This is a genomic window from Massilia aquatica (assembly GCF_011682045.1).
Lineage (GTDB): Bacteria > Pseudomonadota > Gammaproteobacteria > Burkholderiales > Burkholderiaceae_D > Telluria_A > Telluria_A aquatica.
The window spans coordinates 114,038-227,783 of record NZ_VVIW01000004.1 but is presented as its reverse complement, the minus strand read 5'-3'; the positions used below and the strand labels follow the sequence as shown (position 1 = coordinate 227,783).

At 64.7% G+C, this 113,746-nt stretch carries 104 protein-coding genes and 1 tRNA gene (1 of these 105 only partly in view); 67 read left to right on the top strand and 38 right to left on the bottom strand.

The features are described 5' to 3' along the window. Positions 1–200: 200 nt before the first annotated feature. The gene (locus tag F1609_RS09565; RefSeq protein ID WP_167076237.1) at positions 201–686 is read right to left on the bottom strand and encodes a Spy/CpxP family protein refolding chaperone; all 486 of its coding nucleotides are present in this window, start codon (positions 684–686) and stop codon (positions 201–203) included. 173 nt (positions 687–859) lie between these two features. On the opposite strand from F1609_RS09565, the gene F1609_RS09560 reads away from it, so the two are divergent. The 6 genes from F1609_RS09560 to F1609_RS09535 all read left to right on the top strand — a co-directional run bounded on the left by F1609_RS09560 (position 860) and on the right by F1609_RS09535 (position 10,407). Beyond that, entirely contained in the window at positions 860–1,588 is a 729-nt protein-coding gene (locus tag F1609_RS09560) for a response regulator (RefSeq protein WP_126077535.1), read from the top strand. Then, positions 1,585–2,949, top strand: coding sequence for an ATP-binding protein (locus F1609_RS09555; RefSeq protein WP_167076236.1), 1,365 nt, complete (start codon positions 1,585–1,587; stop codon positions 2,947–2,949). Before F1609_RS09560 ends, F1609_RS09555 begins: the two co-directional genes overlap by 4 nt. Positions 2,950–3,037: 88 nt before the next feature. Beyond that, positions 3,038–4,225 (top strand): efflux RND transporter periplasmic adaptor subunit, encoded by a 1,188-nt coding sequence (locus F1609_RS09550; protein ID WP_167076235.1) that lies wholly within the window; start codon positions 3,038–3,040, stop codon positions 4,223–4,225. Then, positions 4,222–7,314 carry an efflux RND transporter permease subunit gene (locus F1609_RS09545; RefSeq protein WP_167076234.1) on the top strand — a complete coding sequence of 1,031 codons (3,093 nt, stop codon included), beginning with the start codon at positions 4,222–4,224 and terminating at the stop codon, positions 7,312–7,314. Before F1609_RS09550 ends, F1609_RS09545 begins: the two co-directional genes overlap by 4 nt. Before the next feature lie 95 nt (positions 7,315–7,409). Continuing rightward, the gene (locus F1609_RS09540) at positions 7,410–9,317 is read left to right on the top strand and encodes an FAD/NAD(P)-binding protein (protein WP_167076233.1); all 1,908 of its coding nucleotides are present in this window, start codon (positions 7,410–7,412) and stop codon (positions 9,315–9,317) included. Between the two features lie 175 nt (positions 9,318–9,492). Further along, positions 9,493–10,407 (top strand): hypothetical protein, encoded by a 915-nt coding sequence (locus F1609_RS09535; protein ID WP_167076232.1) that lies wholly within the window; start codon positions 9,493–9,495, stop codon positions 10,405–10,407. A 122-nt stretch (positions 10,408–10,529) separates the two neighbouring features. Here F1609_RS09535 and hemB read toward each other — a convergent pair whose 3' ends face one another. Further along, on the bottom strand, positions 10,530–11,540 hold the full coding sequence (gene hemB / locus F1609_RS09530; RefSeq protein ID WP_167076231.1) for a porphobilinogen synthase: 1,011 nt from the start codon (positions 11,538–11,540) through the stop codon (positions 10,530–10,532). A gap of 33 nt (positions 11,541–11,573) precedes the next feature. Next, positions 11,574–12,296, bottom strand: coding sequence for a ribosome biogenesis GTP-binding protein YihA/YsxC (gene yihA, locus F1609_RS09525; RefSeq protein ID WP_167076230.1), 723 nt, complete (start codon positions 12,294–12,296; stop codon positions 11,574–11,576). A gap of 198 nt (positions 12,297–12,494) precedes the next feature. Between yihA and F1609_RS09520 the strand changes: the two genes are divergently transcribed. From F1609_RS09520 to F1609_RS09490, 7 genes are all read left to right on the top strand, one after another. After that, positions 12,495–13,172 (top strand): c-type cytochrome, encoded by a 678-nt coding sequence (locus tag F1609_RS09520; protein ID WP_167076229.1) that lies wholly within the window; start codon positions 12,495–12,497, stop codon positions 13,170–13,172. A 141-nt stretch (positions 13,173–13,313) separates the two neighbouring features. Beyond that, positions 13,314–15,416 (top strand): cytochrome c biogenesis protein ResB, encoded by a 2,103-nt coding sequence (locus F1609_RS09515; RefSeq protein ID WP_167076228.1) that lies wholly within the window; start codon positions 13,314–13,316, stop codon positions 15,414–15,416. Between the two features lie 35 nt (positions 15,417–15,451). Next, on the top strand, positions 15,452–16,624 hold the full coding sequence (gene ccsB, locus F1609_RS09510; protein ID WP_370661610.1) for a c-type cytochrome biogenesis protein CcsB: 1,173 nt from the start codon (positions 15,452–15,454) through the stop codon (positions 16,622–16,624). Positions 16,625–16,700: 76 nt separating this feature from the next. After that, on the top strand, positions 16,701–17,678 hold the full coding sequence (gene msrP, locus F1609_RS09505) for a protein-methionine-sulfoxide reductase catalytic subunit MsrP (protein WP_167076226.1): 978 nt from the start codon (positions 16,701–16,703) through the stop codon (positions 17,676–17,678). A 4-nt stretch (positions 17,679–17,682) separates the two neighbouring features. After that, the gene (gene msrQ, locus F1609_RS09500; protein ID WP_167076225.1) at positions 17,683–18,300 is read left to right on the top strand and encodes a protein-methionine-sulfoxide reductase heme-binding subunit MsrQ; all 618 of its coding nucleotides are present in this window, start codon (positions 17,683–17,685) and stop codon (positions 18,298–18,300) included. A gap of 42 nt (positions 18,301–18,342) precedes the next feature. After that, positions 18,343–18,942: an Rpn family recombination-promoting nuclease/putative transposase gene (locus F1609_RS09495; protein ID WP_167076224.1), complete on the top strand. Its 600-nt coding sequence runs from the start codon at positions 18,343–18,345 to the stop codon at positions 18,940–18,942. Then, a complete protein-coding gene (locus tag F1609_RS09490) occupies positions 18,906–19,133 on the top strand; it encodes a hypothetical protein (RefSeq protein WP_167076223.1) in 228 nt (75 codons plus the stop codon). The genes F1609_RS09495 and F1609_RS09490 overlap by 37 nt, the downstream gene beginning before the upstream one ends. A 13-nt stretch (positions 19,134–19,146) precedes the next feature. On the opposite strand, the gene lysA is transcribed toward F1609_RS09490, so the two are convergent. Further along, a complete protein-coding gene (gene lysA / locus F1609_RS09485; RefSeq protein ID WP_167076222.1) occupies positions 19,147–20,424 on the bottom strand; it encodes a diaminopimelate decarboxylase in 1,278 nt (425 codons plus the stop codon). Between the two features lie 18 nt (positions 20,425–20,442). Further along, positions 20,443–20,610, bottom strand: a complete 168-nt coding sequence (lptM, locus tag F1609_RS09480) for an LPS translocon maturation chaperone LptM (protein WP_167076065.1) — start codon at positions 20,608–20,610, stop codon at positions 20,443–20,445. Between the two features lie 41 nt (positions 20,611–20,651). Here lptM and cyaY point away from each other — a divergent pair, with 41 nt between their 5' ends. Next, positions 20,652–20,981 (top strand): iron donor protein CyaY, encoded by a 330-nt coding sequence (cyaY, locus tag F1609_RS09475; protein ID WP_166870807.1) that lies wholly within the window; start codon positions 20,652–20,654, stop codon positions 20,979–20,981. 95 nt (positions 20,982–21,076) lie between these two features. Here cyaY and F1609_RS09470 read toward each other — a convergent pair whose 3' ends face one another. Next, positions 21,077–23,419 (bottom strand): penicillin-binding protein 1A, encoded by a 2,343-nt coding sequence (locus F1609_RS09470; protein ID WP_167076221.1) that lies wholly within the window; start codon positions 23,417–23,419, stop codon positions 21,077–21,079. 356 nt (positions 23,420–23,775) lie between these two features. Between F1609_RS09470 and F1609_RS09465 the strand changes: the two genes are divergently transcribed. Genes F1609_RS09465 through F1609_RS09430 form a run of 8 tightly spaced genes read left to right on the top strand, consistent with a single transcriptional unit; the run spans position 23,776 to position 34,004 of the window. Next, entirely contained in the window at positions 23,776–24,849 is a 1,074-nt protein-coding gene (locus F1609_RS09465) for a pilus assembly protein PilM (protein ID WP_167076421.1), read from the top strand. Then, the gene (locus F1609_RS09460) at positions 24,849–25,499 is read left to right on the top strand and encodes a PilN domain-containing protein (RefSeq protein WP_167076220.1); all 651 of its coding nucleotides are present in this window, start codon (positions 24,849–24,851) and stop codon (positions 25,497–25,499) included. Before F1609_RS09465 ends, F1609_RS09460 begins: the two co-directional genes overlap by 1 nt. 18 nt (positions 25,500–25,517) lie before the next feature. Next, positions 25,518–26,195: a type IV pilus inner membrane component PilO gene (locus F1609_RS09455; protein ID WP_167076219.1), complete on the top strand. Its 678-nt coding sequence runs from the start codon at positions 25,518–25,520 to the stop codon at positions 26,193–26,195. Beyond that, positions 26,192–26,731, top strand: coding sequence for a pilus assembly protein PilP (locus F1609_RS09450; protein WP_167076218.1), 540 nt, complete (start codon positions 26,192–26,194; stop codon positions 26,729–26,731). The genes F1609_RS09455 and F1609_RS09450 overlap by 4 nt, the downstream gene beginning before the upstream one ends. Next, positions 26,728–28,935 (top strand): type IV pilus secretin PilQ, encoded by a 2,208-nt coding sequence (locus F1609_RS09445; RefSeq protein ID WP_370661609.1) that lies wholly within the window; start codon positions 26,728–26,730, stop codon positions 28,933–28,935. Before F1609_RS09450 ends, F1609_RS09445 begins: the two co-directional genes overlap by 4 nt. A gap of 29 nt (positions 28,936–28,964) precedes the next feature. Then, positions 28,965–31,157, top strand: coding sequence for an Ig-like domain-containing protein (locus tag F1609_RS09440; protein WP_167076217.1), 2,193 nt, complete (start codon positions 28,965–28,967; stop codon positions 31,155–31,157). Positions 31,158–31,186: 29 nt separating this feature from the next. Then, positions 31,187–32,854: a bifunctional shikimate kinase/3-dehydroquinate synthase AroKB gene (gene aroKB, locus F1609_RS09435; protein WP_167076419.1), complete on the top strand. Its 1,668-nt coding sequence runs from the start codon at positions 31,187–31,189 to the stop codon at positions 32,852–32,854. 1 nt (position 32,855) lies between these two features. Next, positions 32,856–34,004: a deoxyguanosinetriphosphate triphosphohydrolase gene (locus F1609_RS09430; protein WP_167076216.1), complete on the top strand. Its 1,149-nt coding sequence runs from the start codon at positions 32,856–32,858 to the stop codon at positions 34,002–34,004. On the opposite strand, the gene mutY is transcribed toward F1609_RS09430, so the two are convergent. Genes mutY through mutM form a run of 3 tightly spaced genes read right to left on the bottom strand, consistent with a single transcriptional unit; the run spans position 34,005 to position 37,923 of the window. Further along, positions 34,005–35,108 carry an A/G-specific adenine glycosylase gene (gene mutY / locus F1609_RS09425; RefSeq protein WP_167076215.1) on the bottom strand — a complete coding sequence of 368 codons (1,104 nt, stop codon included), beginning with the start codon at positions 35,106–35,108 and terminating at the stop codon, positions 34,005–34,007. Next, on the bottom strand, positions 35,105–37,039 hold the full coding sequence (locus tag F1609_RS09420) for a dynamin family protein (RefSeq protein WP_167076214.1): 1,935 nt from the start codon (positions 37,037–37,039) through the stop codon (positions 35,105–35,107). The genes mutY and F1609_RS09420 overlap by 4 nt, the downstream gene beginning before the upstream one ends. Positions 37,040–37,089: 50 nt before the next feature. Continuing rightward, complete coding sequence (mutM, locus tag F1609_RS09415) at positions 37,090–37,923, bottom strand: bifunctional DNA-formamidopyrimidine glycosylase/DNA-(apurinic or apyrimidinic site) lyase (protein ID WP_167076213.1); 834 nt, start codon at positions 37,921–37,923, stop codon at positions 37,090–37,092. Positions 37,924–38,020: 97 nt separating this feature from the next. Here mutM and F1609_RS09410 point away from each other — a divergent pair, with 97 nt between their 5' ends. From F1609_RS09410 to pth, 7 genes are all read left to right on the top strand, one after another. After that, the gene (locus tag F1609_RS09410) at positions 38,021–39,856 is read left to right on the top strand and encodes a tetratricopeptide repeat protein (RefSeq protein WP_167076212.1); all 1,836 of its coding nucleotides are present in this window, start codon (positions 38,021–38,023) and stop codon (positions 39,854–39,856) included. Positions 39,857–39,899: 43 nt separating this feature from the next. Then, a complete protein-coding gene (locus F1609_RS09405) occupies positions 39,900–40,499 on the top strand; it encodes an outer membrane lipoprotein LolB (RefSeq protein WP_167076211.1) in 600 nt (199 codons plus the stop codon). A gap of 1 nt (position 40,500) precedes the next feature. After that, complete coding sequence (ispE, locus tag F1609_RS09400) at positions 40,501–41,406, top strand: 4-(cytidine 5'-diphospho)-2-C-methyl-D-erythritol kinase (protein WP_167076210.1); 906 nt, start codon at positions 40,501–40,503, stop codon at positions 41,404–41,406. Positions 41,407–41,470: 64 nt separating this feature from the next. Continuing rightward, positions 41,471–41,547: transfer RNA gene (locus F1609_RS09395), tRNA-Gln, on the top strand. A 154-nt stretch (positions 41,548–41,701) separates the two neighbouring features. Further along, complete coding sequence (locus tag F1609_RS09390; RefSeq protein ID WP_054265879.1) at positions 41,702–42,652, top strand: ribose-phosphate pyrophosphokinase; 951 nt, start codon at positions 41,702–41,704, stop codon at positions 42,650–42,652. A gap of 203 nt (positions 42,653–42,855) precedes the next feature. Next, positions 42,856–43,500, top strand: coding sequence for a 50S ribosomal protein L25/general stress protein Ctc (locus F1609_RS09385; RefSeq protein ID WP_167076209.1), 645 nt, complete (start codon positions 42,856–42,858; stop codon positions 43,498–43,500). Between the two features lie 112 nt (positions 43,501–43,612). Next, the gene (gene pth / locus F1609_RS09380) at positions 43,613–44,197 is read left to right on the top strand and encodes an aminoacyl-tRNA hydrolase (protein WP_167076208.1); all 585 of its coding nucleotides are present in this window, start codon (positions 43,613–43,615) and stop codon (positions 44,195–44,197) included. A gap of 9 nt (positions 44,198–44,206) precedes the next feature. Here the strand turns inward: pth and F1609_RS09375 are convergent, their stop codons facing one another. Continuing rightward, positions 44,207–46,069, bottom strand: a complete 1,863-nt coding sequence (locus tag F1609_RS09375) for a DUF3857 domain-containing transglutaminase family protein (protein ID WP_167076207.1) — start codon at positions 46,067–46,069, stop codon at positions 44,207–44,209. Between the two features lie 246 nt (positions 46,070–46,315). Here F1609_RS09375 and F1609_RS09370 point away from each other — a divergent pair, with 246 nt between their 5' ends. The 4 genes from F1609_RS09370 to F1609_RS09355 all read left to right on the top strand — a co-directional run bounded on the left by F1609_RS09370 (position 46,316) and on the right by F1609_RS09355 (position 51,378). Continuing rightward, entirely contained in the window at positions 46,316–47,401 is a 1,086-nt protein-coding gene (locus F1609_RS09370; RefSeq protein ID WP_167076206.1) for a patatin-like phospholipase family protein, read from the top strand. Between the two features lie 197 nt (positions 47,402–47,598). Next, the gene (ychF, locus tag F1609_RS09365) at positions 47,599–48,690 is read left to right on the top strand and encodes a redox-regulated ATPase YchF (protein ID WP_166870843.1); all 1,092 of its coding nucleotides are present in this window, start codon (positions 47,599–47,601) and stop codon (positions 48,688–48,690) included. 286 nt (positions 48,691–48,976) lie between these two features. Continuing rightward, complete coding sequence (locus F1609_RS09360) at positions 48,977–50,659, top strand: histidine kinase (protein WP_167076205.1); 1,683 nt, start codon at positions 48,977–48,979, stop codon at positions 50,657–50,659. Then, a complete protein-coding gene (locus F1609_RS09355; RefSeq protein ID WP_167076204.1) occupies positions 50,656–51,378 on the top strand; it encodes a response regulator transcription factor in 723 nt (240 codons plus the stop codon). Before F1609_RS09360 ends, F1609_RS09355 begins: the two co-directional genes overlap by 4 nt. On the opposite strand, the gene F1609_RS09350 is transcribed toward F1609_RS09355, so the two are convergent. The 13 genes from F1609_RS09350 to F1609_RS09290 all read right to left on the bottom strand — a co-directional run bounded on the left by F1609_RS09350 (position 51,365) and on the right by F1609_RS09290 (position 61,943). Beyond that, positions 51,365–52,273, bottom strand: coding sequence for a type II secretion system F family protein (locus F1609_RS09350; RefSeq protein ID WP_167076203.1), 909 nt, complete (start codon positions 52,271–52,273; stop codon positions 51,365–51,367). The two genes, F1609_RS09355 and F1609_RS09350, sit on opposite strands and share 14 nt — an antisense overlap. A 20-nt stretch (positions 52,274–52,293) precedes the next feature. Continuing rightward, a complete protein-coding gene (locus F1609_RS09345) occupies positions 52,294–53,286 on the bottom strand; it encodes a type II secretion system F family protein (RefSeq protein ID WP_167076202.1) in 993 nt (330 codons plus the stop codon). Between the two features lie 9 nt (positions 53,287–53,295). Further along, entirely contained in the window at positions 53,296–54,642 is a 1,347-nt protein-coding gene (locus tag F1609_RS09340) for a TadA family conjugal transfer-associated ATPase (RefSeq protein ID WP_167076201.1), read from the bottom strand. Further along, positions 54,629–55,849, bottom strand: a complete 1,221-nt coding sequence (locus F1609_RS09335) for a CpaE/TadZ family protein (RefSeq protein ID WP_167076200.1) — start codon at positions 55,847–55,849, stop codon at positions 54,629–54,631. Before F1609_RS09335 ends, F1609_RS09340 begins: the two co-directional genes overlap by 14 nt. Before the next feature lie 21 nt (positions 55,850–55,870). Beyond that, a complete protein-coding gene (locus tag F1609_RS09330) occupies positions 55,871–56,299 on the bottom strand; it encodes a TadE family protein (RefSeq protein WP_167076199.1) in 429 nt (142 codons plus the stop codon). Beyond that, entirely contained in the window at positions 56,296–56,730 is a 435-nt protein-coding gene (locus F1609_RS09325) for a TadE/TadG family type IV pilus assembly protein (protein WP_187362974.1), read from the bottom strand. Before F1609_RS09325 ends, F1609_RS09330 begins: the two co-directional genes overlap by 4 nt. A 5-nt stretch (positions 56,731–56,735) precedes the next feature. Further along, complete coding sequence (locus F1609_RS09320) at positions 56,736–58,031, bottom strand: pilus assembly protein TadG-related protein (protein ID WP_167076198.1); 1,296 nt, start codon at positions 58,029–58,031, stop codon at positions 56,736–56,738. A 54-nt stretch (positions 58,032–58,085) separates the two neighbouring features. Continuing rightward, complete coding sequence (locus F1609_RS09315) at positions 58,086–58,289, bottom strand: Flp family type IVb pilin (RefSeq protein ID WP_370661608.1); 204 nt, start codon at positions 58,287–58,289, stop codon at positions 58,086–58,088. 47 nt (positions 58,290–58,336) lie between these two features. Beyond that, positions 58,337–58,540, bottom strand: a complete 204-nt coding sequence (locus F1609_RS09310) for a Flp family type IVb pilin (RefSeq protein ID WP_167076197.1) — start codon at positions 58,538–58,540, stop codon at positions 58,337–58,339. A 97-nt stretch (positions 58,541–58,637) separates the two neighbouring features. Beyond that, positions 58,638–58,901: a hypothetical protein gene (locus F1609_RS09305; RefSeq protein ID WP_167076196.1), complete on the bottom strand. Its 264-nt coding sequence runs from the start codon at positions 58,899–58,901 to the stop codon at positions 58,638–58,640. 10 nt (positions 58,902–58,911) lie between these two features. Beyond that, a complete protein-coding gene (locus tag F1609_RS09300) occupies positions 58,912–60,450 on the bottom strand; it encodes a type II and III secretion system protein family protein (protein WP_167076195.1) in 1,539 nt (512 codons plus the stop codon). Between the two features lie 21 nt (positions 60,451–60,471). Beyond that, positions 60,472–61,314, bottom strand: coding sequence for a Flp pilus assembly protein CpaB (cpaB, locus tag F1609_RS09295; RefSeq protein ID WP_167076194.1), 843 nt, complete (start codon positions 61,312–61,314; stop codon positions 60,472–60,474). Between the two features lie 44 nt (positions 61,315–61,358). Further along, the gene (locus F1609_RS09290) at positions 61,359–61,943 is read right to left on the bottom strand and encodes an A24 family peptidase (protein ID WP_167076193.1); all 585 of its coding nucleotides are present in this window, start codon (positions 61,941–61,943) and stop codon (positions 61,359–61,361) included. Between the two features lie 256 nt (positions 61,944–62,199). Here F1609_RS09290 and bla point away from each other — a divergent pair, with 256 nt between their 5' ends. From bla to F1609_RS09265, 5 genes are all read left to right on the top strand, one after another. Further along, positions 62,200–63,093, top strand: a complete 894-nt coding sequence (bla, locus tag F1609_RS09285; protein ID WP_167076192.1) for a subclass B3 metallo-beta-lactamase — start codon at positions 62,200–62,202, stop codon at positions 63,091–63,093. A 217-nt stretch (positions 63,094–63,310) separates the two neighbouring features. Then, positions 63,311–63,958, top strand: a complete 648-nt coding sequence (locus F1609_RS09280) for a TetR/AcrR family transcriptional regulator (protein ID WP_167076191.1) — start codon at positions 63,311–63,313, stop codon at positions 63,956–63,958. Beyond that, complete coding sequence (locus tag F1609_RS09275; protein ID WP_167076190.1) at positions 63,955–64,908, top strand: HlyD family secretion protein; 954 nt, start codon at positions 63,955–63,957, stop codon at positions 64,906–64,908. Before F1609_RS09280 ends, F1609_RS09275 begins: the two co-directional genes overlap by 4 nt. Then, positions 64,905–65,849, top strand: a complete 945-nt coding sequence (locus tag F1609_RS09270) for an ABC transporter ATP-binding protein (protein WP_167076189.1) — start codon at positions 64,905–64,907, stop codon at positions 65,847–65,849. Before F1609_RS09275 ends, F1609_RS09270 begins: the two co-directional genes overlap by 4 nt. Then, complete coding sequence (locus F1609_RS09265; protein ID WP_167076188.1) at positions 65,846–66,970, top strand: ABC transporter permease; 1,125 nt, start codon at positions 65,846–65,848, stop codon at positions 66,968–66,970. The genes F1609_RS09270 and F1609_RS09265 overlap by 4 nt, the downstream gene beginning before the upstream one ends. 27 nt (positions 66,971–66,997) lie before the next feature. Here F1609_RS09265 and F1609_RS09260 read toward each other — a convergent pair whose 3' ends face one another. Then, a complete protein-coding gene (locus tag F1609_RS09260) occupies positions 66,998–68,659 on the bottom strand; it encodes a hypothetical protein (RefSeq protein WP_167076187.1) in 1,662 nt (553 codons plus the stop codon). A gap of 200 nt (positions 68,660–68,859) precedes the next feature. Further along, on the bottom strand, positions 68,860–69,204 hold the full coding sequence (locus F1609_RS09255; protein WP_167076186.1) for an energy transducer TonB: 345 nt from the start codon (positions 69,202–69,204) through the stop codon (positions 68,860–68,862). A gap of 132 nt (positions 69,205–69,336) precedes the next feature. Here F1609_RS09255 and F1609_RS09250 point away from each other — a divergent pair, with 132 nt between their 5' ends. Continuing rightward, the gene (locus tag F1609_RS09250; protein WP_167076185.1) at positions 69,337–70,188 is read left to right on the top strand and encodes an MOSC domain-containing protein; all 852 of its coding nucleotides are present in this window, start codon (positions 69,337–69,339) and stop codon (positions 70,186–70,188) included. A gap of 125 nt (positions 70,189–70,313) precedes the next feature. Further along, positions 70,314–71,444, top strand: a complete 1,131-nt coding sequence (locus F1609_RS09245) for a GGDEF domain-containing protein (protein ID WP_167076184.1) — start codon at positions 70,314–70,316, stop codon at positions 71,442–71,444. Between the two features lie 15 nt (positions 71,445–71,459). Here the strand turns inward: F1609_RS09245 and F1609_RS09240 are convergent, their stop codons facing one another. Further along, a complete protein-coding gene (locus tag F1609_RS09240) occupies positions 71,460–73,442 on the bottom strand; it encodes a monovalent cation:proton antiporter family protein (RefSeq protein ID WP_167076183.1) in 1,983 nt (660 codons plus the stop codon). Between the two features lie 130 nt (positions 73,443–73,572). On the opposite strand from F1609_RS09240, the gene F1609_RS09235 reads away from it, so the two are divergent. Genes F1609_RS09235 through F1609_RS09210 form a run of 6 tightly spaced genes read left to right on the top strand, consistent with a single transcriptional unit; the run spans position 73,573 to position 78,613 of the window. Further along, complete coding sequence (locus F1609_RS09235) at positions 73,573–74,571, top strand: KpsF/GutQ family sugar-phosphate isomerase (RefSeq protein WP_187362973.1); 999 nt, start codon at positions 73,573–73,575, stop codon at positions 74,569–74,571. Position 74,572: 1 nt separating this feature from the next. Then, positions 74,573–75,115, top strand: a complete 543-nt coding sequence (locus F1609_RS09230; protein ID WP_167076181.1) for a KdsC family phosphatase — start codon at positions 74,573–74,575, stop codon at positions 75,113–75,115. A gap of 21 nt (positions 75,116–75,136) precedes the next feature. Then, positions 75,137–75,760: an LPS export ABC transporter periplasmic protein LptC gene (gene lptC, locus F1609_RS09225; protein WP_167076180.1), complete on the top strand. Its 624-nt coding sequence runs from the start codon at positions 75,137–75,139 to the stop codon at positions 75,758–75,760. Then, positions 75,757–76,383, top strand: a complete 627-nt coding sequence (gene lptA, locus F1609_RS09220; protein WP_167076179.1) for a lipopolysaccharide transport periplasmic protein LptA — start codon at positions 75,757–75,759, stop codon at positions 76,381–76,383. The genes lptC and lptA overlap by 4 nt, the downstream gene beginning before the upstream one ends. Next, a complete protein-coding gene (gene lptB / locus F1609_RS09215) occupies positions 76,380–77,138 on the top strand; it encodes an LPS export ABC transporter ATP-binding protein (protein WP_167076178.1) in 759 nt (252 codons plus the stop codon). The genes lptA and lptB overlap by 4 nt, the downstream gene beginning before the upstream one ends. Before the next feature lie 2 nt (positions 77,139–77,140). Then, positions 77,141–78,613 (top strand): RNA polymerase factor sigma-54, encoded by a 1,473-nt coding sequence (locus tag F1609_RS09210; RefSeq protein WP_167076177.1) that lies wholly within the window; start codon positions 77,141–77,143, stop codon positions 78,611–78,613. A 25-nt stretch (positions 78,614–78,638) separates the two neighbouring features. On the opposite strand, the gene F1609_RS09205 is transcribed toward F1609_RS09210, so the two are convergent. Together F1609_RS09205 and F1609_RS09200 are read right to left on the bottom strand one after the other, a co-directional pair. After that, a complete protein-coding gene (locus F1609_RS09205) occupies positions 78,639–79,958 on the bottom strand; it encodes a hypothetical protein (RefSeq protein WP_167076176.1) in 1,320 nt (439 codons plus the stop codon). Between the two features lie 149 nt (positions 79,959–80,107). Continuing rightward, the gene (locus tag F1609_RS09200; protein WP_167076175.1) at positions 80,108–81,445 is read right to left on the bottom strand and encodes a hypothetical protein; all 1,338 of its coding nucleotides are present in this window, start codon (positions 81,443–81,445) and stop codon (positions 80,108–80,110) included. Positions 81,446–81,829: 384 nt separating this feature from the next. Here F1609_RS09200 and hpf point away from each other — a divergent pair, with 384 nt between their 5' ends. The 7 genes from hpf to F1609_RS09165 all read left to right on the top strand — a co-directional run bounded on the left by hpf (position 81,830) and on the right by F1609_RS09165 (position 88,236). Continuing rightward, on the top strand, positions 81,830–82,207 hold the full coding sequence (gene hpf / locus F1609_RS09195; protein WP_167076174.1) for a ribosome hibernation-promoting factor, HPF/YfiA family: 378 nt from the start codon (positions 81,830–81,832) through the stop codon (positions 82,205–82,207). A 97-nt stretch (positions 82,208–82,304) separates the two neighbouring features. Further along, the gene (locus F1609_RS09190) at positions 82,305–83,390 is read left to right on the top strand and encodes an enoyl-CoA hydratase/isomerase family protein (protein ID WP_167076173.1); all 1,086 of its coding nucleotides are present in this window, start codon (positions 82,305–82,307) and stop codon (positions 83,388–83,390) included. A gap of 20 nt (positions 83,391–83,410) precedes the next feature. After that, positions 83,411–83,725 (top strand): hypothetical protein, encoded by a 315-nt coding sequence (locus tag F1609_RS09185; RefSeq protein ID WP_167076172.1) that lies wholly within the window; start codon positions 83,411–83,413, stop codon positions 83,723–83,725. Positions 83,726–83,736: 11 nt separating this feature from the next. Beyond that, complete coding sequence (locus F1609_RS09180) at positions 83,737–84,066, top strand: hypothetical protein (RefSeq protein ID WP_167076171.1); 330 nt, start codon at positions 83,737–83,739, stop codon at positions 84,064–84,066. Positions 84,067–84,138: 72 nt separating this feature from the next. Further along, complete coding sequence (locus tag F1609_RS09175; RefSeq protein WP_167076170.1) at positions 84,139–84,516, top strand: BlaI/MecI/CopY family transcriptional regulator; 378 nt, start codon at positions 84,139–84,141, stop codon at positions 84,514–84,516. A gap of 2 nt (positions 84,517–84,518) precedes the next feature. Further along, positions 84,519–86,054, top strand: coding sequence for a M23/M56 family metallopeptidase (locus F1609_RS09170; RefSeq protein WP_167076169.1), 1,536 nt, complete (start codon positions 84,519–84,521; stop codon positions 86,052–86,054). Positions 86,055–86,142: 88 nt separating this feature from the next. After that, the gene (locus tag F1609_RS09165) at positions 86,143–88,236 is read left to right on the top strand and encodes a TonB-dependent receptor plug domain-containing protein (protein ID WP_167076168.1); all 2,094 of its coding nucleotides are present in this window, start codon (positions 86,143–86,145) and stop codon (positions 88,234–88,236) included. A 9-nt stretch (positions 88,237–88,245) separates the two neighbouring features. Here F1609_RS09165 and rapZ read toward each other — a convergent pair whose 3' ends face one another. From rapZ to ilvA, 6 genes are all read right to left on the bottom strand, one after another. After that, positions 88,246–89,109 carry an RNase adapter RapZ gene (gene rapZ / locus F1609_RS09160; RefSeq protein WP_167076416.1) on the bottom strand — a complete coding sequence of 288 codons (864 nt, stop codon included), beginning with the start codon at positions 89,107–89,109 and terminating at the stop codon, positions 88,246–88,248. Between the two features lie 103 nt (positions 89,110–89,212). After that, positions 89,213–90,148, bottom strand: coding sequence for an HPr(Ser) kinase/phosphatase (gene hprK / locus F1609_RS09155; RefSeq protein ID WP_166870929.1), 936 nt, complete (start codon positions 90,146–90,148; stop codon positions 89,213–89,215). A 51-nt stretch (positions 90,149–90,199) separates the two neighbouring features. After that, positions 90,200–90,682, bottom strand: a complete 483-nt coding sequence (locus F1609_RS09150; RefSeq protein WP_099873918.1) for a PTS sugar transporter subunit IIA — start codon at positions 90,680–90,682, stop codon at positions 90,200–90,202. A 96-nt stretch (positions 90,683–90,778) separates the two neighbouring features. Next, positions 90,779–91,099: a hypothetical protein gene (locus F1609_RS09145; RefSeq protein WP_167076167.1), complete on the bottom strand. Its 321-nt coding sequence runs from the start codon at positions 91,097–91,099 to the stop codon at positions 90,779–90,781. A gap of 19 nt (positions 91,100–91,118) precedes the next feature. After that, positions 91,119–91,949 carry an NADPH-dependent 7-cyano-7-deazaguanine reductase QueF gene (gene queF, locus F1609_RS09140; protein WP_167076166.1) on the bottom strand — a complete coding sequence of 277 codons (831 nt, stop codon included), beginning with the start codon at positions 91,947–91,949 and terminating at the stop codon, positions 91,119–91,121. Between the two features lie 95 nt (positions 91,950–92,044). Beyond that, entirely contained in the window at positions 92,045–93,580 is a 1,536-nt protein-coding gene (gene ilvA / locus F1609_RS09135) for a threonine ammonia-lyase, biosynthetic (RefSeq protein ID WP_167076415.1), read from the bottom strand. 193 nt (positions 93,581–93,773) lie between these two features. Here ilvA and F1609_RS09130 point away from each other — a divergent pair, with 193 nt between their 5' ends. Further along, positions 93,774–94,286, top strand: a complete 513-nt coding sequence (locus F1609_RS09130; protein ID WP_167076165.1) for a YqaA family protein — start codon at positions 93,774–93,776, stop codon at positions 94,284–94,286. A gap of 3 nt (positions 94,287–94,289) precedes the next feature. Here F1609_RS09130 and F1609_RS09125 read toward each other — a convergent pair whose 3' ends face one another. After that, positions 94,290–96,419: a TonB-dependent receptor plug domain-containing protein gene (locus F1609_RS09125; RefSeq protein WP_167076164.1), complete on the bottom strand. Its 2,130-nt coding sequence runs from the start codon at positions 96,417–96,419 to the stop codon at positions 94,290–94,292. A gap of 86 nt (positions 96,420–96,505) precedes the next feature. On the opposite strand from F1609_RS09125, the gene F1609_RS09120 reads away from it, so the two are divergent. The 5 genes from F1609_RS09120 (at position 96,506) to F1609_RS09100 (ending at position 103,549) form a co-directional block, all read left to right on the top strand. Then, complete coding sequence (locus F1609_RS09120; protein ID WP_229421763.1) at positions 96,506–97,696, top strand: sensor histidine kinase; 1,191 nt, start codon at positions 96,506–96,508, stop codon at positions 97,694–97,696. Continuing rightward, positions 97,693–98,457: a LytR/AlgR family response regulator transcription factor gene (locus F1609_RS09115; protein WP_167076163.1), complete on the top strand. Its 765-nt coding sequence runs from the start codon at positions 97,693–97,695 to the stop codon at positions 98,455–98,457. Before F1609_RS09120 ends, F1609_RS09115 begins: the two co-directional genes overlap by 4 nt. A gap of 219 nt (positions 98,458–98,676) precedes the next feature. Then, a complete protein-coding gene (locus tag F1609_RS09110; RefSeq protein ID WP_167076162.1) occupies positions 98,677–102,705 on the top strand; it encodes a DUF3683 domain-containing protein in 4,029 nt (1,342 codons plus the stop codon). Then, complete coding sequence (locus F1609_RS09105; RefSeq protein ID WP_167076161.1) at positions 102,702–103,136, top strand: HIT family protein; 435 nt, start codon at positions 102,702–102,704, stop codon at positions 103,134–103,136. Before F1609_RS09110 ends, F1609_RS09105 begins: the two co-directional genes overlap by 4 nt. Further along, positions 103,133–103,549 carry a gamma-butyrobetaine hydroxylase family protein gene (locus tag F1609_RS09100; RefSeq protein ID WP_167076160.1) on the top strand — a complete coding sequence of 139 codons (417 nt, stop codon included), beginning with the start codon at positions 103,133–103,135 and terminating at the stop codon, positions 103,547–103,549. The genes F1609_RS09105 and F1609_RS09100 overlap by 4 nt, the downstream gene beginning before the upstream one ends. Here F1609_RS09100 and F1609_RS09095 read toward each other — a convergent pair. The 3 genes from F1609_RS09095 to F1609_RS09085 form a co-directional block, all read right to left on the bottom strand. Next, positions 103,546–103,749, bottom strand: coding sequence for a hypothetical protein (locus F1609_RS09095; protein ID WP_167076159.1), 204 nt, complete (start codon positions 103,747–103,749; stop codon positions 103,546–103,548). The two genes, F1609_RS09100 and F1609_RS09095, sit on opposite strands and share 4 nt — an antisense overlap. A 170-nt stretch (positions 103,750–103,919) precedes the next feature. After that, positions 103,920–104,984 (bottom strand): hypothetical protein, encoded by a 1,065-nt coding sequence (locus F1609_RS09090; RefSeq protein WP_167076158.1) that lies wholly within the window; start codon positions 104,982–104,984, stop codon positions 103,920–103,922. Positions 104,985–105,067: 83 nt separating this feature from the next. Further along, on the bottom strand, positions 105,068–105,829 hold the full coding sequence (locus tag F1609_RS09085; protein ID WP_167076157.1) for a DeoR/GlpR family DNA-binding transcription regulator: 762 nt from the start codon (positions 105,827–105,829) through the stop codon (positions 105,068–105,070). Between the two features lie 144 nt (positions 105,830–105,973). Between F1609_RS09085 and glpD the strand changes: the two genes are divergently transcribed. From glpD to glpK, 8 genes are all read left to right on the top strand, one after another. Continuing rightward, on the top strand, positions 105,974–107,500 hold the full coding sequence (gene glpD, locus F1609_RS09080; protein WP_167076156.1) for a glycerol-3-phosphate dehydrogenase: 1,527 nt from the start codon (positions 105,974–105,976) through the stop codon (positions 107,498–107,500). Between the two features lie 110 nt (positions 107,501–107,610). Beyond that, positions 107,611–108,711 carry an ABC transporter ATP-binding protein gene (locus tag F1609_RS09075; RefSeq protein ID WP_167076155.1) on the top strand — a complete coding sequence of 367 codons (1,101 nt, stop codon included), beginning with the start codon at positions 107,611–107,613 and terminating at the stop codon, positions 108,709–108,711. Continuing rightward, the gene (locus F1609_RS09070; RefSeq protein WP_167076154.1) at positions 108,711–109,793 is read left to right on the top strand and encodes an ABC transporter ATP-binding protein; all 1,083 of its coding nucleotides are present in this window, start codon (positions 108,711–108,713) and stop codon (positions 109,791–109,793) included. The genes F1609_RS09075 and F1609_RS09070 overlap by 1 nt, the downstream gene beginning before the upstream one ends. A 1-nt stretch (position 109,794) precedes the next feature. After that, positions 109,795–110,664 carry a carbohydrate ABC transporter permease gene (locus F1609_RS09065; protein WP_166890059.1) on the top strand — a complete coding sequence of 290 codons (870 nt, stop codon included), beginning with the start codon at positions 109,795–109,797 and terminating at the stop codon, positions 110,662–110,664. Further along, entirely contained in the window at positions 110,661–111,461 is an 801-nt protein-coding gene (locus tag F1609_RS09060; protein WP_167076153.1) for a carbohydrate ABC transporter permease, read from the top strand. Before F1609_RS09065 ends, F1609_RS09060 begins: the two co-directional genes overlap by 4 nt. Before the next feature lie 10 nt (positions 111,462–111,471). Further along, entirely contained in the window at positions 111,472–111,747 is a 276-nt protein-coding gene (locus tag F1609_RS09055; RefSeq protein WP_370661616.1) for a DUF2160 domain-containing protein, read from the top strand. A gap of 63 nt (positions 111,748–111,810) precedes the next feature. Beyond that, complete coding sequence (locus F1609_RS09050) at positions 111,811–113,535, top strand: ABC transporter substrate-binding protein (RefSeq protein WP_167076152.1); 1,725 nt, start codon at positions 111,811–111,813, stop codon at positions 113,533–113,535. A 141-nt stretch (positions 113,536–113,676) separates the two neighbouring features. Next, a protein-coding gene (glpK, locus tag F1609_RS09045) for a glycerol kinase GlpK (RefSeq protein ID WP_167076151.1) crosses the window boundary here: on the top strand, positions 113,677–113,746 show its 5' portion. Its footprint extends 1,427 nt past the window's final position; the window shows 70 of its 1,497 coding nt (coding positions 1–70); the start codon lies at positions 113,677–113,679; its stop codon lies off the right edge, out of view.

Genomic DNA, 113,746 nt, shown 5'->3' with positions numbered 1-113,746 from the left:
GCGGATAGATTTTCCTCAGGATACACCACGTACCACTTTGTGAGAATGCCGCAGCGCCTTTATTTGAGGCAGCGGGCAACAACTGCGGTGTAAGTACAACATTGTTAAAAATTAAGCCCTCCGCGCCGGGCTGGCGGGGAGGGCTGTTTTAACTGCCTGTGTACCGGTTACCTGGCCCGACAGGCGGTCCGGGCGACAGTTCAGGCAGGGCGTTTGTGCTTGCCATGATGGCCGCGCCGCATGCCTTGCTCGTCAAACACCTTCTTTTGTTCCGGCGAGAGCGTCGCATAGAAGGTGTTCAGCGCGGCCAGCCGGGTTTCCATGCTGGCCACATGCTGTTTAGCCATGTCCAGCTGCTGTTCCATGCGCTCCGGCGCGCTTTTGCTGGCCCACTGGCCGCGTTCGCCACGGGCAGGGCGCTCGCCCGGCTTGCTGGCGGCGTTCCAGGCGGCCCAGGCCGGTTCCTGCTCGGCCGTCAGCTTGAGCTGCGCGTGCAGGCGTGCCTGGCGCTCGGCCATGTGGGCCTGGCGCTTGGCCATGTGCGCGGCCCGGTCGCCGTGGTGGCGCTCGACGCTGGCCGCTTTCGGGTTGCTCTCCTGGGCGTGCACGGCAACGGCGGCGCCGCCCATGCCCAGTACGGCCAGGCTGATCACAAGGGTGTTGCGGACGGTAGTGAGGACGTTCATGGCGTTTCCTTTGGTTGAAATGTGCGGGGTGCAACTGCATCATGTGACCTGCATGTTTCCATGCGGTTTCTGCTACCAATGAGTTTGTATCTATTTGTATCGCCCTCATGCCAATATACATGACGATACAAAACCGCTATCCGGGGCCGCCCTAAGTGGGGATAATTGCGGGCATGGATACTCCTTCTACCATTCTCATCGTCGACGACGACCGCGACATCCGCTCGTTGCTGGCCGATTACCTTGAATCGAACGGCTACCGCGCCCTGGCCGCCGCCGACGGCACCGCCATGTGGAAGACGCTCGACGAAGCGCGTCCCGACCTGATCGTGCTCGACCTGAACCTGCCGGGCGACGACGGCCTGACCCTGTGCCGCAAGCTGCGCGCCAATTCGACCCTGCCGGTGATCATGCTGACCGCCCGCAACGAGCCGCTCGACCGCATCCTGGGCCTGGAAATGGGCGCCGACGATTACCTGCCCAAGCCGTTCGAGCCGCGCGAGCTGCTGGCGCGTATCCGCAGCGTGCTGCGCCGCAGCCACGCGATGCCGTCCAACGCCCCGTCCGACAATGCCCAGCAGATGCGCTTTTCCGGCTGGACGCTCGACCTGACCGCGCGCCACCTGCTCAACCCGGAAGGCATCGTGATCATGCTGTCGGGCGCCGAATTCCGCCTGCTGCGCGTGTTCCTCGAGCATCCCAACCGCGTGCTCAACCGCGACCAGCTGCTCAACCTGACCCAGGGCCGCGACGCCGACCCGTTCGACCGCTCGATCGACATCCAGATCAGCCGCCTGCGCCAGAAGCTCGGCGAAGACGCGCGCCTGCCGCAGATCATCAAGACAGTGCGCAACGGCGGCTATGTGCTGGCCGGCCAGGTGACGGTGGAGCCGGGCACGTGAAGGCCTTCTTCGGTTCGATGACCGGGCGCGTGTTCCTCACGCTGCTGCTCGGCGTCGTGATCACGGCCGTGCTGACCCAGCTGCTGGCCGAAAACGAACGCCAGCGCGTCATCGAAGCCTTCCGCGACCAGCACGCCATGGACCGCGCCGAACAACTCATCACCGCCACTGAAACCGTACCCGCCTCGGCCCGCCTGGCCTATCTGGCGGCGGCCAATCGGCCCGGCATCCAGCTGGTCGTCATCAACGACGGGCTGCCGGTCAAGCCGGCCCCGTCGCCCTTCACGGCGGCCCTGGCGGTGCGCATGGGGCCGCAGTACAAGCTGGCCACCATCGCGGCCCGGCCCGCCGCCTGCGACGTGCCGCGCATCCAGAACAGCATGTTCGGCCCCACCGAATCGCAATGGAAGGGCGTTTGCGAGAGCATCAACGTGCGCCTGCGCGATGGCGAACTGCTGCGCCTGCTGGTGCTGCCGCCGCCGCCGTCCGTGATCGCCCACGAAACCGATTACCGCATGATCATCGGCATGTTCCTGGTCAGCATCGCTTTCCTGGCCTACCTGGTGGCGCGCATGACCACCCGTCCGCTCAAGCAGCTGGCGCAGGCCGCCAAGGACCTCGGCAACGACATCAACCACCCGCCGCTGCAGTTGTCCGGCGCGAGCGAAATCCGCCAGGCCAGCGCCGCGTTTAACGCCATGCAGGCGCGCATTCGCCAGTACATTTTCCAGCGCACCCAGATGCTGGCAGCGATTACCCACGACCTGCAAACCCCGCTCACGCGCATGCGCCTGCGCCTCGAAAAAGTCGGCGACGGCGAGCTGCGCGACCGCCTCGTGGGCGACCTGTCGGCGATGCAGGAAATGGTGCGCGAAGGCCTGGATCTGGCGCGCAGCACCGACACCACCGAAGCGATGCAGGCGCTCGACCTCGACTCCCTGCTCGATTCGGTCAGCTGCGACGCCACCGACGCCGGCCAGCAGGTGGTGGTGCACGGCCACGCCGGCATGGCCCTGCTGGGACGGCCGATGGCGCTGCGGCGCTGCCTGGTGAACCTGATCGACAACGCCGTCAAGTACGGCCAGCGCGCCGATGTGACGGTGGAAGCGGGCGCCGGTGCTGCGCGCATCCGCGTGCGCGACAACGGCCCCGGCATCGCCCCGGGCGAGCTGGCGCGCGTGTTCGAACCGTTCTACCGCGTCGAAACCTCGCGCTCGCGCGAATCCGGCGGCACCGGGCTGGGATTGACGATCGCCCGCAACATCGCCGAGCAGCACGGCGGCAGCATCGCGCTGATCAACCATCCGGAGGGCGGGCTGGAAGTGAGCCTGGTCCTGCCGGAGTATTACGCCGGCACTTAAGGAACACCAGCACGCCGGCGCGCCATCGCCTTCGCCTCAATGAATTGAACCGAGCATAAGCCGCCCGCAGTGGCGACCAGGGAAACGCATGAAAAAGAAGAGCATCGTCATCGTCGCCGGCCTCGCCGTCCTCATCGGAGCGGGCGTGTGGTATGTGGGCCGTGATGACAAAGCCGCCGGCGCCGGGCAGGCCGGCAAGGGCACAGCCGGTCCCAACGGCGGCGCCCAGCCGCCGGCCATCGTCAACGTCATCGCGCCGCAGCGCCAGGATGTGCCGGTGGTGCTGCAGGCCAATGCCAGCGTGACCCCGGTTAGTACGGTCGACCTGCATCCGCAGACGACCAGCACGATCCGCAAGGTGCATATCAAGGAAGGCCAGTTCGTCAAGGCCGGTGAGCTGATGTTTTCGCTCGATGACCGCAGCGAGCGCGCCAATATCGACAAGGCGCGCGCCCAGATGGCGCGCGACGCCGCCAGCGCCGCCGACCTGGAACGCCAGTACAAGCGCAGCGAGGAACTGTTCGCGCAAAAGTTCATCGCCCGGAGCGCGGTCGACACCCTGAAAAGCCAGCTCGATGCGGCGCGCGCGCTGGTCGGCGCCGGCCAGGCCGCGCTCCAGGCCGAGCAGGTCAACGCCAGCTACAGCGCAATCCGTGCGCCGATGGCGGGCCGGGTCGGCGCCATCAACGTGTTCCCGGGCAGCCTGGTGCAGCTGGCCACCTCGCTCACCACCATCACCCAGCTCGACCCGATCAACATCGCCTTCAATGTGCCCGAAAGCGCGCTGGGCGACCTGCTGGCGGCCCAGAAAAACGGCGCGGTCACGGTCGACGCGCTGGCCGGCCCGAACGCCAGGGCGGTCAGCGGCAAGCTCAGTTTCATCGACAACACGGTCGACCCGCTGGCCGGCTCGATCAAGGTCAAGGCCCTGTTCGACAACAAGGATGCCAGCCTGTGGCCAGGCCAGTACGTCACTGCGCGCGTGACGGTGCAGACGATGAAAAATGCGGTGGTCATTCCGCAGGCGGCCATCATCAGCAATACCCGCGGCACCTTCGTGTACGTGATGGGCGCCGACCAGAGCGCGCAGCAGATGCCGGTCGTGCGCCTGCACGCATTCGGCCTGCACGCGGCCGTTTCGGGCCTGAAGGGTGACGAAAAAGTCATCACCGAGGGCAAGCAAAACCTGCGTCCGGGCGCGAAGGTCAAGCTGGCCGACGCCGCCGCGGCGAAACCTGGCGCGGCCACCCCCACCACCACGGTGGCGGCCCAATGAATTTGTCCGAACTGTGCATCCGCCGTCCCGTGATGGTGATACTGCTCTCGCTGAGCATGATTCTGGTGGGCGTGCTGTCGTACCTGGCCATTCCGGTCGCTGCGCTGCCCAGCTATAACACCCCGGTCATCAACGTCCAGGCCAACCTGTCCGGCGCCAGCCCGGAAACCATGGCCTCCTCGGTCGCGCTGCCGTTAGAGAAGCAGTTCTCGACGATCGCCGGCATCAACCTGATCACCTCCACCAGCACCCAGGGCCAGACTTCGCTGACCCTCGAATTCGACCCCAGCATCGATGTCAACGTGGCCGCCATCGATGTGCAGGCGGCACTGCTCGGCGCCCAGCGCCAGCTGCCGCAAGAGATGACCGAACTGCCGTCCTACCGCAAGGTCAATCCGGCCGACGCCCCGGTGCTGTTCATGGCCATGACCTCGCCCTCGATGAACCTGTCGGAACTGAACGACTACGCCGAAAACCTGGTCGCCCCGAGCCTGTCGACCCTGCCCGGCGTGGCCCAGGTGACCGTCAATGGCCAGAAGCGCTTCGCGGTGCGGGTGCGCGCCAAGGCCGACCTGATGAACGCGCGTAACCTGTCGATGGATGAACTGGCGCTGGCGCTGCGCGCCGCCAACTCCAACGCGCCGCTGGGCGTGCTCGATGGCCCGAGCCAGACCATGACCATCCAGGGCAATGCGCAGCTGATGAACGCGGCCGCGTTTTCGGACCTGATCGTCGCCACCCGCAACGGCGAACCGGTGCGCCTGAAAGACGTGGCTTCGGTCGAAGACAGCTACCAGTCGGTCAAGGCGGCCGGCAGCTACAACGGCGAGCGCTCGATCGTGCTGCTGGTGCAGCGCCAGCCCAACGCCAACACGGTGCAGGTGGTCGACGCCGTGCGCCAGCTGCTGCCGCGCTTCCAGGCGCAGTTGCCCGCCTCGATCAAGATCAGCCTCGTCAACGACCGTTCGGTGTCGATCCGCGAAGCGATCCACGACGTCAACCTGACCCTGGCCGGTACCGTGGCGCTGGTGGTGCTGGTGATCTTTTTGTTCCTGCACCGCGCCGCCGCCACCTTCATCCCGGCCGTGACCATGCCGATTTCGCTGCTGGGCGCCCTGTCGCTGCTGTACGCCTTCGGCTACAGCCTGGATAACGTGTCCCTGCTCGGCATCACCCTGGCCGTGGGCCTGGTGGTCGATGACGCCATCGTGGTGCTGGAAAATATCGTGCGCCACATCGAGATGGGCAAAAAACCGGTCGACGCCGCCCTGATCGGCTCGCGAGAAATGGGCTTTACCATCGTCTCGATTTCGATTTCGCTGGTGGCCGTGTTCATCCCGATCTTCTTCATGCCGGGCGTGATCGGCCTCTTGTTCCACGAATTCGCGGTGGTGGTCGGGCTGTCGGTGCTGGTGTCGGCGCTGGTGTCGCTCACGCTCGTGCCGATGCTGGCCAGCCGCCTGCTGCCGGCCCATTCCGGGGAAGAGGGCGGCGAGAAGAGCTTCATCGGACGCCACTTCGAAGCCGGTTTCGCGCGCGTGCGCGACGGCTACGCCAAATCGCTCGACCTGGCGCTGGCGCACCGCTTCATCGTGCTGGCGGTGGCCGTCGGCACCTTTGTCCTGACCATCATCCTGTACACCACCATCCCCAAGGGCTTCTTCCCCGAGGAAGACCTGGGCCAGCTGCGCATGACCATCGAAGCGGCCGAAGACACCTCGACCGACGCCATGCTGATCCTGCAAGAGAAAGTGGTGGCCGTGATCCGCGCCGACCCGAGCGTGCAGGATGTGACCTCGTTTACCGGCGGCGGCAACACCGGGCGCGGTTTCATCGCCTTGAAGCCGCGCGACGCGCGCGTGAAGATGCCGCTGGTGGTCGAGCGCTTGCGCAAAGCCACGCGCCAGGTGGCCGGCGTGTCGGTGTTCCTCTCGCCGATCCAGAACCTGCAGCTGGGCGGACGGCCAAGCAAGAGCCGCTACCAGTACACCCTGCAAAGCGTCAGCTCCGACGCGCTGGGCGACTGGGCCAACAAATACCTCGAGCGCATGCGCGCCGACCCGGCTTTCCGCGATGTGACCAGCGACTCGCAGAACCGCGGCCTGCAGGCGACCCTGAAAATCGACCGCGACAAGGCCAACGCCATGGGCGTGCAGATCGCCGACGTGCGCACCGCCCTGTACGCGGCCTTCGGCGAGCGCCAGGTCTCGACCATCTATTCGGCCGCCGCCAGCTACAACGTGATCCTGGAAGCCGAACTGGCCGACCGCCAGTCCGAAGACGCCTTGGGGCGCGTCTCGGTGCGCAGCAAGGACGGCCGGCTGGTGCAGTTGTCGAGCTTTGCCACGGTGGAACGCACGGTCGGCCCGACCTCGGTCAATCACCAGGGCCAGCTGCAGGCGATCACGCTCTCGTTCAACCTGCCGGCCGACGTGCCGCTGGGCGTAGCCACCGGCAAGATCGACCAGATGGGCGTGGACATGAAGCTGCCGGCCTCGGTCATCACCAAATACGGCGGCGACGCCGCGGTGTTCCAGGATTCGCAGTCGAGCCAGATCATCCTGATTGTGGCCGCGCTGGGCGTGATCTACGTGCTGCTGGGCGTGCTGTACGAGAGCTTCATCCACCCGCTGACCATCCTGGCGGGCCTGCCCTCGGCCGCCGTGGGGGCGCTGCTGACCCTGCGCATCTTCGGGCTGGACCTGACCATGATCGCCATTATCGGTATTTTGATGCTGATCGGGATCGTGAAAAAGAACGCCATCATGATGATCGACTTCGCCCTGCATGCGCAGCGCAACGAGGGCCTCAGTCCGGCCGAAGCGATCCGCGAAGCCTGCATACTGCGCCTGCGCCCGATCCTGATGACCACCCTGGCCGCGCTGATGGGCGCGCTGCCGATCGCGCTCGGCCTGGGCGCCGGCGCCGAACTGCGCCAGCCGCTCGGCCTGGCCGTGGTCGGCGGCTTGCTGTTCTCGCAAGTGATCACCTTGTACATCACCCCGGTGATCTACCTGTTCCTCGACAAGTACAGCGGCAGCGGTCCGATGACCGACGACCAGCTGGCCAATGTCGAAAAAGCCCACTGATATTTCCACAAGGTATTTAATTGACTGGAAACAACACGACGATTTGACCGCCTGCCACCATGGAAGCCATGCATCTTCATTGACAGGCGGTCACCATGAAACGTTACAGCGTCACCCTTATCGGCATGGGCCCGCGCGGCCTGTCCCTGCTCGAGCGCATCGCCGCCTTCGCGCGCGCCCACAACACCCCGCTGCAAGTGAACCTGGTCGACCCGGGCGAGTGCGGTCCGGGCGTGCATTCGCCAAGCCAGCCGCAGCACCTGTTGATCAACACCGTGGCCAGCCAGGTCACGATCTTCCCCTTCCGCGAGGCGGTCGAGCTCGCGCCCGTGTGCGCCACGCCCTCGCTCACCGAATGGGCCCACGCCGAAGGCTACCGCCGCTTCGGCGACCAGTTCGTGCAGGTCGAGCCAGGCGACGAGGAGGGCGCCGCGATCACCGCGCTCGACTACCTGCCGCGCTACCTGCTGGGGCGCTACCTGGTGTGGGCCTACGACACCATCCGCGCGGCGCTGCCGCCGACCGTGAGCCTGACCCACCTGCGGCACCGCGCCATCGACATGTTCCAGATGCCCGACAGCAGCTTCATGGTGGAGCTCGACAGCGGTTTTTCAGTGAACAGCGATTTCGTCTTCATGACCACTGGCCACAGCCGCAATAACCTGACCGACGAAGAAGCCTGGTGCCACAAGTTTGCCCAGGACCATGCGCGCTACAACGGCAAACTGTCCTTCATCCGCCATGTGTATCCGCTCGACAAGCTGGTCGGCATCGCCAGCGACGCCCGGGTCGCCATCGAAGGGCTGGGCCTGACCGCGCACGACGTGGTCTCGCAACTGACGGTGGGCCGGGGCGGGCATTTCGAGCCGTCCGGCAGCGGCCTGCGCTACATTGCCTCGGGGCGCGAGCCAAAGCTGCTGCTGTTTTCGCGCAAATGCCTGCCGGCGGCGGCGCGCGGCATCAACCAGAAAGGCTTGAACGGACGCCACCAGACGCGCTTTTTCACGCGCGACGCCCTGCGCGTCCTGCGCCAGCAAGCCCAGCGCGAGCGCGGCAGCCCCCAGCTCGACTTCGACCGCGAACTGCTGCCGCTGCTGACAAAGGAAATGGGCTATGCCTGGCGCTGCGCGCTGGCCGAAGCGAAGGGCGCGCCGCTGCTTGACCCCTTGAACTACGAGCTCGGCGCCGAGGAACGTGGGGCCATCGACGCCATGCTGTTCCCCTTGCAGGGGCGCCACTTTGCCACGGCGGAAGACTTCGCCACCTTTTTCACCTGCATGATCGCCGACGACCTGTCGGAAGCGCGCCGGGGCAACCTGGGCAGCCCGATCAAGGCCGCCGCCGATGTGCTGCGCGACGCCCGTACCGTGCTGCAAGACATGATCGAGCATGGCGGCCTGACCGCCGCCTCGCACCGCAAGTTCCTCAGCGTCTACAATCCGGCGATCAACCGGGTCACCTTCGGCCCGCCGAGCCAGCGTAACGAACAATTGCTGGCGCTGCTCGAAGCCGGGGTGCTGAGCGTGGCCGCCGGTCCCAACGCGGCCGTGCGCATCGACGAAGACCGCTCCCAGTTCGCCCTGCACACGCGCTTTGCCTCGGGCGCGGCGATCCAGCATGTGGACGCGCTGATCGTGGCGCGGCTCGATGTGTTCTCGCCCGAGACCGATGACAGCCCCTTGATCCGCAACCTGCTCAAGCGCGGCACCATCCGCCCTTATTACAATGGCACCTTCCATCCGGGCGGGGTGGACATCGACCAGGCCAACCATCCGCTCGACAGCGCGGCGCGTCCGGTGGCCAACCTGTGGGCGCTCGGCTTCCTGGTGGAAGGGCCGCATTACTACACGCACGCCTTGCCGCGCCCGCACATGCATTCGCGCCAGGTGCTCGACGCCGAACGCTGCGTGCGCGAGCTGTTCGCGCAACTGGCCGAACGCGACAGTGCCCGGCGCCAGGTGCGTCCGCGCGTGTTTGCCCGCGCCGAGCGGGTTACCACCTGAGGCCGGGGGCGGCCCTATTGTTGCAGCGCTGATACATATAGTAACAACCATCAAGACACTCATCTTGTAAGCTGCACAGGGTGAGCTTGCCAATGCGCAAAAACCACAAAACGGTTAGACTTCGGCTCCTGAGCCCCTTTTTGCTGGCGCCGTCCCCTGGAAAGTTGTTTACATTTTGCGCGACCATTCCCACCATTCGACCGAAAACAGCGGCTACTGCGAGCATTGCGGCCAGCCTTTGCCCGGTGTCGCGGTGCCCAGTTACGAAGTCAAGCGCTTCAACTCGGTCGGCGTGGCCGTCACGGTCGCCTTGCATGTGCTGCTGGTATTGCTGTGGGTGTTAAAGCCGCAGGAAGAGAAAAAGGCGCCGCCGCCGAATTCGGGCGGGGAAATTACCTACGTCACGCCGCTGCCCGAGAACAAGCCGGTGCCGAAAGTGCAGCCGAAGCAACAGCCGAAGACGACACAAAAGCCGACCACCCAGGCGCGGCCCAAGCCGCCGACCGTGGCCAGGGTGCGGCGTTTGCCGGACACCATCACCATCCCGAATGAAAAACCGCAAAAGGAAGCCGACGTTCCCGAGCCGCCCAAGCCGGTGCGCCCGACCGCAGTGGCGCCCGAGACGGACATGGCGGCCGCGATCGAAGCGCGCCGGCGCGCGCGCGGGCAGACCGAGAGCGAGCAGCCGGCCGAGGAAAGCGCGGCCGAGCGCGGCATGCGCATCGCCAAGGCGAATATCGCGGCGGCCAACGGGCGCAGCATGGGCGACGACCGCAACGATACGGGCGGCGTGTTCGAAGTGAAAAAGAATGCGATGACGGCCACCGTCAAGTTCCGCGGCTGGAATCCGAGCTTCAAGCGGCGCTGGCTGCAGGAAGTCACCGTCGAGATCGGCAACGAGCGCGATCTCGAGACGGCCGTGATCAAGAAGATGATCGAGATTATCCGCAAGGAAAAGACCGGCGACTTCGAATGGGATTCGCACCGCCTGCAGCGCGTGGTGAAGCTGAGCGCGCGGGTGGAGGATACGGCGGAACTGGCCGATTTCTTACAGAAGGAAATGTTTCCGGAAAACCGGCGCGGGCGCTGACTGCGAGCATACACCGTCGTTCCCGCGCAGGCGAGAACCCGATTTTTGGTCACTCCTATGCTGCATGAACTTGCAAAACCGGGGTCTGTCCCCGGTTCGCCGGCCGCCGGTTTTGCAACGATTCAGGCGCGTGCCTTGAGCAGGCGCGCAATATCGAGCGCAAAGTAGGTCAGCACGCCATCGGCGCCGGCGCGCTTGAACGCCATCATCGCTTCCATCATCACCTTGTCGTGGTCGAGCCAGCCGTTCTGCACGGCCGCCTTGATCATCGCGTACTCGCCGCTGACCTGGTAGGCAAAGGTCGGCACCTTGAACTCGTCCTTCACGCGGCGCACGATGTCCAGGTAAGGCATGCCCGGCTTGACCATGACCATGTCGGCGCCTTCGGCGATATCGAGCGCCACTTCGCGCAGCGCTTCATTGCCGTTGGCCGGGTCCATCTGGTAGGTGAACTTGTCGCTTTTGCCGAGCGACGCCGCCGAGCTGACCGCCTCGCGGAACGGACCATAGAACGCCGACGCATACTTGGCCGAATACGCCATGATGCGGGTGTGGATGTAACCCTGCTCTTCGAACGCGCCGCGCAAGGCGCCGATGCGCCCGTCCATCATGTCCGACGGCGCCACCACGTCCACGCCGGCCTCGGCATGGCACAGGGCCTGGCGGATCAGCATGGCGGTGGTGACGTCATTGAGCACGTAGCCGTTCTCGTCGATCAGGCCATCCTGGCCGTGGCTGGTGTACGGGTCGAGCGCGATGTCGGTCAGCACGCCCAGTTCCGGGAACCGCGCTTTCAGGGCGCGCACGGCGCGCGGAATCAGGCCGTCCGGGTTGGTCGCTTCGATCCCGTCCGCCGTTTTGAGGGACGCATCGATCGATGGAAACAGGGCCAGCACCGGAATGCCGAGAGCGACGCATTCCTGGGCCACGTCCAGCAGCAGGTCGACCGACAGGCGCTCGATCCCCGGCATGGCCGAGATCGGCTGGCGCTGGTTGACGCCGTCGACGATGAAGACCGGATAAATCAGGTCGGAGGAGGTGATCGTGTTTTCGCGCACCATGGCGCGCGAAAACGGGTCGCGCCGCATGCGGCGCATGCGCGTGGCGGGGAACTGCACTGGCAGAGTAGACATCGTTTTTTTCCGAGTGAACAAAAAATCAGGCAATCAGGCCTCGTCGTCGCTGTCGACCGGGTCGACCAGCGGTGTGTCCGGATCGGTCTCGATCGCGGTCAGGCCCAAGAGGTCGATGATCTTGTCGTTGGCTTCGTCGATGCCGACGCGCTTGAGCGCCGAGAACAGTTGCACCGTGAAGGGGAAGCCTTCGCCATCTTCGTCGACATAGCTTTCGAGCATCATGCGCGCCTGGCGCAGGGCATTGGTCGATTCGTTGCGGTTGAGCTTGTCGGCCTTGGTCAGGATGCAGTGGATCGGTTTGCCGGTCGGGGCGAACCATTCGAGCATCTGCACGTCCAGTTCGGTGAACGGACGGCGCGAATCCATGATCAGCACCAGGGCGGCCAGCTGTTCGCGGCGCTGGACGTAGTCGCCCAGCAACTTTTGCCAGTGCAGCTTGGCCGAACCGGACACTTCGGCGTAGCCGTAGCCGGGCAAGTCGACCAGCAGCGCCTCGATTTCCTCGACGATGGTGGCATCCTTGCGGTGTTGCCCGACGTGCGCGCCACCGATCGAAAAATAATTAATGTGCTGGGTGCGGCCCGGCGTTTTGGAGGCGAACGCGAGACCTTTCTGATTTGTCAGAATGTTAATGGCGGTCGACTTTCCCGCGTTGGAACGCCCGGCGAAGGCGATTTCCGGTGCCTGCGTATTGGGCAGGTCGCGCAGTTGGTTGACGGTCGTAAAGAAGCGGGCTTGCCAGAGTTTGGACATGGGATGGGCAGAAAATGCAACAAGAGGGGCGATAACGCGAGAAAGCTATTGTACAATAAGGGGTTACGAATTGTTGTCACGCAAAAGCCATGGCGAGCACACAAGATCGTTTGCACTACATTAGAACCGAATTGCCGGGGTCTGTTTAACCGGGAATTTTCAACAAAACCAATTTTCGACTTGTCTCAGGGTGTTTGAATGAATCGTGCGTTTTTACCGGCCGCCGGAGCGGCGTTTGTGAAATCCTTGCTGGTGGCTACCTTTGCCGTGTCGGGCCTCGTGTCCGCTGCCGAGCATGCACCCGCCCCAGCCAAGGCCGACGCCGCTAAAGGCGCTACCCTGTACGACAACGGCGACGCCGCGCGCGGCTTGCCTGCCTGCGTGTCGTGCCACGGTGCGGCCGGCAATTCGACCATCGCCGCCAATCCCAAGCTGTCGGCCCAGTTCGAAGCCTACACGAACAAGCAATTGATGGATTTCAAAACGCCGCACCGGGTCAATCCGGTCATGACGGGCTTCGCCAAGATGCTCTCGGACGATGAGCGTAAAAACATCGCAGCCTATCTGGCCACGCAAACCGCGAAACCGGGCGCGGCCAAGAACAAGGATACCGTCCTGCTGGGCAAGCAAATCTACCGCGGCGGCATTCCGGCCACCGGCGTGGCCGCCTGCGCCAGCTGCCACGGCGCCAACGGCAACGGCATGCCGGCGCAATTCCCGCGCCTGTCCGGCCAGCACCAGGACTACACGGTCAGCCAGCTGCAAGCCTTCAAGGGCGGCGCGCGCAAGAACAGCGTGCAGATGACCACCTTGGCCAAGCGCATGTCCGACGACGAAATGAAAGCCGTCGCCGATTACATCGCCGGCTTGAAGTAAGCAAGACGATAGCAACAATGCGCGCGCCGCACGGTGCGTGTTTTGCCAGGGAAGGTCGAAAGGGCGGCGGCGCAAGCGGGCTGCCCTTTTTGTTGGTATCCTCGCGGGTTAAATCAGCCTGCACATAGGGATCTGTAGAGAATGAGCACCACCGGAATCGTAGTAAACACGCGCCGTCCCTTCCTCGACGAGGCGGTCGAGCTGGTCTCGTCGATGCGCTTTGCCATCAGCTTGCTGACCATCATTTCGATTGCCGCGATGATCGGCACGGTGCTCACGCAAAACCAGCCGATGCCGAACTACGTCAACCAGTTCGGTCCGTTCTGGTTCGATGTCTTCGACAAGCTCGGCCTGTACGCCGTGTATTCGGCCTGGTGGTTCCTGCTCATTCTGGTGTTCCTGATCCTCTCGACCGCCCTGTGTATCGTGCGCAACGCGCCGAAAATGATCAAGGACATGCGCAGCTGGCGCGAAAACGTGCGCGAAACCTCGCTGCGCAATTTCCACCACAAGGCCGAGTGGACGGCGCAGCTCTCGCGCGCCGAACTGGCGGCCCAGAGCGCCGCCCGCCTGGTCGACGCCGGCTACTCGGCCAAGATCGTGGAAAAAGAGAACGGCACCCTGGTCGCGGCCAAGAAGGGCGCTGCCAACAAGTTCGGCTACATCTTCGCGCACAGCTCGATCATCATTATCTTGGTCGGCGGCATGCTCGATTCGGACATCCCGATCCAGTTCCAGGAGTGGTTCCTGGGCAAGACGCCGTTCGTCGGCGGCGGCCTGATTTCCGAGATTCCCGAAAAGCACCGGCTCAGCCTGGCCAATCCGACCTATCGCGGCAATACCCTGATTCCCGAAGGCCAGTCGAGCGATATCGCGGTCATTCCGCGCTCGGAGGGTTCGCTGCTGCAGCCGCTGCCGTTCACGATCCAGCTGAAACGCTTCAATATCGATTTCTACTCGACCGGCATGCCCAAGCTGTTCGCCAGCGAAGTAGTGATCCGCGATCATGAAACCGGCAAGACTTTCCCGGCCACCATCAAGGTCAACGAACCGCTGATCTACAAGGGCGTGGCGGTGTACCAGTCGAGCTTCGAAGATGGCGGCAGCAAGCTCAAGCTGGTCGGCTACCCGATGAGCGGCACCGACCAGGCTTCGTTCACCATGGATGGCGAAGTCAACGCCTCGACCCCGCTTCAGCGCGGCGCCGACGAATACACGGTCGAGTGGAGCGCGTTTCGCGCGATTAACGTCGAAAACACGGTCGGCAACCAGGACCTGCGCGCGGTCACCAAGGGCCAGAGCCTGAACGAGCAGTTCGCCGCCAAGCTCGACAAGAATTCCGGTTCGGCCGGCAAGAACGCCGACAACAAGAACCTGAAAAACGTCGGGCCGAGCGTGCAATACAAGCTGCGCGACAAGACCGGCCAGGCGCGCGAATACCAGAATTACATGCAGCCGGTGACCATCGACGGGGTCCAGGTGTTCCTGGCCGGCGTGCGCGCCTCGCCCAACGATCCGTTCAGCTACCTGCGCATTCCCTCGGACGAGGCGCACACGGTCAAGGAATGGATGCGCCTGCGCGCCGCCCTGGCCGACCCGGCCCTGCGCGAGCTGGCCGCCGTTCGCTATGCGCGCCGTGCCATGCCGGCTGCCAGCAACACCCCGGCCGCCACCCTGGCGCGCCAGTTGCAGGAGTCGTCCTCGAAGAGCCTGGACATCTTCGCCGGCGACGGCAAGCAGGGCGGTTACGCGGCGGTCTCGCGCTTTCTGGAAAAGATTCCCGCCGCGGAGCAGGAAAAGGCCGCGAATATCTTCATGAAGATCCTCAACGGCACCCTGTGGGAGCTGTGGCAGGCCGCGCGCGAAAAAGAGGGGCTGGCGCCGGTGGCCGGCGACGAAAAGCAGGCGCGCTTCCTGCAACTGGCGACCAACGCCCTGTCCGACAGTTTCTTCTACGGCGCCCCGGTCTACCTGCAGCCTGACGAGTTTGTCGAAGTCAAGGCGTCGGTGCTGCAGGTGACGCGCTCGCCGGGCAAGGCCGTGGTCTACCTCGGCTGCGTGTTCCTGGTGCTGGGCGTGTTCGCCATGTTCTACATCCGCGAACGGCGCCTGTGGATCTGGGTGCGCGACGGCGAGGCCGGCGGTCCCGCGCACGCCCTGATGGCAATGAGCACGCAACGCAAGACGCTTGATTTCGAGCATGAATTTAACGATCTGAAAGCCAAGCTGCCGCAGTTGGCGTAAGCTGTGCCGACAGCGTATCAGCAGGACTGGAGAACATGATGCAAGCTACACATACACCGCAAGGCGCACCAGCGCAGACTTACCAGCAGGCGCCCGGCTACTTCAAGCGGCTGACCCCGGTCGACTGGCTGTTCGCCGCCGTGCTGCTGGGGGCGGCGCTGTTCGCGCTCAACCGCTACGGCGCCTACATGGACATTTACGAAAAGGTGATCCTGGTGCTGGCCGCGCCCACCTTCGCCGCGCTCGGCTGGCACTGGAAACCGGTGCGCTGGCTGATGCCGCTGGTGGCCTTGCTGTCGTTCTTGGCCATCGCGCTGTACGACCACGAGCTCGCCATGGCGAACAAGAAATTTTTCCTGAAATACATGCTGTCGAGCCAGTCCGCGATTTTGTGGATGAGCGCCCTGTTCCTTTTCTCGACCGTGTTCTACTGGGTGGGCCTCGCCAGCCGCGCCAATTTCGGCTTCTCGGTCGGCTCCAAGCTGTGCTGGGCCGCCGTAGTGCTGGGCTGGACCGGCATGATGGTGCGCTGGTACGAGTCCTACCTGATCGGCCCCGATGTCGGCCACATTCCGGTGTCGAACCTGTATGAAGTGTTCGTCCTGTTCTCGATGATCACCGCCATGTTCTATCTGTACTACGAGAAACACTACGCCACGCGCCAGCTGGGCGCCTTCGTGCTGCCGGTCATCGCCGCCGCCGTCAGCTTCCTGCTGTGGTACGCCGACTCGCGCGACGCCGCCGACATCTTGCCGCTGGTGCCGGCCCTGCAGAGCTGGTGGATGAAAATCCACGTGCCGGCCAACTTCATCGGCTACGGCACCTTCGCGCTGGCGGCCATGGTCGGTTCGGCCTACCTGATCAAGTCGCACGGCTACCTGCAAGACCGCCTGCCATCGCTGGAAGTGCTCGACGACGTCATGTACAAGTCGATTTCGGTCGGTTTCGCCTTCTTCACCGTGGCCACCATTCTGGGCGCCCTGTGGGCCGCCGAAGCCTGGGGCGGCTACTGGTCGTGGGATCCGAAGGAAACCTGGGCCCTGATCGTCTGGCTCAACTACGCGGCCTGGCTGCACATGCGCCTGATGACCGGCCTGCGCGGTCGCGTGGCGGCCTGGTGGGCCCTGATCGGCCTGCTGGTGACCACCTTCGCCTTCCTGGGCGTGAACATGTTCCTGTCCGGCCTGCATTCTTACGGCAAGCTTTAATGACGAAACTGTAATGCGCCGGCGCGGCAAGTTGGTGTAAGGTAGCTCTACCCTATCTGACTTGCCGGAGCCGCCCATGCTGATCAAACGTCGTCCCAATGGCATCGACCTGCCGTTGTCATCCGAAATCACGCCGCAGGCGGTGTACGAATCGCGCCGCCGCTTCATCGCCCAGATGGCGGTCGGCGCCGTCGCCGGCGGCGCGCTGTGGGAAATGGCCAACCGCGAAGCCTTTGCTGCTGGCGCGCCGGCCCAGAAGCTGGCCAGCAAGCTCAATCCGGCCTACGCCGCGCTCGACAAGCAAACCCCGTTCAAGGATGCCTCGACCTACAACAACTTCTACGAATTTGGCCTCGACAAGTCCGATCCGGCCCAGAACGCCCATACCCTCAAGACGCGGCCGTGGACGGTGACCATCGAAGGCGAAGTCAAGAAACCGATGACGCTCGATATCGACGCCCTGCTCAAGCTGGCGCCCCTGGAAGAGCGCGTGTACCGGCTGCGCTGCGTGGAAGGCTGGTCGATGGTAATTCCCTGGGTCGGCTATTCGCTGTCCGAGCTGATCAAGAAGGTCGAGCCGACCGGCAACGCCAAATACGTCGAATTCGTCACCCTGGCCGACAAGGCCCAGATGCCGGGCGTGGGCAGCCGCGTGCTCAACTGGCCGTATGTGGAGGGCTTGCGCATCGATGAAGCCAATCACCCGCTGACCTTGCTGACCCTTGGCATGTACGGGCAGACCCTGCCGAACCAGAATGGCGCGCCGGTGCGCCTGGTGGTGCCCTGGAAGTACGGCTTCAAGTCGGCCAAGTCGATCGTCAGGATCCGCTTCGTCAAGGACCAGCCGCGCACGGCGTGGAATGTGTCGGCCCCGTCCGAGTATGGGTTTTACTCGAACGTCAATCCCGAGGTCGATCACCCGCGCTGGTCGCAGGCCAGCGAGCGCCGCATCGGCGAAGACGGCTTCTTCCAGAAGAAACGCAAGACCCTGATGTTCAACGGCTATGACGTGGGCTCGCTGTACAGCGGACTCGACCTCAAAAAGAACTTTTGAGCCGATGGCGTTCAATCCCGCTCCGAAGCAACTGTCGGCGATCAAGGCCGTCCTGTTCGCGCTGGCGCTGGTGCCGCTGGCGCGCATGGTCTATCTGGCCGTCAGCGACCAACTGGTCGAACCGACCGAATTCATCACGCGTAGCACAGGCGACTGGGTGCTGTACCTGCTGTGCATCACCCTGGCCATCACGCCCCTGCGCCGCCTGAGTGGCTGGAACTGGCTGGTCAAGCTGCGCCGCATGGCCGGCCTGTTCACCTTTTTCTACGGCTTCCTGCATTTCCTCACGTTTTTGTGGTTCGACCATTTTTTTGATGTAACGGAAATGTTCCGGGATGTCATCAAACGGCCCTTCATCACGGTCGGCTTCATTTCCTTCGTGCTGCTCATTCCGCTGGCCGTAACCAGCACCAACGGCATGATCAAGCGCCTCGGCGGCAAGCGCTGGCAGTGGCTGCACCGGCTCATCTATGTGATCGCGCCGCTGGCGATCCTGCATTTCTGGTGGATGAAGGCCGGCAAGAACAACTTCACCGAACCGCTGATTACCGGCGCCATCGTCGCGCTACTGCTGGGCCTGCGGGTTTACTGGAACCGCAAGAAGGCTGCCGCGCACGTTTGAGGTAGCGCAAAGGCAGGGCAGGGGCGCTGGCTAGAATGCCCCATGACTACGCAACAACACGACCTTGGCTATCGCGCCCTGTTCGCGCACCCGGAAATGGTGCGCGAGCTGGTCACCGGTTTTACTGCCTTCAAGCTGTTTGACGGGGTCGCCCTGTCGGCCTTCGAGCGCGTCAATGCGGACTACGTGAGCGAGCGGCCATCGGCACGCCAGGGCGATGTGGTGTGGCGGGTCCGGGTCGGCGACCATGTCCTGGACGTGGTCATCCTGCTCGAATTCCAGTCCGGCGTGGACCGCTGCATGGCGCTGCGCATGCAGACCTACGTCGGCTTGCTGTGCCAGGACCTGGTCGAACGTCATCAGTTGTCACCAGAATTGCTGTTGCCGCCAGTGCTGCCGCTGGTGTTCTACAACGGCGTGCCGGCCTGGAGCGCGCCCAAGGAGTTGGCCGAGTTGCTGACGGCGCCGCCCGCCGAGCTGGCGGCCTTGCAGCCATCGCAGCGCTACGCGCTGATCGACCAGTGGCGCCTGGACCGGGCTGCGCTCGACGCTAATGATGATTTGCTGGCGCTGCTGTTCCGGATTGAACTTTCGCGCTTCCCCCGATGGAAGGCAAGGCGGAAGGCAAGGCGGAAGAACTGATTGCCTTCCGCAGCATGCTCAAGAACATATTGCGCATCAAGTTTGGTGAGGTGCCGCCCCTGGTTTTGCAGCGCATTGACCAATCCGCGCAAGCGGAACTTGCAGGCTGGATCGAGCGCAGCATCAGCGCGCCGACCCTGGCGGCACTGTTCGGTGACGATGCGGCGCCCGTCCAGGCAGGCCGCACCTGAGTTTGCATATGCGTTACCTGAGCATCGATTCCAGCGCGAACAGCTCGGCCGGCGCTTCGCGCCGGCGCACCAGGTGCACGCTCTCGCCGTCGACCATGACTTCGGCGGCGCGCCCGCGCGTGTTGTAGTTCGACGACATCGTAAAACCATAGGCGCCGGCCTGCATGATCGCCAGCAGGTCGCCCTGTTCCACGCTCAGCTTGCGCTCGCGCGCCAGCCAGTCGCCCGATTCGCACACCGGCCCGACCACGTCGTAGCTCAGCGCGGGCGCGCTTCCCGCGCGCACCTGCTGCACATCCATCCAGGCCTGGTACAGCGCCGGGCGCATCAGGTCGTTCATGGCGGCGTCGACAATGCAGAAATTCTTTTCGGCGCCCGGTTTTAAAAACTCGACGGTGGTCAGCAGCACCCCGGTGTCGCCCACGATGGCGCGGCCCGGCTCGAAAATCACTTTGATCGGCGCGCCGCCATGGCTGGCCGCGCGCCAGGCATCGATGCGCGCGAACACGCGTCCGAGGTAGTCGGCCACCGCCACCGGCGCGGCATCGCCCTCGGCGCCGTAGTTGATGCCGATGCCGCCGCCCATGTCGAGATGCTCGAGCACGATGCCTTCGGCGCCGAGCGCGTCGACCAGTTCGATCAGCTTGTCGAGCGCTTCGAGCAGGGGCGCGTCGTCCAGCAGCTGCGAGCCGATGTGGCAATCGATGCCGACCGGGGTCAGGTGCGGCAGGGCGGCCGCCGTGCGGTAGGTGGCCAGCGCATCATCGAAAGCGACGCCGAACTTGTTCGCTTTCAGGCCGGTGGCGATGTAGGGGTGGGTCCTGGCGTCCACGTTGGGATTGACGCGCAGCGACACGCGCGCCTGTTTGCCCATCGCACCGGCCACCTCGTTCAGGCGGTGCAGCTCGGGAATCGACTCGACGTTAAAGCACAGGATATCGTGCGACAGCGCCAGGCGCATTTCGTCGACCGTCTTGCCGACGCCCGAAAAGATCACCTTGGCCGGGTCGCCCCCGGCGGCGATCACGCGCAGCAGTTCGCCGCCCGAGACGATGTCGAAACCGGCGCCGCGGCGCGCCAGCAGGTCGAGGATGGCCAGGTTCGAATTGGCCTTCATCGCATAGCAGACCAGCGCATCGCGCCCGGCGCAGGCGTCGGCGAAGGCATCGAAGTTCTCCAGCAATGCCGCTTTCGAATACACATAGGTCGGCGTGCCGAACTCCTCGGCGATGCGGGACAGGGGGGTGCTTTCGGCGTGCAGGACGCCGTCCAGATGAAAGAAATGCGGCATGGATTTAGATGGGAAGCGTTATTGGGCGGCTGGGATGGATGCAGGCGGCGGGGGTAGGGCGGCGGCGGGTGCGGCAGGCTTGGCCGGTGGCTTGGGCAGATACAGCGGACCGGTCTGGCCGCAGCCTCCCAGCAAGCCAAAGACCACGGCGGCGATGCCGATATTGAGCGCGGATGAAGACTTCACGATTAGAATCACGGTTTGATTGGCAGACCTTGGAGTGTAGCATGAGCGAAAAAGAATTTTTGGACCTGGCCGAAACGACCTTGAACACGATCGAAGAAGCGATGGACCGGCTGAACGACGAGGATGTCATCGATGTCGAATGCAAGCGCAGCGGCAATGTGCTGGAGATCGAATTCATCGACAACGGCAGCAAGATCATCGTCAACAGCCAGGCGCCGATGCAGGAACTGTGGGTGGCGGCCAAGTCCGGCGGTTTTCATTACAAGCGGGTTGACGGCGCCTGGATCAACACGCGCGACGGCAGCGAACTGTTCGCCGCGCTGTCGGAACTGGCCAGCGCCCAGGGCGGCGCCAGGGTCACGCTGGTGTAAAAGCGGACGACCGGGGAAAAACCAGGGTCAGACCCCAACCGGTAACACCGGGGTCTGACCCCAATTTTTCCCCGGTTGTCCGCTTTTACACCCCGTCAGAACAGTTCGTTCTTGACCGCATCCTTGACCTTTTCCTCGGCCGCCGTGCCGCGCGTGCCGATGTCGAGGCTCTGCACTCCCGTGCCGGGCGGGTTCTCGGCATAGTAATAGTCGTCTCCCGCCATCACCAGCCCCTCGGGCACGACCCGCTCCTCGCTCGGCACGCCCTTGAGCGCCTTTTGCATGAAGCTGATCCAGATCGGCAGGGCCAGCCCGCCGCCGGTTTCCTTGTTGCCCAGGTTCTTCGGCTGGTCGTAGCCGATCCAGGCGATCCCCACCAGCTTCGGCGTGTAGCCGGCGAACCAGGCATCGATTGAATCGTTGGTGGTGCCGGTTTTACCCGACACATCGGTGCGCTTGAGCGCCAGCGCCTTGGTGGCGGTGCCGTAGCGCACCACGTCCTTGAGCATGCTGTCGACCAGGAAGGCATTGCGCGCATCGATCACCCGGTTTTCCTCATTGCCGGCCTTGTCCGGCGTGGCTTGCGACAGGATCTTGCCGTTGCTGTCGGTAACCTTGGAAATCAGGTAGGGACTGACCCGGAAACCGCCGTTGGCGAACACCGCATAGGCGCCGGCCAGCTGCAGCGGCGTGGTCGAGCCGGAACCGAGCGCCAGGGTCAGGTAGGGCGGGTTCTTGTCGGCCTCGAAGCCGAAGCGGGTTGCGTATTCCTGGCCGTACTTGGCGCCGATCTTGTTGAGGATGCGGATCGAGATCATGTTCTTCGACTTGGTCAGCCCGCGCCGCATGGTCATCGGCCCTTCGTACTTGCTGTCGTAGTTCTTCGGCTCCCAGGCCTGGCCGCCGGTCTGGCCGGCGTCGAACGAGATCGGGGCGTCGTTGATGATGGTGGCCGGCGACAGGCCGCGCTCGAGCGAGGCCGAGTAGATGAAGGGCTTGAACGAGGAGCCGGGCTGGCGCCAGGCTTGCGTGACATGGTTGAACTTGTTGCGGTTGTAGTCGAAGCCGCCCACCAGCGCGCGGATCGCGCCATCGGTGGTGTCGGCCGCCACGAACGCCGATTCGATCTGCGGCATCTGGGTGACCGACCAGGCGGTCCCGCCATCCTGGCTGATGCGGATCACGGCGCCGCGCTTGACCCGGCGGTTGGCTGCGGCCTTGCTCGATAACCAGCCCTGGGCGAATGCCAGGCCCGGACCGCTGACCTTGACTTCCTCGCCCGAGGCGGTCACCGCCGTGATGCCGGTGGGCGTCGCTTCCAGCACCATGGCGGCGATGATGTCGTCGCTGTCGGGATGCTCGGCCAGTTCGTTTTCGATCGCTTCGTCGGCTTCTTCCTTGGACTTGGGAATGTCGATATACGCTTCCGGACCGCGGTACGGATGGCGCTTTTCGTAGTCCATCACGCCGCGCCGCAGGGCCAGGTAAGCCGCATCCTGGTCGGCCTTGGTGACGGTGGTAAACACGTTCAGGCCGCGCGTGTAGGTTTCTTCCTTGAATTGCTCGTACACCAGCTGGCGTGCCATTTCGGCCACGTATTCGGCGTGCACCCCGAATTCGCTGCTGTCGGACTTGATGCGCAAGTTCTCGGCCTTGGCCGTTTCGAACTGGGCCGGGGTGATGTAGCCCAGCATGTGCATGCGCTGCAGGATGTACTGCTGGCGCGTGCGCGCGCGTTTCGGATTGACCACCGGGTTGTAGGCCGACGGCGCCTTGGGCAGGCCGGCCAGCATGGCCGCTTCGGCCACGGTGATGTCTTTCAGGTTCTTGCCGAAGTAGATCTGGGCGGCCGAGGCGAAACCGTAGGCGCGCTGGCCCAGGTAGATCTGGTTCATGTAGACCTCGAGGATCTGGTCCTTGGTCAGGCTTTGCTCGATCTTCCAGGCCAGCAGCACTTCATAGGCCTTGCGCTTGAGCGTCTGCTCGCTGGACAGGAAGAAATTGCGCGCCACCTGCTGGGTGATGGTCGAGGCGCCCTGCTTGGCGCCGCCGGTGGCGTTGTGCCAGGCCGCGCGCAGGATGCCGGTGTAGTCGACCCCGCCGTGCTGGTAGAACCGGTCGTCTTCGATCGCCAGCACCGCCTTTTTCATGACCTCGGGAATGTCCTTGATGTGCACCAGGTTGCGGCGCTCTTCGCCGAACTCGCCGATGAGCACATTATCGGCCGAAAAAATCCGCAAAGGCATCTTCGGACGGTAGTCGGTCAGGGTGTCGAGCTGCGGCAGATTCGGGTACGCCATGGCCAGCGCGAAGACCACGATCAGCAAGCCCACCAGGGCCGTGCCGACCAGGCTGCCGAGGACAATTAACAACAGTCGCTTGGGCGAGCGCTTGCGCGCGGGGGAGGTGTTGCTGGCGTCCGTTTTGGAAGGGCTCATGCGGGTCGAATCTTTCGCTTTTATGGGTGCCCCTCATTATAATGCACCGCCACTGCCTGCGGCAGCCCGCCGAGTACTTGCCTTTAGGAACATTTGTACCCCTCCGACAACTGTGATGACGACCAGTTCACAGAGTGTCGTATTCCAGCCCACCGGCATAAAATTTCAAAACAGAAATACCTTTACATGGGATCACGCTTATTGCTACGATTTAATGTACTGCCTTCTGTTATAGATGCTAAATGGCGGTTTCGTAACAAATTTCCCGCGTCGGGCACGTCATTTTTGGTTCTGCAAGGCCCGTTTTGCAGCGTAAGCATTGAGTGATTTTAGGTAGGTAAGGGAGTACGGTCTTGATGGTCAATTTAGGTTCCTTGTTCGGTCAATCCAGCCCGCCTTTGCTCGGCCTGGACATCAGCACGTCGGGCGTGCGCCTGGTGGAGCTGGTCGTGGTCGGCAAAAACGAGCTGCGCCTCGAACGCTATGCGTCCGAACCGTTCCCGCGCGGCGCGGTCGTCGACGGTAACATCGAAAATATCGAGCAGGTCTCGGAGGCGGTACGCCGGGTCTGGAAGAAGAGCGGCACCCGCGTCAAGCTGGTCGCGCTCGGCATGCCGCCGGCCTCGGTGATCACCAAAAAGATCATCCTGCCGGCCGGCATGTCCGAAGACCAGCTCGAGGTCCAGGTCGAGTCTGAAGCAAGCCAGTATATCCCCTTCGCGCTCGACGAGGTCAGCCTCGACTTCGACGTGATCGGACCGGCCGCCAATTCGGTCGACGACATCGACGTCATGCTGGCCGCCTCGCGCAAGGAAAAGGTCGAGGACCGCGTGGCGATCGCCGAAGCGGCCGGCCTGACCGCGGTGGTGATGGACATCGAATCGTACGCCGCCCGCGCCGCGCTCGAACGCGTGACGTCCCAGATGAAGGGTTCCGAAGGCCAGATCGTGGCGCTGTTCCAGATCGGCGCCCAGGTCACGCATATTTCGGTGATGCTCAACGGCGAGACCATCTATGAGCGCGAGCAACCCTTCGGCGGCAACCAGCTGACCCAGGATATCGTGCGTTCGTACGGCCTGTCCTTCGACGAAGCCGACGCCAAGAAGAAAGCGGGCGACCTGCCCGACAACTTCCAGGCCGACCTGCTCGCCCCGTTCCTGGAAAACGCGGCCCTCGAAGTGACCCGCGCGATCCAGTTCTTCTACACCTCCACGCCCTACACCCGGATCGACCAGCTGTTCCTGGCCGGCGGCTGCGCGCTCATTCCCGGCCTGCTCGACATCGTGGCCAGCCGCACCAAGATTTCCAGCGCCGTGGTATCGCCCTTCAAGGGCATGTCGCTGGGCCCGTCCGTGCGCGAGCAGCAGCTGCGCAGCGAGGCTCCCGCCTATCTTGTCGCCTGCGGGCTGGCACTGCGGAGGTTTGGCTGATGATTAAAATTAACCTGCTTCCCCACCGGGAAGAAAAGCGCAAGCAAAAGAAAAGCGCCTTCGTGGCCCTGATGGCTTTGTCGGCCGTGCTCGGCGTGCTGGTCGTGATCGCCGTCGGCGGTTACAACGCGCGCCGCATCTCGATCCAGGAAGAACGCAACGGCGTATTTACCGCGGCCATCGTCGAACTCGACAAGAAGATCGTCGAAATCGCCAACCTGAAACAGGAAATCGAAGCGCTCAAGGCACGCCAGCAGGCGGTCGAAGACTTGCAGGGCGAGCGCAACCAGCCGGTCTACCTGCTCGACGAACTGGTCCGCCAGACCCCGCAAGGGGTGTACCTCAAGTCCTTCAAGCAGGAAGGCCAGCGGGTCACCGTGGGCGGCTTCGCCCAGTCGCAGGAACGGGTCGCCGAATTGCTGCGCAATATCGCCGGCAATTCGCCATGGCTCGAACGTCCCGACCTGACCGAGGTGCGCGCCGCGCTGCTGGCGCAGAGTAAATCCGGCAAGAAGGTCGTCGAATTCACGCTGAACCTGTTCATCAAGCGCCAGCGCGAGAAGGATGAAGCGCTCAAGCCAGGCCAGAAACCGGCTGCCCGCGCTGCTGCCGCTGCCGGCTCACCGGCTCCCGCGAAAGCGGCCCCCTAGCCAGATCGGATTGAAAGAATGACTAAAGACTTCAAATCGCTGGGTGGCTCGCTCAGCTCCCAGTTCCAGAACCTGGGCGATCGCCCGCCGGGACAGTGGCCGATCGCGCCGCGCATCCTGTGCGGCATCGCCGTCATGGCGGCCGTCATCACCGGCGGCCACTTCCTCTACTGGAGCACCCAGTTCGAGGAATACGACGCGCTGGCGGCCAAGGAACTGACCTTGCAGGCCGAGTACAAGACCAAGGTGGCCCAGGCCATCAACCTCGACGCCCTGATCGCCCAGAAAGCCCAGGTCGACCAGTACGTCGAGCGCCTGCAAAAGCAATTGCCGAGCAAGGCCGAAATGGCGGCCCTGCTGTCGGACATCAACCAGGCCGGCGTCGGCCGCGGCCTGTCGTTCGACCTGTTCAAGCCGGGCCAGGTGGTGGTGCGCGATTACTACGCCGAACTGCCGATCGATATCCGGGTGGCCGGGACGTACCACGACATCGGCGCCTTCGCCAGCGACATGGCCAACCTGCCGCGCATCGTTACGCTCAACAATATGTCGCTGACGACCAACAAGGATGGCGGCCTGGTGCTCGAAGCGGTCGCCAAGACCTTCCGCTACCTCGATCCCGAAGAAGCCAATGCCCAGCGCAAGGTGCGCGCCGACCGCGACAAGCTGGCCAAGAGCAAAGGGGGTGCCAAATGAGCGCCAAACGCAATTGCCTCGCGCTGCTGACCGGCGCCGTCCTGCTGGCCGGCTGCGGCGACAGCGACGTCCAGGAAGTGAACCAGTGGATGGAGCAGACCAGGAAGGAAACCAAGGTCGACGTGCCGCCGCTGACCGAACCGACCACCTTCGTGCCGTTTGCCTACAGCAGCGTGGGCCAGATCGATCCTTACGACCCGAACAAGCTGCTGGCCGAGCTGGCCCGCACCTCGGGCGCGAACAATCCGCTCAAGCCGGACGACAGCCGGCCCAAGGAAGTCCTCGAGGCGTTCCCGCTCGACACCATGTCGATGGTGGGCAGCATGAAATCGAAAGGCGTCATGTATGCGCTGGTACAGATCGACAAGACCATGTACCACGTCAAGCCAGGCGACCGGGTGGGCCAGAATTTCGGCATCATCACCGGCGTGAGCGATGAAGCAATCAGTATCAAGGAAACGGTCCAGGATGCCGGTGGCGAATGGATCGAACGTCCCACCAAGCTAGAGTTGCAGGAAAGTAAGGAGAAGAAATGATCGCACTGAGAATGAATGGCACCGCGCTGATGGGCACGGTGATCCGCATGGGCGCATTATTGGCTCTGGCCTTCGGCGCCAATAGCGCCCTGGCCCAAGACAACGCGATCGAATCGATCACGGCTAACCAGCAGGGCTCGAACGTGGTGGTGAACGTGGCGATGAAAAACGCCCCGACCAAGCTGCCGATCGGTTTTTCGATCACCAATCCGACCCGCATCGCCCTCGATTTCGGCGCCACCGTCAATGCCACCGGCAAGACCGCCCAGGACGTGAACCTGGCCGACGTGCGCGGCATTAACGTGGTCCAGGCCGGCGCCCGCACGCGCCTGGTGCTGAACCTGAAGCGTCCGCTGAACTACGCCACCGCTATCGATGGCAAGTCGATCATCGTCACCATCGACGGTTCCGGCGGCGTGGCCCAGGCCGTCGACAGCGCCGGCCAGCCGGTCCTGAACGGCGTCTCGTCCTCCTCGGCACCGCTGCCGGTGCCGCAGGGCGCCAAGCGCCAGGTCTTGCGCGACCTCGATTTCCGCCGCGGCGCCAACGGCGAAGGCCGGGTCGTGGTCGACCTGCCGAACAGCCAGGTCGCGGTCGATGTACGCCAGGTTGGCAACACCGTGGTGGTCGATTTCATGAAGACCGGCTTGCCGGAAACCTTGCGCCGGCGCCTGGACGTGACCGATTTCGGCACCCCGGTGTCGCAGATCACCACCGTGACCCAGGGCGACAACGTGCGCATGACAGTCGAAGCGCGCGGCCTGTGGGAACAGACCGTGTACCAGAGTGATACCCAGCTGGTAATCGACGTCAAGCCGATCAAGGAAGACGCCAACAAGCTGACCCAGGGCACCCAGGGTTACCGCGGCGAGAAAATCTCGTTCAACTTCCAGAACGTGGAAGTGCGCGCCGCGCTGCAGGCGATCGCCGACATCTCGGGCCTGAACATCATCACCAGCGATTCGGTCAGCGGCAACCTGACCCTGCGCCTGAAAGAAGTGCCATGGGACCAGGCGCTCGACGTGGTGCTGCAGGCCAAGGGCCTGGACATGCGCAAGAACGGCTCGGTCCTGTGGATCGCTCCCAAGGATGAACTGCTGACCAAGGAAAAGCTGGAACTCGAACAGCGCGCCCAGATCGCCGATCTCGAGCCGCTCAAGTCGGAAATCTTCCAGCTGAACTACCAGAAAGCCGAAGCCTTCCGCACCGTGTTCGGCATCAACCCGGACGGTTCACAGAAGGACGACGGCGACAGCAACCGTTCGCGCGTCCTGTCGAAACGCGGCAGCGCCGTGATCGATCCGCGCACCAACCAGCTGTTCATTACCGACATCTCCTCGAAGCTGGAAGACTTGCGCAAGCTGATCCAGAAAACCGACGTCGCCTCGAAGCAGGTACTGATCGAAGCGCGCCTGGTCGAAGCCAATGACGGCTTTTCCCGCAACCTGGGCGCCAAGATCGGCTTTGCCGACCTGCGCACCCTGCGTGGCGGCGATTCGGGCTACGCTTACCGCGGCAACGAACGGGTTGCCATCGGCGGCAACCTGGTCGGCATCGGCCAGGTTACCGGCCAGACCCCGGACAAGGGCGATGGCTACACCAATACCACCATGCTGAACCTGCCTGCGGCCAACATCGCCGGCAACCCGGCCGCTTCGCTGGCCGCCAGCCTGTTCTCGGCCGCCTCCAACCGCTTCCTGAACCTGGAACTGTCGGCGCTGGAAGCGGACGGCAAGGGCAAGGTCATCTCCAGCCCGCGCGTGGTTACCGAAGACAAGAACGTGGCCGTGATCGAACAGGGTATCGAACTGCCGTACGAAAAAGCCACCAGCAGCGGCGCCACCTCGATCGAGTGGAAAAAAGCCAATCTGCGCCTCGAAGTGACCCCGCAGATTACGCCTGACGGCAACGTCGTGCTGGAAGTGAACGTCAACAAGGATACCAAGGGCGATGAAACGCGCGCTGGCTTTGCGATCAACACCCAGCACGTCCAAACCAAGGTGATGGTCGAAAACGGTGGTACGGTCGTGCTGGGCGGAATTTACCAGCAATCCGAAACCAATAACGTGACCAAGGTGCCGCTGCTGGGCGACCTGCCGGTGCTCGGCAATCTGTTCAAGTCGACCTCGCGCCAGAGTACCAAGACCGAACTGCTGGTCTTCATCACCCCGAAAATCGTCGCAGATCGCCTGTCGACGCGCTAACACCCGAATACATTTAATCAGGACTTAACATGCTGCCCACTTATTTACAACGCGCTTTTGCGAACCCGGTTCGCGTGCTGACCTGCGTCTCCATGGCCACGGCCCTGGTGGCCTGCGGCGGCGGCGGAGGCAATCCCGGCGGAACCAGTTCGGTTACGCCGGGCACCCCGACCACCCCGACTCCGGGCACGCCGACCCCGACCACCCCGGTGGTCCCGGCCGAGCCGAAAATGACCGTGCAACTGATCGACGCCGCCGGCCTCCCGATTACCACCCTGTCGGGCGGCCAGGCCGGCCAGGTGAAAGTCACCCTGCTCGACGCCAAGGGCAATATCGCCCCGAACGAAGTGGTTAAATTCACCACCGACGATACCCTGCTGCAGTTCACGCCAGTGTCGGGTTCGGCACTGACCGATGCCTCGGGCGTGGCGGTCATTACCGTCAAACCGGCCAGCGTCACCGCGGCCGGCGCGGTCAATATCGCCGCTGTTGCAACTGCCAGCGGCAAGGCGGTCAATGGCGGGATCAACCTGGCTGTTGGCGCGGCGCCGCTGACGCTCGGCACCATCAAGTTCTTGCCGGAACGCAATGAAGCCGAGATCCTGCCGGCTTTTGGTACCGCTGTGTTGCAGATTCCTATCACCACCGGCAACGTGCCGGCGGCTACCGCGCCAGGCCTGACCATCAATTCCCTGTGCTCCAACGATGGCACCGCCAGCATCGTGCCGGGCGCGCTGGACAAAGGCATGCAGTCGGTCACTTACACCAACAAAGGATGCCTGCGCGGCACAGATACCATCACCGTATCGCTCGGCAATTTCAACCAGACAATCAAAATTGGCGTGGGCAAGGCCAATATCGGCACCATCCAGTTCGTCGGTTCCGACCTGGCGGGCAGCTCGATCGTCCTGCGCGGCTCCGGCGGCTTGGGCCGCAAGGAATCGTCGATCCTGACCTTCCGCGTGCTCGACCAGAACAGCATCGGCTTGCCTGGCGTGGACGTCACCTTCACCGCGACCACCACCACCGGCGGCCTGATCGTGCAACCGGCCAAGGCCACCTCGGACGCCACCGGCGCCGTCACCACCACCGTGGCATCGGGTACGATCCCGACGCCGGTGCGCGTGGTTGCCCAGGCAACGCGCAACGGCACCACCATCAGCGGTCTGTCCGACAGCCTGATCATCTCGACCGGCCTGCCGATCCAGAAATCGATGTCGCTCAGCGCCGACAGCTACAATATCGACGGCTTGAACTATGATTCGGCAATTGCCAAGGTCACCGTCCTGATGGCCGACCAGTACGGCAATCCGATCTCCGACGACACCGCTGTCAATTTCGTCACCGAAGGCGGCGCCATCGCCACCCCGAGCCAGGGCGGTTGCAAAACCAAGGATGGCGGTTGCACGGTCGAACTTAAGAGCCAGGCTTTCCGTCCGCTCAATGGCCGCGTTACCGTGCTCGCTTATGTTCAGGGTATCGAAGACTTCATCGACGCCAATGGCGATGGCGTGTACACCTGCGGCAAGCCGATCCCTGCCGACGAGAAAGATCCAACGCCGTACCGTCCGCTCGTCGACAGCTGCACGTTTGGCACCGGCGAAATCGCGAAAGACCAGGGCGATCCGTTCCTCAACGTCGGCAACCTGGCGATTATTCGCGGCAACCCGGGCGGCAACACCTTGCAACGCGACATTGACCCGGCAAAAGACAGGCAGTACAACAGCGCCATTGGCGATCTGCCTTTCCCATACAATCACGCCAAATACGATGCAAAAGGCAATCAGCAGTGGGGCTTGAACTACATCTGGCGCGAGGCCGAAATCGTCTTCAGCGGCGATGATCCAACCTTCATCCGCCAGTTCCGCGACGCGGAAGGCAACCTGAGCGACTGGACCACGGCCAACGGCCCGGTCGACACTATCGCCGGCTTGAGCGGTCCTGGTTGCTCGAATCAAGTCTTGTACTTCCGGATTGTCGATGTCAACAACAATCCACTGCCAAGCGGCACTACCGTCTCGGCTGGTGATTCCGACAAGGTGCAGCCACAAAGCGTGTCGCCGAATGTGATTCCTGCCACCAACCGCCTCGGCGGTACCCAGCACTGGGTCAACATCAAGGCAGAAACGAACTGTGCCCCTGGCGAATTCTCGATCAAGACCACGACGCCACGCGGTAAATCGGTCGCGAAAGGCTACAGGTCGGGTCCGGCAGCTCCTTGAAGTCGGACAACATCTTCTTGGTAGGGCTGATGGGGGCGGGAAAAACCACCATCGGCCGTATTCTTGCCAGGAAGCTAGGTAAACGCTTTGTCGATTCCGACCACGAGATCGAGGCCCGCACCGGCGCCACCATCCCGTGGATTTTCGAAATCGAAGGCGAGGCGAGTTTTCGTCGCCGTGAGGCCGAGGTCATCCGTGACCTGACGGCGCAGGACGGACTCGTCCTCGCCACCGGCGGCGGGGCCGTGCTCGACCCCGCCAGCCGTGCCTATCTGAAACAACGTGGTCGCGTGGTCTACCTGCGCGCCAGCGTCAACAGCATCATGCTGCGCACCACCCACGACAAAAGCCGGCCCTTGCTGCAAACGGCCGACCCCCGCAAGAAACTCGAAGAATTGACGGCCCAGCGCGAGCCGCTGTACCGCGAGATTGCCGACCTGGTGATCGACACGGGCCGACCTAACGTACAATCGATGGTCCAAACAATTCTGACGCAGCTGTCCGCGCTCGGCCCCGCCGCCGCGAGAACGGCGCGTGGCTCCACCATGCACACTCTGCAAGCATCGCCAGCATCAACCGTTTCATCATCCACAGCGGCACCGGATAGCGAACCGGCCCGGATCTTCCTCAATGTCGACCTGGGCGAACGCAGCTACCCGATCACCATCGGCGCCGGCCTGCTGTCCGACCCGGCGCTGCTCGAGCGCCACATCGCCGGACACAAGGTCGCCATCGTGACCAACACCACGGTGGCCCCGCTGTACCTCGAGCGGGTGGCCGCGCCGCTGCGCGCGGCCGGGCGCGACGTGCTCGAAATCGTCCTGCCCGACGGCGAACAGTTCAAGAACTGGGACAGCCTGATGACCATCTTCGACGCCCTGCTCGAACACAAGTGCGACCGCAAGACCACCATGGTGGCCCTGGGCGGCGGCGTGATCGGCGACCTGACCGGGTATGCCGCCGCCAGCTACATGCGCGGCGTGCCCTTTGTGCAGATGCCGACCACCCTGCTCGCGCAGGTCGATTCCTCGGTCGGCGGCAAGACCGGCATTAACCATCCGCTCGGCAAGAACATGATCGGCGCCTTTTACCAGCCGCGCGCGGTGCTGGCCGATACCGCCTCGCTCGGCACTCTGGCGCCGCGCGAACTGTCGGCCGGCCTGGCCGAAGTGATCAAGCACGGCGCCATCATCGACGCCGCGTTTTTCGACTGGATCGAAGCGAACATCGGCAAGCTGATGGCGCGCGATCCAGCCGCGCTGGCGCACGCCATCTCGCGCTCCTGCGAAATCAAGGCCGAGGTGGTGCGCCAGGATGAACGCGAGGGCGGCCTGCGCGCCATCCTCAACTTCGGCCACACTTTCGGGCATGCGATCGAAGCGGGCATGGGCTACGGCGCCTGGCTGCACGGCGAAGCGGTCGGCTGCGGCATGGTCATGGCGGCCGACCTGTCGCACCGCCTGGGACTGGTCGACGCGGCCACCGTGGCGCGCATGCGCGCCCTGGTCGGCGCCGCCGGCCTGCCGACCGTGGCGCCGGATCTCGGCACCGAACGCTGGCTGGAACTGATGGAAGTCGACAAGAAGAACGAAGGCGGCGCCATCAAGTTCATCCTGATGAAGCCGCTGGGCAGCCCGAACATCACCAGCGCCCCGCGCGAGCAACTGCTGGCCACCCTGGCCGCCTGCGTCGGCTGACATGAGCCCGGACGCCCACCTCGCCCCGTACGCCGTGCACTCGGAGACGGCGCGCGGCCGGCGCCATCCTGAAACCTCGCACGCCTCGCGCAGCCAGTTCCAGCGCGACCGCGACCGCATCATCCACTGCTCGGCCTTCCGCCGGCTCGAATACAAGACCCAGGTCTTCCTCAATCACGAGGGCGACATGTTCCGCACGCGCCTGACGCACAGCCTGGAAGTGGCGCAGGTGGGCCGCTCCATGGCGCGCAACCTGCGCCTGAACGAAGACCTGGTCGAAGCGCTCGCGCTGGCGCACGACCTGGGCCACACGCCGTTCGGCCACGTCGGCCAGGATGTGCTCGACGAGTGCATGAAAGACCATGGCGGTTTTGAACACAACCTGCAAAGCCTGCGCGTGGTGGACCAACTTGAAGAGCACTACGGCGCCTTCGATGGCCTGAACCTGATGTTCGACACGCGCGAGGGCATCCTCAAGCACTGCTCGATCACCAACGCCAAGCTGCTCGGCCCCGTGGCGCAGCGCTTCATCGACCGCACCCAGCCCTCGCTGGAAGCGCAGCTGACCAACCTGGCCGACGAAATCGCCTACAACAGCCACGATATCGACGATGGCCTGCGTTCCGGCCTGATCACGATTGCGCAGCTGGAGGAAGTCGACTTTTTCGCGCGCCGCTGGCACGATGTGCAGAAGGCGTATCCGGGCCTGTCGGGCCGGCGCGCCATCTACGAAACCTTGCGCCGCCTGATCACCGTGCTGGCCGACGATTTGATTGAAACGTCCAGCGTGCTGCTGGCCGAAGCCGCGCCGGCCGACCTTGACGCGGTGCGCGCCAGCGGGCCGCTGATCCGCTTTTCCGACCCGATGCGCAAGGATGCGACCGAACTCAAACGCTTCCTGCGCGCCAATCTGTACCGCCACTTCAAGGTCAACCGGATGCGCGTGAAAGCGAGCCGCATCGTGCGCGAACTGTTCGACGCCTTCATGTCCGAACCGGTGCTGCTGCCGCCCGATTACCAACTGGCTGGTGGAGATGCAGTTAGTCACACCTCGCGCCAGGCGCGCAAGATCGCCGACTACATCGCCGGCATGACCGACCGCTACGCGATCCGCGAACACCGGCGCATTTTCTCGCTCGACGATCTGTAACTAGAACAGGGACGGCGCGGAGAGCTCGAGCAGCAGCTTTTTGACCGGCGCCGGCAGCGGTGCGCTGTCGATGCGCGCCAGGTCCCACCACAGGTAGGGCGCCGCCAGTTCGGCGCGCCGCGACAAGGTGGCCTGGAACGGCGCGATGTGCAGGCGGTAGTGCGTGAACACGTGCACCAGCGGCAGTAGTGCGGAAATCGCTTCCACTTCACCGAAGGCCCCGGCCACCGGCGCCACCGCGTCGACGGTGAGCGCGCCGAGGGCGCCACGTAGCGCATGGCCGTCCACTTCCGGCAGCGACATTAATCCGCCCCAGATGCCCGCCTGTGCGCGCTGTTCCAGCAGCACCTGGCCGCCTTCGATCACCACCAGCAGGGCGGCCTGTTTTTCAGGGATGGTCTTCTTCGGTTTGCGCACAGGCAGTTCGGCGGTGCGGCCGGTGGCGTAGGCCACGCAGCGCTCCCGCAAGGGGCAGCGCGCGCAATCGGGTTTGCTGCGGGTGCACAGCGTTGCGCCCAGGTCCATCAGGCCCTGGGTATAGGACTCGATTCCTTCAGCCGGCAGCAGCGCGTCCGCGCGCCGCCACAAGCCATCTTCGACCGCCTTCACGCCCGGGAATTCATCGATGCCGAACACGCGCGCGAACACGCGCTTGACGTTGCCGTCCAAAATGGCCGCGCGCGTCCCGCTGGAAAACGCGGAAATGGCCGCCGCCGTCGAGCGCCCGATGCCCGGCAAGTCGGCCAGCAGCGCCGGGTCGCTCGGGAACACGCCGCCGTATTCGTCGACCACGCGCCGGGCGCAGGCGTGCAGGTTGCGCGCCCGCGTGTAGTAGCCAAGCCCGCTCCACTGCGCCATCACATCCTCCGATGGTGCGGCCGCCAGGTCGTGCAGGGTAGGGAAGCGTTCCAGGAAACGCGCATAGTAGGCCAGCACCGCGGCCACCTGCGTCTGCTGCAGCATGATCTCGGAGAGCCAGATTCGGTAAGCGTCGCGCGTGTTCTGCCACGGCAGGGCGTGCCGTCCGTGCGACTTCTGCCATTTGACGACGGCAGCGGAAAACGAGGGGTCTTCCAGCTGCCCGAACTCGGTCAGTCTCTTCACGCAGCCGCTTCGAATGCTTGCGCGGTGGTGCGCTGCATGGCCGCGTCCACGTTGCCGGCCAGGTCGGTCAGGCGGCCCTTGACCTTTTCCAGCGCGAACTGGCTCGCTTCGAACGATTCGATCTTCGTTTCCAGGCTGTCGGTGGCATCGTGGATGCGCTGGATCGAGGCCAGGCGGTGCTTGAGCTGGTCCTTGTGCTGGCGGATCTGCGCCTCCAGCGGCGACATGATCACCTTCAGCCACGCTTCGACATCGGCGTTGGCGGCGCGGTAGCTGCGCCGCACGCGCGAGGCGATCGAATCGAAAAAGCGCTCGATCACGGCGTCGCGGCTGGTAATCAACAGGGTGGTGGTGCCGAACTGCTTGACGTACACCTCTTCGATGGCGTCGATCTCTTTGCGGTACTTGTCGAGCGAGAGCGTCATCGGCACCGCCAGGCTCAGGCCATGTTCGGCGGCGAATTTTCGGTACATCATTTCCATCATCTCGCTGATCTCGGAAATCTTGCGGTTCGAGATATCGAGATTGGCGCGCGCCTGATCAAAAAAGTGCTTGACCGGACCACGGATGCCGGTGGTAACAAAACGCGATGCGGCCATCGCTTCGCGCACGGCGGCGATTTCCTTGTGCACGATGTCCATGCCGAGCGTGGTGTAGAGCTCCGTCGACAGGCGCGCGAACACGGCGCGCGTGCCCTGCAGCTTGAACAGGCTGCCGTCGAATTCCTTCTTCTCGACTTCGACGCGGCGCATCATGTGCGCGATCACGCCCTGGTTCTTGCCGCGCAGGCTTTTCAATTCCTGCAGCTGCTCGACGATGTCGCGGATGCGCGCGCCGATGGTCGCTTGCTGGGTGCCGACCACCGCGTTCAGATCGTCCGAGAGCTGCTTGCGGATGATCTCCTGCTTGGCCGGAATGAGTTCGTTGAACAGGGCCGCTTCCAGCGCGCCCAGGCGGCTTTTTTCGAGCAGCGCCATGTCGCCATTGATCTTGCCGACCAGGGCTTTTTGGGCCGACACCGGGAACACCTGACGGGGTTCGAGCGCCAGCATGTGGGCCACCGTGGTTTGCTGGCGTTCGATCTCGGCGTCGTTCTCGCTCTCGGTCTTGAGCTCGTCCCACATGGCGTCGATCTTGTTCATGACCACGATGCGCCCGGCGCCGGCGCCGATGTGGGTGCGCCAGACTTCGATGTCGCTCTTGGTCACGCCGGTTTCGGCGGCCAGGATGAACAGCACCGCGTGCGCGTTGGGAATCAGGTTCAGGGTCAGTTCCGGCTCGGTGCCGATCGCGTTCAGGCCAGGCGTGTCGAGGATGACCAGGCCTTGCTTCAAGAGCGGGTGAGGGAAGTTGATGATCGCATGGCGCCACAGTGAAATTTCGATCATGCCGTTGTCGTCGAGCGTGGCGGCGACATCCGGATCGGTTTCATCGAACAGGCCGTAGCGCTTCGCTTCCTCGACCTTGACGTGCTTGGTCATGCTGACCTGCTTGAAGGTCTCGTGCATTTCCTCGCCGGCGCCCAGCGAGAGCGGCAGCACGGTCCAGGCGGCCGGATCGTCGCGGTAGTCGCTGGTCGACAGGTTGCTGGCGCGCGTTTCGATCGGCAAGAGGCGGATGCAGGGCGGGAACGCCGGGTCGTACATCAGCTCGGTCGGGCACATGGTGGTGCGCCCGGCCGCCGACGGCAGGATGCGCTGGCCGTAATCGGCAAAGAAAATCGCATTGATCAGTTCGGATTTGCCGCGCGAGAACTCCGCCACGAAGGCCACCGACAGCCGGTCATCGGCCAGGCGCGCCAGCGCGCGCGCAATGCGCTGCTCGGTGGCCGCGTCGGTCAGTTCGGCCGCAGTGACCCACCCTTGATACTTTTCCAGCGCCATCGCCACGTCCTGACGCCACGCGCTGTACTGCTCAAAATCTTGCACCATTATGCTCACATTGCCCTCGCGTACAGGTTCTTGCGAATCCTGCTCGATTGTCATTTTTGACAATTTACACAATAAAAAGTCGACCGCTGCCCCTGCTTGATCTGACGAATCTCTGCCCCACAGTTGCGGCAAGGCACTCCAGCACGATCATAGACGAAATATGTCTGTTGGAAATAGCCCGATTGCCCATTTACAGCAATAAAGTCACGTAAAGTACTGCCCCCTTGCACAATAGCCTCAGACAGGATAAGGCGGATGGCCTCGGCCAGCCGCTTGTAGCGTTCGCGGCCGATGCGCGCCGCCGGTGTTTTCGGGTTGATTCCGGCCCGAAACAGGCTCTCGCAGGCGTAGATATTGCCTACGCCGACCACAATATCGCCCGCCAGCAACACCTGTTTGATCGGCGCCGAGCGCTTGCGCGTCTCGCGGTACAGCAATTCGCCCGAAAAACCGTCTTCCAACGGTTCGACGCCGAGGCCGCGCAGCAGGATGTGCTGGTCGAGTTCGCCGTCATCGCCGGGATGCCACAGCACCGCCCCGAAGCGGCGCGGATCGTTCATGCGCAGCACTTGCGCACCCGCGTCGCCGGCCACCACCAGGTCGAAATGGTCGTGTTTTTTCACTGCCGTGTCCAGCGGCAGCACGCGCAGGTGGCCGGACATGCCCAGATGAATGATCAGGGTGCCATGATCGAAGGCGATCAGCAAGTATTTGCCGCGCCGCCCGGTGTGCAAAATGCGCCGTCCGGCCAGCAGTTCGGACAAGCCCGGCGGGAACGGCCAGCGCAAGCCTTCGCGCCGCGTCAGCACGTTCTCGACCAGGCGGCCGTCGATATGGGGCGCGACGCCGCGCCGGGTAACTTCTACTTCGGGCAGTTCAGGCATATTTGATAAGAAAATTCATATTTGTGACGCGGCGGTCCCGCACGCGAAGCGTGGGTTGGGCGTAGAATCGGACATCAGCTGTCACTCTGGAACCACCTTGAAAAACGCTTTCGTCATTGTAACCCTGTCCGGACTGCTCTCGGCGTGCGCCGTGGCGCCCACGCCTCACACCGATGCCCCGGCAAGCGCCCCCGCGCCCAGCCCGACGGCGGCGGCGGCCATGGCCGACACCCCCATGCCATCCTCCGCCGAGGTGATGGCCGAAGGCGAGCGCGCCTCCGCGCCGGACGAGCCGGCCCCCGACCTCAAGCTGCCCAAGGTCGTGCTGACCAAGGACATGCTCTACAAGCTGATGAAGGCCGAATTCGAGTTTCGCGGCGGCGCCTGGCAGGGCCCGTACATGACCATGCTGGGCCTGGCCCAGCAGACGCGCGACCCGCGCCTGGCGCAGCGCGCCGCTGAAATGGCCCAGGCCGCCCAGCAGGGCAATGAATCGCTGGCCGCGATCCGCCTGTGGCGCGAACTGGCGCCCGAGTCCGACGAAGCGACCCAGTACTACATCGCCGCCTCGGTGATGGCCGAAGACCTCTCCGAAGCCGGCGAGCTGTTCGCTGCGCGCCTGCGCGACGCGCCGCCGGCCAACCGCGGCCTGGTCATGTACCAGATCCAGCAATTGCTCACCCGCGCGCGCGACAAGGCCGCCGCCGGCGCGCTGCTCGAGCGCCTGCTGGCGCCCTACAGCGCCATGAGCGAAGCGCGCGTGGTGCTGGCCCAGTCGGCCTACAACCGCGGCGCCAACGACGTCGCGCTGGGCCATGCGCAGGAAGCGCTACGCATCAAGCCCGATTCCGAGATCGCCGTATTGACCCTGGCCCAGGTCAGCGGCGAGCAGGCCGACGTGGCCGCCTTGCTGGCAAAATTTCTTGCCGCCAATCCGGGTGCGCGCGAAGTGCGCGCCGCCCACGCCCGCATCCTGGTCACGCAGAAGCAGTACGAAGCGGCGCGCAAGGAGTTCGTGGCCCTGCTCAAGGAACAGCCCGACAATCCGGGCACCTTGTACGCGCTCGGCATTTTGTCGATGCAGCTGAACGACCCGGCCTCGGCCGAAACCTACCTGGCCAGCTTCGTCAGCGTGCTCGACAAGAACCCGGGCGACGAGCGCGATCCGGCCAAGGTGCTGATGATGCTCTCGCAACTGGCCGAAGAGCGCGGCGATGTCGCCGCCGCCCGCGCCTGGCTCGACAAGATCGACCAGGAAGACGCGCCGACCTGGTTCGCGGCGCAACTGCGCACCGCCCAGCTGATGGGCAAGCAGGGCGACCTGGCGGGCGCGCGCGACTTCCTGGCGGCCCTCAAGCCCGACGAGCCGGCCCAGCAGGTGCAAGTGGTACTGGTGCAAAGCCAGGTCCTGCGCGACGCCGGCAAGGTGACCGAGGCGTACGCCGTGATGGAGCAGGGCGTCGCCCAATTGCCGGGCAATCCCGACCTGCTGTACGATTTTGCCCTGCTGGCTGAAAAAATGGGCAAGGTCGAGGTGATGGAAAAGAACCTGCGCCAGGTCATGCAGCTCGCGCCCGACAACCACCACGCCTACAACGCGCTGGGCTACTCGCTGGCCGAACGCAGTGTGCGCCTGGACGAAGCGCTGGCGCTGATCGACAAGGCCCTGAAAATGGCCCCGGCCGATCCCTTCATCATGGACAGCATGGGCTGGGTCCAGTACCGCCTGGGCAACCTGGACGAAGCCGAGGCCCACCTGCGGCGCGCCTACGCCCTGCGCAACGATGTCGAAATCGCCGTGCACCTGGGCGAAGTGCTGTGGCACAAGGGCAAAAAATCCGACGCCCAGCAGCTGTGGCGCGAAGCGCGCGCCAAGGACCCCAAGAACGACACGCTCAAGAGCACGCTCGCGCGCCTGCAGCTCAAGCTGTGATGGGTCATAATGCCGCGCATCTTCCTCACGCCGCCCGACTGCCATGATGCTTAAAAAACGCTTCCTCCTGCTCGCCTTCGCCTCCGTGCTGGCCGGCTGCGCCACCACCGACGCCAACCTGTCCAGGGACAGCGTGGCCGCCTACCGCGAGACTGTCGAGCTGGGTGGCCGCCTGACCGTGAACTACCAGAAGGATGGCCAGACCGAGACCCTGACCGGCAAGTTCAACTGGAACCAGACCCCGGCCGCGGTCAACGTCAGCCTCGCCTCGCCGCTGGGCCAGACCATTGCCACCATTACCGTCACGCCCGAGTCGGCCACCCTGACCCAGGGCGACCGCGCCCCGCGCGTGGCCAGCGACATCGACACCCTGACCGCGCAAACGCTGGGCTGGTCGCTGCCGGTTTCGGGCCTGCGCGACTGGCTGCAAGGCTACGCCACCGGCGCCGACGGCCAGCGCTTTGCCGCTTCGCCGGCCGCCAACACGGTCACCACCGCCGACGGCTGGCGCCTGACCTACGTGAGCTGGCAAGACGCTTCCGGCGCGGCCAAGCCGATGCCGAAACGCATCGACGTCGCCCGCGTGGCCAGCGCCACCGTGGAAGCGATGGAAATCCGCATCGTGATCGACCCGCAAGGCTGACATGCGTGCCACGTCCCTGCATGACTGCCCGGCCCCGGCCAAGCTCAATCTGTTCCTGCACGTAAACGGGCGCCGCGCCGACGGCTACCACCTGCTGCAAACCGTGTTCCAGATGGTCGACCATGGCGATCTGCTGCACTTCGACCTGCGCACAGACGGGCGCATCCGCCGCACCACCGAGGTGCCCGGCGTGCCGGAAGAGAGCGACCTGATCGTGCGCGCGCTGGTGCTGCTGCAAGCGGCCTGGCAGCGCCGCCACGGCCCCCCGGCGCCCGGCCTCGACGTCGCCATCGACAAGCGCCTGCCGATGGGTGGTGGGCTCGGTGGCGGCTCCTCGGACGCGGCCACCGCGCTGATGGCCGCCAACGTCCTGTGGCAAGCGGGATTCACCCGCGAAGAACTGATGGCGCTGGCCTTGCCGCTGGGCGCCGACATTCCGTTTTTCATCTTTGGCCAGACCGCCTTTGCCGAAGGCGTGGGCGAGGCGCTGCAAGCGGTGGCGGCCCCCGATTGCTGGTATCTGGTGATCGAACCAGGCGTCGCGGTTCCGACCGCAGCAATATTTTGCTCGGAACAGTTGACAAGAAGCACGGAGCCGGTCAGAATAACGGACTTTTCCAGACACACCGAAAAACACACAGTGTTCAAGGGGTTCGGGAAAAATGATTTGCAAGCAGTGGCAGTGAGTTTGTTCCCGCCGGTAGCACAGGCGATCGACTGGCTCTCGGCTCACGGGGATGCTAGAATGACTGGCTCCGGAGCGTGTGTGTTTTGCGCGTTTTCCAGCGAAGCGGAAGCCGACACGGTACTTCAACAAGTGCCAGGCATCTGGAAGGCATGGAAAGCAAAAGCGCTGATGCATCATCCTCTTAACTCGGTGTTGCAAGTTAGTGTGGTTTTAGAATAGAATTTGGCCTGGCGTTGTGTTTGACGATAAAATGTCAAGTGTGACGACAAGCAGTCAGTTGCGTAGGGGAATCGCCAAGCTGGTTAAGGCACTGGATTTTGATTCCAGCATACCAAGGTTCGAATCCTTGTTCCCCTGCCATTCGTTTTGCCTGGTCTGTCGATGCGAAGTGCGCGTCCAGCAGGCGGACTCGGTGGCCTCGCTCTCGCGAGTCACTTGTTAGCTTAGCGTCAGCCGGCCGGTTCTGTCCGGCGACATCATTCAAAGAAATCAACGCTTACCTCTTGGGACTCCCATGGCTTACGAAAACCTGATGGTTTTTACCGGCAACGCTAACCCTGCGCTGGCTGAAGGAGTCGCAAAAAATCTCGGCATCCCTCTCGGCAAAGCAGTCGTCTCCAAGTTCTCGGATGGCGAAGTCATGGTCGAGATCAACGAGAATGTCCGCGGTAAAGACGTTTTTGTCCTGCAATCGACCTGCGCACCGACCAACGACAGCCTGATGGAAATCATCCTGATGGTCGACGCGCTCAAGCGCGCCTCCGCCGGCCGCATCACCGCAGCAATCCCTTATTTTGGTTATGCCCGCCAGGACCGTCGTCCGCGTTCGGCGCGCGTGGCCATTTCGGCCAAGGTGGTGGCCAACATGCTCGAAAAAGCCGGCGTCGAACGCGTCCTGATCATGGATCTGCACGCAGACCAGATCCAGGGCTTCTTCGATATCCCGGTTGACAATATTTACGCTTCCCCGATCCTGCTGGGCGACCTGCAAAAACGCAACTACGACGACCTGCTGGTGGTCTCGCCGGACGTCGGCGGCGTGGTGCGCGCGCGCGCCCTGGCAAAACGCCTCGGCTGCGACCTGGCCATCATCGACAAGCGCCGCCCGAAGGCGAACGTGTCGGAAGTGATGAACATCATCGGTGAAGTCGAAGGCCGTAACTGCGTCATCATGGATGACATGGTCGACACCGCCGGCACCCTGACCAAGGCCGCCGAAGTGCTCAAGGAGCGCGGCGCCAAGAAAGTGGTGGCGTATTGCACGCACCCGGTGCTGTCCGGTCCTGCGATCGACCGCATTTCGGCCTCGCCGCTGGACGAACTGGTGGTCACCGACACGATTCCGCTGTCGGCCGCCGGCCTGGCCTGCGACAAGATTCGCCAGCTGACCTGCGCACCGCTGCTCGCTGAAACGTTCAAGCGGATCAGCAAGGGCGATTCGGTGATGTCCTTGTTCATTGACTGAACTGCGCGACTAAACCAGTCAGCGCAAGTACCCGATTCACAGGGTGGCAAGGCGGGAGCACGCAGCTTCCGGCCCTGCCACCCTGAAGTTTATTTCAGTACCCATTTTTCCGGCCACGCCAGCGTGACCGTTTTCGAGTACCCCTGGTCGCGGGGGCGCTCACACCGCAGGGCAATCAAGCCCCGCACATTTTGGAGCAACACATGAAAGTTATCGCATTCAATCGCACTTTGCAGGGGTCCGGAGCGAGCCGCCGCCTGCGTATCGCTGGTCAAACCCCAGGTATCATCTACGGTGGCGCTGACGCCCCGGTCATGATCCAACTGGACGGCAACGCGCTGTACCACGCACTGAAAAAAGAAGCGTTCCACGGTTCGGTCCTGGAAATGGAAATCGACGGCAAGACCCAGCCAGTGCTGCTGCGCGACTTCCAGATGCACGCATTTAAGCAATTGGTCCTGCACGCTGACTTCCAGCGCGTCGATGCCAACAGCAAGCTGCACAAGAAAATCGCCCTGCACTTCGTCAACGCCGACGTCTCGCCAGCAGTCAAATTGCACGGCGCGATCGTTTCGCACGTGCTGCAAGAGTTGGAAGTGTCGTGCCTGGCAACCGACCTGCCAGAGTTCATCACCGTTGACCTGACCAACATCGACGTTGGCCATTCGATCCACGTTGCTGACCTGGTCCTGCCAAAAGGCGTGACCGCGATCACCCACGGCAAGAACCCAACCGTTGCTACCGCTGCCGTTCCAGCTGGCCACGTGTCGGCTGAAGCTGACGCTGCCGCTGCTGCTGCCGAAGCGGCACCTGCCGCTGCTCCTGCCAAAGGCAAGGGCAAGAAGTAATCATTCGCGCGCCGCGCAAGCGGCGTGTTGAAGAACAACCCGCTTGGGCTCGCGTCCAGCGGGTTTTTTATCGTCTGTTATCCTTAGACTCCACTATGTTGAGTAAAACACCATGCCCATTCGCCTGATCGTCGGCCTCGGCAACCCCGGCCCCGAGTACCAACAGACCCGCCACAACGCCGGTTTCTGGCTAATCGACCAGCTCGCCAACAGCCTGCCTGGCTGCCGCTTGCAACGCGAGTCGCGCTTCAATGCCTTCGTGGCGAAAACCATGATCGCCGGCCAGGAAGTGTTTTTGCTCGAACCGCAAACCTTCATGAACCTGTCCGGGCAATCGGTGGGCGCGCTGGCGCGTTTTTACAAGATCGTTCCCGACGAGGTACTGGTCGTGCACGACGAGCTCGACCTGGCGCCCGGCGTGGTCAAGATGAAAAAGGGCGGCTCCAGCGGCGGACATAACGGCCTCAAGAGCATCACCGCCTCGCTCGGCACCCAGGATTACTGGCGCTTGCGCATCGGCATCGGCCATCCGCGCACCCTCGGTTCGCAGCAGCCGGTGGCCGACTTCGTGCTGCACCGGCCACGCAAGGAAGAGCAGATCCTGATCGAGGAGACCATCGACAAGAGCCTGCGCATCCTGCCGCTGGCGGTCGAAGGCAAGTTCGATATCGCGACGATGCAGCTGCATACCGCCTGATGCCGATTTTTAGCCGGTTTTGACCATGATCCGGCTGCGCAGGTCGCGCTGCATGCGTTCGAGCGGCGCGCGCATGCGCAGGTAGTCGGCCGGCGTGCAGGTGCGGCCGGCATGGCGAAAACGCAGGCTGCGCGTGACCAGCACCCGCTTGCCCTGGCGCGCATAGCTGGCCTGGTACGACAGCCCGGCCTGGTTCAGCGACAGCGCTTTCGGCAGCGCCACGATGCGGATGCCGGGCGCGAAGGTGATCACGGTCTCGTCGGCGCTATCGAGCGCGGGACAGATGAAGTCCTGGGTGCGCCTTGTTTCCTCCGCCATGGCGTCGACCGATTCGCCCGTTCCGCCCCAGAAATTGAAGCTGGTTGCCACGCCGGCCGGCCCCGGCAGGTCGGCCAGGTTGTCGCTCACGCCCGCAAACCCCATCCGGTACTCGTCGCCCGCGCCATCGAGCAGGCCGGCATCGAAACTGCCGTCGCCGTGCTGGCCCAGCGCTTCGAGCATGCGCTCGACGAAGCGCGCGCGCTCGGCCGGCGCCGTGTCGCGCACCGCCTGGCGGTACGCTTCGGCCAGCGCGCCGCCGGCCGTGCGCACCACCTCCAGCACGCCGCGCCCGTTGCGCCCGATCTCGACGCGCGCCAGCATGCGGTTGACCTCGGGCTGCATCGAGGGCGTGTGCGCCAGCTTGCCGGTCGCGGCCAGCAGCACCGGTTTGCCGAGCAGGGCGGATGGCAGATAGCCGGCCTCGACCGCATCCGAACTGGCATCGAGAAACAGCGCGAGCGCCGGAATATGCGTGATCACGTGATTCAAGATGCCCAGGGTGGGCGCATCCGGCAGGCGGTAGGCATTGCTGGCGTTGACCAGCGCGGCGCCGCTGTCGATGCCGGCCGCGCCGAGCAGCGCTTCGAGCAGGATCGCGTGGTCCCTGGCGTTGCCGTAGCGATTCTCCAGCACGGTGGCGGCCGCATGGGGCACCACGCCGCCGGCGCCGACGGGCACGGCCACGTGGCGGATCTGACGGCGCACCCATTCCGACAGCGCCAGCGCTTTGGCGCGCGGGGTGTCGATGCCGGCCGTCACTTCGCGCGCCAGCGCGGCGATGGCCGGCGTGACTGCCGCCTGCGTTTTTACGCGGGCATGATAGGCGCGCGCCAGGGCGGCGTAGTTGGGAAAGGTCGACACCGCCAGCCGCTTGCCGTAATCGAGATAGCTGACCGAGTCCGACTCGATGCGCCGGTTCGGCCCGCTGACATAGTTCCATTGGTAGACCTGGCGTCCCGCTGCGCTCGTTGCCGGCAGCGCTGCGAAGCCGGCCGCATCGGCATACAAGGTCATCGACGCCGGCATGTCGTAGATCAGGTGAAACTGCTTGCTCGCGTAAAACTGCGACGAGGACAAATCCTCGAAGTGCCCGGGAAACAAGGCCTTCTTGCGCGTGAGGACGTAACGGATGGCCACCTGGTCGCCCGCGGCGACCTCGGAAAAGGTGATGATTTTCAGGCGCGCGTCCTGGAACATGGGTGCGTCGCTCGCGGCCGGGTCGCTCCGGTCGTTGACCTGTTGCGGCAACGCCGCGATGCGCCGGCCGTCCGGCTTGATGGTGAAGGCCTGCACCTCGCCCAGTTCGTCCAGGCCGGCGTTGTAGCTGATCACGTACTGGCTGTGCGCCTGTACCGCGCGTGCCAGCACGAGGGTCTTGACGTTGTCGACCGTGAGGCGGTAGCTGCCGTCGGTCTCGACCACATAATGCTGGAGGTATTTGTCGATCACGATCGAAGGATCGGTGCCGGTATCGGCGGCGGGGGCGGCGGCTGCGCTGGTGTTGGCAAGGAGGAGGAGGGCGCTCAATACTGCGGCAAGGCAAGTGGGCATGAAGGGCTCCGGATGAGACATCAGCGGACCATGTTACGCAGGCGCTTCCGGCCGGATTTGACCTGCCGCAATCGTGCTCGGGTGGCGGGATTGCTTGACATGATGCAGAGCGGTGCATACGCGTGACCATCTTGCTATGGAGAATGGCGGTTGGAAGCAGTCGATCATTCAGCGAACCATGCTCTGAACCCATTCAGGTCGCGCTACGACTTGCCGCGCCATCCTACTTATCGCCATAATCGCACCATGCACGCACTTTCCTTCCACGCCGGCCCGCACGCGCTGGCCCACATCCGCCAGCACGGCCTGCGCGCGCGCGACATTGCCGTCGTTCCCGCCGCCGCCGGCGGCCCCAAGGGCCTGATTTTCCAGGCGCTCGACCAATGGCTGTTCGGCCACTGGTTCGCGCAGTCGCCGCGCGAGCGCGCCCTGATCGGCGCCTCGATCGGCGCCTGGCGCATGGCCGCCGCCTGCCAGGCCGATCCGGTCGCCGCCTTCGCCAGGCTGGGCGAGCTGTACTGCGGCCAGCGCTACACCGCCAAGCCGTCACCAAAGGAAATCGACAGCGTCTGCCGCAAGCTGTTGCAAGAGCTGGTCGGCGGCCACGAAGCGCAAGTGACCGCTCACCCTCACCACCGCCTGCATGTGATCGCGGCGCGCGGACGGGGTTCGCTGGCCGCGCCGGCGCACCGGCGCGCCGAAGCGACCGGTTTCGCCGCCGCCGCGCTGCTCAACCTGGCCTCGCGCGCCGGCCTGTCACGGATGGCCGAACGGGTCATCGTCAGCGACGCGCGCGGCGCCCCGGCCTGGATGGCACCCGGCTTCGACAGCTTCACCACCCATTTCGCCACGCTCGACAGCGCCAACCTGGTCGACGCCCTGCTCGCCTCCGGCACCTTGCCGATGCTGATGCAGCCGGTGCGCAATATCGCCGGCGCCCCGCCCGGCGCCTACTGGGATGGCGGGCTGGTCGACTATCACCTGGCGCTGCCGTACTCGAATCTGGCGCCAGGCGAACTCGTGCTGTACCCGCACTTCAGCGAGCACATCGTGCCGGGCTGGCTGGACAAGGCGATGCCGTGGCGGCGCATGGCGCGCGGACCCCGGCGCGGCTGGTTAGATAACGTGCTGCTGGTCGCGCCAACGGCGCAGTTCCTCGCCACCCTGCCGCGCGGCAAACTACTCGATCGTAAGGATTTCACCTATTACGGACTGGACCACGACGCACGCATCCGCCACTGGCAGCAGGCGATCGGGCAGGGCCAGCGCCTGCGCGACGAGTTCGCCGCGTTTGTCGAGCGGCCCGACCTGTCGCGTATCCGGGCGTTCTAGAAAGCAACACGGTCAAAGGCCTGGCGCCGGAGAGTGGCCAGGCCTGCTTGCGCATGCCCGGATCGGCGTGTGCCTCGCGGGCATGGCAAGCCCAAACCCGGTTTTTACGGCCCCCGGCCCCGTCCAAGGTTACAATATGGGGTTTTGGGGCTTGCGTGTTTGAGCGCCCCTCGTCCATCGAACTAGAAAGTCTTCCCATGAGTCTCCAATGCGGCATCGTCGGCCTGCCTAACGTCGGCAAGTCCACCCTCTTCAACGCCCTGACCAAAGCCGGCATTCCGGCTGAAAACTATCCGTTCTGCACGATCGAGCCGAACGTCGGCGTGGTCGAGGTGCCGGACCCGCGCATGGCTGCGCTGTCCGATATCGTCAAGCCGGAACGCATGGTCAACGCCATCGTCGAATTCGTCGACATCGCCGGCCTGGTCGCCGGTGCCTCGAAGGGCGAGGGCCTGGGCAACCAGTTCCTGTCGCACATCCGCGAAACCGACGCCATCGTCAACGTGGTGCGCTGCTTCGAAGACGACAACGTGATCCACGTGGCCGGCAAGGTCAGCCCGCTGGACGACATCGAAGTCATCCAGACCGAGCTGGCGCTGGCCGACATGGGCACCGTCGAAAAAGCCATCCACCGCGAGAACAAGAAAGCCCGTTCCGGCGACAAGGATGCCGCCAAGCTGGTCGCGCTGATGGAACGCATGATGCCGTTCCTGAACGACGCCAAGCCGGTGCGCGCGATGGGCCTGGACGCCGACGAGATGCTGCTGATCAAGCCGCTGTGCCTGATCACCGCCAAGCCGGCCATGTACGTGGCCAACGTGTCCGACACCGGTTTTGTGAACAACCCGCTGCTTGACCAGCTGACCGCCTACGCCAAGTCGCAGAACGCACCGATCGTGGCCATCTGCGCCGCCATCGAAGCCGAAATCGCCGACCTCGACGATGCCGACAAAGGCGCTTTCCTGGCCGACATGGGCATGCAGGAGCCGGGCCTGGACCGCCTGATCCGCGCTGCCTACAAGCTGCTCGGCCTGCAAACCTACTTCACCGCCGGTGTGAAGGAAGTGCGCGCCTGGACCATCCATGTGGGCGATACCGCGCCGCAAGCGGCCGGCGTGATCCACACCGACTTCGAACGCGGCTTCATCCGCGCGCAAACCATCGCCTACGACGACTATGTCGCCTACAAGGGCGAAGCGGGCTCCAAGGAAGCGGGCAAGATGCGCGCCGAGGGCAAGGAATATGTGGTCAAGGATGGCGATGTGCTGAACTTCCTGTTCAACGTCTGAGTTGAATTTGCAATAGTTACAGAGTTGGCCGCAATGCGGCCGGTTCCGCTGACAAGAAACCCCGTACATCCTGGTGATGGCGGGGTTTTTTATTGCCGCAACGATTTTTCGCAACGCTTGACTCCATTCTGCATGGACCGATGCTGTGACACGCGTCATGGGCGCGCAAAAGTAACAACCTACAATCAATAATCTATTTGCAACAGCAGCAACATCGGTCCGGCGCCGTTGGCGGGCGGCGGCAGGCAGGATGACGTGGCGGCGAACGGAAGCGACGACGATGGTAATGGCGGACACCCCCCTGGACAAGGACGCGGCCTGCGCGGCGGCCCAGTCCGACGTGGCCTACAGCCAGCTGGTCGCGCGCATCCGCCTGGTGTTGACCGTCTCCGCCGTCCTGGTCGCGATCCTCGACCACGCCGGCCGCGGCTCGGCCAACCTCACCGCGCTGATGGTCCTGTCGGCCTACGCCGTGCTGTGCGCGGCGGTCTACCTGTGCCCCCAGTGCCAGCCGCGCTGGACCCGCGGCAAGCTGCGCCACCGGCTCGACGTGGCCGTGTCGGCGGCGGTGGTGGCCGCCGTCGGCCAGGCCGACATCTTCCCGCTGGTGTTCCTGTTTTTCGCCATCGTGGTCGCCTCGCTGCGCTATGGCCTGGCCGAAGGGGGGCGCGTGACCATCGCCACGGTCCTGCTGTACTACCTGGCCGCCCTCATCACGCTGCCCGACGTGGCGCCGGGCCGGGTGCTGCTGCGCGCGGTGGTGCTGCTTGCGTTCGGGCGCGTGATCGCGCAACTGGGCGAACTGCATATCCTGGCGGCGCGCCGCCAGGCCTTGCTGCGCGAATTGAACCAGGTGGCCAACCCGCGCTTCGGCATCGAACGCAGCATGACCGCCGCGCTGGAGCGGGTGCGCGCCTTCTTCATGGCCGACAGCTGCCTGATGCTGCTCGCCGACCCTGAGCAAGGGCAAGAGCGCGGCGTGTACGCGCTGCGCGCGGTGCGGGCCGGCAGCCCCGACGTGGTCCCCGCCATCCCGCTCGACGCCGCCCTGGCGCGCGCCATGCTGCCCGAAGCGCGCACCGATGTCTTTTTGTATGTGCGCGGGTGGCGCGCGTTTGGCGGCTGTGCGCTCAGTTACGCCGACGACAGCGCCGCCTGGAGCGCGCAGGCGCGCGCCAGCCTGGGCGAACTGGCCGAGCTGCTGGGTGCGGCCTCCTTCATCAGCGTCCCGGTGAGCTTCGGGCGCGCGCAGGGCCGCATCATCGTGGCCGCCGGCACGCGCCACCTGGGCCGCGGCGACGCCCTGTTTTTGGCGCGCATCGCCGAGCAGGGACTGCGCGCCATCGAGCGCATCGACCTGCTCGACCGCATCGCCTCCGACGCCGCCGCCCTGGAGCGCAAGAAGATCGCGCTCGACCTGCACGACACCGCAATCCAGTCCTATATCGGCCTGCAGCTTGGCCTGGTCGCGCTGTGCCGCAAGGCCGCCCCCGGCAATCCGCTCGCGCCCGATCTCGACCGGCTGGTAAGCATGGCGGCCGAGGTCATCGCCCAGTTGCGCGACGACACCCAGCGCGCCTGCGCCACGCCCGGCGCCGGCGACGCCATGTTCCTGGCCGCGCTGCGGCGCCAGGCGGCGCAAGCGATGGCCGCCTACGCGGTCGAGATCCGCATCGACGCCGCGCCGGATCTCGCGCTGGGCGACCGGCTTGGCGCGGAAGTGCTGCAGATCGTCCGCGAAGGCATCAGCAACGTGTGCCGCCATACCAGTGCCGCCACCGCCACCGTGGCGCTGCGCTGCGCCGGCGCCATGCTGCGCATCGACATCATCAACCCGCACGACGGCGCCGCGCCGCCGGCGTTCCAGCCGCGTTCCCTGAGCGAGCGCGCCGCCGCTCTCGGTGGCGCCGCCGTGGTCCACCACCACAGCGCCAACGAAACCATTGTCACCGTGGAGATCCCATTATGAAAAGTGAAGCGCACGACACCGTTAAAGTGATGCTGGTCGAAGACCACCAGACCATGCTGTGGGGCCTGCAAACCCTGGTCGACGCCGAACGCCCGCGCATGGCGGTGGTGGGCACGGCGCGCACCTGCGACGAGGCGCTGGCGGGCGCCGCGCAACTGGCGCCGGACGTGATCCTGCTCGACCTCGACCTGGGCGGTGTGTCCACCGTCGAATTCCTGCCCGAGCTGCTCGCCAACGGCGTCTCGCGCGCGCTGGTGCTGACCGCCGCGCACGACCCCGAGCTGCTCGACCTGGCGGTGCGGCGCGGCGCGCGCGGCGTCCTGCACAAGGAAGTCACGGCCGACCAGGTCATCAAGGCCATCGCCAAGATCCACCGCGGCGAACTGTGGTTCGACGCCGGCACCATGGACCGCGTGTTCGGCCAGATGCTGGGCTGGCGCCGCGCGCTGCGCGCCGATCCGCCGGCCGAAAAACACGCCGCCCTGACTGCGCGCGAACGCGCCATCGTCAGCGCCGCCGTCGAACACAGCGGCAGCGCCAACCACGAGGTGGCGCAGCGCCTGTTCATCTCCGAGCACACCTTGCGCAACCATCTCAGTTCGATCTACCGCAAGCTCGATGTGCCCAACCGGCTCGGCATGTACGTGTACGCGATCCGCCACGGCCTGGCCGAACCCGGAAAAAGCGGGCAGCGGCCGGAGCGCATCACTGGCTACTAAGTACCGGCATGATGGTGCGCACGATGATGATCATCGCCGGTCCCAGCACCACCATGATAATCGCCGGGAAAATGAACAGGGCCAGTGGAATGAGCATCTTGGTCGGCACCCTGGCCGCGTGTTCCTCGGCGCGCACTTGGCGCTTGTGGCGCAGGTCTTCCGAAAACACCCGCAGCGATTCGCCGATGCTGGTGCCGAATTTGTCCGACTGCGCCAGCATGGTGGCGAAGGTGCCGACTTCCTCGATGCCGGTGCGCAGCGCCAGGTTGCGCAGCGACTGCGCGCGGCTGGCGCCGGCCCGCATCTCCAGGTTGGTCAGGTGCAGTTCCTCGGCCAGCGCGCGGCTGCTCATGCCCATTTCGTCGGCCACCCGGATCAGGGCCGCGTCCAGTCCCAGGCCCGCTTCCACGCACACCAGCATCAGGTCGGCCGCGTCGGGAAAGCGCTCGAAAATCTCGCGCTTGCGCTCGCGCAGGCGCAGCCACAGCGCCAGGTTGGGAGAATAGCAGCCAAGCAGCGCGGCGATCCCCAGGTTCATCAGCACCGTCATGTCATCCATGCCGGTCAAGGCGCGCAGGAGCAGCCAGGTGGCGCCGGCAAACACCAGCGGCAGCACGGTCTTGAGGCCAAAGTAGATCAGGCGCGCGTCGGGATGGCGGATGCCGGCATTGATGAAGCGCAGGCGCAGGGGCGAGCTTTCCCAGTCGCCGGACGGCGCCAGCACGCGCGCGAACGGGCCGACCGCCTGCGCCACCGTGGCGCTCCAGTCGGTGGCTGCGGCCGGGTTGCCGATGGCGTCCAGGCGCCGCAGCAGGCGGCTCGGTACAAACAGCATGAACAGGCCGGCGATGGCGGCGCTAACGGCCAGGCAAACCAGGACAGCGAGCACGAACATGATGATCTCCCCAGAAAAAATCAGATACGGATACGGATGATGTGACGCAGCAGCAGCACGCCGAGCGCCATCGAAAACAGCATGCCGCGCACCAGGTTCTGGCCCATCGGGTCGGTCCACAAGGGCGCCATGAAGGCCGGATTGAACACGCTCATGAGGCCACCGATGGCGAACGGCAGCAGCGACAGCAGCCAGGCCGACATGCGGCCCTCGGCCGAGAGCACGCGCACATGCCAGAACAGTTTCAGGCGCTGGCGGATCAGGCGGCTCAGGTTGCCCAGTACCTCGGTCAGGTTGCCGCCCGAATCGCGCTGGATCAGCACCGCCACCACGAAGTAGCGCAGGTCGGTAATCGGCGCGCGCACGCTCAGGTTGCCCAGCGCCTGTTCCAGCGAGACGCCGAAGTTGATCTCGTCATGCACCAGGCGGAATTCGGCGGCGATCGGATCAAGCATCTCTTCGCCGATCATCTGCAGGCCGGCTCCGAAGGCGTGGCCGGCGCGCAGGGCCCGCGCCAGCAGGTCGAGCGCGTCGGGCAGCTGCTGTTCGAGCCTGGCCAGGCGCCGCCGGCGGCGCCGCTGCACCCAGGCCAGCGGCAGCCAGGCCAGCACGCCGGCGGCCATGGCGCCGGCCAGGAAGGGCTGGTGCAGCAGGCTTGTGACCAGCAGGAAGCCGGCCGCCGCCAGCGCCACGCAGCCCAGCAGCAGCTTGGCGACGGTCCAGTTCAGGTTCGCCTGCAGCAGGTAGCGGTCCAGCTGGTGGGCGCGCGGCAGGCGCAGCAAAAAACGCTGGAACGGCGGCAGCTCGCTCATCATGCGTTCGCGCAGCAGGTGCGACTGGGACGAGCCGTCGCCGGCCGCCGACAGGGCGTTGAGGCGCTGTTCGATCTTCCTGGCCTGCGGTCCCTTGTAGGTCTTCCAGATCAGGTACAGGCCTTCGAACAGCAGCACCACCGCGACGAAGACCAGCACCGACAGCAGCGGCGACAAGGGGCCATGGGATTGAGAGAGCATGCTGGCCTCCTATTGGTAGCGGCGGGTGCTGTCGAACATGGCGTCGGGCAGGGTCACGCCGAAGGCGCGCAGGCGCTCGCTGAACTTGGGGCGCACGCCGCTGGCCTGGAAGTAGCCTTCGACCGCGCCGTCGGCCCCGACCCCGGTCTGGCGGAAGGCGAAGATCTCCTGCATGGTGATGATGTCGCCTTCCATGCCGGTGATCTCCTGGATGCTGGTGATCTTGCGGCGGCCGTCGATCAGGCGCAGGCCCTGCACCACCACCGTGATGGCCGAGGCGATCTGCTGGCGCGCCGCCTTGTGCGGCAGGTTCAGGTTGGCCATGCCGATCATGTTTTCCAGGCGCGAGAGCGCGTCGCGCGGATTGTTGGCGTGGATCGTGGTGAGCGAGCCGTCGTGGCCCGTGTTCATCGCCTGCAGCATGTCGACCGCCTCGGCCCCGCGCACCTCGCCGATGATGATCCGGTCCGGACGCATGCGCAGCGCATTGCGCACCAGCGCGCGCTGGGTGATTTCTCCCTTGCCTTCGATGTTGGCCGGGCGCGTCTCCATGCGCACCACGTGCGGCTGCTGCAGCTGCAGTTCGGCCGCGTCTTCGATGGTGACGATGCGTTCGGCCGGCGGAATGAAGCCGGACAGAATGTTGAGCAGGGTGGTCTTGCCGGCCCCGGTGCCGCCGGCGATGATCATGTTGACCTTGGACTTGCACAGGCCTTCGAGCACGGTCGCCATGTCGGGCGTGAGGCTGTGCAGGTCGTGGATCAGGTTCTCCATCTTGAGCGGAATGTGGGCGAAGCGGCGGATCGACATCATCGGGCCGTCCAGCGCCACCGGTGCGATCACCGCGTTCACGCGCGAGCCGTCGGGCAGGCGCGCGTCGACCATCGGGCTCGACTCGTCGATGCGGCGCCCCACCAGCGAGACGATCTTGTCGATGATGCGCAGCAGGTGCTTTTCGTCGGTGAAGCGCACCGTGCTCAGTTCCAGGCGGCCGCGGCGTTCCACGAAAATGCGGTTGTAGCTGTTGACCAGGATATCGGAGACGGTCGGATCGGCCATCAGCAGTTCGAGCGGGCCGAAGCCGAGCATCTCGTGCTGGATGTCGCGGATCAGCGAGCGCCGTTCCGCTTCGTTGATGGCGGCCTGCTCTTCGTCGAGCAGGCGTTCGGCCATCACCGCGATCTCGGCGCGCAGCATCGGCCCCGGCAGCGCTTCGAGCGCGGCCAGGTCGAACTTGTCGAGCAGTTTCAGGTGAATCCGCCCCTTGATGGCGTGGTAGTCGTCGCTCGCGCCAAGCGCGCTCACGCGCAGGTCGGCCTGGCCGTCGATGGCATTGAGTTGTTCACGGAAGGACATGGGATTCTCCAGGATGAGGCCGGGACGAGCGTCCGGACAGGCGTCCGAACAGGCGCGCCAGCAGGCGCGAAGGCGCGCGCTCCTGCGCTGTGCGGGCGGCCTGCGGCAGCGCCGTCAGCGCCTCGGCCAGGTCGGCCACGTCGTGCAGCACCGGATTGGCGCGCGCGCTGATCGTCAACGGCTCGCCATGGTCGATGGCGGCCGTGATCTGCCGGTACGAGTTGGACACCGTGTGAAGCGCGAACTTGCCCAGCGCCCGTTCCACGTCCGCCACGCCGATCTGGCCCTTGCGCTCGAAGCGGTTGATGATCGGTTCAATCTTGTCGGCGCTGTAATCGAGCGACTTGAAAATGGCCAGCATTTTCTTGGCGTTGCGGATCGAGCTCAATCCGGCCTGCAGCACCGGATAGATGCGGTGCGCGCGATCGAGCGCCTTGATGCTCAGGGTGGTGACCGGGCGGCCGATATCGAGCACCACGTAATCGTAATGCTGCACCGCCAGCGCCAGCACCGCATCGACATGGGCGGCGCTGATCTCGGCCGCCTGCGCATGGTCCTCGGGCGCGGCCAGGATGCTGAAATTGGGCGCCACCTTGACCGTGCTGGCCGCCAGGAACGAGGCGTCCAGGCGCGCGATCGCGCGCGCCACGTCGGCCAGGGTCGAGGGCGCGCGGCCTTCGTGCACGAAGGCGAGGGCGTCGCCGAACTGCAGGTTCAGGTCGACCAGCAGCACGGAACTGGTGCGCGCCAGCTGGAGGCTCATGCTGGTGGCCAGGAATGTCGCGCCGCTGCCGCCCTTGCAGGCGATGAAGGCGAGCACCTTGCCCTCGCTGTGCGCGCGGGCGCCGCGCAGCTTGGCGCCGACCCGCGCGAGCGCCGCCTCCAGTTCGGCCGGCGCGAGCGGCGCGGGCAGCACCTCGCGCACCCCGGCGCGCATGGCGTTGATCAGGAAATCGGGCGAGCAGGCGGCGCACAGCAGCACCACCGCCATGGCCGGATGGCGGGCGGTGACGGCGGCGATGGCGGCCAGGCCGGCGGCGTCCGAACAGCCGTCGACCAGCAGCAGGTCGGGCTGTTCGCGCTCGGCCAGCGCCGCCAGGTCGGCGGCGCCGCCGGCGGTGGCGCTGACCGCGTGCGCGCCGGCCTGCAGCAGCTGGCCGATCTCGGTGAGGCGGGTTTTGTCGGGCGATACGAGGGCGACTTTCATGGCGGGTTCCTCAGGTTGCGTTTATTGGCAAATCAGCGCGTTGTTGGGGTCGCGCCGCATCATTTCGCGCGGCAGGTAGGTGCTGAAGGTGGGCAGCGCGCGCGCCGGCACCAGCGCCCCGGGCAGGGGCGAGAGCCAGCGGTAGTGCAGGCTGGTGATGGTGAGCGTGACCCCGGCGCAGCTGGCGGCGTCGCAGCCGGCCGGCTGCCACGCCAGCGCCACCGCGCCGATCTCGGGCACCATCATGCGCATCTTCTGCAGCACCTGGCCGCTGTTGGCCGGGTCGGCGCACACCACCGCGTAGCGCGCCCCGGCGCGCGTGGCCTCGGTGGCCGCGTTCCAGGTAAACAGCATGCGCGCCATGTCGGTCGCACCGAGCAGGAACATGAAGAAGATCACCAGCACGAAGGCCAGTTCGATCGTGGTCGCGCCGCGTGGAATGGGTTTCATAATGGGCTGCGCATGGTGGCGCTGATGTCGTTGAAGGTAATGACCGAGAACCTGGCGCCGAACATGTTCGCCATCATCGGCCGGAACTGGTAGCCCGACACGCGGATCGTGACGGTGTTCATGAGCGGGTCGCTGCCGGCTGTCTGCCAGGTCGGCGCGGGCACGTTGGCGGCGGTCAGGGCCGGGTCGAGCAGGGCGCCGCTGCCGGCCACGTTCCCGTACAGGATCAGGTTGCGCGCCTCGGCCACATGGGTGCCGGGCGTCTGCACCGCCAGGTAGCGCACCGCGTCGCGCACGGTCTTGGCGGTGCTGTTGTAGCGGTACACGGCGCGTCCGAGTTCGGCGCACAGCAGCGAGACGATCAGCAGCAGCGGCAGCACGAACGCGAATTCGACCAGGGCCACGCCTTGTTGACGGTGTCTGATGGTCATGGCGCTTACCTCACCAGTACCGGCACCAGCGGCCCGCTGGCGCCGCCCGGCGTGCCGGCCGGTGCGCAGGGCGAGCTCGCGATTCCGGCCAGGCCGCGGTATTCCAGCCTGGCCGGGTCGTTGGGGCCGCTCAATGGATGCAGCATGAACATGCACACGAAATCGGTCACCTGGGACGCGCCATTGATCACCGGGACGATCACCAGGCGCCGGTTGGTGCCGAACTGGCGATGCTGGCCGGAGGCGCCCGGCGTGGCCAGCTTCTGAAAGCTGTTCAGGCGGTTGGTGTCGCCAAAGGCGATCTGCGAACCGGTCTTGATATTGGTGCCGGTGTCGGCCAGCGAGGCGTAAGCGGCGCGCTTGGTGACGTAGTTTTGCGCGCTGGCGTGCGAGCCGGCCGCCGGGGTGCCGGCAAAGGCGTTCTGCGGCACCGTATTCTTCCAGTTGGCGCTGGTGTACGCATAGCCGCTCTGGTCGGGATGGTTCAGGCTGGGCGAGTCGCTGTTCTTGTAGACCCCGAAGCGGAAGTTCCATGGGCGGTCGACGCTGGTCTGCGCGCCCGGCGTGCCGAGCGTGTCGCCCAGGCGCGTGCCGCAGTAGCCTCCCTCGGCTAGTTCGGCGGCCGTTTCGCTGGCGCTGTTGCTGCCGTCGAGGTTATACCAGCCCATTTCGCCGGCCGCTGCCGCCGCGCCGCCCTTGTCGAACACGGTGATCCATTCGCCGATCAGAAATCCATAGTTGTTGGAGGCGCTGCCGCCGATCCTGGCCTTGACCGCCACCGGGATCGGGCAGGTGCTCTGCGCGCTGCCGCGCGTGGCGACCGCGCTGGCCAGTACCGCGCGCGTGGCCGGATGGGCGGCGCTATTGCCGGTAAAGGCCCCCAGCGCATGCAGGAGCCACATTCTCACGCCATTCTGGCGGTGTTCGCACTGCGCGTAGCGCGCGCTGGCCGGCGTGCCGGTGGGCGTGTAGGCCGCGTCGCGGAAGCTGATGCCGGTGTCGGGAAACTGGCCCTGGCCATCCCAGTTGGCCGATTGCAGGTTAACCCGGTTCAGGTTGGCCGCAGTCGTGCCGGCGCGGCGCGCGCGCGCCAGCGATCCGGACTGGCCGTCGAGCTCCTGGGCTGCCGCCAGCGCGCAGCTGTCCATGGCGGTCTGCAGCTCGGTCTTGACGATGAACAGGCGCCCCAGGTCGAAGGCGATGGCGACAAACCCCAGCAGGAAAAACAGCAGGAAGCAGACCGTCAGGATCACCGCACCAGGCTGGCGCTGGTGAACGGCGTATCGCGTGTGCGGGATCATGGTTTTTATCCGAAAAATGACGGGCAGCGGCAGGCCGTGGCCCGTCGGCTGGGCTTAGGCGCAGGAGGTGCCGGTCAGGCAGTTGCCGACGCGGGTGATGAAGCCGCTGAAGTCGGCGCCGGTCAGGTTGCGCAGCGCGACCACCAGGATGATCGAGACGACCGCGATGATCAGCGCGTATTCGACCACCTGGGCGCCTTCATCGTCGCGCAGAAAAGTGCGCAGTTTGCCGCTTGCGGTGTTGAGCATGGTGTTCATGGTAGGGACCTTTCAATGGCGTTGGTTGGAGTGGGGGCGGGAGGTGCTCAAGCGCAGGTGCCGCCGGTCAGGCAGGTGCCGACGCGGGTAATGAAGCCGCTGAAGTCGGCGCCGGTCAGGTTACGCAGCGCCACCACCAGGATGATCGAGACGACCGCGATGATCAGCGCGTACTCGACGACCTGGGCGCCTTCGTCGTCGCGGGCGAAGGATTGGACCGACTGGCTTATCGTTTTCAAAAAAGCGTTCATTTTGTGACCCTTTCGATTGAGATGGATGGGCAAACATGCCCGCCCCTGCGGGCGGGGTACTGCGCCGGCGGCGGCCCCGTGGCCGCCGCCGGATGCTTCACCGGGCGGCGGGGCCGCCGGCGTTAATCACCGTGATGACCGGTGGTGGCGTCTTGAAGCTGTCGTGGTAGCGCGCCATGGCTTCGCGCGCGGCCTGGCCGTCGATGCCGGCTGCGGGGTCGGGCCGGGCGCCGGCCTGCGGGTCGGCCGTCATGGCGCTGCGCGCCTGGCGCACGGCGTCGCCGAAGCGCGCGTCGTAGGCGGGGGCGCTGGCGCAGCCGGCCAGCGCGGCCAATGCGGTGCAGATCATCAGTTTGTGCATGGCGCTCTCCTTATTTGCGGTTGGCGGGGGCGAATTTGCTCTCTGCCTTGCCTTCGGTCTTGCCCATGAAAATCAGGTCGGCGCGCTCGCCCGGCACGTGGTTGTCGGTCGGCGCCGCCAGCGCGCCGGCCGGCTTGACCAGGCGCGGCGTGATGATGAAAATGAGCTCGGTCTGGTCCTTCTGGAATTCGGTCGAGCGAAACAGCGCGCCGAGTACCGGAATGTCGCCCAGGCCCGGAAAGCGCGACAGGGTTTCGGTCACGTTGTTGCGGATCAGGCCAGCGATGGCGAAGCTCTGGCCATCGTTCAACTGCACGGTGGTATCGACCCGGCGCGTGGTAATCGACGGCAGCACCGAGGTCACGCCGCCATTGGTGGTGAAGGGCGAACCGCTTTGCGCCAGCTCCGACACTTCCGACACCAGCTTGAGGTTGATGCGCGAGCCGCCCAGCACCGTCGGCGAGAACTTCAGCCCGACCCCGAATTCCTTCTCTTCCAGGGTGACAGTCGAGCCGCCGGCCTCGCGCGCCTGGGCCACCGGGATGAAGATCTTGCCGCCCGACAGAAAGCTGGCCGACTGGCCGCTGATGGCCATGATGTTCGGCTCGGCCAGCACCCGTACCAGGCCATCCTTTTTCTGCGCATCGACGCCGAACAGGGTGGCGCCGCGCGCGCCCGCCGCCAGCCTGGCGCCGGCGCCCGCATTGCCGCCGCGCACGGCGGCGTCGGCCACGATGCCGAGCGTGGCGCCCGGGCCCGTGTGGCTGAAGCTGCCGGCCAGCGCCGGCGCGCCGCCCAGGATGCCCGAGATGACCCGTGAACCCAGGCCGTCGGCCGAGGCCACCATACGGGCGAAGTCGATCCCGAACTTGTCGAGCAGGGTCTTGCTTACTTCGGCGATTTTCACTTCCAGCATGACTTGCTGGGGCGAGCTCACGCGCAGCAGGTTCAGCACGCGCTTGCCGCCGCCGTAGGCGCCGGCCACGCGCAGCGCCTCGTCGAGCTGGCCGGCGTCGCGCACGCTGCCGGTCAGTACGATGGCGTTCTCGGCGCTCTTGACCACGATGCCGGTTTCCTCGGGCATCAGCTCGGCCAGCTTGGCTTGCAGGGTGGCCGGGTCGATCGCCACCACGATGTCGCGCAGGGTGCACACGCCGCTCGTATCTTGCAGGATCAGGCTGGTGGCGCCGGCTTTTTTACCGAGCAGGAACAGGTCCATCGGGCTGAGCAGGAGAACCTCGATGTCGGCCACGCTGTCGGCGTCGGCCGCATCGGCGCCCGCCACCGGGGCTGCCTGGGCCGGCTGCTTGCCGTCGCGCTGGCCGCTGGCCACGATGCGGACCGCCGGCGCCTTCAGGGGAATCACCGATGACTTGCCGAGCATCACCTGGACCGCTGGCGCCACCACCACCGACTTGCAATGTTTGTTGCCACTGCCACTGCCACTACCGCTGCCGCTGGCGCCCGCCGCCGCCGTGGCGCAGCAGGGGGCGGCAACCAGGCCAGCCGTCGCGACGCAGAGGGTCGCCATGCGAATGTGCTTGTTCATGAGTCATCTCTCCGTGGCGGTTCAAAAGCAATTCACTGCCAGCACGCCGTGCTGGATCACTTCCACGCAATGGGCGCGGCTGGCCGGCTGGGCTGCTAACTGCGCGGGGCGCGCCTGGCGCACTGCCGGGGCCGGCGCCGGCAGGGGCGCGGTGGCCTTGCTGGCGCCGAACAGCGCTTCCTTGGTGATGCCGGCGGTGGCCACCGTTTTCTGGTCGATCTGGTTGCGCAGCACCAGCGACAGGGTGCCGACGCTGCGCGCCAGGTCCAGCTTTTCGGCGTCGTCCAGGCTCAGTTCCAGGGTGACGGCGCTGACCACCTTCGGCTTGGTATCGTCGCGCCCGGCTTCCTGGGCGACCGCCAGCACCAGCACCCGTTCCAGCACCGTCTTGCTGATCTGCTTGCCTTCTTCGGTGCCGGATTTTTCCTGCTGCGCATTGACCATCACGTCGACATAGTTGCCGGGCAAGGCAAAGCCGGCCACGCCCACCACATCGTTGACGCGCACCGTCATGGCCCGCTTGCCCTCGGCGATCACAGCCGACAAGCCGCCCTTGGTGCCCAGCGGCGCCAGTTTGCCGTCGAGCAGCGGTTCGCCGCGCAGGATGCTGACCCGGGCGATACGGTCCTGCAACTCGGCGGCGTTCTTGAATGCGCCGGGCGGCGTGGCGCCGGCCGGCCAGTCGAGGAGGGACAGCATTTCGGCGTTGATCTTGCTGCCCGGTTCGATGTCGACCGCCGCCACCACCACTTTGTTGACGGTGACGCCGCCCTGGCGCGCTACCCAGCCGGCGGCATACACGGCCGCGACCAGCCCGATGACGAGGGCAAACGCAATCAGCCCGAGTGCCTTGAGGTTTTTCATGGTGATGTCTTTGGCGGTGTTGTTGGCTGAGGGTTGGCCGGCAGTCAGACCAGGTTGAACTGCCGAGCCACCAGGAAGCAGGCGGTGCCGATGGCGATGCTGATGCCGTAGGCGAGCTTGCCGACCGAGGGCATGGCGGCGGGCGCCAGCTGCGGCTTGCCGCTGGCGATGGCGGACCAGAACATGCCGCGCATGGCGGCGCCGGCGTTGGCCAGCATGCGCCCCATGACGCGCTTGCGCAGGCCGAAGGCGAGGGCGGCGATGCCGGCCGTGAGCACGCAGAACAGCAGCGCCTGCAAGGTGGCGTGAAAGCCGAGGAACGCGCCCACCATCGCCATCAGCTTGACGTCGCCGGCGCCCATCACGCCCATCGCGTACATCGGCAGCATGGCGCAAAAGCCGAGCAGCATGCCGGCCGGCGCCCAGGCCCAGCCGGCGTTCCAGGCGGGCGGCACGAGGCTGTTGTAGAGCAGCGCGAAGACGATGCCGCCGCCCGTGACCAGGTTGGGAATGCGGAAGGTGCGATAGTCGGCCACGGCCGCCGCCAGCAGCAGGGCCAGCAGCACCCCGGTACGCGGGTCGGTGACCAGCATGCCGAGCAGTTCGAAGAAGTAGGCTGTTTCGTTCATGGTTATGGGCCGCCAGGTTGTCGGCGATCCGCAAGGCCCCGTGGCGTTTGCGTGATCGATGAGACGAGTATATTTAGGCGGGCTCGGCTGCGAATCGGCCGGATGTCCTGTTCGGCATGGGAGGAAAGGCCTGATTTGCGCTGGTGCGGGTAGTACGAATGTCATGCGCCGTGGCGCTCAGTCCGTGCTGTTTAAGGTGTAATATTGCAAAATTGGCATCAGGCGCGTCAGCGTCATTCGTGATTGGAGGTAAGCAATGGCAACATCCTGCAAGCTGGCACTGGCCCTGGCGCTCGTGGCGGCGGGAGTGACAGCGGCGCTGGCCAATGACGACGTCAAGTGCGCCATGTGCGAGGAATGGAACCAGCCGCAGCAGCCGTTCCAGATCGTCGCCAATACCTATTACGTCGGGCCGCGCGGCTTGTCGGCGGTGCTGATCACCGGCGAACAGGGCCATATCCTGCTCGACGGCGCGCTGCCGCAGTCGGCCCCACTGATCATCGGCAACATCAAGACGCTCGGATTCCGCATCGAGGATGTGAAGCTGATCGTCAATTCCCATGCGCACGACGACCACGCCGGCGGCATTGCCAGATTGCAGCGCGCCAGCGGTGCCACCGTGGCCGCCAGCGCAGCCGGGGCGCAGGCGCTGCGCGCCGGCCTGGTCGGGCCGGACGATCCCCAGTACAAGGCCAACGGCCCGGACCGCTTTCCCAGGGTGGCGCAGGTGACCGAGGTGGCCGACGGCGCCATCCTGCGCGTCGGCCCGCTGGCGATCCAGGCGCATATGACGCCCGGACACACTCCTGGAAGCACCACCTGGACATGGCAATCGTGCGAGCCGAAGCGCTGCCTCGACGTGGTCTATGCCGACAGCCTTAATCCCATTTCGCAGGATGGTTTTCGCTTTTCGGGCAGCGCCACCATGCCGGAACGGGTGCGCTCGTTCCGGGCCAGCATCGACAAGGTCGCGGCACTCAAGTGCGACGTGCTCATTTCGGTGCATCCGGGTTTTTCGGACCTGCTGGAAAAGCACGCGGAGCGCAGCGCCGCCGGCAATCCGTTTATCGACCCGGGCGCGTGCCGCGCCTACGCCGCCAATGCCGGCCAACGGCTGAACCGGCGCCTGGCCAGCGAAGCGTCGCAATGACAGGCCGTTCATGATTACGCGTCTCGCCGTGCTCGGGTTGCACCTGCTACTGCTGTCCAGGCGTTCGGATCATCGCGGATGGCATTGAAGCGGCATGCGCTTGTAGTACGCCCCGCGTTTCCCTTTTCTTCAGCCGCGCCAGCCGTGGCTTTTTTATCGCTGGAACTGCCGCACAGAAAGGATAGACAGGTTACTACACAAGCGTATAATAATTCGCATGAACCGCCCATCCCAAAAAATCGATGCCCGGCTGCTCGCCTCCGGCATGGTCCTGCTGCCCCAGACCGGCTGCGCCGGCCTGTCGGTGCGCAAACTGGTCGATCACGCCGGCGTGAACCTCGGCATGTTTCATTACCACTTCAAGAACAAGGACAATTTCCTGCGCGTACTGCTGCAGCACATGTACGAAGACATGTTCTCCGCCCTCACGCTGCGCGCGCAAGCATCCCAGGGCGGCGCCCGCAGCCTCGATGGCGCCCTGCGCGTGCTGGCCGGCTTCGCCAGCGGCCACCGCCATCTGCTCCTGATGCTGCTGTCCGAAGCGATGCGCGGCGAAGCGCTGCCGGTGGCCTTCCTGCGCGAGAACCTGCCGCGCCACATCGCGGTGCTGGCCCGGCTGCTGCGCCAGGGCCAGGCCGAGGGCGACATCATCGACGCCCCGCCCATGCAACTGCTGCCTTTCGTGCTCGGCGCCATCGCCGGCCCGGTGTTCGCCGGCGGCGCGCTCGAACGCCTGCCCGCCGCTGAGCCCGAACTGGCGGCGCTGGCGCAGCAGGCGCTGTTGTCCGACCAAGCCATCGGCCTGCGCATCGACCTGGCCATGCGCGCCATCCTGACCGCCCCAGAGGAGTTTGCAGCGCCATGAAACCATTCCCGTTCGCCGCGTCGGTGCCGCTGATCCTGTGCGCGGCCTGCGGCCCGGCGCCCGACGACGCCTTTCCCGGCTACGCCGAAGGCGAGTACGTGCGCCTGTCGGCACCCCTGGCCGGCACCCTGACGGCGGTGCACCTGCGCCGCGGCGACCGGGTCAAGGCCGGCGCGCCGGCCTACGTGCTGGAACAGGCCAGCGAAACGGCGGCGCGCCAGGAAGCGCAAAGCCGGGTCGGACGCGCCCAAGCCCTGCTGGCGGACTTGCGCAAGGGCGCGCGCAGCGATGACATGGCGGCGCTGGCGGCGGCATTGCGCGAAGCCGAAGCGGCGCAGGCGCTGTCGCAGGCCAACCTGGAGCGCGAGCGCAAGCTGGTGGCCGACAAATTCCTCTCGCGCGCCCGGCTCGACCAGTCGGCGGCGGCGCTGGCGGCCGACCGCGCCCGGGTGGAGCAGGCCCGCGCGCGCCTGCGCGGCGCCGCCGCCAGCGCCCGCGGCGACCAGGTGGCGGCGGCCGAAAAAGAAGTCGAGGCGGCGCGCGCGCAACTGGCGCAGGCCCAGTGGAAGGTCGACCAGAAAGCCCAGGCCACGCCGGTTAGCGGCATGGTCAGCGATGTGGCCTACCGCAGCGGCGAATGGGTGCCGGCCGGCGCGCCCATCGTCACCTTGCTGCCGGCGGCGAACATCAAGGCGCGCTTCTTCATTCCCGAAACAGAACTGGGCAAGATCCGCGTGGGGCAGGGCGCCGTCATCGCCTGCGACGGCTGCCCCAAGCCGCTCAAGGGACGCATCACCTTCATCGCACCCGAGGCCGAGTACACCTCGCCCCTCATCTACAGCAAGGAAAACCGCGCCGCGCTGGTGTTCATGGTGGAGGCCTCGCTTGATGCGGGACAGGCCGCACTCCACCCCGGCCAGCCGCTGACGGTGCGTGCGGAACGACCATGATCGCGCCCGCGTCAGACATCGTCATCGACGTGCAGGGCCTGACCAAGTCCTATGGCGCCCGCATGGTGGTCGACCATGTCGATATCCGGGTCGAGCGTGGCCGCATCTACGGCTTCCTGGGGCCGAACGGCAGCGGCAAGACCACCACCATCCGCATGCTGTGCGGCCTGCTCACGCCCGACGAAGGGCAGGGCCGCTGCCTCGGCTACGACATCCGCCTTGAGGCGCGCCAGATCAAGAAGCAGGTCGGCTACATGACCCAGAAATTCGGCCTGTACGACGACTTGAGCATCGAAGAAAACCTCGACTTCGTGGCCCGCGTGTACCAGGTTGCCAAGCGCCGCCAGCGTATCGCCGATACGCTCGATCGGCTTGGCCTGGCCAGCCGCCGCGCGCAGCTGGCCGGCTCGCTCTCGGGCGGATGGAAGCAGCGGCTGGCGCTGGCCGCCTGCCTGATCCACGACCCGCAACTGCTGCTGCTCGACGAACCGACGGCTGGCGTCGACCCGTCCGCGCGGCGTGCATTCTGGGACCAGATCCACGACCTGGCCGCCGCCGGCATGACGGTGCTGGTCTCGACCCACTACATGGACGAAGCGGAGCGCTGCCACCAGCTGGCCTACATCGCCTACGGCAAGCTGCTCGCGCGCGGCAGCGTGGCCGAGGTGATCGCCTCGGCCGGCCTGCACACCTGGTCGCTCACCGGCCCGGACCTCAACAGCGCCGCCCACAGCCTGCGCGGCGCGCCCGGCATCCGCACGGTGGCGCCGTTCGGCATGACCTTGCATGTGAGCGCCAACTCGGCCGAGGCGCTGGCACAGGCGCTGGCGCCGCCGGCACTGGCGCGGCTGGCCGCCACGCCGATCGAGACCAGCCTGGAAGACGTCTTCATCGCGCTGATGCAGGACGCACAGGATAACTTCGGCGGAGCGGCGCCATGAACTGGCGGCGCATGCTGGCGGTGCTGCTCAAGGAACTGCGCCAGGTGCGGCGCGACCGGCTCACCTTCGGCATGATGGTCGGCATTCCGGTCATGCAGCTGATCCTGTTCGGCTTTGCCATCAACAGCGATGTGCGCCACTTGCCGCTGGCGGTGGCCGACCATGACCGCAGTGTGTTTTCGCGGCGCCTGGTGGCGGCGCTGGAGACGTCGCAGTATTTCCGCACGGTGCGCCACGTGCGCGGCGCGGCCGAGGGAGACGCCCTGCTGGCGCGCGGCGAGGTGCAGTTCGTGCTGGTGGTGCCGGGCGACTTTTCGCGCAAGCTGGTGCGCGGCGAACGGCCGGTGATCCTGCTGGCCGCCGACGCCACCGATCCGGCCGCGACCGGCAACGCGCTGGCGTCGGTCAATGCGATCGCCGCGCGCGCCATCGGCTCGGAACTGCGCGGGCCGCTGGCGCGCCTGCGGCCGGGTGAGGCGCCTTACGAAATCCGCAGCCAGCGCCGCTACAATCCCGAAGGGCTGACCCGCTACAACATCGTGCCCGGTCTGATGGGCGTGATCCTGACCATGACCATGGTGATGATGACGGCGCTGGCCATGACGCGCGAGCGCGAACGCGGCACCATGGAAAACCTGCTGGCCACGCCGGTCTCGCCGCTCGAAGTCATGATCGGCAAGATCGTGCCGTATATTTTGATCGGTTACATCCAGGTCGGCGTGATCTTGCTGGCCTCCTGGCTGGTGTTCGATGTGCCGATGGTGGGCAGCCTGGCGCTGTTATCAAGCGCGCTGGTGCTCTTCATCGCCGCCAACCTGGCGATCGGCTTCACCTTTTCCACCATCGCGCGCAACCAGATGCAGGCGATGCAGCTGACCTTCTTTTTCTTTTTGCCGTCGATGCTGCTGACCGGCTTCATGTTCCCGTTCCGCGGCATGCCGGGATGGGCGCAGGCGATCGGCGAAGTGCTGCCGCTGACACACTTCCTGCGCATCACGAGGGGGATCATGTTGAAGGGGAACGATCTGGCCGACGTGCTGCCGCACGTCTGGCCGATTGCGCTGGCGATGGGTGTCGCCGGCACGGTGGCCATGCTGCGCTACCGGCAAACCCTCGATTAATCGGCTGCCGGTTTTGCAACTTTCGGCTTAGCCGGCGTTCGGGCGCGGCTTGCGGCGGCGCCGGATCAGCGCGCCGATGCCGATCGCGCCGGCCAGCGCGATGCCGGCTACCGGCAGCGGCACAGGGCTCGATGCCTTCGGCGGCGGCGTATTGGCGTCGCGCAGCGCGTCAGGGAACGGGCGCGCTCCGACCGGGACGATTTTCCAGTCGGCCTGGTTGGGCGGCGTGCGCTTCATGTATTCGCTGAACGAAAACACCGGGTTCGATCCCATCACGCGGCTCGACGGAATTTGCGGAATGCGCACCAGCACCAGCGCCTCGATATCGCCCTGCAGCTGCTTTTCATACGCCGTCAGCTTGCGCGCCTTGCCCTTGGTCGCGCCGACCAGTTGCAGCAGGTCGTTGCCGGCCGCCTCGAACGCCACCGCCGGGTACAGGCGCACCTGTTCTTCGGTCAGGTAATCGTAGATCTTGCGACCGCTGGCCAGGCTCCTGTCCTTGGCCGACAGGTAGGCGTACGCGCCCAGCGCCTTGAGGTTGCTGGTCGGTCCGCGCTGCGGGACGTTCCAGCCCAGCCCCTTGAACACGTCCAGGCTGATGCCGGTGCAGTTGGCCTTGGCATGCTGGTAGGTGAAGTCGTGACGGTAGAATTGGTTGAACACGCGCTGCACGCCGCCCTGGTAGGCCGCCGCCGTGCGCGCGTTGTTCAATACCGCCACCAGCATGTAGGACGGACGGTAATACTGCTGGCCGCTGTTGAGGTCCATCAGGTAGTTATCCATCGGGACCGGCGCGGCGATGATGCCTTTTTCGCTGACCGAATCGAGGTTGTAGAAGTTATTGACGATCCAGTCAGACCACTCGCCCTGGCGGCCAAGATAGCCGGTGGCGACCGCGAAGTGGCCGCCGTAGGCTTCGTCGTCGTCGCCCTGGGCGCCGTTGAGCATCACGCCGATGACCGGTTTTTCCTGCCACTGGCGGGCCTGGCCGGGTTTGCGCTCCCACAGCAGGCGCGTCGAGAACGGGCTCGAAGCGCCGCCGCCTTCGGCGCGCACGTAGGTGGCGAAGCTTTCGTCCTTGCCCAGCGGCTGCGCGCGCATCTTGCTCTGGTCGATCGCGAAGTCCTTGGGCCAGACCGTGCGCGCGACGAACGACGATTTGCCTTCCGCTTCGCTGTAGGTGCCGCGCATGCGCACCTCGCGCCGGGCGAAGAAGGCGGTGGTCTTGGGGTCCCAGTACGACAGGTTGCTGGCCAGTTGGGGCGCCAGCGTCAGGCTGGTGACGGCATCGTCGCTGCTGCGCACATGGGCGCCGTCCGCCAGGATGCGGGCGTCGTCGAGGATGTGCGGGGCGCCCAGCCACACCAGGCCGGGCAGCGCCAGCTGGTCCCTGGCGCCTTCCGGCGCCCATTCCTTGGTGCCACGGACGATATCGGCGCCCTGTTTGAAGCTCGAGACCGGCTGCGACGGCAGCGGTACCGCCAGCACTTCGTTCTGAAAATACCACAAGCCTTGCTTGATCGTGACGCAGTCCGGGCAGTTGCCATTGCTGAGCCGAAATTGCATGGCCGGCAACAGCCCGAGTCGTTCTCCGGCGAGGGCGCTTTTCAGGCCGGCCGGTTCGGTTGCCTGCGCGCCTGCCGAGATCAGCAGCACGCCGGCACCGAGTAAAGAACGGGTTTTCGACATAAATTGTCCTTGAGCGTTAATGGGTAAAACCACAAGCTTGCAAATCTACACGTGTTGAGTGACATCGCCATGATTTAAACTGCTTCAGGGCAAGAAATAGGCGGGAAAAGACACATTTTCGTCTGTTTCCCGTGGTCGCGCAGACAAGTGGTCGACCTGTATTTCATGGTCGGCAATACAAGCGCCTGCTTGTCGCGGGATCAATCGCGTGTCCAGATGTGTTGCATCCTGATGACATCTGGCACCGGCTTGCCATCGATGCGGCCCGCCCGGAAGCGGCACCTCGACAGCGCCTTGATGACGGCCTCGTCCCACAGGCGATGACCGGCGCTGTGCTCGATGGTGGCGTTGCGCACGCGGCCGTCGGTCCCGATGAGGAAAGCGATTTTGGTGGGCAAGATCTCTTCCAGGCGGATGGCGGTATGCGGCCATTGCGGCGTGGGGCAGGAGCCGGCGACAAGCGACGCCGCGATGCGCTCATGGGGCGGGCGGGCGAAAGCGGGTGCGGCCAGCAGCAGGCAAGCGGAAAGCAGAAGACGGCGCATAAATCGGGCTGTGTCGGACAGGGAGGCACTTGCGAGGACGCTAATGTACACCATCCTTGTCCGAATGGCGCCAGCGGACGGAAACTGGGATAGACTTGGCGTTTCTCCAACCCTCATTACAGCGTAAACACGATGGCGATCCTGTCCGAACTGGTTCTGTACCCGATCAAATCCTGCGCCGGCATCTCCGTGCGCGAAGCCACGCTGACGCGTTCCGGCCTGTCGGTCGACGCGGTGTACGACCGCGAATGGATGCTCATCGACGAGCACGGGCAGGGCCTCACGCAGCGCGAGCATCCGCGCATGGCGCTGATCGTGCCGCGCCTGTTGTCCGACACGCTCGAACTGCGCGCGCCGGGCATGCTGCGCCTCGAAATTCCGCTCGGCCTGCCCGACCCCGACCACGAAGTCACGCGCGAAGTGACGGTATGGGAAGACACCGTGCTGGCCTACGACTGCGACGAAACCACCGCCACCTGGTTCTCGAAAGCGATCGGCGCCCCGTGCCGGCTGGTGCGCTTCCACGCCACCGCCACCCGTTTTTCGAGCACCAAGTGGACTGGCGGATCGGCCGAACCGACCCTGTTCTCGGACGGCTATCCGATCCTGGTGGTGGGCCAGGCCTCGCTCGACGACCTGAATCAGAAAATGCAGGCGGCCGGGCGCGATGCGCTGCCCATGAACCGCTTCCGCCCGAATATCGTCATTGAAGGCATCGACGCGTTCGAGGAAGACTACGCCGACCATTTCGCGCTGGGCGCGGCGCGCGTCAAACCCGTCAAGCCTTGCTCGCGCTGCCCGATTCCGGCCATCGACCAGGCCAGCGGCGAACCCGGTCCCGATCCGCTCGACATCCTGCGCACCTACCGCAGCAAGGCGGCCATGGACGACAAAATCTGTTTTGGCATGAATGCGATTGTGACCGAGGGTGATGGCGAGCGCCTGCAGGTGGGCCAGCCGGTGACCATGACACTGGCATTCTGAAGCCGCCGCGCGGCCGCGCGCGGGCCGCGTAAATACGACGCGGCGCATTTTTTCGTTTTCAAGGCGGGCCGGATGGCGTAAGGTGGCACTATTGTCGAGGTCGACAGGAAAAAGGTGGGAACCGTATGCATGATCCCGGCGCTCCGGCGCGCGATGTGGAAGCCGAAAACGAGTCCTTGCGCGCGCGCCTGGATTATCTGGTGGAGCAGGCCGAGCGCAATCACGAGATCATGTGCCGGCACCAGGCGTTCGACCTTGAGATCGTCGGCTCCGACAGCTTCCAGGCGCTGATCGGCACCATCTTCGGCAGCCTGCCGGCGATTGCCGGTCTCGATATCGTCACCCTCAGCCTGGTCGACGAAGAGGCCGATATCCGCACCGTGATGGACAAGCTGGGGGTGGACTTCAACGATTTTCCGCACATGATTTTTGTCGACGCGGTGGCGGCGCTGGGCTTCGTGCCGTCGCGCAGCGAGGTCTTCACCGGCCCGCCCAAGCCGATGCTGGGGCCTTACCATCCGGCCGTGCACCAGCCGATGTTCCCCCACCAGCGGCCCGGCCTGCAAAGTATCGCGCTGGTGCCGCTGCTGCGCAACAAGCGCCTGATCGGCAGCCTGAACCTGGGCAGCTTCGATGCCACCCGTTTCACGCCGGCCATGGCCACCGACTTCATCGAGCACATGGCGTCGATCATCTCGATCTGCCTCGAGAACGTGATCAGCAACGAGATGCTCAAATATATCGGGCTGACCGATTCGCTCACCGGGGTGTACAACCGGCGCTACATCGACCGCCGCCTGCTCGAAGAAATCGGCCGCGCGCGGCGCCAGGCGTACCGCATTTCGTGCCTGTACATCGACATCGACCATTTCAAGCAGGTCAACGACAGCAGCGGGCACCAGGGCGGCGATGAAGTGCTGCGCGAGGTGGCCGCGCGCATCAAGGCCGAACTGCGCATCTCGGATGCGCTGGGACGCTTCGGCGGCGAGGAATTCGTGGTGCTGCTGATCGACGCGAATCTCGACAGCGCGACCCAGGTGGCGCAGCGCATCCTGCACAGCATCGCCGGCACGCCGTTCATCTTGTCGGGTGGGGAAAGTCTGGCTATTTCAGTGTCGATCGGGGTGGCCACCCTGGACGATTTCGAGCGCGATCACGCCATCGAGGGCGTGGCGCAGGCGCTGGTGGCGCATGCCGATTCGGCGCTGTACAAGGCCAAGGAGGGCGGGCGCAACCGGGTGGTGTCGTTTAGCTGAACGACGGGCCGGCCGCTAGTGCAGCAAGCGCTCCTCGGCGCGGTTCACCGCATCGGCCGAGCCGCGCAGCACCACCACATCGCCCACTTCCAGCTGCGTGTGCGGCGTCACATCGAGCCGCTCCTTGCCGCGCCGGACCGTGGTCACATCGGCCCCCAGTTCGGCCAGTTCCAGCTGGTCGATGCGTTTGCCCACCGACGCCGCATCCTCGCGCAAGATCACCGAATGCAGGCGCACGAACAAATGCTCCGGATCGTCGCTGGTGTCGTTGGTGCCATGAAAATACCCGCGCAGCGACGCATAGCGCTCGTCGCGCGCGCTCTGCACCCGGTGCACCACGCGCCGCAGCGGCACGCCCATCATCACCAGCGCGTGCGAGGCGAGCATCAGGCTGCCCTCCAGCGCTTCCGGCACCACTTCGGCCGCACCGGCCTTTTTCAGCACATCGAGATCGGTATCGTCATAGCTGCGCACGATCACCGGCAGGGTCGGCGCCAGCTCGTGCACCAGGTGCAGCACCTTGATCGCCGAGGGCGTGCTGGCATACGTGATCACCAGCGCGCTGGCGCGGTAAATCCCGGCCGCGACCAGGCTTTCGCGGCGCGCCGCGTCGCCGTACGACACATGCGCGCCGGCCGCCTGCGCTTCCTGCACCCGCTCCGGGTCCAGGTCGAGCGCCTGGTAGGCCACTTTTTCTTCGGTCAGCAAGGTCGCCAGGGTCTGGCCGCTGCGCCCGAAGCCGGCGATGATCACGTGCTTCTGGGTCGACATGGTGCGGCTGGCGATTTGCGTCAGTTGCAAGGACTGCATCATCCACTCGTTGGACGAAACCTTCATCACGATCTGGTCCGACTTGGAGATGATGAACGGCGCCACCAGCATCGACAGCACCATCGAGGCCAGCACCAGCTGGATGATGAAGTCGTCGATCAGGCGCGCGCCGGAGGTCAGGTTGAGCAGCACGAAGCCGAATTCGCCGGCCTGCGCCAGCGCCAGGCCGGTGCGCATCGAGACGCCGTCGGAGGCGCCGAACAGCTTGGCCAGCACCGCGATCAGCGCGAACTTGAGCAGCACCGGCAGCACCAGGAGGAGCAGCACCAGCCACCAGTTTTCCAGCACCAGCCCGACATTGAGCAGCATGCCGACGGTGATGAAAAACAGCCCGAGCAGCACATCGCGGAACGGCTTGATGTCTTCTTCCACCTGGTGCTTGTACTGGGTTTCGGAGATCAGCATGCCGGCGACAAAAGCGCCGAGCGCCAGCGACAGGCCGGCGTGTTCGGTGATCCAGGCCGCGCCCAGGGTAATGAGGAGCAGGTTGAGCATGAACAGCTCCTGCGAGCGGCGCTTGACGACGATGGTAAACCAGGTGCGCATGATCTTCTGGCCGATGAACAGCAGCAGCACCAGCACGATCACCGCTTTCACGCCGGCCCAGGCCAGCGTTTCGGCCAGTTCTTCCGGAGGTTTGCCGAGCGATGGAATCAGGATCAGCAGGGGCACCACCGCCAGGTCCTGGAACAGCAATATGCCGATGATCTTGCGGCCATGCGGGCTTTCGAGTTCAAGCCGCTCGGTCAGCATCTTGACCACGATCGCGGTCGACGACATGGCCAGCGCGCCGCCCAGCGCAAAGGAAGCCTGCCAGGTGATTTTGAGCCCGGGCAGCTGGGTCGCCAGCAGCCAGCCGAACAGCATGGTGGCCACGATGGTCATGACCACCTGGGCCATTCCCAGCCCGAACACGATGCGCCGCATCGCCATCAGCTGCGAGAGCGAGAATTCGAGCCCGATCGAGAACATCAGGAACACCACGCCGAATTCGGCCAGGGTTTCGGTAGTCTTGCTGTTTTCGGCCAGTCCCAGGGCATGGGGGCCGATCAGGATGCCGACCGCCAGGTAACCGAGCATGGGGGGCAGGTGCATCATGCGGAAAGCGACCACGCCCAGTACGGCGCTGCCTAAAAGGAGGAGGGTGAGTTCTAGTCCTGAAAACATGCGGTGCCGTGTAAAGGGATGATGGAAGCCGGGCGAAAACACGGGGCAAATACGATTTCTGCGTCTGGCAAGTTTTTTGCTTTCGCAATTCGTTTATACTTCTGCCATGAGTGTAACCCATGAAAAAACAATGCTGAAAGCTTTTGACAAAAACCTCACGCAACGCGCCATGCAACTGGCCCGCGAGACGCTCGAAATCGAAGCGGACGCCATCCGCGCCCTGCACGCGCGCCTGGAGACCGACGACAGCGTCGGCCAGGCCGTGGGCCTGTTGATGGAGTGCGGCGGCCGCGTGGTGGTCTCCGGCATGGGCAAGTCGGGCCATATCGCGCGCAAGATCGCCGCCACCCTGGCCTCGACCGGCACGCCGGCCATGTTCGTCCACCCGGGCGAAGCTGCCCACGGCGACCTTGGCATGGTCACCGCGCAGGATGCCTTCATCGCCATCTCCAACTCCGGCGAAACCGCCGAACTGATGTCGATCCTGCCGATCATCAAGCGCATGGGCGCACCGCTGATCGCCATGACCGGCAATCCGCAATCGAGCCTGGCGCTGCTGGCCGACGTGCACCTCGACGTCTCGGTGGCCAAGGAAGCCTGCCCGCTCAACCTGGCGCCCACCGCCAGCACCACCGTCACCCTGGCGCTGGGCGACGCGCTGGCCGTGGCCCTGCTCGACGCGCACGGCTTTAAAGAAGAAGACTTCGCCCGCTCGCACCCGGGCGGCGCGCTGGGACGGCGCCTGCTGACCCACGTGCGCGACGTCATGCGCAGCGGCGACGCCGTGCCGCAAGTGACTGCCGACGTGTCGCTCTCGGTGGCGCTGCTCGAGATCACCCAGAAGGGCATGGGCATGACCGCCATCGTCGACGCTGCGGGCCATCCGGTCGGCGTGTTTACCGACGGCGACCTGCGCCGCCTCATCGAACGCGTGCAGGATTTTACCAAGATCACGATCCGCGACGTGATGCACGCCGATCCGCGCCGCGTCGGTCCCGACCAGCTGGCGGTCGACGCGGTGGCGATCATGGAAGAATTCCGCATCAACCAGATGCTGGTGGTCGATGCCGACGGCAAGCTCGTTGGCGCCCTGCATATCCACGACCTGACCCGCGCGAAGGTGATCTGACATGACAGCTTCCCCCAACCAGCTCGAACATATCAAGCGCGCCGCCGCCGTCAAGGTCATGATTTTCGACGTCGACGGCGTGCTCACCGACGGCAGCCTGACCTACGGCCCCGATGGCGAAGCGACCAAGACCTTCAATGTGCTCGACGGCCTGGGCATCCAGCTGCTGCAAAAGAGCGGCGTGGCCACCGCCATCATCAGCGCGCGCCAGTCGCCGATCGTGGTGCGGCGCGCGGCCGACCTGGGCATCATGCACGTCCACCAGGGCATCCACGACAAGCGCGTCGCCTTTGCCAGGCTGCTCGAAGCGACCGGCTTCACCGCCGCGCAGTGCGGCTACATCGGCGACGACGTGATCGACCTGCCGCTGCTGCTGCAGGTCGGCTTTGCCGTCACCGTGCCGACCGGGCATCCGGAAGTGCAGTACCGCGCCCATTACGTCACCAAGGCCGGCGGCGGGCGCGGCGCCGTGCGCGAAGTGTGCGACATGGTCATGCGCGCGCAAGGCACCTACGACGCGGCGCTGGCGCCGTACTTCGCCTGATGCACGCCACGGGAGACCACCATGCATAAGCGCACCGCACACCGCTGGCGCCTGACCGCGATCATGGTGGTCGGGACCTTCTTCGCCTTCGGCACCTTCTGGCTGGTCCAGCTGGCGCAGAACGGCGACACGTCGGTCGATCCGAACAGCTTCAAGAATGAACCAGACTACATCGTCGAACAATTCAGCTTCGTGCGCATGACGCCCGAGGGCAAGCCGCGCTACCTGGTGTCCGGCGCCAAACTCACGCACCGCCCGATCGACGACACCTCCGACGTCGAGCTGCCGGTGCTGCAAGGCGTCGCGCCCGGCCAGCCGGTCACCACCATCACCTCGCAGCGCGCACGCATCCGCCACGCCCAGAACCAGGCCGACCTGCTCGGCGACGTCAACGTGGTGCGGCCCGAGTCGCCCACCAACCGCGCCATGCAGCTCAAGACCGAAGCGCTGACGGTGTACACCGACGAAGACCGCATGACGTCCGACCAGCCGGTCCAGGTCACGCTGGGCAGCTCCACCATCAGGGGCACCGGCATGGACGCGAACAACGCCACGGGCGAACTCAAATTCGCCAGCCGCGGGCAGATCGTCTATCCACCGAAAGCGGCGCGCGCTGCGCCAACCACACCAGGTAAACCACAATGAAAAAATTCCTAGCCTTCGCCCTGCTCGGCCTGGCCGCGGCAAGCGCGTCCGCCGAAAAGGCCGACGCCGCCAAACAGGCGGTGATCGGTTACGATTCGCTCGAAACCAATGAAGTGACCCAGATCACGATCCTGACCGGGAACGTGGTCGTCACCAAGGGCACGCTGATCCTCAAGTCGGACCGCGCCACCATCAAGGAAACCCCGGAAGGCGACATGTTCGTGACCCTGACCGCCGGTGCCGGCAAGGCCGCCACGTTCCGCCAGAAGCGCGACGGCGGTCCGGACCTGTGGATCGAAGGCCAGGCCCAGCGCATCGAATACGATGAACGCAACGACATGATGAAGCTGTTCTCGAACGCCAGGATCCGCCAGCTCGAAGGCGCCAAGCCGACCAATGAAATCGAGAGCGAATTCATTTCCTACGACAGCCGCAAAGAAGTTTTCCTGGCGCGCAACGACGCCAGCGGCACCAACAAGCCGGGCCAGGGCCGCGGCACCATGATCATCGCCCCGCGCAAGCCGCGCGCCGCGCCGGCCACGCCAGCGGCGGGTGCGCCCGTCACGCCGGCACCCGCGCCGGCGCCGGCGCCGACCACCACGCCAGCGGTGATCACCCAATGATCGAACCGAAAAATTGCGGCAGCCGGCTGATCGTGCGCGGCCTGCAGAAAAGTTACGGCAAGCGCCTGGTGGTGCGCGACGTCTCGCTGCAGGTCGACTGCGGCGAAGTGGTCGGCCTGCTCGGGCCGAATGGCGCCGGCAAGACCACCTCGTTCTACATGATCGTCGGCCTGGTGCCGTCGGACGCGGGCACGATCGACATCAGCGGGGTCGATATTTCGAGCCTGCCGATCCACCGCCGCGCCGCGCTCGGCCTGTCGTACCTGCCGCAGGAAGCGTCGGTGTTCCGCAAGCTGACCGTGGAAGAAAACATCCGCGCCGTGCTGGAGCTGCAAAAGGTCGACGGCAAGTCGCTCACCAAGGCGCAGATCAACGAACGGTTAGACACCCTGCTGGCCGACCTGCAGATCGAAAAACTGCGCGAGAACCAGGCCATGTCGCTCTCGGGCGGCGAGCGGCGCCGGGTCGAGATCGCGCGCGCGCTGGCGACCAACCCGCGCTTCGTGCTGCTCGACGAACCGTTCGCCGGGGTCGACCCGATCGCCGTCATCGAGATCCAGCGCATCGTGCGCTTCCTCAAGCAGCGCGGGATCGGCGTCCTGATCACCGACCATAACGTGCGCGAAACGCTGGGTATCTGCGACCGCGCCTACATCATCAACCAGGGTGCGGTGCTGGCCTCCGGTCGTCCCGACGATATCATCGCGGATGAATCGGTGCGTCGGGTCTACCTGGGCGAACACTTCCGGATGTAGGCATGAAACAGTCCCTTCAACTACGCACTTCCCAGCACCTCGCGCTCACGCCCCAGTTGCAGCAGTCGATCCGGCTGCTGCAACTGTCGACCCTTGAACTGCACCAGGAACTGGAACAGCTGTTGAGCGACAATCCGCTGCTCGAGCGGCTCGACGATCCGCTCGATCATTCGGTGCGCCTGCTGGGCGATGGCGCCATCAGCAGCACCTCGACGCCGACCGAAGCGGCGAGCGAGCCGGGTGCGCAGGATGCGCCGGCGCCCGCCGAAGGCGAAGGCTTTGAAGGCGGCGAAGCGGACAGCCCGGCCAGCAACGACAACGATGGCGAGTGGGGCGACCTGGGTCGCGCCAAGACCTCCGACGACGAGGATTCGCGCCCGCAGCTCGAAGCCTCAGGCACCACCTTGCGCGAGCACCTGATGGAGCAGATGCGCGTGACCGTGCTCGAAGCGCGCGACCGGGCGCTGGTCGAACTGATCGTCGACGCCATCGACGACAACGGCTACCTGACCGAGTCGCTGGAAGAGATCCACGAGCGCATGCCGCCCGAGCTGGAGATCGAAATCGAAGAACTGCGCACCGCGCTGGCGCTGCTGCAAAGTTTCGACCCGAGCGGGGTGTGCGCGCGCAATGCGTCCGAATGCCTGGCGCTGCAGATCCGGCGCATGCCCGGCGTGCCGATGGTGACGCGGCGCATGGCGCTGACCATCGTCGAAAACCACCTGACCTGGTTCGCGCAGCGCGAATTCAACAAGCTGAAAAAAGCGCTCGACTGCGACGATGAAGACCTGCGCGAAGCGCAGACCGTGATCCGCCAGTGCAATCCGCATCCGGGTGCGGAGTTCGCGTCCGACGTATCGGACTACGTGGTGCCGGACGTGATCGTGCGCAAAGCGAAGAACGGCTGGTCGGTGATGCTCAATAACGACGTGATGCCGCGCCTGCGCGTGAACAGCATGTACGCCGCGCTGCTCAAGCAGGGCAAGGGCGAAGGCCAGATGGGCGCGCAGCTGCAGGAAGCCAAATGGCTGATCAAGAACATGCGCCAGCGCTTCGACACCATCTTGCGTGTGTCCGAAGCGATCGTCGAACGCCAGCGCAATTTCTTCTCGCACGGCGCGGTGGCGATGCGCCCGCTGGTGCTGCGCGAAATCGCCGACACGCTCGGCCTGCACGAAAGCACCATCTCGCGCGTGACCACGCAAAAGTACATGATGACGCCGCACGGCATGTTCGAGCTGAAGTATTTTTTCGGCAGCCACGTGGCCACCGAAGCGGGCGGCGAAGCCTCGTCGACCGCGATCCGCGCGCTGATCGTGCAGCTGACCGGCGCCGAAGATCCGAAGAGCCCTCTGTCGGACAGCAAGATCGCCGACATGCTGGGCGAGCAGGGCATGGTGATTGCGCGCCGCACGGTCGCCAAGTACCGCGAAGCGCTCAAGATTCCCCCGGTCGCCCTGCGCAAGTGCCTGTGACAGGGCGAGCGGTTTCGCGCAGCGTCTACAGGAACTGCGGGTACTCGCGCAAGAGCGACTGTTCCAGTTGGTCGACGTTGCCGAACAGGTCGAGTTCACCGCCGTTCGAGATGCGCCGTCCCGCATCCCAGCTGCGCCAGGCGCGCACCGTGTCCTCGCTTCTGTAGAGCGCCATTCCCAGGCCGGCGTAGGCCGACGCCAGCGCAGGATTGGCCTGTAGCGCCTTGGCGTACAGTCCGGCCGCGGCACGGTGTTCGCCCAGTTTTTCGCGGGTGTCCGCTTCGTACAATGCCAGCATGTGCTGCTTGCGCGTGGTGTGCTTGCGCAGTTCCTGAAGGGTGGCGAGGGTCGCTTCCAGTTCCGCCTTGGTGTCTTGTTTGCGCATCACCGCCGCAAGGCTGCTCAACTGCGGGTTGGCCTGGAACAGCGCCCGCTGCGCAGGCGTCGACACGATCGGATCGCCCCCGGAGAATACCCATTCGTTCATCCCCAGCATGGCGTCCAGCACGCGATCGTCGGAGAATGCCTGCGCGGTTTCGCGCTCGAACGCCTGTCTGGCCGCCGCCGTCGGCGGTGCCGCGCTGATGGCTGCCTTGTCGAGTACCTGGTCGATCTCGTCACCTTGCGGCGCGCGCAGCTTGTACGCGGCCAGACTGTAGCTGGCCGGTGCGCCTTGCTTGACGGCGCTGACCGTATACGTACGCGTTTCGCTGTAGCCTTCGATCTGCTTGTGGTACGTGACCAGGCTGGCCGGCAGGCGTTGTTGGGCGGAGAGGCGCGCCAGCACGCGCGGATGGGTGCCGAAAGTGCGCAGGATGCGTGCGAACATGGCTGCGTCGCCGGCGCTGACGCTGGTTCCGCCGGCGCCGATACTGGCCAGGCGAGAGCCGTCGACAGCCAGCACTGTGGCGCCGCCTTCGGTCGATTCGGTCAGCGTGCGCGCCGTCACCTCGACCGACAGATTGTTTTCCAGCTCGATCAGGCCGTAGGTCGGCGTGAAGCTGCCTTTCTTTTTGACTGCGAGCAGCCGATAGGCGATGGTGTCGAACATCGAATAGGCCACGTAGCTGCGGCTTGGCTCGTCGATCTGGTAGCGGCGCCGCGTAACCAGGTCGACAATCGTCGTTTCCTTCGCGTCTTGCACGGTCAGATAGCGTTCGCCCTGCGTGACCTTGAATTTATGCGTCTCGTTCGGTATGGGTACGCCGCCGCGCGTTGCACCGGTGTAGTTGACGGCGACATGCAGGTCGAAGGTGATGGCGGCGCAGGCTGGCGCGCCGGCGGCGCCCAGGGTGCCCAGCATCGCCAGGCGCAGCAGGGAAGTGGAGGTGTATCGCGTGAACATGGTGGCCCGCTATGGTGGTGATAGACGGGCCATTATAGGACGAAGGACTTGTCGTAACGCTATCTTCTGGCGGTCAGCCGGCGGCTGCGCGCAGCGTAGCGCAGCCCTATACCGCCAGTATCGGAGCGCCATCCTTCTTGCGCGCAGGCTCAAAAATATTCGGGATGCTCGCGCAGCAGGATCTGCTCGCGGTAGCTCACGGCCCTGGACAGGTCCAGCGCGGGCGCCATGCGCCGTCCCGCGTCCCAGCTGCGCCAGGCGCGCGCCGCATCGAAGTTCTTGTACAGCGTGTCGCCCATATCCTTGTAGGCCCCGGCCAGCGCCGGATTGGCGCGCAGGACGTTAACATACAAAGGCAGCGCGCCGCGCACGTCGCCCAGCCTGTCGCGCAAATTGGCTTCGAACAGCATCACCATGTGCTGCTTGCGCGTGGTGGACTTGCGCAGTTCCTGCATCGTTGCCACCCCCGCTTGCTGGTCCGCTTTCGACTTGGATCGAATCGCTTTCAGATAGGCTTGGGTTGCCGGATCGGCGCGCAACAGGGCTGTCTGTTCCGCGTTCGGCTTCAAAGGTGCGCCGCTGGTGAAACTCCATTCGGCCATGCTGAGCATACCGTCGAAGGCGCGCTTTTCGGCGAAGGCTTGCGCAATCTCTGCCTCGAACGCCTGCTTGACGGCCGCCGATGGCGGCGCCGCATTCGCCTGCGCCTTGTCGAGCAGCAGGTCGATTTCATTCCCCTGCGCGGTACGCGCCGTGTACGGCTTGAGGTCGTAGCTGGCCGCAGCGCTTGGCTGGAGCGCGCTGATGGTGAAGGTGCGCTCCTCGCTGAAACCGATCAGCTTGTGATGCATCACGAAGCCGGCCGGCACCCGCTTTTCGCCCGACAGGCGCGCCAGCACCAGCGGATGGCCGCCGAAACGGTAGCGCAGCATGCGCTCGAACTGGGCCGCGTCGGCGGCGCCGATGCTGGTGCCGCCGGCCGGAATGCGCGCCAGCGGGTTGCCGTCGACCGCCAGCACGGTGGCGCCGGCCTCGGTCGATTCGGACAGCTTGCGCCCCGCTGCCGTCAGCGACAGATTGTGCTCGTCGAAGACCGGATCGAACACCGGCCCGACCCCGGCCTTGCGCAGGTTCTCGCCGAGGAGTGCGCGGTGAAGCAGTTCCGCTTTGCGAAAGCCAATGCCATCGAACAGCGAGTAGTCCACATAGCTGGCGCTGGGCAGGTCGACCTGGTAGCGGCGCCGCTGCGCAAAATCGTAGATCATCGATTCGTCCGCCGTGCTCACCGACAGATAGCGCTCGCCCAGCACCACCTTGTACTGCTTGATCTCGTCCGGTGGCGGGTTGTCGCCATGCGTGGCCACGGTGAATTTGGTGGTCACGCTCATGTCGAAACTGAGGACGGCCAGCGCCGGTGCGGCGCTGGCGCACAGGGCGCCGGCCAGGGCCAGGCGCAGCAGGAAAAAGGGGGCGTTTAGCTTGAACATGATCGGCTCGGATAATTGGCGGGGGGACGATTTTAGGTGAATCCGCCGGCCGTCAAAACATGATCCGGTTTTTGCTACTTTTCGATCCTGCCGGTATCGCGAGCTTATACCTCGGAGAATATACCGGGTATTTTCCCTTGAATCTTTGGCGCTTTGTGCTTACCTTGTGCTATGCCAAATAACTGATACACTTGGTCTACACGAGAGAAAGTTGCTCGGGTACAAAACGAAGGAGTTGAATACCATTAAACCCATTAATCGATTGGCAATTTTGCGGACGTAGCAGAATCACATCGTCCGTGTGGTAATACAGCTGTTCCTCTGCGCTGCCAAGCGTACGAACCGATAGTAACAAGAAGTGCCATTATCATTAGGAGTGTGTGTATGAATCTCACAATCAGTGGACATCATCTTGAAGTAACGCCAGCCATCCGTGAATACGTACAGAGCAAGCTTGAGCGCGTAAGGCGCCATTTCGATCAAGTGATCGATATTGCAGTCATCCTCACCGTCGATAATCTGACGGAAAAAGAAAAACGTCAAAAGGCCGAGATCAACCTGCGCCTGTCGGGCAAAACCGTGTATGTCGAAAGCCTGTCGCACGATCTCTACGCCGCCATCGATACCCTGGTCGACAAACTGGATCGCCAGGTCATGAAGTACAAAAACAAAGTCCAGGACCACAATCACCAGGCCATCAAGCACATGCCTGAAGAAATGCCGGAAGACCTGCCTGAAGAAGAGACGCCGTCGGCCGCATAAGCAGGCCCCGTCCCATTCTCAAAGGGCGCCCGCGTGGCGCCCTTTTTGCATCCATGCGCGATAAAATAGCGCTCCTTATCTTCTTCCGGCCAGCCCCATGAGCGAATTCGTCCAGACCCGCATTGCCAATCGTACCGGCGTGATTACCCTCGACCGTCCCAAGGCCCTCAATTCGCTCTCGCTGGCGATGGTGCGCGACCTGACCGGGGTCTTGAGCGCATGGCGCGATGATCCAGCCATCGACGCCGTGGTCATCGGCAGCAGCAGCGACAAGGCGCTGTGCGCCGGCGGCGATATCCGCTTTTTCCACGATTGCGGACATGCCACGCCAATGGGCGGCAGCGCGCTGCTGGAAGATTTTTTTACCGAAGAATACGCGCTCAATCACCTGATTCATTTTTATCCCAAGCCGTATATCGCGCTGATGGATGGCGTGATCATGGGCGGCGGCATGGGCATTGCGCAGGGCGGGCCGGAATGCCGCCTCCGCATCGTCACCGAGAAAACCAAGATGGCCATGCCGGAGGTGAATATCGGCCTGTTTCCGGATGTCGGCGGCAGCTATTTTCTCTCGCGCGCACCGGGCAAGCTGGGCCAGTACCTGGGCTTGAGCGGCCTGACCGTCGGCGCGGCCGACGCCTTGTATGTCGGGCTGGCCGACCTGTTCGTGCCGCAGGCGCAGATGGGCGCCCTGAAGGAATTGATCGAGACGACGCCGGGCGCCGGCCTGCGCGCGGCGATTGCGGCCTTCGCGGCGCCGTTCGCGGCGGACGCGGGCGCGTCCACCTTGCAGGCGCAGCGTGACGGCATCGACCGCCATTTCGGCGCCGCTTCGGTGGCGGCCATCATGGCTTCGCTCGAAGGTGACGATGGCGAGTTCGCGCAAAAGGCGCTGGCCGCGATGCGCCAGCGTTCCCCGCTGATGATGTGCGTCACGCGCGAACTGCTGCTGCGCGGCGCGGCGCTCGATGTGGCCGACTGCCTGCGCATGGAACGCACCGTGGTGCGCCATAATTTCGAGCATGGCGAAGTGCTCGAAGGCGTGCGCGCGCTGGTGATCGACAAGGATAATGCGCCCAAGTGGAACCCGGCCAGCCTCGATCAGGTGGACGCGCAGATGGTGGAGCGCTTCTTCGCCCAGGTGTGGCCGGCGGCGGCGCATCCGCTGCGCCACCTGGCATAAGGTCATGCGCGGCGGCCGGCATGGCATATGAGCTCTTCGTCGCGACCGGATGGCGCGCACCGCGGCGCGACTTCATTGCCGTCATCGGGTTCGATGAATTACCTGCCTTTTCACGCCTCATCAAGCGGGGCGACTTCGATTTCCTCGAACGGATCACGAATCTGTTCGAGGACCAGGAATTCTCGCTTGATCAGGTGAACCAGGCGCTCGACTCGCTGCTGCCGCTGATGCACGCTATGCTGCATCCGGATGAACGCCTCCTGCTGCACAAATTGGTCGCCGTACTTTCCTTTGCCAGCCGCAGACAGGTAGGACTGTATGGAATCGCCGACTGAGGGTGGCCGCCATGGCCTATGACCTCGTCGTCGGCCCCGGCAGCGAACATGGCGCAGCACCCGATTGCGCCGCCAGCATCGACTTCCATGACCTGCCGGCCCTGGCGCACCTGAAGCAGCGCGCCAGGCGAGGCGGCGAATGCGACTTCCTGGAACGGATTTCGCATCTGTGCGAGGACCAGGCGTTCGACCACGGCGAAGTCGAACGCGCGCTCGCCACCCTGCTGCCGCTGCTGCGCGCCGGCCTGCATCCCGACGAACGCGCCTTGCTGCTCAAGCTGACCGGCGTGCTGTCGTTCGCCAGCCGCACGCAACAGGGCGTGCACGGCATCTGCGACTGACCCACATGACGCTTGACCTTATGTGACAACTGTCGCATACTTGCCCCATCAGTCACAATGTGGAGCATCATCATGTCAGTCATTCCTTCGGTTTCAGAACTGAGCCTGCTCAAAGTCCTCTGGAAGGACCAGCCCCTGAGCACGCGCGAGATTCACGAGCGCGCCGTGGCGGAACTGGACTGGTCGTTTTCCTCGACCCGCAAGACGCTCGAACGCATGCTCGACAAGCAGATGGTGGCGCAAGACATGCAGCACGGCGTGCAGGTCTACCGCGCGCAGCTCGACAAGGTCGCCACCCTGGCCGCCTTTGCCCACGACTTTGGCCGCCGCGTGATGGAAATCGACGCGCCGCTGCCGGTCAATATGTTCACGGGCAGTAAACTGGTCGACCGGCAGGAACTGGCCGAACTCGAACAGATGCTGCAGGACTGGCCCGACGCGAAGGACTGAGCATGTTGAACGCGATCGCCTTTTCCTTCCTCAAAGCGAGCATCACCTGCGGCATTGCCGCCGCCGTCATCCTGGCGCTGCTCACGCTGGCCACGCGCGTGTGGCCGGTGCTGGCCGGGCACCGCTCGGTGTGGCTCTGGGCGCAGGCCGCCATCGCCTGCGCCTTCGTGGCGGCGCTGCTGCCGCACAGCGCCGCGTACAGCGTGGTCCCGGCTATCGAGATCGCCCGTCCCGCACCTGCCGCCGCGCAGCCCTCCGTGCAGCCGGGCTGGGATGGGTCCGAGGCCGATGGCCTTGACGACGACATCGACCCGTTCGAACTGCTGGCGCAAGCCTGGCTGGCGCTGTACGTGGCTGGTTTGCTGGCCGCCGGTGCGCGCTGGGTGCACGCGCAGCGCGGCCTGCGCGCCTTGCTCGCTCATGCCCGTCCGCTCGACGCGACGGCACTGGCGCAGCACGCCGGCTTCGATGCCGAACCGGTGGCGCAGCTTTTGCGGCGCGGCCTGCGCGTGTGCGAAACCGATGCATCCATCTCGCCCATGCTGGCCGGCCTGGCCCGTCCGCGCCTTTTGCTGCCGCGCCATCTGCGCAGCTTCAGCGACGAGCAGCAGCGCCTGATCGTCGCCCACGAACTGACCCACTGGAAGCGCCATGATCCCTTCTGGCTGCACGCCAGCATGCTGCTGCAAACGCTGTTCTGGTTCAATCCCCTGCTGGCGGTGCTGACCCGGCGCCTGAACTGGGCGCAGGAACTGGGATGCGACCACGCCGTGCTCGATGGCCGTCCGGCGCAGCAGCGCAAGCAGTACGCGGCCGCGCTGGTGGCCCAGCTCAAGGTACAGCAAGAACTACTTGGCGCGGGCATCGCCTTCGGTCACGGCAGTCCCGCGTCGCTGCGCACCCGTGTGGGCCTGATCCGCGAGCCGGGCATGCGCGCTCCCGGCTTGCCGGGCAAGGCCGCGGTGGCCACCGCGCTGGCGTCGGTGCTCGGCGCGAGCTTGTTGCTGCAGCCGGCGTTTGCGTGGCGCGCAGCCGAAACTGGCGTTCCCGCACCGTCGTCCACCGTGGCGGCGCCGTCCGCCGTCGCGCCGCGCCAGCAGTGGCAAATGCCGCTCGAGCGCGTGCGCGTGACCAGCTTTTACGGCGCCGCGCGCAAGAACTTGGAAGGCGGCCATCACGGCATCGACTTCGCCGCCCGCAGCGGCACGCCGGTCCTGGCCGCGGCCGGCGGCACCGTGCTTGCATCGACCGCGCAGTACGAGGGCGGCCCGCAGTATGGCGATGTGGTCCTGATCGAACACGCCGGCGGCGTGCGCTCGCTGTACGCGCACCTGAGCGCGCGCTCGGTCAAGCCGGGGCAGGTGGTGCGCGCCGGCGAGACGATTGGCCTGGTTGGCGCTACCGGCAAGGTCACCGGTCCGCACCTGCACCTGGAAGCCTTCAAAGATGGTGAGCGCATCGATCCGCAGCAGATGTTCACCGGCCTCGACGCGTTCGCGACCTCCGGGGCGCTGCGCAAGCGTCCCTCCCGAATCTAGATAACCCTCCCGTTCAGGCGCGGTTTCCCGTGCGGCGCAGCAGCGCCGTGCGAGCGCGCTCGTCCCTCCACAACACCGAAGGAAACCCATGCAGATCCGTCCGTATGCCTGCGCCTGCGCGCTCGCTTTTTGTTTACCGGCGCTGGCCGAAGAAGTCCTTCCCAAGATTGAAATAGCGGGCGCGCGCTACGACCAGCGCAGCGAGGAAACCGCCGCCAGCCTGGTGGTTGGGCGCGCGGAGCTGATGCGCCACGGCGACCGCTCGCTCGGCGACGCCCTCAAGCGCGTGCCCGGCATTACCATCGGCGACGGCGGCGGGCGCACCAGCGACATTCGCCTGCGTGGCCTGGGAAACGGCTACACGCAAGTGCTGCTCAACGGCGTGGTGGCACCCGCCGGCTTCTCGCTCGAATCGCTGGCGCCGGAACTGATCGAACGGGTCGAGGTAGTGCGCGGTGCGTCGGCCGCGACCAGCATGCAGGCCATCGCCGGCAGCGTGAACATCGTGCTGCGCACCTCGGCCACGCGCCGGCAATCGACCATCAAGGCGGGGCTGGACGCGCAGCACGGCCGGCGCGCCTCCAGCCTGAGCGGGGAAGTGAGCGGCAAGAGCGACGCGTTTTCGTACTCGGTGCCGGTCAGCCTGTCGTATGGGCCAATTCCAGCGCCATCGCGCGAAGAAGAGACCGCGCCCGGCCTGCGCCGCAGCACGCGCCTGGACGAAATCAACACCACGCGCCTGGCCAGCCTGTCGCCGCGCGCCAGCTGGAAGCTGGCCAATGGCGACACGCTCGGCTTGCAAGCCTTTATCAGCAACAGCCGGCGCGCGACCGATGCCTGGGCCGTTGAAACCACCCACATCGGCGTGCCGACCCTGCACCCGGAGCGCGCCGCCGTCCTGAACATGGCGGCGATGTGGCTGCGTACGGACCTGGAATGGACGCGCAGCCTGGGCGAGGGCGCGCGCATCGACGCCAAGGGCGGCATCCACCGCAGCCGGCGCGAGTCGGATTTCGAGTTTGGCGACATGATCAACGGACGGCGCGCGCCGGCGCTGAACCTGGTCACCTCCGACCTGCGCGAGGGCGGCTACCACCTGGGCGCGACCTGGACGCGGCCTTTGGGCGGCGGCCATGTGCTCAGTGCCGGCTGGGATGGCGCCCACACCACGCGCAGCCAGACCCGCGTGGGCAGCGAGCGCGACTCCTTCGACGAGGCGCCGCAGTTGAGCGACAACCGCTATCGCGGCGTCATCGACCGCTTCGGCGCGTTCGCGCAGGATGGCTGGGAAATCAACCCGGCGTGGTCGCTCTCCATCGGCGCGCGCTGGGAAACGCTGCGCACCTCGGTGGCCGAAGCCGGCGTGGCGGCGGTCAGCCAGCGCAGCGCGATTCCCGCGCCGGTGCTGCAGGCGCTGTACAAACCGGCCGCAGGCCACCAGCTGCGCGCGGGGCTGGCGCGCACATACAAGGCGCCCACCATGGCCCGCCTGATCCCGCGCCGCTACACGGTCGACAACAACAACAGCGCCACCAATCCGCACAGCGAAGGCAACCCCGCGCTACGCCCCGAAAAAGCCTGGGGGCTCGACATCGGCTACGACCGCCAGGTCGGCAAGGATGGCTTGCTGGCCGCCAGCGCGTATGTGCGCAAGATCGATGACGTGACAGTCACGCGCCTGTTCCAGGATGGGACCGAATGGGTATCGACGCCGGCCAACCAGGGCAGGGCGAGCGCGCGCGGCATCGCGCTGGAAGCAAAGCTGCCGCTGCCCGGCTTTGCGCCGGCATCGTTGAACGGTAACGTGGCGCGCAACTGGTCGCGCATCGACAAGGTGCCGGGCCCGGATAACCGGCTGGCGGACCAGTCGCCCTTGACGGCCAGCGTGGGCATCGATGTGCGTACCGCGATTGCGTTCGGCGCCAGCTTCACCTACGAGCGCGGTGCGCGCACACGCTACGCCCCCGAATGGAGCGAATCGAACGGCGGCACGCGCCTGCTCGATCTGTATGTCTTGTGGGGAGCCGGCAAGCAGACGCGCTTGCGCCTGGGGCTGACCGATGTGCTGGACCGGCCGCGTGTATCGGCATCGTATTACGGCAGCCGCAGCACCCGGCGCGAGCTGATGCCCGGCACGGCGCTGCGCATCACCTTTGAACATGATTTTGAGCGGCCCAAATGAGCCTCCCGGTCAGGATTGTTCGCGGTGCCGCAGCACGACCCGTTCGGTCGGGCTGAAGTAGGCGGCCAGGCGTTCGGCCATGTACACCGAGCGATGCTGGCCGCCCGTGCATCCCAGCGCCACGGTCAGGTAGCTGCGGTTGTCGGTCTTGAACGACGGCAGCCACTTCTCGACGAAGGCGCGGATGTCTTCCAGCAGATCGGCCGCGCTGGGCTGGGCGTCCAGAAAAGCGATCACCGGCGCGTCCATCCCGGTCAGCGGGCGCAGGGTCAGGTCGTAGTAGGGGTTGGGCAGGGCGCGCACGTCGAACACAAAGTCGGCGTCGAGCGGCACGCCCAGTTTGAAGGCGAACGATTCGAAGAACAGCGTCAGCGGCGCGCGCTCGATCTCGACCAGTTCCTTGATCCACGCGCGCAGCTTGTTGGCCGACAGGTCGGACGTGTCGATTACGTGGCCAAGCTGTTCGATGGCCGACAGGCGCTCGCGCTCTTCGAGAATGCATTCGATCAGGGTGCGGCGCGAGGCCGGGTTTTCGTCCGGGCGCAACTGGTGCGAGAGCGGATGACTGCGCCGCGTTTCGGAAAAGCGCGCCACCAGCGAGTGCGTGTTCGAGGTCAGGAACATGACTTTAACGTCGTGTCCCTGGTCCTTCAGCATGCGGATGTTGACCGGCAGTTCGACCAGCGACTGGGCGCTGCGCGCATCGACCGCGACCGCGGCGCATGCCGTGCCGTCGGCGATGAGCGCGTCGATCAGGCTCGGTAACAAGGCTGGGGGAAGATTGTCGACGCAGTAGTAGCCTGCGTCTTCGAGGACATTGAGGGCGACCGACTTGCCCGATCCGGAAATACCTGTAATGAGTACGATGCGCATAGGTCCGATGATACCCCATGCGGGTGGGGTTTGCTTAGGCACTACGTATCATTCTCATTAGGCAACAGAGATTTTACAACGGATCCTATACGTTCTGATTGGTTTAGTCTGAACTCATGGCTTGACGCTGGCGCTCCATGAACTCCTGAAGCGTATCGATGCCTCTTAACTGAAGAATCGTATTGCGTACTGCCGCTTCCAGCAGCACTGCGATGTTGCGGCCTGCTGCCACGGGGATGACGACTTTGCGAATCGGCAGCCCAAGCACATCCTCGGTCGGGAACAGGAACGGCAGGCGTTCGACTTCTTCTTCCAGCGCGCTGCGCCGCACCAGATGAACGATCAATTTAAGGCGCATCTTGCGCCGCACGGCCGTCTCGCCGAAGATCGCTTTGATATCGAGCAGTCCCAGTCCGCGCACTTCCAGCAGGTTTTGCAGCAGCGCCGGGCAGCGCCCTTCGATCATGTTCGGGGCGATGCGCGAGAACTCCACCGCGTCATCCGCCACCAGCCCGTGGCTGCGCGAAATGAGTTCGAGTCCCAGCTCGCTCTTGCCCAGGCCCGAGTCGCCGGTAATGAGCACGCCCACGCCCAGCACGTCCATGAACACGCCATGCATGATGATCCGCTGCGCCAGTTTCTTGGACAGGTACACGCGCAGGAAGTCGATTACCTGCGCGGCCGGCAGCGGCGTGGAAAACAGCGGGATATTCTGCTCGTCGCAGATGGCCAAAATATCGGGCGGGGTATCGAGCCCCTGCGCGATGATCAGCGCCGGCGGCCCGCCCGAAATGAGCTCGCCAATCACGTGGCTGCGCGAACCCGATTTGAGGCGGTGATAATAAGTCAGCTCCTGATGCCCGAACACCTGGATGCGGCCCGGGTGAATCAGGTTCAGGTGGCCGACCTGGTCGGCGGCGGAGGCGACGTCGCCCGAAATGAGGCGTTCGCCGCCCGGAAAGCCGGCGAACCAGCCCAGCTGAAGACTTTCGCGATTGTCGTCGTACAGCCGTTGGATGGTCAGCGGAGTTTGCAGCATGAACGGGTCTTCAGAAAAGTGAGGGCGCCAACGCGCCCGGCACCTTGAAGTTTAACCCAGCGCTTGCAGACTTGGTTGCCAATTGATGATGCGCGAGTGAACCGATTTCGGGTCGGGATCGGTCGCCAGCGCCGTGCGGAATCCGTCGTCCGAAAACATCTCGGCGATCTCGGACAAAATCTCGAGGTGCTGCTGGGTCACGTGATCGGGAATGAGCAGGAAGAACAGCAGGTTGACCGGCTGGCCATCGGGCGATTCGAACGGAATCGGTTCGAGCAGGCGCACAAACGCGGCCAGCGGCGACTTGAGGCTCTTGCTGCCCTTGATGCGGCCGTGCGGCACAGCCACACCATGGCCAAGGCCGGTAGAGCCAAGGCGCTCGCGCGCAAACAGGTTGTCGGAGACGGTCGAGCGGGCGATTCCGCAGTTGTTCTCGAAGATCAGCCCGGCCTGTTCGAAAGCGCGCTTCTTGCTGGAGACTTCGAGATCAAGCAACACGTTCTCGAGCGATAAAATTTTGCTAAGATTTGTCATAACGCTGAGTATTGATGCGATGCACAGGGGTGCTTGCGAGCCAGAATTATAGGCCTGTTTGCCAGCTGTGTAATCGGAATTCGTCGTCGATTCATGTCAGGCCTGCATTGACATATCGCAAACTGAATAGCGATTCATGCAAGACGGGAAAACCGCTCCCAAGCCGGGAGTGGAAAATTTGAATTTCCGGCACGAAATTGAGGATTTTGCACATAAATGCTGGTCCTTGATGCAGTTCGCCATTTTTCCTGTGCTTGCTGCCCGTTTTTTCAGCGCTCGGAAACGCCACCGCGCTTGTTGTTTAAATATAAAGTTGATGGCTTTTTCCTGTCGCCCGAAAAGCACACTCGTTCCCTTGCCGACCAAGGTATTCCCGCATGGCAATGGAGTCAAGCGTGCGCGCAGGGGGAAATCCATCTCCTTGCGCTGCCTCAACTCACTGGCGCGCGGTGCGCAGATTGGGTGGGCGGCCCGAGCTGAAGTTGCTGCGCCACGGGTTGATGTCCAGTCCGCCGCGTCGCGTGTAGCGCGCGTAAACGGCCAGTTTTTGCGGTGCGCACTCGCGCAGGATGTCGGTAAAAATGCGTTCGACACATTGCTCGTGGAATTCGTTGTGCTCGCGAAAGCCGATCAGGTATTTCAGCAAGCCGCCCTGTTCGATCTGCGGGCCGACGTAATGGATCTGCACGCTGGCCCAGTCGGGCTGGCCGGTGACCAGGCAGTTCGACTTGAGCAGGTGCGAGACCAGTTTTTCTTCGACCGGCGCGCCGTCTTTGGCGGCGGTCAGCAGCGCGGGCGAGGGCGAGTAGTTGTCGATCTCGACGTCCAGGCGGTCGAGCAGCATGCCATCGAGTTCGCCCATCCTGACGGTGCCGAAGTCGTGCGGTTCGGTCAGGGTGATGTGGACCGGCGCGCCGAAGCCGCCGGCCAGGTCTTCACGCAGCAGGGCCAGCAAGGCATCGCTGTTGGACAGGCGCGTCTGGTTGAACGAATTGAGGTACAGCTTGAAGGATTTCGATTCGACGATGTTGGGCGAATCGGCCGGCACCGTGATCGTGGCGATCGCCACCTGCGGCTTGCCGCGCATGTTCAGCCAGGAGATTTCGTAGGCGTTCCAGATGTCGACGCCGAAGAAGGGCAGGGTGCCGGTGAGCTGGAGTTCATCGCGTTTGCCCTGGCGCGGAATCAGAAACAGCAATTCCGGCGCGTACTGGGTCTGGTAGGCGGAGGTTTTGCCCAGGGGGGATAGATCGGCGGTGTTGGTCATATATATTCAGTTAAATTCAACCACCGTCGTCCCCGCCTGCGGGGGGACGACGGAGCGTGGTGCGGGGGCTCATTGTCACGACGATTGGCCGTGCATCACCCCAAAAACATCTTATATACCGGATTGGCACTCTCATCCCAATACCGGTATCCGAGCGTGGTGAGGAACTGGCGGAATTCTTCCATTTCCTCCGCCGGCACCTGCAACCCCACCAGAATGCGCCCCACATCACCGCCTTGATTACGGTAATGGAACAGCGAGATATTCCAGTTCGGCGCCATGCTGTCCAGGAAGCGCATCAGTGCGCCCGGACGCTCGGGGAATTCGAAACGATACAGCAGTTCGTCATGGGCCAACGCACTCTTGCCACCCACCAAATGGCGGATGTGCAGCTTGGCCAGTTCATCGTGCGTCAGGTCCAGGGTCTTGAAGTCGCTCTGCTCGAAGGTGCGCGCCAGCACGCCGGACTCGCCGCGGCTGGCGATCTGCACGCCCACGAACACGTGCGCCTGCGTCGCATCGCTGACCCGGTAATTGAACTCGGTCACATTGCGCGGCCCGATCAGCGCGCAGAAGCGCTTGAAGCTGCCGCGCTGCTCGGGAATGGTCACGGCGAACACCGCCTCGCGCGCTTCGCCCAGTTCCGCGCGTTCGGCCACGAAGCGCAGGCGGTCGAAGTTCATGTTGGCGCCGCAGGCAATCGCCACCAGGGTCTCGCTGCGCACCGGGTTCTTGCTCATCGCCGAACGCTCGATATACGCCTTGGCCCCGGCCACCGCCAGCGCGCCGGACGGCTCGAGAATCGAGCGCGTATCCTGGAACACGTCCTTGATCGCGGCGCAGATCGCATCGGTATCGACCAGGATGATCTCGTCCACATACAGCTGCGCCAGGCGGAAGGTCTCTTCGCCCACCAGGCGCACCGCGGTGCCGTCGGCGAACAGGCCCACGTCGGGCAGGGTCACGCGCTCGCCCGCTTTCAGGCTGCGCGCCATCGCGTCCGAATCGGTCGACTGTACGCCGATGATCTTGATGTCCGGGCGGATCTGCTTCACGTAGGCGGCAATGCCGCCGATCAGGCCACCGCCGCCGATGGCGACAAAGATCGCATGGATCGGACCCGAATGCTGGCGCAGGATCTCCATGCCCACCGTGCCCTGGCCGGCGATGACGTCCGGATCGTCGAACGGGTGCACGAAGGCGAGCTTCTGTTCTTTTTCAAGCGTGAGCGCAAAGTTATAGGCGTCGGTGTACGAGTCGCCGTGCAAAATCACTTCCACGTTGGCGCCGCCAAAGGCCTTGACCGCATCGACCTTCACGCTCGGGGTGGTGGTCGGCATCACGATCACCGCGCGGCAACCGGCTTTGGCGGCCGACAGCGCCACGCCCTGGGCATGGTTGCCGGCCGAGGCGCAGATCACGCCGCGCTTGAGCTGCGCCGGCGCCAGGTTGGCCATCTTGTTGTACGCGCCCCGCAGCTTGAAACTGAACACGCTCTGCATGTCTTCGCGCTTGAAGTAAATGCGGTTCTCCATCCGCTGCGACAGGATCGGCGCAAATTCGAGCGGCGTTTCGGTGGCGACGTCATAGACGCGGGCGGTCAGGATTTTCTTGAGGTAGTCGATAGTCATAGTCTGCAAACAAAGTGATTCTGGGCCGGAAAATCCGGAACGCGATGCTGTTGACGCTGGACTGTGTTGTCGGCGGATGACCGAGGCGTGCAGTGCGATACGCGTCTCCGGGTGACGGTCTCGGCGTATCGTGTCGGTACAATCATTTTTCCTCATTATAATGGACGGCTTCAGCAGTCATCAAAGTGTCTCCATGATCGAATCCGCTGTCCTCTGGCTGCTCAAATTGCTGGCCGCTCCCGCAGTCGGGCTCAGCTCGGTCTTCGTGATTGCGTTCGTGTCCGCTACGCTGGTGCCGCTCGGGTCCGAGCCGGCCGTGTTCGCCGTCATCAAGGCCAATCCGGCCATGTTCTGGCCGGCCATCCTGGTGGCGACCCTGGGCAACACGCTCGGGGGCGCGCTCGACTACTTCATCGGCTACCGCGCCAAGGTGGCGTTTGCCAAAGAGCGCAAGTCGCGCTGGTTCGCCTGGCTGGCGCGCTATGGCGCCAAGACCATGCTGCTGTCGTGGGTGCCTGGCATTGGCGATCCGCTGTGCACACTGGGTGGCTGGCTGCATCTGCCGTTCTGGCCGAGCCTTGGCTATATGGCGATCGGCAAATTCATGCGCTACCTGACCATGACTGCCGCGCTGCTGTATGTGCCGGACACTTTCTGGAAGAAGCTGGCCGACATGGTCAACCATGTCTGGCACATGCTGTTCTGAGGCCTACAAGCTCGTTTCCAGCACAATCCGCAGCACCGCCGCCGCCGACGCCCGCCCCGCGCGCGCGTTGCTGCCGTCGGCGTCGGCATACGCGCTGCCGCTCCGGCGGTCACGGTGCAGCGCATTGGCCACCGACAGGCGCAGCTGCGTCTTCGCCTCCATTTTCCACACCCCGTACACATCAAACAGGCGCACCGGCCCCGTCTCGCTGCGCAGGTAGCGGCTCATTTGCGTCGCCCCGCCATACTGTAAATTGAGGTTCATCCCCACCGTGTAGGCGGCTGCGATACGCGCATCGACGCCGATGTTGGCCGTGATGCGCGCCTGATCGCCCAGCCGGTTGTCGGGCCCCGGCACCGCGTCCAGGCGCGACCAGTTGCGCGCGGCGTTGGCGCGCAGGTCCATGTCCGGCGCCGACGGCAGCACGCTGCGCAGCGGGAAGCGGGCGTCGAATTCGAGTCCGGCCACCTTGGCCCTGCCGTTGTTAAAAGGCGTGGAGATCCAGGCGCCGTCTTCCTGGTACAGGGTCTGCACCGTCACCGCGTCGATCCGGCGCGCATAGGCCGACACGCTGACCACGCCGCTCTTGCCGAAATACGATTCGTAGGCCGTGTCGATCCCCCACGCCAGTTCTGGCTTGAGTGCCGGATTGCCGCGCACGTCCGGATTGGTCGGCCCGTTGGCGTTGTTGACCGTGTAGCGGCGCGGCACCAGGTTGCGCACCGTCGGCGCCTTGTAGGTGCGCGAGAGCGAAAAGCGCAGCTGGTCCTTGCCATCGAGCTTCCACAGCAGCTGGGTGATGGGGCTGAGTACCGACGACTTGCTGCTCACTTCATCGAGCGTGCGGCCTTCGGTCGCGGTGCGCAGCCCTTCCCAGCGCAGGCCCAGGTAAGCCTGCAGGCGCGGCGAGACGGTCCATTCGTCCTGTGCGAACAGCGCCACGCGCTTGATCACGGCGCTGTAGTCTTCGTCGAGCTGCGACAGGAACTGGCCGGCGGCCGTACTGTCATTCTGGCGCCGCGATTCGGAGCGCCGCGTGCGTCCGCCTTCCCAGCCGATGCCGGCATCGTGGCCGGGAACGAGCGGCGCCAGGTACTTGCCGCTGAAGATGGCGCTGTTGTCGAGCGCATCCGCCGGCACCTTGCGCGCCAGGGTGCCGCCGGCGCCCGCTCCACGGAACAGATAGTCGGTCTTGCGCTTGTTGTGGGTCAGGCCCGCCTTGACCGTCAGCTTGCCGTCGGCGCCGACCGGGCGCACCAGGGTCACGTCGCTGCGCGCCGACCTTGTATCGAAGCGGGAACGGTAATCATTGACCGGATACTCGGTGCTGCGGCCCGACACGGTGGTTTCGATCGCGTTGCCGTTGTTGGAGTTGCGGAAAACGTCGATGAAGGTTTGCCACGCCAGGCTGCCGCCGCCGGGCAGGGTCCAGTTCAGGCGCGGGGTCAGGTTCAGGCGTGTATTGCGATACGAGACCCACTCGCGCAGCTCGCGCCGCGCCAGCGGCGTGCCATGGGCGTCGTTTAGCGTCTCGAAGGTCATGTAGGTATTGTCGCTGGTGGTGCGCGTCATGTCGGCCGCCAGCGAATAGGCCAGTTCGCCGGACCGCGCGCCCCACTGCAGCGACGCCGACGGGTCGGCCCGTCCCGCCAGCAGGCCCGTTCCAAGCTTGATGTCGCGCTGGCTGCGCGCACTGTCCTTCTTGAGGATCACGTTGATGGTCCCGGCAATCGCCTGCGCTCCCAGTTCCGCCGTCGCGGTGCGTAAAATGTCAATACGCTCGATCATGGCCGGGGCGATGCTGTCGATCGAAAAGCCTGCCGCCACCGGGTCGCCGTTGACCAGCAGCTGGGTGTATCCGGCGCCCAGTCCGCGCATGCGGATCTCGCCTCCGGTGAGCGACACGCCGGGCTGGCGCTTGAGCACCGCCGACAGCGAGGCGTCGCCATACTGCGCGATCTGGTCGCGCCCGACCACGATGCGGGCGGCGCTGTCGTCGCGCCGGACCTTGGTGGTCGCGCCGTTCACTTCGACCTGGGCGATCGTGCCGGCCGCATCCTGGGCGCGCGCGGCGTGACTGAAGCAAGACAGCAGGGCGAGCGCCTGCGCGGACAAAGCGAGAGAGGATTTCATGAACGGTCACGTGGTTGAGAGGAGCGCCGATTGTGTCCGCTCGCCCAGCCGCGCAATACCGGTATGTGACGAGTCGCCGGAACTGGATGACGAAGGCGGCAGCATGCCAGAAAAATGCCCCGCTGGCGCTGGTATACTTTGCTTCGATGAGCACCGCACCCAATCCCCCCGCGCAAGCCCCTCTTTTCAAGGCCTTCCTCGCGATTGTCGCGATCTGGACGCTGCTGTGCGCCATCGGCGCGGCCGGCGATCATAACGACGGCCTGCAACGCGCCGATTACGCGCGTCCCTACGCGCAGACCTTCTGGCTCTGGTGGCGCGAGCACCTGTTGTTGATGGCGATGAGCACTGGCTGCTACGCCTTGTTCACTTCGCGCCCGGCGCTGCTGGGCAGCGTGCCGCGCATCCTGGGGGTGTACCTGCTGATCGCTGCCGTGTTTACGCCGCTTGACCTGGTCTACGGTGGCATGCTGGCCCTGCTCGACAGGGGCCAGCTGACCGGTGTGCCGGCGGTGCTCGATGCCGCGCTGGCGCGCTCGGGATTCGGCCAGTTCATGGCGCTGATGTGGGTCAGCTTTACCTGCATCACCATCATTGCCGCCTGCAGCTGGGGCGAGGGACGCCTGCGGGAACGGGCCTGGATGCAGTCGCAGAGCGACAACCTCGCGCTGCGCCTCGAACTCGAACAGCAACGCCTGCTGGCGCTGCGCGGCCAGCTCGAACCGCACTTCCTGTTCAACGCCCTCAACGCCATCAGTGCGCTGGTGCGCTGCGACGACAAGCGGGTGGCGCTGGACGGCATCAATCACCTGAGCGCTTTGCTGCGCTACGCGCTGGAAGCGGGCGCGCGCGATCATGTCAGCGTGCGCGAGGAGCGCCAGTTCCTGGACGACTACCTGGCCTTGCAGCGCCTGCGCTACGGCACGCGCCTGAACGTGCGCATCGACGGCGACAGCGAGTCCGTGCTCGGTGCCGACATACCGCCGCTGCTGCTGCAACCGCTGATCGAAAACGCCTTGCGCCACGACCTCGATTGCCACGACCGTCCGAGCGACATCCGCGTCGTCTTTGCGGCCGATGCCGACAGCCTGGCGATCCATGTGTCCAATCCCGCCAGCGACGTGCGCTCGGCCAATCCCGGCCTTGGCCTTGGCCTGCGCCACGTGCGTGAACGCCTGCACCTGGCCTATGGCGATAGCGCCGTGCTGCAAATCGGCCTGCACGACGGGCGCTTTGTAGTCGATATCCACATGCCGCTGCACACGCCAGAACCATGACGGTGCGCGCACTGATCGTCGACGACGAAGCACCGGGCCGCATCAACCTGCGCTACGCCCTGGCCGAGCATCCGCGCTGGCAGGTGGCCGGCGAGTGCGCCAGCGCGGCCGCGGCCCAGGCGTTCATCGCCGCGCAGGATGTCGACGTGGTCTTCCTCGACATCCAGATGCCGGGCGACTCCGGCCTGGTGCTGGCGCGCGCGCTGGCTGCCATGGCCACGCCGCCGCTGGTCATTTTCGTCACCGCGCACAACGCCTTTGCGCTCGACGCCTTCGAGGTGCACGCCCTCGATTACCTGCTCAAGCCCGTGCACGACGCGCGCCTCGCCACGGCGCTGGCGCGCGCCGAAGCGATGCTCGACCTGCGCCAGCGGCCGGCCTACGGCGCCGCCCTGCGCGCCTGGGCCGACCCCGGCGCCCCGGACCAGTACTGGCGGCAGGTCAGCGTGCGCTCGGTCGGCCGCATCGAGTGCATCCAGCTGGCCGACATCGACTGGATCGAAACCTGCGGTAATTACATCAATCTGCACCTGGCCACGCGCAGCGTGATGCACCGGCTGCCCCTGAGCCGCCTGCTGCGCCATCTCGACCCGGCCTGCTTTTTGCGCGTGCACCGCAGCGCCGTGGTGCGCATCGGCCAGGCCGCCAACCTGGAAGTGGTGGGCGACGGCGCGTATCGCCTGACCCTGCGCTCCGGCGCCCGGGTCCCCGTCAGCGAGCGCTATGTTGACGCGCTGCGCAAGGCGATGGGCGAGTGCTGATTCAGTATTTCATATTGGAAATTAACGAATTGTCTGAACTTTGATCGTCAGAAGGCTGATCTGAATCTTAAAAATATTGTCAATTTCTCACATTGCCATCGTTTTGTTTGTGCACATTCCCCCGCTCTCCTATGCAAAAGCGATGGGGGTTCCTGCGTGGTGCAGCGCAATACGCTAGAATGAACTCCCTTAGGGTCAGTCCACATAGTCCACCAATACATGAACGCCCCCGCACAAATCCAAGCACTCCTGGCCGAAACGCCAAACGGTCACGCCGCGACCCGCCTGCGCGAAATCCCCTATAACTACACCTCGTTTTCGGACCGCGAAATCGTGATCCGCCTGCTGGGCGAGTCGTCCTGGGAGCTGCTCGACGAATTGCGCGCGTCGCGCCAGACCGGCCGCTCGGCGCGCATGCTGTACGAAGTGCTGGGCGATATCTGGGTGGTGCGGCGCAATCCGTACCTGCAGGACGACATGCTGGACAACCCGAAACGGCGCCAGGAACTGATCGACGCGCTGCATCACCGCCTGGCCGAAGTCGAAAAACGCCGCGCCGGCTTCGAGGAGGACGGTGGCGACCCCGCCGCCTACGAAGTGGCGCGCGCGCGCAGCGCCAACGTGGAAAAGCTGCTCAGGGCGGCGTCGAAAGCGGTCGAAGACTTCGGCAACGAATTCCGCCAGACCTGGGACCTGCGCAAGCGCACCACCAAGGTGCTGGGCCGCTACACCGAAAAGCACAACATCTGCTTCGACGGCATGAAGCGCGTCGCCCACGTGACCGACGCCACCGACTGGCGCGTCGAATACCCGTTCGTTGTGCTCACGCCCGACACCGAAGATGAAATGGCGGGCCTGGTCAAGGGCTGCATCGAACTGGGCCTCACCATCATTCCGCGCGGCGGAGGAACCGGCTACACCGGCGGCGCCATTCCGCTCACGCCCATGTCGGCCGTGATCAACACCGAAAAACTGGTCACCCTGGGCGAGGTCGAAATGACCATGCTGCCCGGCGTGGACCACGAATACGCGACCATCCACTCGGGCGCCGGCGTGGTCACCAAGCGCGTGTCCGACGCCGCCGAAAAGGCCGGCTTCGTGTTCGCGGTCGACCCGACATCGGCGGAAGCGTCCTGCATCGGCGGCAACGTCGCCATGAACGCCGGCGGCAAGAAGGCTGTGTTGTGGGGCACCGCGCTCGACAACCTGGCCTCGTGGAAGATGGTCGACCCGAACGGCGACTGGCTGGAAGTGACGCGCATCGGCCACAACCTGTCGAAGATCCACGACGCGCCGACCGCCACCTTCAAGCTCGAATGGACCCACCCGAACGCGCGCGGCGAAGCGAAGGACGCGCCGTTCAAGACCGAGATGCTGGTCATCGAAGGCAAGCGCTTTCGCAAGGAAGGCCTGGGCAAGGACGTTACCGACAAATTCCTCTCCGGCCTGCCGGGCATCCAGAAAGAAGGCTGCGATGGTCTGATCACGTCGGCGCGCTGGATCTTGCACAAGATGCCGAAGTACGCGCGCACCGTCTGCCTCGAATTCTTCGGCCAGGCGCGCGATGCGATTCCATCGATCGTCGAAATCAAGGATTACCTCGACGGCTTGCCGGCCAAGGGCGGCGCCTCGTTCGCCACCATCCGCCTGGCGGGCCTGGAGCACCTGGACGAGCGCTATCTGCGCGCGGTCGGCTATACCACCAAATCGAAGCGCGGCGTGCTGCCGAAAATGGCGCTGTTCGGCGACATCGTCGGCGACGACGAAAACGCGGTGGCGCAAGCCGCTTCGGAAGTGGTGCGTATCGCGAACACCCGCGTGGGCGAAGGCTTTGTCGCGGTCAGCCCGGAAGCGCGCAAGAAGTTCTGGCTCGACCGCGCCCGCACCGCCGCCATTGCGCGCCACACCAACGCCTTCAAGATCAACGAAGACGTGGTCATTCCGCTTAACCGCATGGGCGAATACACCGACGGCATCGAGCGAATCAACATCGAACTGTCGATCAAGAACAAGCTGCAACTGACCGACGAACTGCGCGCCTTTTTCGCCAGCGGTAACCTGCCGGTCGGTAAAAGCGACGACGCCTCGGGCGAGTCGATCGGCGACGAAGAAATGCTGGGCGACCGCGTGCAGCAGGCGAACGAACTGCTCGGCGCCGTGCACGCGCGCTGGACCTGGCTGCTGGCGCAACTCGACCAGCCGCTGGCCGGCGCGCGCGACGCCCTGCGCGCCATCGGATTGGCCCGCCTGGACGTGGTGTTCGACGAGCGCCTGGCGCAGCAGCCCGACGCCACCCTGTTCGACGTGGTCCAGGACCGCACCGTGCGCATCACCTGGAAGCAGGAGATCCGCGCGCAGCTGCGCCAGATCTTCAATGGCGCCGCCTACAAACTGATTCTCGACGAGTCGACCGCGATCCACCAGAAGGTGCTGCGTTCGCGCGTGTTCGTCGCGCTGCACATGCACGCCGGCGACGGCAACGTGCACACCAACCTGCCGGTCAACTCCGACGACTACGACATGCTGCAGGATGCGCACGAAGCCGTGGGCCGCATCATGAAGCTGGCGCGTTCGCTCGACGGCGTGATCTCGGGCGAGCATGGCATCGGCATCACCAAGCTCGAATTCCTGACCGAAGACGAAATCGGCGAATTCCGCGACTACAAGCTGCGCATCGATCCGGAAGGGCGCTTCAACAAGGGCAAGCTGCTCAACCTGCCCGAGTTCGGGGCCGACCTGCGCAATGCCTACACGCCGTCGTTCGGCCTGATGGGTCACGAATCGCTGATCATGCAGCAGAGCGATATCGGCGAGATCGCCAACAGCATCAAGGATTGCCTGCGCTGCGGTAAATGCAAACCGGTGTGCACCACCCACGTGCCGCGCGCGAACCTGCTGTATTCGCCGCGCGACAAAATTTTGGCGACGTCCTCGCTGATCGAAGCCTTTTTGTACGAAGAACAGACCCGGCGCGGCGTCTCGATCAAGCACTGGGAAGAATTCGAAGACGTGGCCGACCACTGCACGGTGTGCCACAAGTGCGTCACGCCATGCCCGGTCAACATCGACTTCGGCGACGTGTCGATGAACATGCGTAACCTGCTGCGCAAGATGAACAAGAAGACCTTCCGCCCGGCCAATGCGGCGGCGATGTTCTTCCTCAACGCCACGGACCCGGTGACCATCAATGCCACGCGCCAGGTCATGGCCGGCTGGGGCTTCAAGGCGCAGCGCTTCGGCCACAATGTGCTGAAAAAATTCGCCAAGAAGCAGACCCGCGCCCCGCTGCCGACCACCGGCAAGACGCCCGTGCGCGAGCAGGTGATCCACTTCATCAACAAGAAAATGCCGGGCAACCTGCCCAAGAAAACAGCGCGCGCGCTGCTCGACATCGAAGACGACAAGATCATCCCGATCATCCGCAACCCCAAAGTGACCACGGCCGATACCGAAGCCGTGTTCTACTTCCCCGGCTGCGGGTCGGAGCGGCTGTTCTCGCAAGTGGGCCTGGCCACGCAGGCCATGCTGTGGGAAGTGGGCGTGCAAACCGTGCTGCCGCCCGGTTACCTGTGCTGCGGCTATCCGCAGCGCGGCGCCGGCCAGTACGACAAGGCCGACAAGATGATGACCGATAACCGCGTGCTGTTCCACCGCATGGCCAACACGCTCAATTATCTCGACATCAAGACCGTGCTGGTGTCGTGCGGCACCTGCTACGACCAGTTGGCGACCTACGAGTTCGACAAGATCTTCCCGGGCTGCCGCATCATGGACATTCACGAGTACCTGCTCGAAAAGGACATGAAGTTAGAGGGCGTGTCCGGCACGCGCTACATGTACCATGAGCCTTGCCACAATCCGATGAAGCTGCAGGATTCGGTCAAGACGGTCAATGCGCTGGTGTCGACGGTGGACAACGTCAAGATCGAAAAGAACGACCGCTGCTGCGGCGAGTCCGGCACCTTCGGCGTGTCGCGTCCCGACATCGCCACCCAGGTGCGCTTCCGCAAGGAAGGCGAGATGGAGAAGGGCGCCGACAAGCTGCGCGCCGATGGTTTCACCGGCGACGTCAAGATCCTGACCAGCTGCCCATCGTGCCTGCAAGGGCTGTCGCGCTACAACGACGATGCCGGCACCACCGCCGACTACATCGTGGTCGAAATGGCGCGCCACAAGCTGGGCGAGAACTGGCTGCCCGAATACGTGGCCCGCGCCAACAGCGGCGGCATCGAAAGGGTGTTGGTATGAGTGCGGTCAACACTTGCGAACTGTGCCAACTGGCGGTCGAACCGATCTGGCATGACGACAAGCTGTCGGTCATCCTGGTCGATGACGCTGCCTATCCGGGCTTTTGCCGCGTGATCTGGAACGATCACGTGAAAGAGATGACCGACCTGGCGCCGGGCGACCGCGCGCTGTTCATGGACGCGGTCTGGCATGTGGAACTGGCACAGCGCGATGTCTTGAAGCCGGCGAAAATCAACGTCGCCAGCCTTGGCAATATGACGCCGCACCTGCACTGGCACGTGATTCCACGCTACGCCGACGATGCGCACTTTCCCAATCCTGTGTGGACGGTGGCGGTACGCGCAACCGACGAAGCAACCCTGGCGGAGCGCCGCGCGCTGCTGCCGAAACTGGCGGGCGACATCGTCCGCCGCATGGAAAAAACAGCATGAACCCGACCGCACTGACCGTCCACCAAAAATCGCGTGTGCTCGATATCTCGTTTGACGACGGCAGCAGTTTTTCGATTCCGTTCGAACTCCTGCGCGTGTACTCGCCGTCGGCCGAAGTGCGCGGCCACGGCCAGGGGCAGGAAGTGCTCCAGCTGGGCAAGCGCAATGTGGGCGTGACGGCGCTCGAACCGGTGGGGAACTACGCGGTGCAGCCGACCTTCTCGGACGGCCACAACACCGGTTTGTTCTCGTGGGATTATCTGTACAAGCTCGGCAGCGAGCAGGCCAGCCTGTGGGCCGACTACATGGCGCGCCTGCATGCCGCCGGTTTTGAAGGCGATGCGGGACGCGAGCCGGGGGCCGAACTACCTGGCGCGCAAACCGGGCACAAGGGCTGCGGACACGCTCACTAAGGGCGCCCGCCTGGCACAATCCTGGCGGTGTCCTGGCGCGCCTTGTGCGCGTGGCCGGCAATCGCCAGGCACATGAAGGTCAGCGCCAGCGAAAAACTCACCGTCGACTGATCGGCGCCCGGCGTGGCCTGTTGGACCAGCCCGCAAAAGCTCCACACGGCCGCCGAAAACAGATTTAGCCTGGTAACTGATATGCGCATCGTGTTCCTCTGCTTGAATGGGTGTCCCGAACGACAAGAGCGATTACCTGGCCAACCGGCCGAGCGTTGATCTTTTTCTTGCAATTGCAGTCTCGGTTGATCCCGATGGCTTGTCAAGACATATCACTTACCTGGCCGGCTTCGGGAGCAGCTTCTCCGGGTAGAACAGATTACGCCGCCATCGCCTGCGCCGGCACGCCGGCCGACTGCATCGCGCCGGCACGGGCGTAGATCGCGGCGGGCACCGGGGAAGTCAATTCGACCACCAGGCGGCGCCGGTCCGCCGGCGCCAGCTGCTCATTGATCTGCTTGAAGATCTCCAGCGGCCCGAGTTCCTGCGCCTTGAGCTGCACGCCCAGCGCATCGACCATCGGATACTCCGCCAGCTTGGCGATGACGTCGTCGACATGCATGCCCGCGTGGATGACGATCAGTTGCGCCTCCAGCTTCGACCAGGTGTCGACGGTCAGTTTCAGCTTGCGCCTGGTGTTATCGAGCAGTGCCACCTGCACGGCGTCGCGCCAGGCCACCTGGTTGATCTCCAGTGCGTGGTCGAGCTGCTGGCCGTGCAGGGTATCGGCGGCGCCCTGCGCGGCGGCGTGCGACTTGATTTCGGCGAGGGTCGGCGCAGCCTTGAGCTGGTGATCCATGCGCGCCGAGTGCACGCGCTCGAACAGCACGATCAGGTTGTTGACGTCGAGCGAGCGCCCTTCCGCGGTGGAGGCAAACGCTTCGACCGCCGAACGCCACGCCGGATTGTGCTTCGGTTCGACCGTCAGGGTGGCCAGGCGCATGGCGCGCGCGCCCGGCGCGCCGCTCAGCACCCCCACCGTGCCGCTGCCCGAGAGCTTGAAGAATTCGACGAACGGGCGCATGCCGCGCTGCAGTCCCACCAGGCCGACGATCTTGTTGTCCGGGTGCTGGCCGATGATATATACGCGCTGGTTTTCATCGGAAGCAAAAGTGCCGATCAGTTTCATGCGGTGCTTGGTCATGCCCGACCAGAGTTTTTTCATCTCGGCGTAGGCGGCGGCATCTTCTTCGCCGATGTATTCACGTCCCAGCGGCTGCACGCGCAGGCGCACGCGCGCCGTTTGCTCAATCAGGTACGGCGCGTACAGCTTGAAGTCGCCCGCCAGCCTGCTCACTTGACTGCGCTGCAGGTAGAAGTAAGCAGCCGCTCCGGCGCCCGCCACGATCGCAAGCACCGCAATAATCATCAGAAAAGTGAACATGCTCATTCGCTAACAAAACAGGGGGAGACAGGGTAACACCAATCATCCCCCAAAAACCGCCAGCGGCCCAGCGCCCAGGTCAATTATTGCGCAATTACAACATTAACCTTGGCCTCGCGCAGTACCCGGGCCAGTGCCTCGGGCGGTTTGGCGTCGGTGAACAGCACGTCGATCTGCGAGGCGTGGGCCATGCGCATCAGGGCCTGGCGGCCGAATTTGTCGTGGTCGGCCACCAGCCACACGGCGCGCGACTGTTCGATGATGGCCTGCGCCACCTTGACCTCGCGCGGGTCGAAGTCGCGCAGGGTGCCATCGGGCTCGATGCTCGAAATGCCGATGATGCCGATATCGACCTTGAACTGGCGGATAAAATCGATGGTGGTTTCGCCGACGATGCCGCGATCGCGCCCGCGCACCACGCCGCCGGCCAGGATCACTTCGCAACCCGGGCTGTCGCACAGGATGGCCGCCACATTGAGGTTGTTGGTGACCACGTGCAGTCCTTGGTGATGCACCAGCGCGCGCGCCACTTCTTCGGTGGTGGTGCCGATGTTGATCAACAGCGAACAGTGCGAGGGCACCTGCGCGGCGACCGCGCTGGCGATGCGGCGCTTGGCGTCCACGTTGAGCACCTGGCGGGCGCTGTAGTCGATGTTCTGGACCGACGAGGGCAGGCCCACGCCGCCGTGGTAGCGCGCCAAGAGGCCCGCTTCTTCCATCAGCTTGACATCGCGCCGCACGGTTTGGGGCGTTACTTCCAGCTGCTGCGCGAGCGCTTCGAGCGACACCGTCACCTGCTGGCGCACGGCGTCGAGAATACGGCGCTGGCGTGGATTGAGCGTCATGTGGGCTCCTGTAAAAGCGCCAAATTTATCACAAACGAACTAAAACGAAAACAAACACCTAAATTGTTGTTTCATTTTTTTCGTTCTTGTCGTATTGTTTATCTTTGCAGTGGTTCCAACATCCCCAATTGAAGCGAGAGCGGCATGGACAAGGCGGGCAATATTGCGTGTGATGTACTGGTGGTCGGCGGCGGCGTCAATGGCGCTGGCATCGCCCGCGACGCGGCCGGGCGCGGCCTGTCCGTGGTCCTGTGCGAGAAGGACGACCTGGCCTCGCACACCTCGTCGGCGGCCACCAAGCTGATTCACGGCGGCCTGCGTTATCTGGAGCAGTACGAATTCGGCCTGGTGCGCAAGGCGCTGATCGAACGCGAAGTGCTGCTGCGCGCCGCCCCGCACATCATGTGGCCGATGCGCTTCGTCACCCCGGTCGACAAGGGCCAGCGCCCGGCCTGGATGATTCGCGCCGGCCTGTTCCTGTACGATCACCTGGCGCGGCGCGAACTGCTGCCCGGATCCGAAGGCATCGACCTGCGCCGCCATGCGGCCGGCGCGCCGCTTAAATCGGACTTTACGCGCGGCTTCGTGTATTCAGACGGCTGGGTCGACGATGCGCGCCTAGTGGTGCTCAACGCGATCGACGCCGCCAGCAAAGGCGCGCACGTGTTTACCCGCACCGCCTGCGAGTCGGCGCGGCGCCAGGGCGAGCGCTGGGAAGCGCGTCTGCGGCGCGCCGACGGATCGGCCATGGATGTCAGCGCGCGCTGCATCGTCAACGCCGCTGGACCATGGGCCTCGCGCTTTTTGCAGGGGACCAATCCGGGGCCGGCCGACAAATCGGTGCGCCTGATCAAAGGCAGCCATATCGTGGTGCGGCGCCTGTACGACCATCCCTACGCCTACATCTTCCAGCACCCGGACGGGCGCGTGGTGTTCGCCATTCCGTACGAGCAGGACTTCACCCTGATCGGCACCACCGACCTCGAATACCATGGCGACGCCGGCAAGGTCGAAATCGACCAGGCCGAAATCGACTACCTGTGCGCGCTGTCGAGCCGTTACTTCAGCAATCCGATCACGCCGGCAGATGTGGTGTGGAGCTACTCCGGCGTACGCCCGCTGCTCGACGACGAGTCGAGCGACGCCTCCGACGTCACCCGCGACTACACCTTCGAGCTCGATGACAAGGGCGCGCCGATGCTCTCCATCTTTGGCGGCAAGATCACGACCTTCCGCAAACTGGCCGAGCAAGCCGTCGACCTGATCGCACCCAAGCTGGGCAACAGCCACGGGCCATGGACGGTCAACGCCTGCCTGCCCGGCGGCGACGTGCACGGCCCGCTGCCGGACAACCGCAGCGTGCTCGAATTCGACCGTTTCGTGGCCGGCTTGCAGAAGCAGTACGCATGGCTGCCGGCGCCGCTGGTGGCACGCTACGCGCGCGCCTACGGCACCCGCATCCACCTGGTGATCGACCAGCGCAGCAGCGTCGCCGCCATGGGTGCGCAGATCGTGCCCGGCCTGTATGAAGCCGAGGCGGTGTACTGGATCGATCATGAATGGGCCACCACGGCAACCGACATGCTGTGGCGCCGTTCCAAACTGGGCTTGCACCTGCCCGCCGATGCCGCCATTGCCGTCGATGCCTGGATCACCGAATTCCGAAAATAGAACAAGCAGATACAAGCAAATCCCGCTACAGGGATGCAGTAAAAGACAAGAAAAGAGGCCTCGAAAAACCGCGCAGCAGGTTGGTCGAGGCCCCGACAACAGGAGACGAAATGCAGCTGTCATTGGAAAACGTGAGCACGAAGTATGGGGCGCAGGATCACCTGTACCCGATGTCGCTCGAACTGGTACCCGGTACCATCAACGTCCTGCTGGGCACCACGCAGGCCGGCAAGACCTCGCTGATGCGGGTCATGGCGGGCCTGGACCGGCCCACGCACGGCAAGGTGATCGCCGGCGGCAAGGACGTGACCGGCCTGCCGGTGCGCCAGCGCGACCTGGCGATGGTGTACCAGCAGTTCATCAACTACCCATCGTTTACGATATTCGAGAACATCGCTTCGCCGCTGCGCATCAAGCGCGTGCCCGAGGCCGAGATCCGCACCCGCGTCACCAGCATGGCCGAGCGCCTGCATATCTCGGCGCACCTCGACAAGCTGCCGGCGCAGCTCTCGGGCGGCCAGCAGCAGCGTACCGCGCTGGCGCGCGCGCTGATCAAGGAATCGGCCCTGCTGCTGCTCGACGAGCCGCTGGTCAACCTTGATTACAAGCTGCGCGAGGAACTGCGCAAGGAGCTCGGCGCCCTGTTCGCGGAAGGTAAAACCACCGTCGTCTACGCCACCACCGAACCGCTCGAAGCCTTGCAGCTGGGCGGCCACACGGTGCTGCTGCACGAAGGACGCCTGCTCCAGCATGGCGCCACGCTCGATGTGTTCAACGCACCCAATTCGGTGCAGAGCGCGCGCACCTTCAGCGACCCGCCGATCAACCTGGTCACCGCCAGCGTCGGCGCTGACGGCATGGCCCGCGTAGCCGGCGACCTGGCGATTCCCCTCAACGAATCCCAGCGCCGCCAGGCCGCGCAGCATGGTGAGGTGGTGCTCGGCCTGCGCGCCCACAGCCTGCGCCTGGCACCTTTGCACGCCGACGATTTTCCGATCCAGTGCCAGGTCGAACTGGCCGAAATCAGCGGCTCGGAAACCTACGTCCACTTGCAACGCGGCCCGATCGGGCTGGTGGCGCAACTGACCGGAGTGCATAACCTCGACCTTGGCGTGCCGTGCACCGTATACCTGCGTCCGGACGACTTGTTCGTGTTCGCCCCCGGTGGCGCCTTGCTGTTTGCGCCACCGCAGATCCAGGAGGCAGTGTAATGGCCCGCATCGAACTGCCCGACCTGGCGCATGCCTACAAACCGAATCCGCAGAAGCCTGAAGACTACGCCCTGCGCCCCATGAACCTGACCTGGGACGACGGCGGCGCCTACGCGCTGCTCGGCCCCTCCGGCTGCGGCAAGACCACGCTGCTCAACATCATCTCGGGCCTGGTGCGCCCGTCGCACGGAAGGGTGATTTTCGACGGCAAGGATGTCACCGACCTGCCGCCCGAAGCGCGCAACATCGCGCAGGTGTTCCAGTTCCCCGTCATCTACGACACCATGACGGTGTTCGACAACCTGGCTTTCCCGCTGCGTAACCGGGGCTGGAAAGAGGCCGAAGTGCGCAAGCGGGTCGAACACATCGCAGGCATGCTGGAACTCTCAAGCGACCTGAAACAGCGCGCCAGCGGCCTGGCGGTCGACGCCAAGCAAAAGATCTCGCTCGGGCGCGGCCTGGTGCGGCCGGACGTCGCCGCAGTGCTGTTCGACGAGCCGCTCACGGTGATCGACCCGCACCTCAAATGGCTCTTGCGCCGCAAGCTCAAGGAAATCCATCACGAACTCAAACTCTCGCTGATCTACGTCACCCACGACCAGGTCGAAGCGCTGACCTTTGCCGACAAGGTGGTCGTGATGACCCAGGGCGAAGTGGTGCAGACCGGCAGCGCGCAGGAACTGTTCGAGGAGCCGGCGCACACGTTCGTGGGCTACTTCATCGGCAACCCCGGCATGAACCTGCTGGCCTGCCCGGTGCGCGACGGCCGCGCCTACCCTGGCGCGGACGGCATTGCGCTGCCGGCCAAGGCACAAAGCGCGCTGGCCGGCGGCGCCAGCGTTACCATCGGCATCCGTCCGGAATTCGTCGAATGCGCCCCCGCCCAGACCAGCGACACCGTGGCCGCCACGGTGGCCAGCGTGCGCAACATGGGCACGCACTTCATGGCCGATTTTGCCGTGGGCGGTCACACCGTGACGGCCAAGCTGCGCAGCGCGCCGGCACGCGCCGGCGAAGCGGTGTGGCTGCGCTTTCCGCCCGAGCGCACTCTTTACTACGTCAACGACAAGCGGGTGGCCTGACATGAAAACCTATAACAACCGCGCCTGGCTGCTGGTGCTCCCGGTAATCATCTGCGTGGCCTTTTCGGCCGTGCTGCCATTGATGACGATCGTGAACTACTCGGTGCAGGATATTCTCAGCCCGACCAACAGTGTTTTTGTCGGCACCGAATGGTTCAAGATGATCATGCGCGACAGCGAGCTGCATGGCGCGCTGGTGCGCCAGCTGGGATTTTCGATGGCGGTGCTGCTGATCCAGCTTCCGCTCGGTATTTTGATCGCGCTGACCATGCCGGCGGCCGGCTGGCGCGCTTCACTGGCGCTGGTGCTGATCGCCTTGCCGCTGCTGATTCCGTGGAACGTGGTCGGCACCATCTGGCAGATTTTCGGGCGCGATGACATCGGCTTGATGGGCAATACCATCAACCGCATGGGCATCAGCTACAACTACACCGGCAGCGTGGTCGACGCCTGGGTGACGGTACTGGTGATGGATGTGTGGCACTGGACGCCGCTGGTGGTGCTGCTGGCCTACGCCGGCCTGCGCTCGATCCCGGACGCCTACTACCAGGCGGCGCGCATCGACGGCGCCTCGCGCTTTGCGGTGTTCCGCTACATCGAACTGCCGAAGATGCGCAACGTGCTGATGATCGGCGTGCTGCTGCGCTTCATGGACAGCTTCATGATCTATACAGAACCGTTCGTGCTGACCGGCGGCGGGCCTGGCAACGCCACCACCTTCCTGTCGCAATACCTGACGCAAAAAGCCGTGGGCCAGTTCGACCTGGGTCCGGCCGCCGCGTTCTCCCTGATTTACTTCCTCATCATCCTGCTGTTCTGCTTTGTGCTGTATAGCTGGATGCAACGTCTCGGCACGGGAGAGTCCAAATGAAGCGCATCTCCACACCGCTGCTGGTGTTCTACCTGGTGCTGGCGATGCTGCCCATCTACTGGATGCTGAACATGTCATTCAAGACCAACGAAGAAATCACCGGGGCGCTCACCTTGTTCCCGCGCGAGTTCACGCTGGCGAACTACCGCACCATCTTTACCGACCCGTCCTGGTACAGCGGCTACATCAACTCCATGATTTACGTGATGATGAACATGGTGATGTCGGTGGCGGTGGCGCTGCCAGCCGCGTATGCGTTCTCGCGCTACTCCTTCATCGGCGACAAGCACCTGTTTTTCTGGCTGCTGACCAACCGCATGACGCCACCGGCGGTGTTCCTGCTGCCGTTCTTCCAGCTCTATTCCACGGTGGGCCTGATGGATACCCACCTGGCCGTGGCGCTGGTGCACATGCTGTTCAACGTGCCGCTGGCGGTGTGGATACTGGAGGGCTTCATGTCCGGCATTCCGAAGGAGATCGACGAGACGGCCTACATCGACGGCTACAGCTTCCCGCGCTTCTTCTTCAAGATCTTCCTGCCGCTGATCAAATCGGGCGTGGGCGTGACCGCTTTCTTCTGCTTCATGTTCAGCTGGGTCGAACTGCTGCTGGCGCGCACCTTGACCTCGGTGGACGCCAAGCCGATCACCGCCATCATGACGCGCACCGTGTCGGCCGGCGGCATGGACTGGGGCGTGCTGGCCGCAGCGGGCGTGCTGACCATCGTACCGGGCGCGCTGGTGATCTGGTTCGTCCGCAATCATATTGCCAAGGGCTTTGCCATGGGGAGGGTGTGAGATGGAAAACCTGTTTTCATGGATGGCGTGGACCGCGCCGGTGGCGATTTTCTTCAGTTGCATCGGCCTGATGCTGGCCGGGATGACGATCTGGCAGGTGCGTTCGCCGTCGATCGAGCGGCGCGGCTTTTTGCCGATGGCGACCACGCGCGGCGACCGTTTGTTTATTGGCCTGTTGACAGCCGCGTATGTTAACCTCGCGTGGGCAGGCCTGTCCGATCTGCATCAGGGTTTCGGCGCGGCGATCGGGTTTGTGGTGTTGTTGATTGTGATGCGCTGGGGCTGACCTGCTACCTGCGCACAGGTGGGGTACTTTCTTAACGATGTACATATAAAAAAAGGCGGAGACATGAAATTGAAAATGACATTGATGGCGGCTGCATTGCTGGCCACGGCGAGCGCTTGGGCCGACACCAAGGAAGCCGAAAAATGGATTGGCCAGGAATTCCAGCCGTCCTCGCTGTCGAAGCAGCAGCAAATGGAAGAAATGAAGTGGTTCATCGACGCCGCCGCCAAGCTCAAGGCCAAGGGCATCAAGGAAATCAGCGTGGTTTCCGAAACCATCGATACGCACGTCTACGAATCGAAGGTGCTGGCCAAGGCTTTTGAAGAAATCACCGGCATCAAGGTCAAGCACGACATCATCCAGGAAGGCGACGTGGTCGAGAAGCTGCAGACCTCCATGCAGTCCGGTAAAAGTATTTACGACGGCTGGGTCTCGGACTCGGACCTGATCGGCACCCACTACCGCTACGGCGCGATCATGCCGCTGTCGGACTACATGACCGGCGAGGGCAAGGCTTTCACCAATCCGGGCCTGGATTTGAAGGACTTCATCGGATCGAGTTTCACCACCGCGCCGGACGGCAAGCTGTATCAGCTGCCCGACCAGCAGTTCGCCAACCTGTACTGGTTCCGCGCCGACTGGTTCGCGCGCAAGGACCTGAAAGACAAGTTCAAGGCCAAGTATGGCTACGAGCTGGGTGTGCCGCAGAACTGGTCGGCGTATGAAGACATCGCCGAATTCTTCACCAACGATGTGAAGAACATCGACGGCAAGAAGGTGTTCGGCCACATGGACTACGGCAAAAAGGATCCGTCGCTGGGCTGGCGCTTCACCGATGCCTGGCTGTCGATGGCTGGCGCCGCCGACAAGGGCATTCCGAACGGCCTGCCGGTCGACGAATGGGGCATCCGCGTGGCGGCCGACAAGTGCACGCCGGTCGGTGCGGCGGTTGCGCGTGGTGGAGCGACCAATTCGCCGGCCTCGGTGTTCGCGCTGACCAAGTACGTGGACTGGATGAAGAAGTACGCGCCGCCGCAGGCGGGCGGGATGACCTTCTCCGAATCCGGCCCGGTGCCGGCGCAGGGTGAAGTGGCGCAGCAGATTTTCTGGTACACGGCGTTTACCGCGTCGATGATGAAACCGGGCCTGCCGGTGGTGCAGGCGGACGGCAAGCCGAAATGGCGCATGGCGCCGTCGCCGCACGGCCCGTACTGGAAAGAGGGCATGCAGAACGGTTACCAGGACGTGGGCGCGTGGACCTTCTTCAAATCGACCCCGCCGGACCGCCGCGCTGCCGCGTGGCTGTATGCGCAGTTCGTGACGTCCAAGACGGTGTCGCTCAAGAAGTCGATTACCGGCCTGACCTTCATTCGCGAGTCGGATATCAAGCACGAATACTTTACCAAGAACGCGGATAAATACGGCGGCTTGATCGAGTTTTACCGCAGCCCGGCGCGGGTGGCGTGGAGCCCGACCGGAAACAACGTGGCCGATTATCCGAAGATGGCGCAGCTGTGGTGGAAGAACGTGGCCACCGCGGTCAGCGGCGAGAAGACCCCGCAGGCGGCGATGGATAACCTGGCCGAGGAAATGGATTCGGTCATGTCGCGCCTGCAGCGCGCCGGGATGCAGCATTGCCCGCCGAAGTTGAATCCGAAGGTCGATCCGGCCACGTATTTGAGCGACAAGGCCGCGCCGTGGAAGAAGCTGGCCAACGAGAAGCCGAAGGGCGAGACGATTGCGTATGATGTCTTGCTGCAGGCGTGGAAGGAAGGGCGGGCGCGCTAGGCGCTGGCGTTTTCGACCTCAGACCCCAAAACTGTCGTTCCCGCGCAGGCGGGAACCCAAGTTCGTCGAGCCGCCTGAGGCTGCGGTGCGAACTTGGGTCCCCGCCTTCGCGGGGACGACGGATCTACCAGCGACCCCAGCATGACCAAATTCATTCTCGCCATCGACCAGGGCACCACCAGTTCGCGCGCGATCCTGTTCGACCGCGCCG

Excerpts from the sequence above, each read along its gene's own strand:
- F1609_RS09565 (WP_167076237.1), bottom strand. The coding sequence starts at position 686 with ATGAACGTCCTCACTACCGTCCGCAACACCCTTGTGATCAGCCTGGCC.
- F1609_RS09560 (WP_126077535.1), top strand. The coding sequence starts at position 860 with ATGGATACTCCTTCTACCATTCTCATCGTCGACGACGACCGCGACATC.
- F1609_RS09550 (WP_167076235.1), top strand. The coding sequence starts at position 3,038 with ATGAAAAAGAAGAGCATCGTCATCGTCGCCGGCCTCGCCGTCCTCATC.
- F1609_RS09545 (WP_167076234.1), top strand. The coding sequence starts at position 4,222 with ATGAATTTGTCCGAACTGTGCATCCGCCGTCCCGTGATGGTGATACTG.
- F1609_RS09540 (WP_167076233.1), top strand. The coding sequence starts at position 7,410 with ATGAAACGTTACAGCGTCACCCTTATCGGCATGGGCCCGCGCGGCCTG.
- hemB (WP_167076231.1), bottom strand. The coding sequence starts at position 11,540 with ATGTCTACTCTGCCAGTGCAGTTCCCCGCCACGCGCATGCGCCGCATG.
- yihA (WP_167076230.1), bottom strand. The coding sequence starts at position 12,296 with ATGTCCAAACTCTGGCAAGCCCGCTTCTTTACGACCGTCAACCAACTG.
- F1609_RS09520 (WP_167076229.1), top strand. The coding sequence starts at position 12,495 with ATGAATCGTGCGTTTTTACCGGCCGCCGGAGCGGCGTTTGTGAAATCC.
- F1609_RS09515 (WP_167076228.1), top strand. The coding sequence starts at position 13,314 with ATGAGCACCACCGGAATCGTAGTAAACACGCGCCGTCCCTTCCTCGAC.
- ccsB (WP_370661610.1), top strand. The coding sequence starts at position 15,452 with ATGATGCAAGCTACACATACACCGCAAGGCGCACCAGCGCAGACTTAC.
- msrP (WP_167076226.1), top strand. The coding sequence starts at position 16,701 with ATGCTGATCAAACGTCGTCCCAATGGCATCGACCTGCCGTTGTCATCC.
- msrQ (WP_167076225.1), top strand. The coding sequence starts at position 17,683 with ATGGCGTTCAATCCCGCTCCGAAGCAACTGTCGGCGATCAAGGCCGTC.
- F1609_RS09495 (WP_167076224.1), top strand. The coding sequence starts at position 18,343 with ATGACTACGCAACAACACGACCTTGGCTATCGCGCCCTGTTCGCGCAC.
- F1609_RS09490 (WP_167076223.1), top strand. The coding sequence starts at position 18,906 with ATGGAAGGCAAGGCGGAAGGCAAGGCGGAAGAACTGATTGCCTTCCGC.
- lysA (WP_167076222.1), bottom strand. The coding sequence starts at position 20,424 with ATGCCGCATTTCTTTCATCTGGACGGCGTCCTGCACGCCGAAAGCACC.
- cyaY (WP_166870807.1), top strand. The coding sequence starts at position 20,652 with ATGAGCGAAAAAGAATTTTTGGACCTGGCCGAAACGACCTTGAACACG.
- F1609_RS09470 (WP_167076221.1), bottom strand. The coding sequence starts at position 23,419 with ATGAGCCCTTCCAAAACGGACGCCAGCAACACCTCCCCCGCGCGCAAG.
- F1609_RS09465 (WP_167076421.1), top strand. The coding sequence starts at position 23,776 with ATGGTCAATTTAGGTTCCTTGTTCGGTCAATCCAGCCCGCCTTTGCTC.
- F1609_RS09460 (WP_167076220.1), top strand. The coding sequence starts at position 24,849 with ATGATTAAAATTAACCTGCTTCCCCACCGGGAAGAAAAGCGCAAGCAA.
- F1609_RS09455 (WP_167076219.1), top strand. The coding sequence starts at position 25,518 with ATGACTAAAGACTTCAAATCGCTGGGTGGCTCGCTCAGCTCCCAGTTC.
- F1609_RS09450 (WP_167076218.1), top strand. The coding sequence starts at position 26,192 with ATGAGCGCCAAACGCAATTGCCTCGCGCTGCTGACCGGCGCCGTCCTG.
- F1609_RS09445 (WP_370661609.1), top strand. The coding sequence starts at position 26,728 with ATGATCGCACTGAGAATGAATGGCACCGCGCTGATGGGCACGGTGATC.
- F1609_RS09440 (WP_167076217.1), top strand. The coding sequence starts at position 28,965 with ATGCTGCCCACTTATTTACAACGCGCTTTTGCGAACCCGGTTCGCGTG.
- aroKB (WP_167076419.1), top strand. The coding sequence starts at position 31,187 with ATGGGGGCGGGAAAAACCACCATCGGCCGTATTCTTGCCAGGAAGCTA.
- F1609_RS09430 (WP_167076216.1), top strand. The coding sequence starts at position 32,856 with ATGAGCCCGGACGCCCACCTCGCCCCGTACGCCGTGCACTCGGAGACG.
- F1609_RS09420 (WP_167076214.1), bottom strand. The coding sequence starts at position 37,039 with ATGGTGCAAGATTTTGAGCAGTACAGCGCGTGGCGTCAGGACGTGGCG.
- mutM (WP_167076213.1), bottom strand. The coding sequence starts at position 37,923 with ATGCCTGAACTGCCCGAAGTAGAAGTTACCCGGCGCGGCGTCGCGCCC.
- F1609_RS09405 (WP_167076211.1), top strand. The coding sequence starts at position 39,900 with ATGATGCTTAAAAAACGCTTCCTCCTGCTCGCCTTCGCCTCCGTGCTG.
- ispE (WP_167076210.1), top strand. The coding sequence starts at position 40,501 with ATGCGTGCCACGTCCCTGCATGACTGCCCGGCCCCGGCCAAGCTCAAT.
- F1609_RS09390 (WP_054265879.1), top strand. The coding sequence starts at position 41,702 with ATGGCTTACGAAAACCTGATGGTTTTTACCGGCAACGCTAACCCTGCG.
- F1609_RS09385 (WP_167076209.1), top strand. The coding sequence starts at position 42,856 with ATGAAAGTTATCGCATTCAATCGCACTTTGCAGGGGTCCGGAGCGAGC.
- pth (WP_167076208.1), top strand. The coding sequence starts at position 43,613 with ATGCCCATTCGCCTGATCGTCGGCCTCGGCAACCCCGGCCCCGAGTAC.
- F1609_RS09375 (WP_167076207.1), bottom strand. The coding sequence starts at position 46,069 with ATGCCCACTTGCCTTGCCGCAGTATTGAGCGCCCTCCTCCTCCTTGCC.
- F1609_RS09370 (WP_167076206.1), top strand. The coding sequence starts at position 46,316 with ATGCACGCACTTTCCTTCCACGCCGGCCCGCACGCGCTGGCCCACATC.
- ychF (WP_166870843.1), top strand. The coding sequence starts at position 47,599 with ATGAGTCTCCAATGCGGCATCGTCGGCCTGCCTAACGTCGGCAAGTCC.
- F1609_RS09360 (WP_167076205.1), top strand. The coding sequence starts at position 48,977 with ATGGCGGACACCCCCCTGGACAAGGACGCGGCCTGCGCGGCGGCCCAG.
- F1609_RS09355 (WP_167076204.1), top strand. The coding sequence starts at position 50,656 with ATGAAAAGTGAAGCGCACGACACCGTTAAAGTGATGCTGGTCGAAGAC.
- F1609_RS09350 (WP_167076203.1), bottom strand. The coding sequence starts at position 52,273 with ATGTTCGTGCTCGCTGTCCTGGTTTGCCTGGCCGTTAGCGCCGCCATC.
- F1609_RS09345 (WP_167076202.1), bottom strand. The coding sequence starts at position 53,286 with ATGCTCTCTCAATCCCATGGCCCCTTGTCGCCGCTGCTGTCGGTGCTG.
- F1609_RS09340 (WP_167076201.1), bottom strand. The coding sequence starts at position 54,642 with ATGTCCTTCCGTGAACAACTCAATGCCATCGACGGCCAGGCCGACCTG.
- F1609_RS09335 (WP_167076200.1), bottom strand. The coding sequence starts at position 55,849 with ATGAAAGTCGCCCTCGTATCGCCCGACAAAACCCGCCTCACCGAGATC.
- F1609_RS09330 (WP_167076199.1), bottom strand. The coding sequence starts at position 56,299 with ATGAAACCCATTCCACGCGGCGCGACCACGATCGAACTGGCCTTCGTG.
- F1609_RS09325 (WP_187362974.1), bottom strand. The coding sequence starts at position 56,730 with ATGACCATCAGACACCGTCAACAAGGCGTGGCCCTGGTCGAATTCGCG.
- F1609_RS09320 (WP_167076198.1), bottom strand. The coding sequence starts at position 58,031 with ATGATCCCGCACACGCGATACGCCGTTCACCAGCGCCAGCCTGGTGCG.
- F1609_RS09315 (WP_370661608.1), bottom strand. The coding sequence starts at position 58,289 with ATGAACACCATGCTCAACACCGCAAGCGGCAAACTGCGCACTTTTCTG.
- F1609_RS09310 (WP_167076197.1), bottom strand. The coding sequence starts at position 58,540 with ATGAACGCTTTTTTGAAAACGATAAGCCAGTCGGTCCAATCCTTCGCC.
- F1609_RS09305 (WP_167076196.1), bottom strand. The coding sequence starts at position 58,901 with ATGCACAAACTGATGATCTGCACCGCATTGGCCGCGCTGGCCGGCTGC.
- F1609_RS09300 (WP_167076195.1), bottom strand. The coding sequence starts at position 60,450 with ATGAACAAGCACATTCGCATGGCGACCCTCTGCGTCGCGACGGCTGGC.
- cpaB (WP_167076194.1), bottom strand. The coding sequence starts at position 61,314 with ATGAAAAACCTCAAGGCACTCGGGCTGATTGCGTTTGCCCTCGTCATC.
- F1609_RS09290 (WP_167076193.1), bottom strand. The coding sequence starts at position 61,943 with ATGAACGAAACAGCCTACTTCTTCGAACTGCTCGGCATGCTGGTCACC.
- bla (WP_167076192.1), top strand. The coding sequence starts at position 62,200 with ATGGCAACATCCTGCAAGCTGGCACTGGCCCTGGCGCTCGTGGCGGCG.
- F1609_RS09280 (WP_167076191.1), top strand. The coding sequence starts at position 63,311 with ATGAACCGCCCATCCCAAAAAATCGATGCCCGGCTGCTCGCCTCCGGC.
- F1609_RS09275 (WP_167076190.1), top strand. The coding sequence starts at position 63,955 with ATGAAACCATTCCCGTTCGCCGCGTCGGTGCCGCTGATCCTGTGCGCG.
- F1609_RS09270 (WP_167076189.1), top strand. The coding sequence starts at position 64,905 with ATGATCGCGCCCGCGTCAGACATCGTCATCGACGTGCAGGGCCTGACC.
- F1609_RS09265 (WP_167076188.1), top strand. The coding sequence starts at position 65,846 with ATGAACTGGCGGCGCATGCTGGCGGTGCTGCTCAAGGAACTGCGCCAG.
- F1609_RS09260 (WP_167076187.1), bottom strand. The coding sequence starts at position 68,659 with ATGTCGAAAACCCGTTCTTTACTCGGTGCCGGCGTGCTGCTGATCTCG.
- F1609_RS09255 (WP_167076186.1), bottom strand. The coding sequence starts at position 69,204 with ATGCGCCGTCTTCTGCTTTCCGCTTGCCTGCTGCTGGCCGCACCCGCT.
- F1609_RS09250 (WP_167076185.1), top strand. The coding sequence starts at position 69,337 with ATGGCGATCCTGTCCGAACTGGTTCTGTACCCGATCAAATCCTGCGCC.
- F1609_RS09245 (WP_167076184.1), top strand. The coding sequence starts at position 70,314 with ATGCATGATCCCGGCGCTCCGGCGCGCGATGTGGAAGCCGAAAACGAG.
- F1609_RS09240 (WP_167076183.1), bottom strand. The coding sequence starts at position 73,442 with ATGTTTTCAGGACTAGAACTCACCCTCCTCCTTTTAGGCAGCGCCGTA.
- F1609_RS09235 (WP_187362973.1), top strand. The coding sequence starts at position 73,573 with ATGCTGAAAGCTTTTGACAAAAACCTCACGCAACGCGCCATGCAACTG.
- F1609_RS09230 (WP_167076181.1), top strand. The coding sequence starts at position 74,573 with ATGACAGCTTCCCCCAACCAGCTCGAACATATCAAGCGCGCCGCCGCC.
- lptC (WP_167076180.1), top strand. The coding sequence starts at position 75,137 with ATGCATAAGCGCACCGCACACCGCTGGCGCCTGACCGCGATCATGGTG.
- lptA (WP_167076179.1), top strand. The coding sequence starts at position 75,757 with ATGAAAAAATTCCTAGCCTTCGCCCTGCTCGGCCTGGCCGCGGCAAGC.
- lptB (WP_167076178.1), top strand. The coding sequence starts at position 76,380 with ATGATCGAACCGAAAAATTGCGGCAGCCGGCTGATCGTGCGCGGCCTG.
- F1609_RS09210 (WP_167076177.1), top strand. The coding sequence starts at position 77,141 with ATGAAACAGTCCCTTCAACTACGCACTTCCCAGCACCTCGCGCTCACG.
- F1609_RS09205 (WP_167076176.1), bottom strand. The coding sequence starts at position 79,958 with ATGTTCACGCGATACACCTCCACTTCCCTGCTGCGCCTGGCGATGCTG.
- F1609_RS09200 (WP_167076175.1), bottom strand. The coding sequence starts at position 81,445 with ATGTTCAAGCTAAACGCCCCCTTTTTCCTGCTGCGCCTGGCCCTGGCC.
- hpf (WP_167076174.1), top strand. The coding sequence starts at position 81,830 with ATGAATCTCACAATCAGTGGACATCATCTTGAAGTAACGCCAGCCATC.
- F1609_RS09190 (WP_167076173.1), top strand. The coding sequence starts at position 82,305 with ATGAGCGAATTCGTCCAGACCCGCATTGCCAATCGTACCGGCGTGATT.
- F1609_RS09185 (WP_167076172.1), top strand. The coding sequence starts at position 83,411 with ATGGCATATGAGCTCTTCGTCGCGACCGGATGGCGCGCACCGCGGCGC.
- F1609_RS09180 (WP_167076171.1), top strand. The coding sequence starts at position 83,737 with ATGGCCTATGACCTCGTCGTCGGCCCCGGCAGCGAACATGGCGCAGCA.
- F1609_RS09175 (WP_167076170.1), top strand. The coding sequence starts at position 84,139 with ATGTCAGTCATTCCTTCGGTTTCAGAACTGAGCCTGCTCAAAGTCCTC.
- F1609_RS09170 (WP_167076169.1), top strand. The coding sequence starts at position 84,519 with ATGTTGAACGCGATCGCCTTTTCCTTCCTCAAAGCGAGCATCACCTGC.
- F1609_RS09165 (WP_167076168.1), top strand. The coding sequence starts at position 86,143 with ATGCAGATCCGTCCGTATGCCTGCGCCTGCGCGCTCGCTTTTTGTTTA.
- rapZ (WP_167076416.1), bottom strand. The coding sequence starts at position 89,109 with ATGCGCATCGTACTCATTACAGGTATTTCCGGATCGGGCAAGTCGGTC.
- hprK (WP_166870929.1), bottom strand. The coding sequence starts at position 90,148 with ATGCTGCAAACTCCGCTGACCATCCAACGGCTGTACGACGACAATCGC.
- F1609_RS09150 (WP_099873918.1), bottom strand. The coding sequence starts at position 90,682 with ATGACAAATCTTAGCAAAATTTTATCGCTCGAGAACGTGTTGCTTGAT.
- F1609_RS09145 (WP_167076167.1), bottom strand. The coding sequence starts at position 91,099 with ATGGATTTCCCCCTGCGCGCACGCTTGACTCCATTGCCATGCGGGAAT.
- queF (WP_167076166.1), bottom strand. The coding sequence starts at position 91,949 with ATGACCAACACCGCCGATCTATCCCCCCTGGGCAAAACCTCCGCCTAC.
- ilvA (WP_167076415.1), bottom strand. The coding sequence starts at position 93,580 with ATGACTATCGACTACCTCAAGAAAATCCTGACCGCCCGCGTCTATGAC.
- F1609_RS09130 (WP_167076165.1), top strand. The coding sequence starts at position 93,774 with ATGATCGAATCCGCTGTCCTCTGGCTGCTCAAATTGCTGGCCGCTCCC.
- F1609_RS09125 (WP_167076164.1), bottom strand. The coding sequence starts at position 96,419 with ATGAAATCCTCTCTCGCTTTGTCCGCGCAGGCGCTCGCCCTGCTGTCT.
- F1609_RS09120 (WP_229421763.1), top strand. The coding sequence starts at position 96,506 with ATGACGAAGGCGGCAGCATGCCAGAAAAATGCCCCGCTGGCGCTGGTA.
- F1609_RS09115 (WP_167076163.1), top strand. The coding sequence starts at position 97,693 with ATGACGGTGCGCGCACTGATCGTCGACGACGAAGCACCGGGCCGCATC.
- F1609_RS09110 (WP_167076162.1), top strand. The coding sequence starts at position 98,677 with ATGAACGCCCCCGCACAAATCCAAGCACTCCTGGCCGAAACGCCAAAC.
- F1609_RS09105 (WP_167076161.1), top strand. The coding sequence starts at position 102,702 with ATGAGTGCGGTCAACACTTGCGAACTGTGCCAACTGGCGGTCGAACCG.
- F1609_RS09100 (WP_167076160.1), top strand. The coding sequence starts at position 103,133 with ATGAACCCGACCGCACTGACCGTCCACCAAAAATCGCGTGTGCTCGAT.
- F1609_RS09095 (WP_167076159.1), bottom strand. The coding sequence starts at position 103,749 with ATGCGCATATCAGTTACCAGGCTAAATCTGTTTTCGGCGGCCGTGTGG.
- F1609_RS09090 (WP_167076158.1), bottom strand. The coding sequence starts at position 104,984 with ATGTTCACTTTTCTGATGATTATTGCGGTGCTTGCGATCGTGGCGGGC.
- F1609_RS09085 (WP_167076157.1), bottom strand. The coding sequence starts at position 105,829 with ATGACGCTCAATCCACGCCAGCGCCGTATTCTCGACGCCGTGCGCCAG.
- glpD (WP_167076156.1), top strand. The coding sequence starts at position 105,974 with ATGGACAAGGCGGGCAATATTGCGTGTGATGTACTGGTGGTCGGCGGC.
- F1609_RS09075 (WP_167076155.1), top strand. The coding sequence starts at position 107,611 with ATGCAGCTGTCATTGGAAAACGTGAGCACGAAGTATGGGGCGCAGGAT.
- F1609_RS09070 (WP_167076154.1), top strand. The coding sequence starts at position 108,711 with ATGGCCCGCATCGAACTGCCCGACCTGGCGCATGCCTACAAACCGAAT.
- F1609_RS09065 (WP_166890059.1), top strand. The coding sequence starts at position 109,795 with ATGAAAACCTATAACAACCGCGCCTGGCTGCTGGTGCTCCCGGTAATC.
- F1609_RS09060 (WP_167076153.1), top strand. The coding sequence starts at position 110,661 with ATGAAGCGCATCTCCACACCGCTGCTGGTGTTCTACCTGGTGCTGGCG.
- F1609_RS09050 (WP_167076152.1), top strand. The coding sequence starts at position 111,811 with ATGAAATTGAAAATGACATTGATGGCGGCTGCATTGCTGGCCACGGCG.